Annotated in this window: 95 protein-coding genes and 1 pseudogene (2 of these 96 cut by a window edge); 48 read left to right on the plus strand and 48 right to left on the minus strand. The window is 55.0% G+C overall.

Annotated elements, in window-relative coordinates:
* The 4 genes in view from arcC to Q4501_RS14095 are tightly spaced (at most 34 nt apart) and all read right to left on the minus strand, a layout consistent with a single transcriptional unit that may run on beyond the window.
* Nucleotides 1-177 carry the beginning of a carbamate kinase gene (gene arcC, locus Q4501_RS14080; protein ID WP_303596900.1) on the minus strand. It extends 747 nt beyond the left edge of the window, so 177 of the gene's 924 nt are visible here — the first part of the coding sequence; it begins with the start codon at nt 175-177; its stop codon lies off the left edge, out of view.
* A gap of 34 nt (nt 178-211) precedes the next feature.
* Nucleotides 212-1,213, minus strand: a complete 1,002-nt coding sequence (locus Q4501_RS14085; protein ID WP_303597167.1) for an ornithine carbamoyltransferase — start codon at nt 1,211-1,213, stop codon at nt 212-214.
* A 20-nt stretch (nt 1,214-1,233) separates the two neighbouring features.
* On the minus strand, nt 1,234-2,463 hold the full coding sequence (locus Q4501_RS14090) for an arginine deiminase (RefSeq protein WP_303596901.1): 1,230 nt from the start codon (nt 2,461-2,463) through the stop codon (nt 1,234-1,236).
* Nucleotides 2,464-2,477: 14 nt separating this feature from the next.
* Entirely contained in the window at nt 2,478-3,950 is a 1,473-nt protein-coding gene (locus Q4501_RS14095) for a YfcC family protein (protein ID WP_303596902.1), read from the minus strand.
* A 264-nt stretch (nt 3,951-4,214) separates the two neighbouring features.
* On the opposite strand from Q4501_RS14095, the gene Q4501_RS14100 reads away from it, so the two are divergent.
* The gene (locus Q4501_RS14100; protein WP_303596903.1) at nt 4,215-4,883 is read left to right on the plus strand and encodes a DNA-3-methyladenine glycosylase I; all 669 of its coding nucleotides are present in this window, start codon (nt 4,215-4,217) and stop codon (nt 4,881-4,883) included.
* Nucleotides 4,884-4,908: 25 nt separating this feature from the next.
* Here the strand turns inward: Q4501_RS14100 and cobS are convergent, their stop codons facing one another.
* Nucleotides 4,909-5,673: an adenosylcobinamide-GDP ribazoletransferase gene (cobS, locus tag Q4501_RS14105; protein ID WP_303596904.1), complete on the minus strand. Its 765-nt coding sequence runs from the start codon at nt 5,671-5,673 to the stop codon at nt 4,909-4,911.
* Between the two features lie 169 nt (nt 5,674-5,842).
* The gene (locus tag Q4501_RS14110; RefSeq protein ID WP_303596905.1) at nt 5,843-6,496 is read right to left on the minus strand and encodes a peroxiredoxin; all 654 of its coding nucleotides are present in this window, start codon (nt 6,494-6,496) and stop codon (nt 5,843-5,845) included.
* A gap of 236 nt (nt 6,497-6,732) precedes the next feature.
* On the opposite strand from Q4501_RS14110, the gene Q4501_RS14115 reads away from it, so the two are divergent.
* The 4 genes from Q4501_RS14115 to Q4501_RS14130 all read left to right on the plus strand — a co-directional run bounded on the left by Q4501_RS14115 (nt 6,733) and on the right by Q4501_RS14130 (nt 11,687).
* Entirely contained in the window at nt 6,733-8,241 is a 1,509-nt protein-coding gene (locus tag Q4501_RS14115; RefSeq protein ID WP_303596906.1) for a diguanylate cyclase, read from the plus strand.
* An 84-nt stretch (nt 8,242-8,325) separates the two neighbouring features.
* Nucleotides 8,326-9,192: an MBL fold metallo-hydrolase gene (locus tag Q4501_RS14120; protein WP_303596907.1), complete on the plus strand. Its 867-nt coding sequence runs from the start codon at nt 8,326-8,328 to the stop codon at nt 9,190-9,192.
* A gap of 7 nt (nt 9,193-9,199) precedes the next feature.
* Nucleotides 9,200-10,933 carry a SulP family inorganic anion transporter gene (locus Q4501_RS14125; protein ID WP_303596908.1) on the plus strand — a complete coding sequence of 578 codons (1,734 nt, stop codon included), beginning with the start codon at nt 9,200-9,202 and terminating at the stop codon, nt 10,931-10,933.
* A 94-nt stretch (nt 10,934-11,027) separates the two neighbouring features.
* A complete protein-coding gene (locus tag Q4501_RS14130) occupies nt 11,028-11,687 on the plus strand; it encodes an energy-coupling factor ABC transporter permease (RefSeq protein ID WP_303596909.1) in 660 nt (219 codons plus the stop codon).
* On the opposite strand, the gene Q4501_RS14135 is transcribed toward Q4501_RS14130, so the two are convergent.
* The 5 genes from Q4501_RS14135 to gdhA form a co-directional block, all read right to left on the minus strand.
* Nucleotides 11,656-13,854 (minus strand): bifunctional diguanylate cyclase/phosphodiesterase, encoded by a 2,199-nt coding sequence (locus tag Q4501_RS14135; protein ID WP_303596910.1) that lies wholly within the window; start codon nt 13,852-13,854, stop codon nt 11,656-11,658. The genes Q4501_RS14130 and Q4501_RS14135 overlap by 32 nt on opposite strands.
* A gap of 184 nt (nt 13,855-14,038) precedes the next feature.
* Nucleotides 14,039-14,572, minus strand: coding sequence for a response regulator transcription factor (locus tag Q4501_RS14140; RefSeq protein WP_303596911.1), 534 nt, complete (start codon nt 14,570-14,572; stop codon nt 14,039-14,041).
* Nucleotides 14,569-15,840: a sensor histidine kinase KdpD gene (locus Q4501_RS14145; protein WP_303596912.1), complete on the minus strand. Its 1,272-nt coding sequence runs from the start codon at nt 15,838-15,840 to the stop codon at nt 14,569-14,571. The genes Q4501_RS14140 and Q4501_RS14145 overlap by 4 nt, the downstream gene beginning before the upstream one ends.
* An 83-nt stretch (nt 15,841-15,923) precedes the next feature.
* Complete coding sequence (locus Q4501_RS14150) at nt 15,924-18,506, minus strand: PEP/pyruvate-binding domain-containing protein (RefSeq protein ID WP_303596913.1); 2,583 nt, start codon at nt 18,504-18,506, stop codon at nt 15,924-15,926.
* A 17-nt stretch (nt 18,507-18,523) separates the two neighbouring features.
* Nucleotides 18,524-19,873, minus strand: a complete 1,350-nt coding sequence (gene gdhA, locus Q4501_RS14155) for an NADP-specific glutamate dehydrogenase (protein ID WP_303596914.1) — start codon at nt 19,871-19,873, stop codon at nt 18,524-18,526.
* Between the two features lie 238 nt (nt 19,874-20,111).
* Between gdhA and Q4501_RS14160 the strand changes: the two genes are divergently transcribed.
* The 3 genes from Q4501_RS14160 (at nt 20,112) to Q4501_RS14170 (ending at nt 26,676) form a co-directional block, all read left to right on the plus strand.
* The gene (locus Q4501_RS14160; RefSeq protein ID WP_303596915.1) at nt 20,112-22,127 is read left to right on the plus strand and encodes a TonB-dependent receptor; all 2,016 of its coding nucleotides are present in this window, start codon (nt 20,112-20,114) and stop codon (nt 22,125-22,127) included.
* Nucleotides 22,128-22,363: 236 nt separating this feature from the next.
* Nucleotides 22,364-23,449, plus strand: coding sequence for an efflux RND transporter periplasmic adaptor subunit (locus Q4501_RS14165; RefSeq protein ID WP_303596916.1), 1,086 nt, complete (start codon nt 22,364-22,366; stop codon nt 23,447-23,449).
* Nucleotides 23,446-26,676, plus strand: coding sequence for an efflux RND transporter permease subunit (locus Q4501_RS14170; RefSeq protein WP_303596917.1), 3,231 nt, complete (start codon nt 23,446-23,448; stop codon nt 26,674-26,676). Before Q4501_RS14165 ends, Q4501_RS14170 begins: the two co-directional genes overlap by 4 nt.
* Here the strand turns inward: Q4501_RS14170 and Q4501_RS14175 are convergent.
* Nucleotides 26,673-27,107, minus strand: coding sequence for a potassium channel family protein (locus tag Q4501_RS14175; RefSeq protein ID WP_303597168.1), 435 nt, complete (start codon nt 27,105-27,107; stop codon nt 26,673-26,675). The two genes, Q4501_RS14170 and Q4501_RS14175, sit on opposite strands and share 4 nt — an antisense overlap.
* 118 nt (nt 27,108-27,225) lie before the next feature.
* Here Q4501_RS14175 and Q4501_RS14180 point away from each other — a divergent pair, with 118 nt between their 5' ends.
* Genes Q4501_RS14180 through Q4501_RS14200 form a run of 5 tightly spaced genes read left to right on the plus strand, consistent with a single transcriptional unit; the run spans nt 27,226 to nt 35,736 of the window.
* Nucleotides 27,226-28,464, plus strand: coding sequence for an efflux RND transporter periplasmic adaptor subunit (locus Q4501_RS14180; RefSeq protein WP_303596918.1), 1,239 nt, complete (start codon nt 27,226-27,228; stop codon nt 28,462-28,464).
* Nucleotides 28,461-31,631, plus strand: a complete 3,171-nt coding sequence (locus tag Q4501_RS14185) for an efflux RND transporter permease subunit (RefSeq protein WP_303596919.1) — start codon at nt 28,461-28,463, stop codon at nt 31,629-31,631. The genes Q4501_RS14180 and Q4501_RS14185 overlap by 4 nt, the downstream gene beginning before the upstream one ends.
* Nucleotides 31,632-31,655: 24 nt before the next feature.
* Nucleotides 31,656-32,336: an ABC transporter ATP-binding protein gene (locus tag Q4501_RS14190; RefSeq protein ID WP_303596920.1), complete on the plus strand. Its 681-nt coding sequence runs from the start codon at nt 31,656-31,658 to the stop codon at nt 32,334-32,336.
* Complete coding sequence (locus Q4501_RS14195; RefSeq protein ID WP_303596921.1) at nt 32,333-34,633, plus strand: FtsX-like permease family protein; 2,301 nt, start codon at nt 32,333-32,335, stop codon at nt 34,631-34,633. Before Q4501_RS14190 ends, Q4501_RS14195 begins: the two co-directional genes overlap by 4 nt.
* Nucleotides 34,630-35,736, plus strand: coding sequence for a lipocalin-like domain-containing protein (locus tag Q4501_RS14200; RefSeq protein ID WP_303596922.1), 1,107 nt, complete (start codon nt 34,630-34,632; stop codon nt 35,734-35,736). The genes Q4501_RS14195 and Q4501_RS14200 overlap by 4 nt, the downstream gene beginning before the upstream one ends.
* A 37-nt stretch (nt 35,737-35,773) precedes the next feature.
* On the opposite strand, the gene Q4501_RS14205 is transcribed toward Q4501_RS14200, so the two are convergent.
* The 4 genes from Q4501_RS14205 to Q4501_RS14220 all read right to left on the minus strand — a co-directional run bounded on the left by Q4501_RS14205 (nt 35,774) and on the right by Q4501_RS14220 (nt 39,372).
* Nucleotides 35,774-36,730, minus strand: coding sequence for a flagellar motor protein MotB (locus tag Q4501_RS14205; RefSeq protein ID WP_303596923.1), 957 nt, complete (start codon nt 36,728-36,730; stop codon nt 35,774-35,776).
* Nucleotides 36,731-36,735: 5 nt separating this feature from the next.
* Nucleotides 36,736-37,512, minus strand: coding sequence for a MotA/TolQ/ExbB proton channel family protein (locus tag Q4501_RS14210; RefSeq protein ID WP_303596924.1), 777 nt, complete (start codon nt 37,510-37,512; stop codon nt 36,736-36,738).
* A 65-nt stretch (nt 37,513-37,577) separates the two neighbouring features.
* Nucleotides 37,578-37,997 (minus strand): YkvA family protein, encoded by a 420-nt coding sequence (locus Q4501_RS14215; protein WP_303596925.1) that lies wholly within the window; start codon nt 37,995-37,997, stop codon nt 37,578-37,580.
* A gap of 49 nt (nt 37,998-38,046) precedes the next feature.
* Nucleotides 38,047-39,372 (minus strand): DASH family cryptochrome, encoded by a 1,326-nt coding sequence (locus Q4501_RS14220; RefSeq protein WP_303596926.1) that lies wholly within the window; start codon nt 39,370-39,372, stop codon nt 38,047-38,049.
* 169 nt (nt 39,373-39,541) lie between these two features.
* On the opposite strand from Q4501_RS14220, the gene Q4501_RS14225 reads away from it, so the two are divergent.
* A complete protein-coding gene (locus Q4501_RS14225; RefSeq protein WP_303596927.1) occupies nt 39,542-40,654 on the plus strand; it encodes an S-(hydroxymethyl)glutathione dehydrogenase/class III alcohol dehydrogenase in 1,113 nt (370 codons plus the stop codon).
* Between the two features lie 88 nt (nt 40,655-40,742).
* Nucleotides 40,743-41,687 (plus strand): ketopantoate reductase family protein, encoded by a 945-nt coding sequence (locus Q4501_RS14230; protein ID WP_303596928.1) that lies wholly within the window; start codon nt 40,743-40,745, stop codon nt 41,685-41,687.
* Here Q4501_RS14230 and Q4501_RS14235 read toward each other — a convergent pair.
* The 3 genes from Q4501_RS14235 to Q4501_RS14245 all read right to left on the minus strand — a co-directional run bounded on the left by Q4501_RS14235 (nt 41,684) and on the right by Q4501_RS14245 (nt 44,276).
* Complete coding sequence (locus Q4501_RS14235; RefSeq protein WP_303596929.1) at nt 41,684-42,730, minus strand: peptidoglycan -binding protein; 1,047 nt, start codon at nt 42,728-42,730, stop codon at nt 41,684-41,686. The genes Q4501_RS14230 and Q4501_RS14235 overlap by 4 nt on opposite strands.
* Complete coding sequence (locus tag Q4501_RS14240; RefSeq protein WP_303596930.1) at nt 42,727-43,455, minus strand: flagellar motor protein MotA; 729 nt, start codon at nt 43,453-43,455, stop codon at nt 42,727-42,729. Before Q4501_RS14240 ends, Q4501_RS14235 begins: the two co-directional genes overlap by 4 nt.
* 137 nt (nt 43,456-43,592) lie before the next feature.
* Nucleotides 43,593-44,276 carry a type 1 glutamine amidotransferase domain-containing protein gene (locus Q4501_RS14245; protein WP_303596931.1) on the minus strand — a complete coding sequence of 228 codons (684 nt, stop codon included), beginning with the start codon at nt 44,274-44,276 and terminating at the stop codon, nt 43,593-43,595.
* Nucleotides 44,277-44,478: 202 nt separating this feature from the next.
* Here Q4501_RS14245 and Q4501_RS14250 point away from each other — a divergent pair, with 202 nt between their 5' ends.
* The 3 genes from Q4501_RS14250 to Q4501_RS14260 all read left to right on the plus strand — a co-directional run bounded on the left by Q4501_RS14250 (nt 44,479) and on the right by Q4501_RS14260 (nt 46,558).
* Nucleotides 44,479-45,231 carry an ABC transporter substrate-binding protein gene (locus tag Q4501_RS14250; RefSeq protein WP_303596932.1) on the plus strand — a complete coding sequence of 251 codons (753 nt, stop codon included), beginning with the start codon at nt 44,479-44,481 and terminating at the stop codon, nt 45,229-45,231.
* An 87-nt stretch (nt 45,232-45,318) separates the two neighbouring features.
* Nucleotides 45,319-46,086: an ABC transporter substrate-binding protein gene (locus Q4501_RS14255; protein WP_303597169.1), complete on the plus strand. Its 768-nt coding sequence runs from the start codon at nt 45,319-45,321 to the stop codon at nt 46,084-46,086.
* Between the two features lie 46 nt (nt 46,087-46,132).
* Nucleotides 46,133-46,558 carry a hotdog fold thioesterase gene (locus Q4501_RS14260; protein ID WP_303596933.1) on the plus strand — a complete coding sequence of 142 codons (426 nt, stop codon included), beginning with the start codon at nt 46,133-46,135 and terminating at the stop codon, nt 46,556-46,558.
* A 27-nt stretch (nt 46,559-46,585) separates the two neighbouring features.
* On the opposite strand, the gene Q4501_RS14265 is transcribed toward Q4501_RS14260, so the two are convergent.
* Nucleotides 46,586-47,548: a GGDEF domain-containing protein gene (locus tag Q4501_RS14265; RefSeq protein WP_303596934.1), complete on the minus strand. Its 963-nt coding sequence runs from the start codon at nt 47,546-47,548 to the stop codon at nt 46,586-46,588.
* Nucleotides 47,549-47,805: 257 nt separating this feature from the next.
* Here Q4501_RS14265 and rarD point away from each other — a divergent pair, with 257 nt between their 5' ends.
* The 10 genes from rarD to Q4501_RS14315 all read left to right on the plus strand — a co-directional run bounded on the left by rarD (nt 47,806) and on the right by Q4501_RS14315 (nt 60,291).
* Nucleotides 47,806-48,693: an EamA family transporter RarD gene (gene rarD / locus Q4501_RS14270; protein WP_303596935.1), complete on the plus strand. Its 888-nt coding sequence runs from the start codon at nt 47,806-47,808 to the stop codon at nt 48,691-48,693.
* Nucleotides 48,690-48,908, plus strand: coding sequence for a DUF3565 domain-containing protein (locus Q4501_RS14275; protein ID WP_303596936.1), 219 nt, complete (start codon nt 48,690-48,692; stop codon nt 48,906-48,908). The genes rarD and Q4501_RS14275 overlap by 4 nt, the downstream gene beginning before the upstream one ends.
* A 70-nt stretch (nt 48,909-48,978) precedes the next feature.
* Nucleotides 48,979-50,655, plus strand: a complete 1,677-nt coding sequence (locus Q4501_RS14280) for a methyl-accepting chemotaxis protein (RefSeq protein WP_303596937.1) — start codon at nt 48,979-48,981, stop codon at nt 50,653-50,655.
* A 133-nt stretch (nt 50,656-50,788) separates the two neighbouring features.
* Nucleotides 50,789-51,853: a TRAP transporter substrate-binding protein gene (locus Q4501_RS14285; RefSeq protein ID WP_303597170.1), complete on the plus strand. Its 1,065-nt coding sequence runs from the start codon at nt 50,789-50,791 to the stop codon at nt 51,851-51,853.
* A 135-nt stretch (nt 51,854-51,988) separates the two neighbouring features.
* A complete protein-coding gene (locus tag Q4501_RS14290; protein ID WP_303596938.1) occupies nt 51,989-54,010 on the plus strand; it encodes a bifunctional metallophosphatase/5'-nucleotidase in 2,022 nt (673 codons plus the stop codon).
* A gap of 97 nt (nt 54,011-54,107) precedes the next feature.
* Nucleotides 54,108-55,244 (plus strand): spermidine/putrescine ABC transporter ATP-binding protein PotA, encoded by a 1,137-nt coding sequence (gene potA / locus Q4501_RS14295; protein ID WP_303596939.1) that lies wholly within the window; start codon nt 54,108-54,110, stop codon nt 55,242-55,244.
* Entirely contained in the window at nt 55,228-56,088 is an 861-nt protein-coding gene (gene potB, locus Q4501_RS14300; protein ID WP_303596940.1) for a spermidine/putrescine ABC transporter permease PotB, read from the plus strand. The genes potA and potB overlap by 17 nt, the downstream gene beginning before the upstream one ends.
* Complete coding sequence (gene potC, locus Q4501_RS14305) at nt 56,088-56,855, plus strand: spermidine/putrescine ABC transporter permease PotC (protein ID WP_303596941.1); 768 nt, start codon at nt 56,088-56,090, stop codon at nt 56,853-56,855. The genes potB and potC overlap by 1 nt, the downstream gene beginning before the upstream one ends.
* On the plus strand, nt 56,852-57,892 hold the full coding sequence (locus tag Q4501_RS14310; protein ID WP_303596942.1) for an extracellular solute-binding protein: 1,041 nt from the start codon (nt 56,852-56,854) through the stop codon (nt 57,890-57,892). The genes potC and Q4501_RS14310 overlap by 4 nt, the downstream gene beginning before the upstream one ends.
* 122 nt (nt 57,893-58,014) lie before the next feature.
* The gene (locus tag Q4501_RS14315; RefSeq protein ID WP_303596943.1) at nt 58,015-60,291 is read left to right on the plus strand and encodes a diguanylate cyclase; all 2,277 of its coding nucleotides are present in this window, start codon (nt 58,015-58,017) and stop codon (nt 60,289-60,291) included.
* On the opposite strand, the gene Q4501_RS14320 is transcribed toward Q4501_RS14315, so the two are convergent.
* The 8 genes from Q4501_RS14320 to Q4501_RS14355 all read right to left on the minus strand — a co-directional run bounded on the left by Q4501_RS14320 (nt 60,288) and on the right by Q4501_RS14355 (nt 67,219).
* Nucleotides 60,288-60,731, minus strand: coding sequence for a universal stress protein (locus Q4501_RS14320; protein WP_303596944.1), 444 nt, complete (start codon nt 60,729-60,731; stop codon nt 60,288-60,290). The genes Q4501_RS14315 and Q4501_RS14320 overlap by 4 nt on opposite strands.
* A gap of 31 nt (nt 60,732-60,762) precedes the next feature.
* Nucleotides 60,763-62,052, minus strand: a complete 1,290-nt coding sequence (locus Q4501_RS14325) for a TRAP transporter large permease (protein WP_303596945.1) — start codon at nt 62,050-62,052, stop codon at nt 60,763-60,765.
* 39 nt (nt 62,053-62,091) lie between these two features.
* Nucleotides 62,092-62,685 (minus strand): TRAP transporter small permease, encoded by a 594-nt coding sequence (locus Q4501_RS14330; RefSeq protein ID WP_303596946.1) that lies wholly within the window; start codon nt 62,683-62,685, stop codon nt 62,092-62,094.
* 118 nt (nt 62,686-62,803) lie between these two features.
* Nucleotides 62,804-63,832, minus strand: a complete 1,029-nt coding sequence (dctP, locus tag Q4501_RS14335; RefSeq protein WP_303596947.1) for a TRAP transporter substrate-binding protein DctP — start codon at nt 63,830-63,832, stop codon at nt 62,804-62,806.
* A 97-nt stretch (nt 63,833-63,929) separates the two neighbouring features.
* On the minus strand, nt 63,930-64,481 hold the full coding sequence (locus tag Q4501_RS14340; protein WP_303596948.1) for a YqiA/YcfP family alpha/beta fold hydrolase: 552 nt from the start codon (nt 64,479-64,481) through the stop codon (nt 63,930-63,932).
* A 96-nt stretch (nt 64,482-64,577) separates the two neighbouring features.
* Nucleotides 64,578-65,567, minus strand: coding sequence for an LLM class flavin-dependent oxidoreductase (locus Q4501_RS14345; protein ID WP_303596949.1), 990 nt, complete (start codon nt 65,565-65,567; stop codon nt 64,578-64,580).
* A 14-nt stretch (nt 65,568-65,581) separates the two neighbouring features.
* Nucleotides 65,582-66,319, minus strand: a complete 738-nt coding sequence (nfsA, locus tag Q4501_RS14350; protein ID WP_303596950.1) for an oxygen-insensitive NADPH nitroreductase — start codon at nt 66,317-66,319, stop codon at nt 65,582-65,584.
* 66 nt (nt 66,320-66,385) lie between these two features.
* The gene (locus Q4501_RS14355) at nt 66,386-67,219 is read right to left on the minus strand and encodes an enoyl-CoA hydratase/isomerase family protein (RefSeq protein ID WP_303596951.1); all 834 of its coding nucleotides are present in this window, start codon (nt 67,217-67,219) and stop codon (nt 66,386-66,388) included.
* 115 nt (nt 67,220-67,334) lie between these two features.
* On the opposite strand from Q4501_RS14355, the gene Q4501_RS14360 reads away from it, so the two are divergent.
* The 7 genes from Q4501_RS14360 to nhaD all read left to right on the plus strand — a co-directional run bounded on the left by Q4501_RS14360 (nt 67,335) and on the right by nhaD (nt 75,601).
* Entirely contained in the window at nt 67,335-68,150 is an 816-nt protein-coding gene (locus tag Q4501_RS14360) for an ABC transporter ATP-binding protein (protein ID WP_303596952.1), read from the plus strand.
* Nucleotides 68,151-69,029 carry a branched-chain amino acid ABC transporter permease gene (locus tag Q4501_RS14365; protein ID WP_216006526.1) on the plus strand — a complete coding sequence of 293 codons (879 nt, stop codon included), beginning with the start codon at nt 68,151-68,153 and terminating at the stop codon, nt 69,027-69,029. It abuts the gene before it with no gap.
* Nucleotide 69,030: 1 nt separating this feature from the next.
* Entirely contained in the window at nt 69,031-70,074 is a 1,044-nt protein-coding gene (locus tag Q4501_RS14370; RefSeq protein WP_303596953.1) for a branched-chain amino acid ABC transporter permease, read from the plus strand.
* Between the two features lie 36 nt (nt 70,075-70,110).
* Nucleotides 70,111-71,319, plus strand: a complete 1,209-nt coding sequence (locus tag Q4501_RS14375; RefSeq protein ID WP_303596954.1) for an ABC transporter substrate-binding protein — start codon at nt 70,111-70,113, stop codon at nt 71,317-71,319.
* An 8-nt stretch (nt 71,320-71,327) separates the two neighbouring features.
* A complete protein-coding gene (locus tag Q4501_RS14380; protein WP_303596955.1) occupies nt 71,328-72,137 on the plus strand; it encodes an ABC transporter ATP-binding protein in 810 nt (269 codons plus the stop codon).
* Nucleotides 72,134-73,936, plus strand: a complete 1,803-nt coding sequence (locus Q4501_RS14385) for a long-chain fatty acid--CoA ligase (RefSeq protein WP_303596956.1) — start codon at nt 72,134-72,136, stop codon at nt 73,934-73,936. Before Q4501_RS14380 ends, Q4501_RS14385 begins: the two co-directional genes overlap by 4 nt.
* A 156-nt stretch (nt 73,937-74,092) precedes the next feature.
* On the plus strand, nt 74,093-75,601 hold the full coding sequence (gene nhaD / locus Q4501_RS14390; protein ID WP_303596957.1) for a sodium:proton antiporter NhaD: 1,509 nt from the start codon (nt 74,093-74,095) through the stop codon (nt 75,599-75,601).
* Nucleotides 75,602-75,663: 62 nt separating this feature from the next.
* Here nhaD and Q4501_RS14395 read toward each other — a convergent pair whose 3' ends face one another.
* Complete coding sequence (locus tag Q4501_RS14395) at nt 75,664-76,227, minus strand: NADPH-dependent FMN reductase (protein WP_303596958.1); 564 nt, start codon at nt 76,225-76,227, stop codon at nt 75,664-75,666.
* Nucleotides 76,228-76,618: 391 nt separating this feature from the next.
* Here Q4501_RS14395 and Q4501_RS14400 point away from each other — a divergent pair, with 391 nt between their 5' ends.
* Both Q4501_RS14400 and Q4501_RS14405 read left to right on the plus strand, forming a co-directional pair.
* A complete protein-coding gene (locus Q4501_RS14400; protein WP_303596959.1) occupies nt 76,619-78,205 on the plus strand; it encodes a parallel beta-helix domain-containing protein in 1,587 nt (528 codons plus the stop codon).
* 99 nt (nt 78,206-78,304) lie between these two features.
* Nucleotides 78,305-79,591 (plus strand): SO2930 family diheme c-type cytochrome, encoded by a 1,287-nt coding sequence (locus tag Q4501_RS14405; RefSeq protein ID WP_303596960.1) that lies wholly within the window; start codon nt 78,305-78,307, stop codon nt 79,589-79,591.
* A 79-nt stretch (nt 79,592-79,670) separates the two neighbouring features.
* On the opposite strand, the gene Q4501_RS14410 is transcribed toward Q4501_RS14405, so the two are convergent.
* Nucleotides 79,671-80,696, minus strand: a complete 1,026-nt coding sequence (locus Q4501_RS14410; RefSeq protein WP_303596961.1) for a helix-turn-helix domain-containing protein — start codon at nt 80,694-80,696, stop codon at nt 79,671-79,673.
* Nucleotides 80,697-80,866: 170 nt separating this feature from the next.
* A complete protein-coding gene (locus Q4501_RS14415) occupies nt 80,867-81,868 on the minus strand; it encodes a YeiH family protein (protein WP_303596962.1) in 1,002 nt (333 codons plus the stop codon).
* A 257-nt stretch (nt 81,869-82,125) separates the two neighbouring features.
* Between Q4501_RS14415 and Q4501_RS14420 the strand changes: the two genes are divergently transcribed.
* Together Q4501_RS14420 and Q4501_RS14425 are read left to right on the plus strand one after the other, a co-directional pair.
* Nucleotides 82,126-83,553, plus strand: a complete 1,428-nt coding sequence (locus Q4501_RS14420) for a PLP-dependent aminotransferase family protein (protein WP_303596963.1) — start codon at nt 82,126-82,128, stop codon at nt 83,551-83,553.
* A 120-nt stretch (nt 83,554-83,673) separates the two neighbouring features.
* On the plus strand, nt 83,674-86,046 hold the full coding sequence (locus tag Q4501_RS14425) for a DUF6351 family protein (RefSeq protein ID WP_303596964.1): 2,373 nt from the start codon (nt 83,674-83,676) through the stop codon (nt 86,044-86,046).
* Between the two features lie 27 nt (nt 86,047-86,073).
* On the opposite strand, the gene paaX is transcribed toward Q4501_RS14425, so the two are convergent.
* Nucleotides 86,074-87,045, minus strand: a complete 972-nt coding sequence (gene paaX, locus Q4501_RS14430; RefSeq protein ID WP_303596965.1) for a phenylacetic acid degradation operon negative regulatory protein PaaX — start codon at nt 87,043-87,045, stop codon at nt 86,074-86,076.
* Nucleotides 87,046-87,480: 435 nt separating this feature from the next.
* Here paaX and Q4501_RS14435 point away from each other — a divergent pair, with 435 nt between their 5' ends.
* The 6 genes and pseudogenes from Q4501_RS14435 (at nt 87,481) to Q4501_RS14460 (ending at nt 92,743) form a co-directional block, all read left to right on the plus strand.
* Nucleotides 87,481-88,641, plus strand: a complete 1,161-nt coding sequence (locus Q4501_RS14435) for an ABC transporter substrate-binding protein (RefSeq protein ID WP_303596966.1) — start codon at nt 87,481-87,483, stop codon at nt 88,639-88,641.
* 78 nt (nt 88,642-88,719) lie between these two features.
* Nucleotides 88,720-89,595, plus strand: coding sequence for a branched-chain amino acid ABC transporter permease (locus Q4501_RS14440; RefSeq protein ID WP_216006510.1), 876 nt, complete (start codon nt 88,720-88,722; stop codon nt 89,593-89,595).
* On the plus strand, nt 89,595-90,602 hold the full coding sequence (locus tag Q4501_RS14445; RefSeq protein ID WP_303596967.1) for a branched-chain amino acid ABC transporter permease: 1,008 nt from the start codon (nt 89,595-89,597) through the stop codon (nt 90,600-90,602). The genes Q4501_RS14440 and Q4501_RS14445 overlap by 1 nt, the downstream gene beginning before the upstream one ends.
* On the plus strand, nt 90,599-91,357 hold the full coding sequence (locus tag Q4501_RS14450) for an ABC transporter ATP-binding protein (protein ID WP_303596968.1): 759 nt from the start codon (nt 90,599-90,601) through the stop codon (nt 91,355-91,357). The genes Q4501_RS14445 and Q4501_RS14450 overlap by 4 nt, the downstream gene beginning before the upstream one ends.
* Nucleotides 91,358-91,378: 21 nt before the next feature.
* Nucleotides 91,379-91,828, plus strand: a pseudogene (locus Q4501_RS14455) (hemerythrin domain-containing protein); the annotation flags it as partial.
* Nucleotides 91,829-92,038: 210 nt separating this feature from the next.
* On the plus strand, nt 92,039-92,743 hold the full coding sequence (locus Q4501_RS14460; protein ID WP_303597171.1) for an ABC transporter ATP-binding protein: 705 nt from the start codon (nt 92,039-92,041) through the stop codon (nt 92,741-92,743).
* Nucleotides 92,744-92,807: 64 nt separating this feature from the next.
* Here Q4501_RS14460 and paaZ read toward each other — a convergent pair whose 3' ends face one another.
* From paaZ to paaF, 12 genes are all read right to left on the minus strand, one after another.
* Entirely contained in the window at nt 92,808-94,853 is a 2,046-nt protein-coding gene (gene paaZ / locus Q4501_RS14465) for a phenylacetic acid degradation bifunctional protein PaaZ (protein WP_303596969.1), read from the minus strand.
* Nucleotides 94,854-94,870: 17 nt separating this feature from the next.
* Nucleotides 94,871-95,950 carry a 1,2-phenylacetyl-CoA epoxidase subunit PaaE gene (paaE, locus tag Q4501_RS14470; RefSeq protein WP_216006505.1) on the minus strand — a complete coding sequence of 360 codons (1,080 nt, stop codon included), beginning with the start codon at nt 95,948-95,950 and terminating at the stop codon, nt 94,871-94,873.
* Between the two features lie 13 nt (nt 95,951-95,963).
* Entirely contained in the window at nt 95,964-96,521 is a 558-nt protein-coding gene (gene paaD / locus Q4501_RS14475; protein ID WP_303596970.1) for a 1,2-phenylacetyl-CoA epoxidase subunit PaaD, read from the minus strand.
* A 26-nt stretch (nt 96,522-96,547) separates the two neighbouring features.
* Entirely contained in the window at nt 96,548-97,312 is a 765-nt protein-coding gene (gene paaC, locus Q4501_RS14480; RefSeq protein WP_303596971.1) for a 1,2-phenylacetyl-CoA epoxidase subunit PaaC, read from the minus strand.
* 10 nt (nt 97,313-97,322) lie between these two features.
* The gene (gene paaB, locus Q4501_RS14485; RefSeq protein WP_303596972.1) at nt 97,323-97,604 is read right to left on the minus strand and encodes a 1,2-phenylacetyl-CoA epoxidase subunit PaaB; all 282 of its coding nucleotides are present in this window, start codon (nt 97,602-97,604) and stop codon (nt 97,323-97,325) included.
* Nucleotides 97,605-97,619: 15 nt separating this feature from the next.
* Nucleotides 97,620-98,615, minus strand: coding sequence for a 1,2-phenylacetyl-CoA epoxidase subunit PaaA (gene paaA / locus Q4501_RS14490; protein WP_303596973.1), 996 nt, complete (start codon nt 98,613-98,615; stop codon nt 97,620-97,622).
* Between the two features lie 276 nt (nt 98,616-98,891).
* Nucleotides 98,892-100,199 (minus strand): phenylacetate--CoA ligase PaaK, encoded by a 1,308-nt coding sequence (gene paaK / locus Q4501_RS14495; protein ID WP_303596974.1) that lies wholly within the window; start codon nt 100,197-100,199, stop codon nt 98,892-98,894.
* Nucleotides 100,200-100,301: 102 nt separating this feature from the next.
* On the minus strand, nt 100,302-101,549 hold the full coding sequence (gene pcaF / locus Q4501_RS14500) for a 3-oxoadipyl-CoA thiolase (protein ID WP_303596975.1): 1,248 nt from the start codon (nt 101,547-101,549) through the stop codon (nt 100,302-100,304).
* Nucleotides 101,546-102,004, minus strand: coding sequence for a hydroxyphenylacetyl-CoA thioesterase PaaI (gene paaI / locus Q4501_RS14505; RefSeq protein WP_303596976.1), 459 nt, complete (start codon nt 102,002-102,004; stop codon nt 101,546-101,548). The genes pcaF and paaI overlap by 4 nt, the downstream gene beginning before the upstream one ends.
* A complete protein-coding gene (paaH, locus tag Q4501_RS14510; RefSeq protein ID WP_303596977.1) occupies nt 102,001-103,521 on the minus strand; it encodes a 3-hydroxyacyl-CoA dehydrogenase PaaH in 1,521 nt (506 codons plus the stop codon). Before paaH ends, paaI begins: the two co-directional genes overlap by 4 nt.
* Nucleotides 103,522-103,524: 3 nt before the next feature.
* Nucleotides 103,525-104,316, minus strand: coding sequence for a 2-(1,2-epoxy-1,2-dihydrophenyl)acetyl-CoA isomerase PaaG (paaG, locus tag Q4501_RS14515; RefSeq protein WP_303596978.1), 792 nt, complete (start codon nt 104,314-104,316; stop codon nt 103,525-103,527).
* A gap of 71 nt (nt 104,317-104,387) precedes the next feature.
* Complete coding sequence (paaF, locus tag Q4501_RS14520) at nt 104,388-105,161, minus strand: 2,3-dehydroadipyl-CoA hydratase PaaF (RefSeq protein WP_303596979.1); 774 nt, start codon at nt 105,159-105,161, stop codon at nt 104,388-104,390.
* Nucleotides 105,162-105,516: 355 nt separating this feature from the next.
* Between paaF and Q4501_RS14525 the strand changes: the two genes are divergently transcribed.
* Nucleotides 105,517-106,107: a phenylacetic acid degradation protein PaaY gene (locus tag Q4501_RS14525; RefSeq protein WP_303596980.1), complete on the plus strand. Its 591-nt coding sequence runs from the start codon at nt 105,517-105,519 to the stop codon at nt 106,105-106,107.
* Nucleotides 106,108-106,213: 106 nt separating this feature from the next.
* Here Q4501_RS14525 and Q4501_RS14530 read toward each other — a convergent pair whose 3' ends face one another.
* From Q4501_RS14530 to Q4501_RS14540, 3 genes are read right to left on the minus strand one after another with little or no spacing between them, the layout of a single operon-like run.
* A complete protein-coding gene (locus tag Q4501_RS14530; protein WP_303596981.1) occupies nt 106,214-108,400 on the minus strand; it encodes a bifunctional diguanylate cyclase/phosphodiesterase in 2,187 nt (728 codons plus the stop codon).
* Nucleotides 108,375-109,286: a diguanylate cyclase gene (locus tag Q4501_RS14535; protein ID WP_303596982.1), complete on the minus strand. Its 912-nt coding sequence runs from the start codon at nt 109,284-109,286 to the stop codon at nt 108,375-108,377. Before Q4501_RS14535 ends, Q4501_RS14530 begins: the two co-directional genes overlap by 26 nt.
* Nucleotides 109,273-112,518 carry a CHASE domain-containing protein gene (locus tag Q4501_RS14540; RefSeq protein WP_303596983.1) on the minus strand — a complete coding sequence of 1,082 codons (3,246 nt, stop codon included), beginning with the start codon at nt 112,516-112,518 and terminating at the stop codon, nt 109,273-109,275. The genes Q4501_RS14535 and Q4501_RS14540 overlap by 14 nt, the downstream gene beginning before the upstream one ends.
* 394 nt (nt 112,519-112,912) lie before the next feature.
* Here Q4501_RS14540 and Q4501_RS14545 point away from each other — a divergent pair, with 394 nt between their 5' ends.
* The gene (locus tag Q4501_RS14545; protein ID WP_303596984.1) at nt 112,913-113,878 is read left to right on the plus strand and encodes an arsenic resistance protein; all 966 of its coding nucleotides are present in this window, start codon (nt 112,913-112,915) and stop codon (nt 113,876-113,878) included.
* A gap of 158 nt (nt 113,879-114,036) precedes the next feature.
* Nucleotides 114,037-114,972: a ketopantoate reductase family protein gene (locus tag Q4501_RS14550; protein WP_303596985.1), complete on the plus strand. Its 936-nt coding sequence runs from the start codon at nt 114,037-114,039 to the stop codon at nt 114,970-114,972.
* Between the two features lie 50 nt (nt 114,973-115,022).
* On the opposite strand, the gene Q4501_RS14555 is transcribed toward Q4501_RS14550, so the two are convergent.
* On the minus strand, nt 115,023-115,343 hold the final stretch of the coding sequence (locus Q4501_RS14555) for a fibronectin type III domain-containing protein (RefSeq protein ID WP_303596986.1). It continues 1,173 nt past the right edge of the window; only the last 321 of its 1,494 coding nucleotides appear in the window; its start codon lies off the right edge, out of view — the gene reads right to left on this strand; it ends in the stop codon at nt 115,023-115,025.

The following is a 115,343-nucleotide window of genomic DNA, read 5'->3' on the forward strand; positions in this document are numbered from 1 at the left end:
TGCCAGCAAGCCTACCTGAGGGCCGTTGCCGTGAGTAATAACCAGTTGGTGCCCGGCACGGACCAACCCGACCAGCGATTCTGCTGCGGTTCGAACATTGGCGCGCTGAGTTTTGGCCGTGAGTGGCTCACCGCGTTTTAGCAGGGCGTTGCCGCCCAGAGCTGCAACAATCAGCATAGGGTGCATCCTTTAATCGACCATCAGTGCGCTATCAGGCTCCAAGCGTGGCTACCAGCACTGCCTTGATGGTGTGCATGCGGTTTTCAGCCTGATCAAACACAATGGATGCAGGGCTCTCGAAAACCTCTTCAGTAACTTCCATGGCATCAATTCCGAATTCTTCTGCAATTTCCTTGCCTACCGTGGTTTCGGTGTTGTGAAAAGCCGGCAGGCAATGCATGAAGCGAACCCTGGGATTACCGGTTTTCTCCATGACGTCAGCGTTCACCTGGTAAGGCATTAACAGCTTGATTCGCTCCCCCCATTTTTCCTTGGGCTCGCCCATGGATACCCAGACATCGGTGTAAACGAAGTCAACGCCGCCGAGTGCCCTATCCAGGTCGTCGGTAATGGTGATTTTTGCACCGGTTTCCCGGGCTATGCTATGAGCTTCGTCCTGCACAGGCTGGCGTGGCCAGCAGGCTTTTGGGGCACAAAGGCGAACATCCATACCCATTTTAGCTCCTCCGATGAGCAAGCTGTCACCCATGTTGTTGGCCGCGTCGCCCAGGAACGCATAAGCCACCTGGTGCAGGGGTTTATCAGCGTGTTCCTGCATGGTCAGGAAGTCTGCGAGGATCTGGGTGGGGTGGAACTCATCGGTCAGGCCGTTATAGACCGGCACGCCAGCATACTGAGCCAGTTCTTCGACGATCTTCTGACCGAACCCCCGGTATTCTATGGCATCGTAGATTCGACCTAACACTCGCGCTGTGTCTTTTACAGATTCCTTGTGCCCGATATGGTTGCCAGTTGGGCCCAGGTAAGTAACTCTGGCGCCCTGGTCGTAAGCGGCGACTTCAAAACCGACCCGCGTCCTGGTGGAGTTTTTCTCAAAGATCAGGGCTATTTCCTTACCCTTGAGCTGAGGAATCTCGGTGCCGGCGTATTTGGCCGTTTTCAGGTCTGCGGATAGCTTGAGCAGAAAGCTGATTTCCTGCGGTGAAAAATCCCGCAGGGTCAGAAAATGTCGGTTCTTGAGGTTGAAAGCCATGGTGATTGAGCCCTGTGTGGTCAGATGGGGTCGCGCATAGTCGGACAACTCATGCATCGCCCGCCGCCTCGGCCACGCCCCAGTTCGGCGCCGGGAATAGCCACAACTTCAATGCCGGCGGCTTTAAGCGCTGCATTGGTGTCATCGTTACGGTCGTAGCCAACCACCACGCCGGGACTTAGGGCCAGCACATTATTACCATCGTTCCACTGCTCCCGTTCTCGCTCGGCGGGGCTCTCCCCGCCGGTGGGCACAATGTCGAGGGATTGATACCCCAGTACATCAGCAACCACATCAAACAGCGGCCTTGGGTCCTGGCGGAAAGTCAGATGTTTTTCCCCTTCGCCGGGGCGAAGGTCATAGCAGATCACTTCATCTGCCACTTCCTTGAAAGTGGTGACAACCTTGCCACCGCAGAAAGTGAAAATAGTGTCCAGATGCATGGCGGACCGGGATTTCGGAATCTGGCAGGCAATTACCCGTTCCACAGTGCCTTTTTCAAAGAGCGCGTTGGCCAGTTGCCCGACAGCCTGGGGAGAGGAGCGCTCGCCCATGCCCACCAGCAGAGTGCCATTGCCGACGGGCATGATGTCACCGCCTTCAAGTGTCGCAAGCCCATGCTCTTGTGTCGGATCGCCCCAGAGCACATCGGCCTTGCCGGCAAATTTCGGGTGGAACCTGTATACGCCGGCCATCAGCAGGGTTTCGGGCTTGCGGGCGGACCAGTACATGGGGTTCAGCGTGACACCGCCGTAGATCCAGGCACTGTTGTCTCTTGTAAAAAGGTAGTTTGGCAGAGGCGGTAATACAAAGCCGTAGTGCCCCAGGTGGTTGCCAAAAAGCCCCGTCGGGTCGAAAGGCAGGTCAGCCACTTCAAGCCCGCCGATAAGGTACTCCGCGAGTTTGCTGCCAGGAAGCTCATCCATCCAGGCGCGCAAGTCGGAAATCATCCCAACGCCAATCTGGTTCCAGGTAATACGTTGATCCAGAATCCATTTGCGAGCCTCCGGGATGTCCAGCGTCTGCGCCAGCAATTCGTTAACATCCAGTACCTCGACGCCGTGCTCGCGCATCACACTGACAAAGACGTCATGATCTTTCTGGGCCTGCTTGACCCAGAATACGTCGTCAAAAAGCAGGGCATCACAGTTGGATGGCGTCAGCCGCCGGTGTGCCAGCCCCGGGCGGCAGACAATGACCTGTCGCAGGGTGCCAGTTTCGGAATGCACCCCGAGAGTATGTTCAGACATGGCTTTACCCTCCACTAAATCAGTGCTGCGGCACTGATGACCAGTGTGATGAAAATGGTAAGAATCAATAACAAAGGCCAGATAAAGGCGAGCCAGCGATCATAGGACACGCGGCCAATCGCGAGGCCTCCGACCACCACTGCAAAGGTGGGATTGATCAGGTTTACCAGGCCATTGGCAGACTGGTAGGCCGTCACAACCAGGTCGCGCCCCACACTGGCGAAATCGGCAAGCGGCGCCAGAATAGGCATGGACAATACAGCCAGCCCCGAGGAGGACGGCACGAAAAAGCTCATGCCGACCTCTATCCAGAACATCAGGTTGATAAACGCCAGTTCAGGCAACCCACCGAGCGAGGTTTCTGCGCTGTGCAGAATGGTATCGGCAATCATGCCCTGATCCATGATTACCACAATGCCGCGCGCAAGCCCTACAACCAGTGCTACCCCCAGAAGGTCCCGGGCCCCGTCAACGAAGCTGCTGGTAAGTTTTTTCTCACCAAGGCGTGCGATGATGCCAATCACAATGGCCGCACCGAAAAACAGAGCACCCATGCGGGCCATCCACCAGCCCTGTGACGATACACCCCAGATCATGACAACGAAGGTAGCGGCAAAGATCAGCAGGGCTGTTATCTGGGTGCCGTCGAGCGTGGAATCCTGCATGCCCTCGTCATGCTTGCCCAGAAAGAGTCTTCGGTGAGCAGCCCACTGCTTTGCCACCACAGAGCGTGACGGATCCGCTTTGACGCGCATGGCGTAACGCATAACGTAAGCCGCACAGATCAATAGCCCGCCGATAAGAAGGATAAAACGGACGATAATGCCATCGGTAAACGGAATGTCTGCGGCGTTGGCGGCAATAACCGTGGCGAACGGGTTGATGGTAGACCCCAGCACGCCGACACCGGCACCAATCAGGATAATGGCTACGCCGGTTACCGCATCGTATCCGGCTGCCATCATCACCGGGATCAGAATGGCGTAGAAGGCCAGGGTCTCTTCGGCCATGCCATAGGTTGTGCCGCCGATCGCAAACAAAGACATGAGTATCGGGATCATCCAGATTTCATGGCCTTTAAGGTGACGCATGGCACTGCGTATGCCGGTATCGATGGCGCCGGTTGCGTTCATTACACCGAGGAACCCGCCCAGGAAAATCACAAACAGGGCGACATCAATAGCATTGGCCGCATAACTGTCCGGGTCATAGAAGCCGCCCGTGGGCGCGAGCATTATGTCCACAAAGCCCTGCGGGTTGGGGTCGACCGTCTGATAGGTACCGGGCACGGCGACTTCACGCCCGACCTCTTCGTTCATCGTCCGGTCGTACTGGCCGGCAGGTATGATCCAGGTAAGACCTGCAACGAGGATGATCAACAGAAACAGGATGGTGTAAGCGGTGGGAAAGCGTGATGCCAGATCCTGCTCAGGGTTGTTTAGCTGATTGTCGGAGGGGGTTTCAGCGGAGCGGTTATTGTCAGTCACAATAGTTCTCCTTGATTTACAGCGATAAGGATCCATATGCCCTTTTAAAGATCCCTTTCCTGAAGGCGGGTCTTGAGGTTTGTGTCTGAACAGGAGAGAGCGCTATTTTCGGGCGGTCAATAGTAAGGATAGTTGAGGAATAACGAATTGAAATTGAGTTAGGTCACTATTGATGCGGATGCGCTCTTGTTGTTGGATCTGCGCGGGTTTGGATAGCTTAGTTAGTTGTCCGGAGACTAAAAACACTGAAGCTGATGAGATTCTATGGGTTTTACAGAAATTCATGAGCGAGCGATCGCTCGCAAGGGTGGTCTTGATGCGCTGAACGCTTTGCTGCCCAAGCCGAGACCAGATACAGAGCTGGAAGCACGAACCGATGACCGGTATCTCTCAGAGATCACCCGTTGCGTGTTCAAAGCCGGGTTTGTCTGGCGGGTGATTGATCACAAATGGGCCGGTTTCGAAGCGGCTTTTCACGGCTTTGTGCCCGCTTATTGGCAACAGGTGCCACCGGATGTTCTGGAAGCGCTGGCCAGCGATGAGCGTATTGTGCGCAATATGCAGAAAATTCGGACTGTGCCGGAAAATGCCCGCATGATAATGGATGCGGCGCGCGAACACGGCAGCTTCGGTGCTTTTCTCAAGCAATGGCCATCAGAAGACCAGGCCGGATTGTTGAGTTGGCTTAAGCGCAACGGGGCCCGCCTGGGCGGTAACAGTGCGCAGTATTTTCTACGCCGTGTTGGCTGGGATGGTTTTATTCTGTCTCACGATGTGATTGCCGGGCTTCGCCAGGCAGGTCGTCTGGACGCTTCACCCACGAGCAAAAAAGGTCTTCAGCAAGCGCAGGCAGCTTTCACTGACTGGCAACAGGAAACGGGCCTGCCGTACAGCCAGTTGTCGCGCATCCTGTCCTGCTCGGTGGAGAGCTAAAACCCTGCTTTAGGATTCAAAGCGCTTACATACCCATCAATAGCACCAGCTCACAAAACACGACGCTGGCTCCCAGTGCATCGCCGGTGTAACCGCCCAATTGTCGCTGCAGGTACCAGCCCCATAGCAGAGCGACGGAAACGACTGCGGTGAGTGCGGCCAGCCAGAGCCCCGGTAGCCAGAGGCTGAAAATAGCCGCGACCAACACAGTAAACACACAGCTGGCCAGCAAACGTTTGCGCGAGAAGCCTTCCGCCACGGGTTTGCTTTTGCTTTTATCCGGGTCGGTTACATAGGGCATGAATGACATCAGCAGCAGTGGGGTTATACGGCTGATGGCGGGCATTACCAACAGCGCCAACCAGATACTTTTGGCATCTAGCAGCAGTGCGGCTTTCAGGCCCAGCGCCATCACCAGAGCCACGGTGCCATAGGTGCCGATGCGGCTGTCTTTCATGATCTCCAGGCGTTTCTCAACGGTATAGCCACCACCAAGGGCATCCACACTGTCTGCCAGGCCGTCTTCATGGAAGGCGCCGGTAATGAACAGGTGGAAGCACAACACCAGCAGAACGCAAACCAGCGGGCTCCAGGCCAGGCTGAGCAGGGCAAACAATCCGGCATAAAGCGTGCCCAGGAATAAACCAACCAGGGGGAAGTACAGACTGCACTGGTTCATGAGTTTCTGGGAGTAGTTAATATGCACCGGCATGGGAATGCGGGTAAGAAAACCAACGGCCAGCCAGAAGGCCTGCCATTCGTTGGTCATCAGTCTGGGTTCAGTGGGCATAAGGGACTCTGTTCAGCTGAGGGTGTTTCCTCGGGCGATGAAGCGCCAGCTAACGGGAGAGTCGGGAAGGTATCATGGCTCAGGATATTTTTCCTGATTGAATAATCCTCCCCGGCCACGCATGGGCCAGGGAGGACTGTTTTGCTGCTATAAGTGCTTTATCTGGCGCTTAAAGCTGCTTTGTGCAGTAGTAGAAATCTACACAGTCGTACTCTTCAGAGCTAACGCGCTTGTCCGCTTCTGCTGCAGTGGCTGCGGGCGGAACGATAACGCGATCGCCTGGCTGCCAGCCTTCCGGAGTGGCTACGCCGTTTTCATCACTGGTTTGCAACGCATCCAGCAGACGCAGGAACTCGGGAATCGAGCGGCCGTTGCTCATCGGGTAGTACACCATTGCTCTGAGCACGCCGTTCGGGTCAATCATGAACGTTGCGCGTACTGCCGATGTATCTGCGGCACCCGGGTGAATCATGCCATAAGCGCGGGCAACATCCATTTTAAGGTCGGCAATAATCGGGAAGGGGATCTCGACGCCGAACTTTTCCTTGATGTTACGCATCCAGGCAATGTGCGAGTGGTGGCTGTCGATAGACAGGCCCAGCAGTTCGCAGTTGCGCTTGTTGAATTCCGGAGCCATTTTCGCAAAGGCCATGAATTCAGTCGTGCAGACCGGGGTAAAGTCGGCAGGGTGTGAGAACAGCACTAACCATTTGCCTTTATAGCTGTCGAGGTTTTTGACTCCGTCAGTTGTTGGGGCGTTGAAATCAGGTGCGCGCTCGTTCAGGCGAGGCAAGCCGAATACAGGGTTGTCAGATTGTTCCATGGTCGTACTCCTTTTCGGTGGTTGATGGAGTAACTATAAATCATTTATCAGATTATGGAATAAGCATATTCCAATGAGTGTGATAGGAGGTTTTAATCAACGCCGCTGTTCCGGTCAGAACCACTGCGCTTACGTAATTCATACAGGAAGGCACTGGTTTGATGTAGTTGAACATAGCACTGTGGGCTACACTTTTTTCAAACCCAGTCGATTCATGCCGGGAAGGCGAGTGGCTCATGACAAAACAGTCCGATCAGGGGCCGAGTTACACAGACGCATACAGTTGTTTCAAGAAGCTGTCTGCGGGCGTTCCCTGTGTTTTCTTTACCTATTGGCTGAGCGCGGACGGTAAGGCTCGAAGGTACCCGTTTGTCAGTGAACAGGTAAAAAGCATCCTTGGGCTTGACCCAGGTACCCTGCGAGAAAATGCTGATGCGATGTTCTCTATGATTCATCCTGAGGACATGGACGGTGTTGCCGCCAGTATTGAAAAGTCCGCCAAAACGCTCACGCCCTGGCGATGTCAGGCTCGACTGAAAGTTTTCGCCGGCCACTATGAGTGGTTTGAAACCCACGCAATCTCCGAGCGTCAAGCCGACGGGAGTACTGTCTGGTACGGGCAGTTTTACAATATTCAGCACTACAAGGAACTTGAGCACACCCTCAGAGAGCGGGAGGCCGAGTCGGCCTTTCAGGCAGATTTCCAGAAGTTGATAGCGACCTTATCCACGGAGTTTATCAACCTGAGCTTTGGAACGATCGATCAGTGCATTTCCGAGCTGCTGCAGACGATCGGTAGCTTCTTTGGCGTAGACCGGGCATATGTGTACGAGTTTTCGTCAGACTACAGTGTTATGAATAACACTCACGAATGGTGTTCCCCGGGCGTACCGTCTCTCATAGACTCTCAGCGAAATGTGCGAACTGACGACTTTGACTGGTGGCAAGCCAAGATCAATGAAATGGTGAGTGACAACCGGGTCGTGTTTGTTGGAGCGTTAGAACAATTACCCGATGGGCCTGAGCGCAGCTTACTGGAACAGCAGGGTGTCTGTTCGATGTTTTGTGTACCTGTCCGCGTTCGTGGACTTGTTACCGGCTTTTTTGGCGTTGACTCTCTTCGCAAGAGAACCTGGCGTGAAGATCAGGCGGACCTTCTGATCATTGTATCGGGCTTGCTCTCCGGGGCGCTTGAGCGTCATCGTCTGGAGAGTGAACTGCTCAATCAGTCTATTCGTGACCCCTTGACGACCTTGCATAATCGCCGTTATCTGATGCCCAGATTGAATGAAATGCTCAGCCGCGCCAGTCGCTACGGTGAACATTTTACGTTGGCAATGTTTGATCTCGACCGCTTCAAACACATCAACGATTCCGGCGGACACCTGGCGGGTGATTTCTGCTTGCGCCGGTTTGCCGATATTCTCATTGAACAGACCCGAGAGACTGATGTTGTCGCGCGATTTGGCGGGGAAGAGTTTGTTGTGGCATTCAGCAGTGTCAGCCAGGCGGATGTTCGAGACACGGTTAGCCGGATAATTCGCCGGGTGCGCGATCACGATTTTGTTTTTGAAGGGCGCACATTGCCACTGACAGTCAGCGCCGGTATTGCGGCTATAGGGGAGTTGGGTGCGATTCCGGCCTCACCTGACCCGCTCATAAGGTTGGCTGACGAGCGGGTTTACTGCGCAAAGCAGGCTGGGCGCGACTGCCTGGTTGATGCATCAGGGGTATCGCGAGCATAGGAAAAGAGCATTTCACTTAATATTCCGTTTTGGTATATCCTTAGAATTATATTCTGAGATGCCACCCCAACGGAGGTGAACACCGTGAGTAACCCCATCGTTCAGTATTTTTTTGATGAGCCCACCAACACATTCAGTTATGTCGTTCGTGATCCTGCCAGTCAGGCCTGTGCCATTCTCGACTCAGTGCTCGATTTTGACTACGCCGCAGGTACTACGGACGTGCGCTCAGCGGATGCAATTATCGAGTACGTCCAGTCAAACGGTCTGAACGTTGAATGGATCCTGGAGACCCATGTGCATGCGGATCACCTGTCCGCGGCGCCCTATCTCCACGAAAAACTCGGTGGTAAAACCGGTATTGGCGCGCACATCCAGGATGTTCAGGAGATTTTTGGTAAGGCGTTTAACGCAGGCACAGAATTTGCCCGTGATGGAAGCCAGTTTGACCGCCTGTTCAAAGACGGTGATACCTTTTCCATCGGGGGGCTTGAGTGCAGTGTAATGCACACGCCGGGCCATACGCCCGCATGTCTGACCTATGTGATTGGTGATGCAGCTTTTGTAGGCGACACCCTGTTCATGCCGGACTTCGGAACCGCACGCTGCGATTTCCCGGGCGGGGATGCCCGTGCGCTTTACCAATCCATTGGTAAGGTTCTTTCGCTGCCCCCGGAGACCCGTATTTTCCTGTGCCATGACTACAAGGCGCCAGGGCGTGATGAATACGCCCACCAGACAACGGTGGCGGAGCAGCGCGAGGCCAACATTCACGTACACAATGGCATCAGCGAGGACGAGTTCGTAAAAATGCGCACAGAGCGCGATGCTACGCTTGATATGCCAAGACTGATTCTGCCCTCGGTGCAGGTGAATATGCGGGCAGGAGAAATGCCGCCCGCAGAGGACAACGGTCAGGTTTACCTGAAAATACCGGTCAACCTGTTCTGAGCGCCTGATGAACTTTAAACGTTACCTGCCCATTCTCCAATGGGCGCCAAAATACGGCCGCAGCAAGGCTACCAGTGATCTGGTGGCTGCGGTCATTGTGACCGTGATGCTGATTCCTCAGTCGCTGGCCTACGCCCTGTTGGCAGGTTTACCTGCGCAGGTCGGGCTCTACGCCAGTATTCTTCCGCTGGTGGTTTACGCGATCTTTGGCACCAGCCGAACCCTGTCAGTCGGGCCGGTCGCAGTGGTGTCTCTCATGACTGCCGCCGCGCTGGCGCCCCTGGCCGAGGCGGGCAGTCCTGAATATGTTGCGGGTGCGATACTGCTGGCAATCATGTCCGGGTTAATGCTCACGATGATGGGTATTCTGCGTCTCGGGTTTCTCGCCAACTTTCTCAGCCACCCGGTGATATCGGGTTTCATTACGGCCTCCGGTATTGTGATTGCTGCCAGCCAGCTCAAACATATCTTCGGGGTCCAGGCCTCAGGTCAGAATCTTCTGGAAATTGGGCAGTCATTGATTTTGGCATTAGGCGACACCAACCTGCCAACGCTGGCAATTGGTGCCGGGGCATTGCTGTTTCTGATGTTCGCCCGCAAGCAGTTGAAGCCTCTCCTGGTTCGCTCCGGCGTGGGTGCACGTTCGGCAGATATCCTCACCAAAACGGCACCGATTCTTGCAGTATTATTGACCACACTGGTTGCCTGGCAGCTCCAGCTTGATACCCGGGGCGTTCGCCTGGTTGGTGTTGTGCCTTCCGGACTACCTGAACTGACGATGCCCCCAATGGACTGGGGCCTCTGGCAGCAATTGGCGGTCAGTGCGTTGCTGATAAGCGTGGTAGGTTTTGTGGAGTCTGTATCTGTAGGTCAGACGCTTGCGGCAAAACGGCGCCAACGGATTGATCCTGACCAGGAGTTGATCGGCTTGGGAACCGCCAATCTGAGCGCGGGTTTTTCAGGTGGTATGCCGGTAACGGGCGGCTTCTCTCGCTCAGTCGTCAACTTTGATGCTGGTGCGGAAACCCCAGCTGCCGGAGCATACGCAGCGGTCGGGATTGCTCTGGCGACTCTGTTTCTGACTCCAGCTATCGCTTTTTTGCCCCAGGCAACGCTTGCAGCCACGATTATTGTTGCCGTGGCGACGCTGGTAGACTTGCCCGCGCTAGGTCGCACATGGCGCTATTCCCGTACCGATTTCGGAGCCATGCTGGTAACCATTGTGCTGACCCTCGCACACAGCGTTGAAGCCGGCATCATCGCAGGTGTGGCGCTTTCCATAGGCTTGTTTTTGTATCGTACCAGTCGGCCACACTGCGCGGTTGTGGGCCGGGTTCCGGAAACAGAGCACTTCCGTAATGTGCTTCGCCATGACGTAGAGCTGTGTCCGAAAGTCACTTTTTTACGCGTGGATGAAAGCCTGTACTTCGCCAACGCACGCTTCCTCGAAGAGACGGTGATGGACCTGGTGATTTGTGAGCCGGAGCTGAAAGATCTTGTACTGGTTTGCACGGCAGTCAACCTGGTAGATGCCTCCGCACTGGAAAGTCTGGAAGCGATAAATGAACGCCTCAAGGATGCAGGTGTGCGTTTGCACCTCTCGGAGGTAAAAGGCCCGGTTATGGATCGCCTCAAAGGTACCGAGTTGCTCGCTCATCTGGGTGGTCAGGTGTTTCTGAGTACCTATGGGGCCTGGCAGACCTTGACCGGCCATCGCGAACCCATGAAAAAAACCGCCTGATTTTACCCTGTTTGTTGCTGATCATTGGCAGAAGGGTTGGTGTGGTCGCTATCATTGAGTTGATTGTCAGGTTTAATAGAGCGGTCACTTCAACATGGGTATGACGGATAATTTGCTATCAACAGGGCAATGGCTGCTCACTCTGGCCTTGTTTCTGATAATTCTGGTGCAGGCAGCCCGGTCTGTGCGTTGGCGCGCACTGCGTGCAGACAACCTGTTGCAGCATTCCTTTTTTGGTGCCGCGGTGGTGCTCGGTTTTATCTGGCAATTGCGGGCAGGCATCTACCCCGGGCTTGCGATTCACATCTTTGGTATTACCGCAGTCACACTGATGCTGGGTTGGGGTCTTGCGGTGTTTGCCGGGCTTCTGGCTCTGGTTATTACTGTGATAACGGGTCGTGAACCGGCGATGATGTTTGCTGCTAACGGCCTCGTGACGGTTATGATTCCAGCGCTGATTACCCAGGGCATCATGCTTTGGGAAAGGCACCGGGATTTTCGCAACTTTTTTGCTTACATCTTTTTCTGCGGCTTCTTCGGGGCTGGTATTTCTGTGGCTGCCGCGGGTCTGGTGATGTGCCTGATGCTCTGGGCCAGTGGCGCTTATGAGTTTTCAGAACTGGTGCACAGTTACCTGAGATATCTTCCGCTGTTCATGATTCCTGAAGGGTTTGTTAACGGCGTGATTGTTACCGGCATGATGGTGTTCCATCCGGACCGCCTTACAACGCTGGACCAGCGTCGTTATCGTTAGCTGTCCTGTACGCCTCTGATGCGTTTGCTACGCCTGCTACGCCTGCTTTGCCAGCGTGCGGCAATTCCTGGGTGTTTTTTCGAGCCTTTTCCTTACGCCATTCGTTTAACCATCCAGATATCTTGCTGGCCGGCATCGGGCGGGCAATGCCGTAGCCCTGAATATAGTCGCAGCCCAGCTGGTGCAGAGCGCGGATATGCTCCATGGTTTCAACACCCTCTGCGACAATGGGGTGGGCAAATCTCTGGCCGAGAAAAATCACGCTCTCGACAATAGCCCGGTCATTCCCATCATCGAGCATGTTGCTCACGAAACTCTTGTCAATTTTCACCTGATCGACGGGCAGGGTGCGCATGTAAGTGAGCGAGGCAAAACCTGTCCCGAAATCGTCCAATGCAATCTGGAAACCAAGTTCCTGGCATCGGGCAAGCACGTTGCCGGCGAGACGGATGTCATCGAGCGCTGTGGACTCCAGCACTTCCAGGGTGATCTGGCTGGGTTTAACGTCCGGGTGGCTGTGCAGGTAGCTCTCCAGGAAGCCTGTAAAGCTCCTGTCCATGAGTTGCTGGGCACTGATGTTAATGCTGACGGAAAGATCTTCGCCGGCTGTTTGCCAGAGGTTCATCTGATGAATGGCTTCTTTGAGAACCCATTGGCCCAGAGGCACTTCCAGGTGGCTATTTGCCAGTGTGGGCAGGAAGGCGTCCGGGTAGAGCAAGCCCCTGTGAGGGTGGTTCCAGCGAATAAGAGCCTCAAAGCCTACAACTTTGCACCCCGCAATGCGTACCTGGGGCTGAAAATAAAGTTCGAACTCCTGATTTTCGAGTGCCCTGGTGATTTCGGTAAGCTGTTCACGCCTTTGTTGCCTGTGCTCGTTCAATTCAGGGTCAAAAAAGTGCAGAAGGTTTCGCCCCTTTTCCTTGGCAGAATACATGGCTTGATCTGCATGGCGGATGAGGCCTTCAGCATCCGAATTGTCTGCGGGGTAGCGGGTGATCCCAAGGCTTGCGGTTAGGCTGATTGGGCCAGTGCCTGTTCCTGGGTCAAGGGGCTCGTTGATGATGGATAATATGCGGTCGTAGACTGCGTTATTGTTATCACCCTGAAGAATCAGGCCGAACTCATCGCCGCCAAGCCGGGCAACTGTATCGCCGCTGCGAAGAGCTTTCGCCAGGCGCCCTGCCAGAGTGCACAGCATCTGGTTACCGGCGGTCTCTCCAAAACTGTCGTTGATTACCTTGAAGCCGTCGAGGTCCAGGTAACAGACAGCCAGGTTTTGTTCGTGGAGGTCGGCTTGGGCTCGCGCTCTGCGCAGCCGGTCTTCCAGTTGCTGGCGGTTGGGCAAGCCTGTCAGTTCATCGTAGTTGGCGACCCGGTCCAACTCTTTAGCATGGTTTTTGAGGGCGGTAATGTCTGTAAAAGAGGCAACGTGGTAGTAGCTCCCCGGCTCATCAAGGTGTATGCGGCTGATTGACTGCAGCTCAATAAACTCTTCACCGTTTTTCCGGCGATTCCAGATTTCGCCGCGCCAGTGGTCTGTCTTCTCAATACTTTGCCACATGGCGCGGTAGTAAGCCTGTGAATGGCGCCCAGAGCTGAGAATGGATGGGTTGAGGCCCAATACATCGCTGCGACTGTAACCGGTAATGCGGGAGAAAGCCGGGTTTACATCGACTATGCAGTTGTTGTGGTCCGTAATAATGATGGCTTCGTGACTGCGGTCAAACACACTGGCGGCTATTCGCAAACCGCGTTCGCCCTGCTTGCGATCCGATATGTTATTCATGATGACGATGAAGCCTGGCTTCACACCCTGCTCAGCGCCGGTAGGCACACAATAGACATGAACCCAGAATGGCGCACCGGAGCGTGTGAAGAGCAGAATATCTTCCTCAAACTGCTCTGCCCGGTGAAACTTGCAATCGATTCGCCTTACTGTTTCCGGGTCTGTGGTCGGACCATAAAGAATGTCCCGAGGGCGGGCTCCGGCAACATCTTCCAGCTGGTGGCCGGTATGTTCCTCGAAGCTAGGGTTCACCCATTGGATGAATCCAGATGCGTCAAGGATAAGCGCCATATTGTGAGTGGCTATTGCAACCAGCGAAAGGCGTTCCAGGTCTATCTGTGGGGCAGGCTTTTTGTCTTCCGGGCTCTGTGTATCTGACATGAATGTTTCTATGCTCGGGCTACAAAAAGTGCGACTTTCTCCCTGTCCTGATAGATGGATTGTAGCAGTGGTATCTTCGCTGGGCGTCCGTGGTTATCCAGCGGTCTTTCTGAAAAGGCAGCGGGCGAGAATACGCGGGAAGCGGAGACCTTGTTTGATACATGTCAATTTTAAGAATGGTGCTCTAGCTGCGCCAACGGGAATGCTTTTGCAGCTTTCGTTGCAAGGTTCTCCTGTGCATATGTAAGGCTCTGGCTGTGGCCGATACATTGCCTTCATGCTCGTTAAGCACTCGCTGAATGTGTTCCCATTCCATTTCTTCCACAGACGGCGGCTCCTTGCGCAACTCTGGTGCCATTGCCAATGGCTCGAAACCACCGAGAAGCTGTTGCACGTTTACAGGCTTGCACAAATAGTTCGTGGCCCCGCGGCGCATGGCTTCAACCGCTGTGGCAATGCTGCCATAGCCCGTCAGTACCAGAACCTCCAGGTCAGGCTGTTTGGCAAGGAGTTCCGGCAACAACTGCAGGCCACTCTCGCCTGCAAGGTTCAGATCCAGAACACAGTTCTGGAAGGGCTGGGTGTCCAGGGCCTCAAGTGCTTCGGCATGGGAGTGGGAGCAGGTAGCGTCGATACCATGACGTTTGAGGGCGCGCTGGAGTATCTGCAGGAAAGCGGCGTCATCGTCAACCAGTAGCCAGCTGTTGTTTGTCGTCAAACTTTACCTCCCATCTCTGCGTTTTCCGCTCTGGCTTCAGGCAAATCAATGATCATTGTGGTGCCATGTTGGTCAACACGGGCCTTCAGAGTGCCGCCCAGGCGCTGGATTGTTGCATTGGAAAGAAAGAGACCCACACCCAGGCCATTCTCCGAGCCTACGATCTGTTCCCCCGGAGTGACCTGAAGTGCGTCTTCCAGGCCGTCGCCGTGATCTTCTACTACCATCTCGACTCTGTTGGTTTTGGTGTTGCGTACGCTGACGGCTACCCAGGTTGGGCTGGCGTTGAGAGCGTTAGCCAGCAGGTTGAGAATGGCCTGGTCCAGAGTGGCGTCTACCGAAACCCGGCAATCCGGAACAGCCGCTGGCCACTCGATGGGCGCAGCGGGCCACAGGAGTGTTGCCGATTCTTTCAGGCGTGTTACCCAATCCTGAATCTGCAGGCTTTCCAGTTGTGCGGTCTTGGCTTGTATTGCCGCACTGGTAAGTTGCTGCAGGTGTTTGCTGCACAGAACCAGTTGCTGTTCCATCATGCTCAGATCTTCCGCAAGATCCGGATCAGGGAATGCTGAGCGAATCTCATCGACCAGTAAGGTCATGGTATTCAGAGGCGTACCCAGGCGATGGGCGACGGCTGCAGAAGAAAGCCCCAGAGCAATAATCTGTTCGTCGCGCAGGCGCGTTTCCCGAATGGTTGATAGTTGCTCTTGCTGCTGGCGTAATCGCCGTGCCAGAGCACCCACAACCAGTAGCAGGATCGCAGCGGTCATGGCGAAGGTGACCCACATACCGACCAGGTGCAGCTGCGCCAGGTTGCCGTGGTTGCTGTGGTCATGGGTAAGCGGTGCCTGCCACATAACCAGGGCCGTATAGACAGCAACTCCAGAAAGTGTGATGGCTATACTCTGGCTAAGGGGTACAAGAATAATTGCTACGGCTATGGGGAGGAGCAACAAGGAAACCAGCGGATTGGTATAGCCGCCAGTCAGAAACAGCCAGCTGCCAATCAGCGCCAGATCAAGGGCGAGGCCGGCGCTTACGCTTGCGGGGGAACTGGGAGGTCGGCGGGTAAACCAGAGCCAGCCCAGCGTCGCGAGAATGCCGTACAACAGGCACAGCATGAGGGCTTCAGCACGGTGTGCGAGAGTAACAACCGTTTCTGCTACCGCAAGTGCAGTAAGTTGGAGGCCAACAACCGCCAGGCGCATACCCAGCAGGTAGCGTGCGGATTGTTGGAAACCTGTTTGAGAGTGAGTTCGCCATTCCATGGTGAGGATACTATCAGGGTGGTGTGTGCAGTGGTGTAGTAAGTAAGTGCTTTTACCGGTTTTTCTGAAATAGTTGTCGGATATCAATCCGGGAAATAGCAGGCCAGGTTCTGGCTGACAACGTCTGCGGTCAGTTGCAGCGGAGTTGCGAGCAGGTCAAAGGTCTGTACGGCTCGCTCCGGAGAAATGCCCCGGTTATCAGCAGTGTCTATGCCCGGCAGCCGTTCGGGCTGGTAAACGCAGTGTCGGCCACTGGGGAAAAGCGCCACATAAGCGATGCCCGTTTCGACCAGGTCCTGGAAAAAATGTGAGCCGTAAGAAAGATCGGGAACCATGTCACCGTCCATTTCAGCTACTTCAACCAGCACGGCAACCCGGGCTATATCAGCAAAACGGACCGGCACGCCCAATTCGGGGCTGCTGGTGCCCCAGCGTCCCGGGCCAATGAGCATTGTCCTTGCGTTGCCTGTGCGCACCTGTTGACCAACAAGGCGGGCAACGTCGTAACGCTGGCTGACAGTCAGGCGGCTGTAGACCCATGCGTCCACCCGGATAACGCGCTGGATGCAGAGGTTTATATTGCCGCCCATGAAGTGACCGCGGGTTCGGAACAGCAACTGTTGGTCGGAAAGTTCGGCGGGTATTGTCGCTGCTTTTGTTTCGCCTACGGTCGCCAGAGGCCGGCATTGCACAAGATTAAAGGCAGGCTCACCGGCACTGTCCAGGTGCAGGGTGAATTCCACGTCTACCGGGTGCTGGTAGCCGGCTTCCAGAGCTTTCAGCAGGTTGGAAAGGCGGGCAACAAACTGCCCTCTGCTCACCAGTGGCTGGAACGTGAGGCGCCATACCGGTGCAGGCAGCCCGAGCTCCTCCGCTCGCCTGCTTGCGGGCTGATCCACCTCACCAAGATGCTGCAATGGCAGATCGGAAACTTCCTTTGTGAGCTGGCTCAAAGGGCGGGTGGTCAGTTTGCCTTCTTTCAGGTCCAGTGCATCCAGAAGATGCTGTGAGAATCTGTAGCTCTCATCCTGATTGCGGAAGGGGCGACGCCCCGGATAGTCCAGCGCCATAACGCAGGCGTGGTCGTCTTCAATCCGGTCAACGGCACGGGTGCCCAGCCCCATCACCAGACGAACCATGCCGGCGGCAGGATCCATATCGGTATCCCAGGCAAAGGTGTTGCGAGACACACCAACACCTGCAGCATCTGGCAGGTAGTATCGACCGTGGAAGCGGCCGTTGACTCGCTGTATCAGCAGGGCCATAGGCTCTTCTCGCTGGTCCAGCCCGCGCTGTTGGCGGTAAACCAGCGCATCCTCGTTCATGGTAGAGGCGTAAACCTGCCTGATTGCATCCTCCAGCGCTGCAAGCCGAAGTTCCGGAGCGCCCTGATTGATCAGGAAAACACTGTCGTATTTGCCGGCAAACGCATTTCCGAATCCGTCTTCCTGAAGGCTGCTTGAGCGCACCATGATCGGGTATTGGCCGTAGTGGTCCAGCAGTCGCTCCAGTTCTGTGCGGATTTCCGGTGGGAAGCTGCCCGCCAGAATGTTCTGACGAAGCTCCTCTGCTTCACTGAGATAACCATCGGCAGAGCGCTGGCGCATAATCGCCGGCCACAGACCGTTGTGAACCAGGAAGGCGTAATAGGCGTCTGACCCCAGGTAGCTGGAGTCGTGTGGTTCGAGGTTGTCCTGCCAAATCTCGGGCTGATTCGTGAGCAGGATACTGCGTGCGATCAGCATGCCGGTGGCCTTGCCGCCGATATAACCACTGCCGATCATTCGTGCGCGTATCCCGAGCAGGCTTTCAAGACTGAGGTAACGTTTTGCCAGCTCCAGCATGCGCGGATCCCGGCTGATCAGAACATTCAGTACCCGGTCCAGAATGTCGGCTGACTGTACTTCATCACCGCTCTCAATCGCGCCTGCTACCTGAATGAAGAGCCTGTCCCAGTAGTCCAGGAGCGGCTGACGATTAAGTTGCGCCAGCTCCAGCCCCGCTTGAAGCCGGGTTGCATCACTGCTGTCTGTAACTGGAATAAAGCGCCCGTTGTGCTCCCGATGGGGCAAAAACATGGTAGGCGATTGCCGGCACCAGGCTTTGATGGGCTGAATCTGAACGTCTTCCCCTAACCGATGAACATCGACCATTACCTGCGTTGTTTGCCGGATGCGGTCCAAAGTGGTGCGGGAGTGGCGGTCGGGATAAAGCGCAAACCAGGCGACAGTCTCCAGGTCAAAAAGGAAGGGGCAGACTACGCGGAAAAAGTTGCCGACCATGGCGTCCGTCGCCCAGGCATTCAGAAGATCGCTCAAGCAGTCGCAGACGTAAAAGGCACCCCGTCCATGTTCCTCAATCAGGCGCCAGACCCTGCCAGTGAACGCTTCAAAGCCGCTCAGGGCATCGATATTTTCGATTCGGATGTTATTGGTTGTGTCAGACACCAGCGGAGGGTGCTGGCCGAAGCGGAGGTAGATAATACGGCGCCCTGCAGACGCCGCAGATTCAATAAACGGGGTTACAAAACGGCGGTAGTCGTCGAGGTCGCTGACTCGCCACACAACGTTATCGCCAATTCTCAGGCTATCGAGAACATCGTCAAGCCCCGGGAGGCCAGTGGAAACCCGGCTGTCATCCTGTGGGTTTCCGCCGCTCCCGTTCATGCCTTACTTCTCCGTGATCAGATAACGCCCATAGACTGCATGGCGCGAGCTACCTTAATAAAGCCGGTAATGTTTGCGCCCATTACATAATTGCCTTCAGAGCCAAACTCGGCCGAGGTTTCGTAGCAGCTCCTATGGATGTCTCTCATGATGTCTTCAAGGCGCTTTTGAGTATAGTCGAAACTCCATGAGTCACGGCTGGCGTTCTGCTGCATTTCCAGAGCGGAGGTTGCCACGCCCCCGGCGTTGGCTGCTTTGCCTGGGCCGTACATGAGCTTGGCATTCTGGAAGATCGCAATACCTTCCGGCGTTGTCGGCATGTTGGCACCTTCAGCCACGGCGATGCAGCCATTTTCCACCAGAGTTTTGGCGTCATTGGCGTTGAGCTCGTTCTGAGTGGCGCAGGGCAGTGCGATGTCGCAGGGAATGGACCAGATGCTACCACCTTTGACGTATTTTGCGTCTTTGTGGAACTCTGTGTAGGCGTTGAGGCGACGACGGTCGACTTCTTTGATCTGTTTGAGAGCTGCCAGATCTATGCCCTTCTCGTCTACGATCATGCCGCCTGAGTCAGAGCAGGCAATAACCTTGGCGCCCAGTTCGTGTGCTTTGGCAATGGCGTAGATTGCGACGTTGCCGGAGCCGGAAACGACCACCTTTTTGCCTTCCAGTGAGTCGCCACGAGCCTTCAGCATCTCTTGTGTGAAAAATACGGTGCCGTAGCCGGTTGCTTCGGTGCGCGCACGGCTGCCGCCCCAATCCAGGCCTTTGCCGGTTAGCACGCCTGACTCGTAGCGGTTGGTAATGCGTTTGTACTGGCCGAACAGGTAGCCGATTTCGCGACCGCCTACGCCAATATCGCCAGCGGGAACGTCTGTATATTCACCAATGTGGCGATACAGCTCGGTCATCAGGCTTTGGCAGAAGCGCATGATTTCGTCGTCGGATCGGCCTTTCGGGTCGAAATCGCTGCCGCCTTTACCACCACCGATAGGCAGGCCGGTCAGGGCGTTCTTGAAGATCTGCTCGAAGCCAAGGAATTTGATGATGCCCAGGTAAACAGAGGGGTGAAAACGCATGCCGCCTTTATAGGGCCCCAAAGCACTGTTGAATTCCACGCGGAAGGCACGGTTAATGTGGATTTCACCGCTATCATCCTGCCAGGGCACCCGGAAAATAATCTGGCGTTCAGGCTCACAGATACGTTGAATGATTTTCTTCTCTGCAAATTCCGGATACTTCACCAGAACAGGTCCCAGTGTTTCCAGAACTTCGTGTACGGCCTGGTGGAACTCGTTTTCACCCGGATTGCGGTGCAGAACGTCCTGGTAAATCAGTTCCAGTTTCTCATCAAGTCGGGCGGTCATAGAGTCTTCCTCATTTCGGTTCTTGCTTATTGCAGGAAAGTGGAAAGGGTGGTGGAAAAATGGGGCGATGATTTCATCATATTGGGGCACGCTTAGCAAGAAGTGCTCGTTTGTGGTGCGTCAGGCATGTACCCCAAGAGAGATGCGGCATTCTGTCTCAGGCGCGCAGGAGCTGGCGCGTTTATTATGCCCTCCTTACTTTTTATTCAGACAGGTCCGCCCAGGGGGAAGCAGTAGTATGAAGGAGCGAGCACTTACCAGGTTTGTACGGGTTGCTGTTTTTGGATTCGCGGGTATCCCGGCACTGGTAACGGCGCAACCTGTCGAGGAAAACCTGGTCATTCGGATAACGGAAGGCTGGTCAAGTGACAACGCTGAAGCGGTACTGGCCAGCGAGCCGGTGAGCCGGCTGGAGTCCGACCCTTCGGTATCTCTGTCCCGAATGGGCGGCCGTGGTCTGGAGCCGGTAGTGCGCGGTCAGAGCCAGGAGCGTGTGGATGTCCTGCTGGATGGTATTCGTGTGGAAGGTGCTTGCCCTAACCGGATGGACCCGCCAACCAGCCGACTGAGCAGTGCGTTGGCACCGGTTCTGGAAGTCCGGACAAACAACCGCACCTTGCGTTGGGGCCCCATTGCTGGCGGACAGATAATTGCAACGACTGCCAACCCGCAATTCAACGGTAATGCGACCACAGGTCAGGTAACCATCGGCGGATCCGATAACGGCAATGGCAAGCTGATTAACGCGGCGGCGGCCGTCGGTAGTGAGGAAGCGTGGCTACGGCTTTCCGGCGGATATGATGAAGCAGACGATTACGAAGACGGTGATGGCAACGAAGTGCGCAGCGCCTACAAAAACGCTGAGGGTCGTGTTGATGGTGCCTGGACGGCTGAAAATGGTTTCTACATCAAGGGTATGGTCAGCCGCCAGGAAGAGAGCGATGTGAAATATGCAGGCTCTGGCATGGATGCCCCGAAAACGGATACAGATATGTACCGCATGGAACTGGGCTCTCCAGTAGCCAGCGGTGAGTGGAATTTGCTGGCCTGGCAGGCGGATGTTGATCACACAATGGACAACTTCAGTTTGCGCCCTGTGGGTATGATGAAAATGCAGACGGACTCCACGACCGAGACCCGTGGAGTGCGATTTACCCTTGATCAAAGCCCCAACAGTTCAACTGACTGGGCAATAGGTGCAGACCTGGAGACCAATGACTGGGATGCGACGCTGTCTAACGTAACCAATCCCATGCCTATGACGGTCTCGTTTATGTGGCCTGGTGTGGAACGCGAACGTATCGGGATTTTTGCGGAGGGCTTCCGGCGTGTTGCCAGTGGTGTGAAGGTTGGGGGCGGCCTTCGTTATGACCGCGTGGAAATGGATGCTACCAAGGCAAACGATATCGCGAGCATGGGCATGACTCCGGCCATGCTTTATCAGAACGCATACGGTACAACCGATCTAGAACCCGAAGATAACAACGTTAGCGGGTTTGCATCCAGCGAGTGGCGGTTACCACAAAACCAGGCGTTGACACTGACTGTCAGCCGAAGCGTACGCAGCCCCAGTGTTACCGAGCGCTACCTTGCCCGGAACACCATGAGCGACTCCTGGATTGGTAACCCAGGCCTGGAAACTGAAAAGCACAACAAGGTAGAGCTGGCTCTGAGTGGAAGTAAAAACCAATGGAGTTGGAAGCCGGTGGTCTGGGTTGATCAGGTGGATGACTTTGTAAGGCGATATAAAGAAACCGCAGCGCAATGTGGCAAGGCTAATGGCTGCACCCTTTACGAGAATGTTGATGCCCGCCTGCTTGGCGCTGAGGTGATGGTCGGCTGGACGAACGGAACCTGGAGTAGTAGCAGCACACTGGCTTCCGTTCGCGGTGAGAATCGTGACGATAACTCGGCGCTGGCACAGATTCCTCCGGTTCAGTTTGTACAAACTCTGGGCTGGCAGAGCATGGGGCACAGCATTGAAGCTGAGTGGTTACTGGCCCGCCGCCAGGATCGCATCGACCCGGAGTCCGGGCTGGATGCAGGAACATCACCCGGATACGGCGTGTTTAATCTTTCTGGTAGCCACCCGTTGATGGAGCATCTCACTTTCAACTGGGCACTGGATAACCTGTTTGATAATACCTGGGCGCCTCATGTGAGCCGCGCAAACACAGACCCGTTCAATCCTGATGCGGTGCGTGTAAATGAACCGGGGCGCACGCTACGTGCGGCACTGACGGCCAAATGGTAAACCGTGCAATGGCGGTTGCCCGCTAATCATAGCCAGCGGGTAACACTTTACCCCGTGCAGGATTAACTCCCCCTGCACGGGGTTTTTTAATGGCGTTTGCGGACAGTTGTTTTTGGCGATGACTGGTGGTTTTGTCATAGTTAAGCCCTGACTTAGGATAAGTTGGTATGTCTTCGTTCAGAGTATATTGATAACCTATGGTTATTAACTAATAACTGGTTTCGGAGTGGCTGCTGATGAAGCATATTGCTGTACTGGGCACCATCTTTCTTGGGTTGGTTTTCACCGGATCAGCTCTGGGTGATGATGCCTCATCGAGGCCGGAAACGGTTCCTGTCGAACTCGGCGACTTGCAGGAAACACTCGTTCTTGACGGCGTGATCGAGGCAGTTCAACAGAGCACTGTGTCTGCACAGACCAGCGGCACGGTGGAGAAGCTACCGTTTGATGTAGACGACTCGGTGGTCGCCGGCGACCTTATTGTGCAACTGGAAGGCAGTGAGCAGCGCTCCCGGGTCACCCAGGCGCAGGGTGGCCGGGATGAGGCGCGCGCTGCCTTTGCCAACGCGCAACAGCAGTTTGCCAGGGTTGAAGCCGTGCATGAGCGCGGCCTGGTATCACGGCAGGAGTTTGATCAGGCCCAGAACAATCTGGCAGGCGCCAAAGCGCGACTGGAGCGTGCAGAGGCGGCTCTGGCAGAGGCCAGGGAGCAGTTAAGCTATACACGGATAACTGCGCCCTACGGTGGCATACTGACCGAACGTCATGTGGAAATCGGTGAGTCCGTCAGCCCCGGACAACCCCTGCTCAGTGGCCTCTCCCTGGAGCAGCTCCGGGTTGTTGTAGACCTGCCCCAGCAGTACGCGGATCTTGCCCGGCGCGAGCGCCAGGCGCAGGTTACCCTGGCCGATGGCCGAGTACTGGAAACTGGCGAGATCACTTTTTACCCCTATGCCAATCCTGCTACCCACACTTTTCGGCTGCGTATGCGCCTTAGTGAACCTAATGGATCCCTGTTTCCGGGTATGCTGGTGAAGGTCGGAGTTCCCGTCGCAACGCGCAATGCACTCTGGATCCCCGTTAGCAGTCTTGTGCGTCGTAGTGAGCTGAGGGCAGTTTTTGTGCTGGATGATCAGGAGCGCCCGCGGTTACGACAGGTTCGTGTCGGCACGGAACAGGACGGTCGTCTGGAAATTCTGGCTGGCCTGAGCCAGGGGGAGCGGGTTGTCATCCACCCGGGTGAGCTGATTGGTACTGATCGCCTTAACCTTTCAGCAGAGCCCGCCTCTCGAGAAAGTGTTAACAAGGAGGCAGGGAATTGAGTCGCGAACTGCCCCCGGTCGGCCCCTCCGGAGCGATTGCCCGGGTTTTCCAGAATAATCATCTGACGCCTTTGCTGGCGTTACTCTCCATCATTCTGGGTGTGCTTGCGGTTGTTGTGACGCCGAAGGAAGAAGAACCGCAGATAGACGTTACCATGGCGGACATCATGGTGGCTTTTCCCGGTGCCAGCACACAGGAAGTTGAAAGCGCTATTGCAACCCCGGCCGAACAGGTGATGAGCGAGATTGCCGGCGTTGAGCACGTTTATTCCGTGTCGCGTCAGGGGCAGGCCATTGTTACCGTGCAGTTTGAAGTCGGCATTCCCCGAAAAGAAGCGCTAGTCCGGCTTTATAATCAGGTGTATTCAAATCAGGATTGGCTGCCGCCAGAACTGGGCGCCACACAACCGGTCATCAAGCCCAAGGGCATTGATGATGTGCCGGTAATGACTTTGACTCTTTACGATCCGCGTAATGGACATACTGGCGAAGAGCTTACCCGTCTCGCCCACATGCTTGAAGTCGCGCTCAAGCGAGTGCCCGGAACCCGCGATGTTTACACCGTAGGCGGCGTGCCCGACCGGGTGGATATCCACTTTGACCCAGCCCTGCTTGCCGGATTCAACCTCACCCTCAGCGATATTCGCGATGCCCTGAAGGCTGCCAACAGCAGTAGTCAGGAAGCGCGTATTACCCGGGATAACCTCTCTATCCCGGTCCAGGCTGGCACCCTGCTGGAGAGCGTAAACGATGTGCGTCGCCTCGTGGTCGGCATGCACAATGGTGCGGCTGTGCATCTGGACGACGTGGCAAGTGTGAGTCGCGGCGGCACGGTTGCGGATCGAAGTGTAATGACCGGTTTCGGGCGAGCTGCGAATGCGAACAGTATCGGACAACCTGGGGGCGTATACCCCGCAGTGACTCTGGCGATAGCCAAAAAACCCGGACAAAACGCCGTGGATATCACCACCGCCATTCAGCAGCGGCTGGAGCAGATCCGCAATCGCGCTCTGCCGGAAGGCGTGGAAGTGATTGTCACCCGGGATTATGGCGAAACTGCCTCCGCGAAGGCCCAAAAGCTCATTTCAGACTTGATTTCCGCTACCCTTTGCGTGGTGTTGCTGGTGCTGGTGGCCATGGGCTGGCGCCAGGCGCTGATTGTGGGCGTGGCAGTGCTGATCACGCTGTTGCTGACGCTGGTATTCTCCTGGGCCTGGGGCTTTACTCTGAACCGGGTCTCTCTGTTCGCGCTGATTTTCTCCATCGGTATTCTGGTGGACGACGGCATTGTGATCACCGAAAACATCAATCGCCGGATTCGCAACTCCAACCACCCGTTGAAAGACATTATTCCGGTGGCGGTAGACGAAGTGGGTACGCCCACCATCATGGCCAGCCTCACCATTATGGCGGCCCTGTTACCCATGGCTTTCGTAACCGGCCTGATGGGTCCCTACATGAGCCCCATCCCGATCAACGCTTCCGCCGGTATGGTGCTGTCGCAGATTGTTGCCTTTGTGGTTGCGCCCTGGCTGGCGTTTCGTTTGTTGAAGCGAACGGAAGGCGAAACCGCCGCGGAACTGGAAGGGGGAGGCAGTTCTGCCGATGGTGTCAGTCCCATGTCCATGAAAATATTCGGGGGCGTCCTTATGCCGTTTCTGGGTGATCACCGCTGGCGTCGTCGCCTGCTCGCGCTTGGAGTGATCCTGCTGACTCTGGCTGCTGCCTCCTTGCCAGCGTTTCAGGTGGTTATCATGAAAATGCTGCCCTTCGACAACAAGTCCGAGCTTCAGGTTGTGGTTGATATGCCTGAAAGCGCGCCGGTTGAGCAAACCCAGCGGGTGCTTATGGAAATGGGCCATTACCTGGAGAGCGTTGACGAAGTGACCAGCTGGCAGAGCTATGCCGGTACGGCCGCGCCCATTAACTTCAATGGCCTGGTACGCCAGTATTACCTGCGCAGCGACCCTTATCAGGGCGATATCCAGGTCAATCTCAGCGATGAGAGTGTGCGGTCCCGCCAGTCCCACGATATTGCCCAGGCTTTACGGGCACCACTGACTGCCATCGGCGAGCGCCATGGTGCCAGCGTCAAGATTGTTGAAGTGCCGCCGGGGCCACCCGTGCTGTCACCCGTGGTAGCGGAGATCTACGGCGCAGATGCTGGCCAGCGCGCCAGGTTGGCCCGCTCCGTGGCAGCCGGCATGGCTGAGGTGAAGGGGCTGGTGGATATTGATACCACGCTGGAAGCGCCTACCCGGCAATGGGAAGTTGAAGTGGATCGCGCCCGGGCTGCTCGTCTGGGCGTCTCCCAGGCTCAGGTTGTAGAAGCATTGCAGATGGGGTTGGGCGGTGTGAACGTCAGCTTTTTACACGATGATCATGCAAAGTACCCAGTGCCGATTCGTGTAACCCTTGGAGACGCTGATAAAGCTCAGTCATCGGTGCTTCTGTCCCTGCAGGTGCGCAGCCGCGATGGCAACCTGGTGCCTCTGGCGAGCATTGCCCAGGTGCGCGAAGCCGACTGGATGGGCGCGATTTATCACAAAAACCTGCTGCCCGTGACCTATGTAACAGCGGATATGGCGGGAGCTATAGATTCACCCTTGTACGGCATGTTTGCCATGGTTTCACGCCTGAATCAGCAAGAGGGCGCACCCGAGCAGTTCTTTATCGATCAACCACCGCTGCCGGAAAAAGGCACGCTCAAGTGGGACGGTGAGTGGCAGATTACCTACGAAACCTTCCGTGATATGGGGGCCGCCTATAGCGTGGGCGTATTTATGATCTTCGTACTGCTGGTGGCTCAGTTCCGCTCTTATATTCTGCCGCTGGTTATTATGGCGCCCATACCCTTGACCCTGATCGGAATCATGCCCGGACATGCCCTGTTAGGCCGGGAATTTACCGCCACCAGTATGATTGGCATGATCGCTCTGGCCGGCATTATCGTACGTAATTCCATATTGCTGGTGGTGTTCATACAGCAGCTTCTGGAAGAAGGGGTTGAGCTGGATAAGGCCGTGGTTCTGGCAGGTGCGGTACGCATCAAACCAATCGCCCTGACAGCAATATCGGCAATGGTGGGAGCTTACTTTATTCTCAATGACCCCATTTTCAACGGGTTGGCCATCTCCCTGGTGTTCGGGCTGGCGTTATCCACCTTATTGACAGTGTTGGTGGTGCCATTGCTGTTTTACACGCTCGCCAGGCGGTCATGGGTCTAGTGATGTTCGGTGCCAGTCCAGTAGCGTTGCATTTTTACAAACAGGAAAGACGCGCTCCAGGTAATCAGCACCAGCCCCGTGAGCCCTTCAATGCCGGTCAGGAACCTTAGCTCACCGATAGGTTCGATATCACCATAGCCAACTGTGGTGAAGGTGCTGAAAGAAAAGTAAATGCAGTCCAGAAAACTGCCATCAAAGTTGCCAGTCAACAAACCCCATGCGTCGGCGTGATGCATGTAGTAGTAGGCTCCGGCAAACACCCATACCTCTACCGTGTGGGCGAGCAGTACGCCAAGGACGGCGACGACCAGGCGAAAGTGATGACTTTCATGCATTTTTGCCAATATTGCGCTCAGGCGTACAAGCACCTCGTGGTGCATGAGGACGACGACCACCACAAGGGTGGCGTTGATGGCGGTTGCGCTGAGCAGGTTGGCATAATCTTCTGCGAACAAACGGTTAGTACTCCCTGGGTATCGTGCAAAGACACCCTGATGACAGGCTCCGTTTTGTGACGGAGCTATATTTAACTTAGCTGGTTACTACGTGATGTCCAAACGACTTATACCTCTGATTATTCTGGCGGCCGGTGTTCTTGGGTTTCTGTTTCTGAAAATGACCCGGCCGGAGCCTGCCTCAGTAAGCGCAACTGAACGCAGTTGGCGAGTACAGGTTCAGGTCGTCGCACCGGAAGCACACACACCGGTGTTGCCTTTGTATGGTGAGGTGGTGGCGCCCGAACAGGTGTCGGTGGTGGCTACCCTGGCTGGTCGCATTAGCGAAAGGCCGGTTTCAGAGGGGCAACGAGTGAGCGCTGGAGACTTGCTGGTCGCTCTGGATGCCGGGGATATTGAACCAGTGCTGGCCCAGGCGAAAGCTCAGGTGGCCGATCTTGAGGCACAGATTCGATCTGAACAAGTGCGCTACCGCAATGATCAGGCCGCGCTCAAAAGCGAGCATGCGATTCTGGCCAACGCCCGCCGGCAACTGGAGCGTACCCGCTCCCTGGTAGACCGCAACCTTGCTTCCCGTGAGGATCTCGAGATCGTAACAGACGGCGCAGCCAGGGCTGAGCTGGTCGTCAGTATTCGCCAACGCGCCATCGACGAACACCCGGCACGGTTGCAAAGCCTTGAAGCCAGGCTTGCCCAGGCCGAGGCAACGCTTGCAACAACCCAGCGGGATGCCGAGCGCTCCCGGGTTGTTGCTCCATTTGATGGTGTTGTGACGGATGTTCAGGTCGCTGTTGGCGACCAGGTATCCCGAAACCAGAAATTATTCTCTGTCTACGCCGTAAAGGGTTTGGAGCTTCGAGCCAGGGTGCCAGATATGTATCGGGCCGAGCTGTCAGACGCACTGGCTGAGGGCAAAAGCCTGTATGCCTATAGTGACAGGCGGGACATTCGCTTTCGATTCGAGCGCTTTGCCGGTACCAGCGACCCCGCCGGAACCGAGGCAATTCTTGCCCTGGCCGGGGATGCCGGGGGGTTGCGCCCGGGGGCTCTGCTGCCGGTCAGCCTCGAACGACCAGAGCGCAACGCAACGGTCGCCGTCCCATTCAGTGCCCTGTACGGCGCTGACAGCATTTACCTGATGACAGACGATAACCGCATGCGGCGAGTTCTCGTAGAGCGTGTGGGCGAAGCTCTCTCGGCGAATGGCGAGCGCCGCCTCCTGATTGCCGGAGAGGCATTGAAGCCCGGTGCCCGTCTGATTGTCACGCATCTGCCCAATGCGCTCACCGGGCTGAAAGTTGACGTGACCGACGATGAGAGCCAGGTACGATGAGGCGTAAAAAAGGCGTTATCGGTTTCTTTGTGCATCACAAGGTTGCTGGCAACCTTGTGATGATCATGATGCTGCTTGCCGGTGGGTTGGCACTTACCCGTATGAACGTTCAGTTCTTTCCTACCTTTGCGCTGGACGTGGTCAGTGTGCGCGTGGTCTGGAGTGGTGCTTCCGCTGAAGATGTGGAGCAGGGGATCACCAACCCTCTGGAGCAGCGCCTGCGTAGTGTGGATGGACTCAAAAAGATGACCTCCACGTCGGCTCAGAGCGTGGCGGCCATAACCCTGGAGTTTGAGGAAGGGACCAATCCGATCAGTGCGCTGGATGATGTGCGTCAGCAGGTGGATGAGTTTACCAATCTTCCGGCAGAGGCTGAGGAGCCTGAGGTTACCCGGATTGAACGCTACGAGCCTGTCGCTCGGTTACTGGTGTTCGGGGATGTTGATCGCAGCGAACTGCGAGCTCTGGCTTACCGCTTTGAAGACGAGCTTCTACAGCAGGGTATAGACCGGATTTCGTTCCAGGGACTGCCGGAGCAGCAAATCAGCATTGATGTTCCGGTGGAAAAGTTGGAGACGCTGGGGCTCACATTGGGGCAGGTTGCCGACCGGGTGGCTTCGGTTTCACGGGATTTGCCCGCCGGCATAATGGCCCAGCAGGATGCAGCCCGGGAGCTAAGGTCTGTTGAACAGCGGCGCAGCCCGCAGGCATTTGAGTCTGTGCCCGTTCTCAGTGGCGAACGCACGCAACTGCTGCTTGGGGATATCGCCGAGGTTCGTCAGGAAGATCGGGACAGTCAGGTTACGCTCACCCGTGATGGGTTTCCGGCTATCGAGCTGCAGCTCCAGCGTTCGGAAAACGGTAACTCCCTGGCGGCAGCCAAGGTTCTGCAACAATGGCTCGACGAGACGCGAGCTACCCTGCCTCCTTCGATAAAGCTGGAGGTTTACGATGAGACCTGGCAGCTTCTGAATGATCGCATTTCCCTTTTGACCAGTAATGGTCTTGGCGGTCTAATACTGGTTGTCTGCCTGCTGTATCTGTTTCTTCCGGGGCGCGTGGCATTCTGGGTGGCTGTGGGGATTCCAACGGCGTTTCTTGCCGCTCTGGGTGTGCTCTGGCTGATTGGCGGCTCCATTAACATGATATCCCTGTTTGCTCTGATCATGGCATTGGGGGTGATTGTAGACGATGCCATCGTAGTGGGTGAGGATGCCGATGCTCATGCCCGCATGGGTGAAGCCTCGGTTTATGCGTCGGAGGGCGCTGCCAAGCGAATGGTCTGGCCAGTGCTGGCCTCATCTCTGACCACCGTTGCGGCTTTTATGCCGCTCCTGGTTGTAGGTGGTGTAATCGGCAACATTCTCGGCGATATACCGGTTGTCATGATCTGCGTGCTGATTGCATCACTTCTGGAGTGCTTCATTGTGCTACCGGCGCATTTACGGCATGCCTTCACGCCCCGGCGTACAGGCAAGACGGGGGCAGCAGAACCCGCTACGCCCAGCCGCAATCCGGTTGCGCGTTTTCGAGTTGGTTTTGAACGCCGGTTTGATCGCTTTCGCGAAGGTCCTTTTCGCCGGTTCTCCCAGCGTAGCCTGGAAAACCGGGCTATTACCATGGCAAGTATTCTGGCGTTAGCACTGGTTACCGTGGGGCTCCTTGCCGGCGGCCGCCTCGGGTTCAATTTCTTTCCGACGCCGGAGCCCTCTGTTCTCTACGCCAACGCCAGTTTTGTTGCGGGCACGGAGAGGGCGACTGTTGACCGATTTATGACCGACATGCAGAAAACGCTGAATGACACGGAGGCGGCGTTAGGCGGCAACCTGATTCTGCACGCGGTGACCATGGAGGGCGCAACTCTGGGCGCCGAAGGAAGCTCACGTACCGGCGATGAGCTCGGCTCCATAATGATTGAGTTGGTGCCTTCGGATCAGCGGCCGGTGCGTAACCCGGAATTTATCAACGAATGGCGCAGCCGACTGATCTTGCCGGCCGGGTTGGATAACCTTGCTATTTCCGAGCGCCAGGCGGGACCCCCAGGCAGTGATGTGAATGTGCGGCTAACGGGGGATGACGCAGAAAACCTGAAGTTTGCGGCTGACGAACTGGCGCAGGCGTTATCGACCCTGCCCGGTGTACTGGATGTGGAAGATGATATGCCCTGGGGCCGGGAACAACTGATTTATCAGGCCAGCGCCTACGGTGAGGCGCTTGGCCTCACCACCACCGATCTGGGTAGCCAGCTGCGGTCAGCATTTGATGGCAGGGTTGCCCAGATCTACCAGGACGGCCGTGATGAGATGGAAGTGCGGGTGCAGCTGCCCCGGGATCAGCGTGAGCGCTTATCTACGCTGTCCCGCGTGACTGTACGTTTACCCGATGGACGCTTTGTACCCCTGGGGCAGGTGATGAACCTGGATCATCGGCAGGGCTTTGAGGCACTGCGCCACGCCGACGGTAAGCTGGCGGTGGAAGTAACGTCTGCGCTCAATACGCGGGTAAGTACCACGGATCAGATCCTCGAGAGCCTGCAGGCCGGCGCGCTACCGGATATTGCCAGCCGCTACGGGGTACGTTATAGCTTTGAAGGTCGGGCTGCGGATCAGCGCGAAACCATTGCGGATATGAAAACCGGTTTGTTGATCGGTGTGGCATTGATGTACGTGATCCTGGCCTGGGTGTTTTCCTCATGGACCCTGCCTTTAATTGTGATGGCAATTATTCCCTTTGCCCTGGTAGGCGCCTTGTTGGGCCACTGGTTGATGGGGCTACAGCTCACGGTTCTATCGCTGTTCGGTTTTTTTGGCCTGGCCGGCATTGTGGTGAATAACGCGATTATTCTGGTGTCCTTTTACAACCAGCAGCGCCAGAAGGGCCTGGGTATCAACGAGGCTCTGAACGAAGCGGCTGTCCAGCGGGTACGTGCGGTATTGCTCACATCGCTGACGACCATTGGTGGATTGCTGCCGCTGCTGTTTGAAACCTCGCTGCAGGCGCAGTTCCTGATTCCCATGGCCACATCCATTGCTTTTGGTCTGGGATTGTCTACGGTGTTGGTGCTGCTGGTTATTCCGGCCCTGCTATCCTGGCTGGAGCAGATCCGCGAATGGCGAGCCAGGCGCCACGGTGGAGAGGCAGAACCGCTGGGGGCAGGAGAGTCTTAAACGGCAGTGAGAAGAGGTACTTTTATGACTGAATCTCTGCTGGCTGTTCGGGGCCTGGGCAAGCATTTTGTCAGCGGCAACGAAACTGTTCCGGTTATTGGAAAACTGTCATTTACCCTCGGGCAAGGGCAGTCGTTGGCCCTTACTGGTCGGTCTGGCTCCGGCAAAAGCACTCTTTTGAACCTCTTGTGTGGTCTGGAACGGCCGGATGCCGGCACCATTGTCATATGTGGCGAGGTTTTCGAGGCCGGCGGCACGGCGGCTCTTCGAACAGCAAAAGCGTGGTCGGCGTTGCGTCGACAGCGGATCGGCGTGGTGTTTCAGGAGGCGAACCTGATGCCCGCACTGTCGCTGCTGGAGAATGTGCGGTTTCGCGCCCGGCTTGCTGGTCGTGATCCGGCGAAAAGTGAAGATTGGCTGACCCGCCTCGATATTGGTGATCTCGCCCAGCGCTATCCGGACGAGGTATCCGGCGGCCAGCGCCAGCGCGCGGCATTGGCCATGGCTTTTGCGATGGAGCCGGCGCTGATTTTGGCGGACGAGCCCACAGGGAGCCTTGATCGCCATACCTCCGACGATGTTACCCGTGTGCTGTTCGACCTTCAGGCCCGCTACGGCTGCGGTCTGATACTGGCAACCCACGACGCAGAACTTGCTGCGGGTTGCCAGCAGCACCTGGATCTCGGCCATTCAGGCGCCGTATGAGAGCTCTTCTGTCTCTCTCCACCTTTTTCTTCCTGCCCCGGGCCCTGCTCAGCCATTATCGTCGTCATCCGCTGCAACTGGTTGCGCTGGGAAGCATGATTGTTCTTGCAACCATGTTATGGACGGGGGTGAGCCATCTCACCAGCCAGGCCAGAGCAAGCCTGGATCAGAGTGAGCAGGCCGTAGCAGAACGCCAGCAGGTGGTGCGAAGTGACGGCCGGGCTCTGGCCGTTGAAGATTTCGTTACACTTCGTCTTGCCGGTCTCTGTGTTATGCCGTGGTTGGAGGTAACACCTGACACGGGAAGCCGTATTGTTGGTATTGATCCGCTGGCGGCCCATTGTTTCAGTGTTGGAGCAGGCGCATCTCAGGCGCTTGACCAGCCTCTGGATGGCAACCCATTTGTGGATATTTACTCTGCAGCCAGCATGAGTGCCCGCGAGAGCCGGCTGTACCTGCTGACACCGGAAGCGACTCAAGCCTCTGACCTGCCCCCTGCTTACCGGCTGAAAACTTTCTCAACCAGCCCGGACACTGGCGAGCTTGGCGACTCCTTTCTGCTCAACCTTGAAGCCCTGGGTGTGCTGGTACTACTGATCACTGCTTTGCTATTGCGCAGCGTTTATTTGCTGGGGTTGGCGCAGCGCCGGGACAGCTTCGCCCTGCTGCATCGGTTTGGTGTCTCACCCGGACGAGTTCAAGGCTGGTTGGTGCTCGAAATTCTTGTGCTGGCGCTGCTGTGTGTGGTGCCGGGAGTCTGGCTGGGGCGCTGGCTGGCCGCCGGGCTCGGGAGTGGGTTCGGGCAAGCTCTTGACGGGCTGTTTGATATTCCTCTTTATGCCGGACAAGGGCAGGGTTGGTTAGTGCCGGTTCTGGTTATGCTGGCAGTTGTAGTGATCGCTTGTTTGGGGGATCTGCTTTTGCTCAGGTTTCGTGAACGATTTACTTTGGCGCGACCTACGCTGGCGGCGATGGCAACGACGCTGTTGGTAGCGGGGTTGGTCCTGGCCTGGCTTTCTCCTGCATTGCTGTGGGTATTTGTGGCCGTGGCTTTGGTCTTCGCAGGGGCAGGCTGGCTGACGCCGGCTGCGGTGGCCCACCTGGCCCACTGGCGCGCTGCCCGATCCAGGGATCCACTCGCCCAGTGGCGCTTCCGGGAGCTTGCCGTACTGGTTCGCCGCCTGACGTTACCCCTGGTTGCATTGCAGTTTGCGCTGGCGATGGTGCTTGCCGTCCAGGCTCTGGTTACTACGTTTGAAGATACCTTTGATCGCTGGCTGGCACAGCGGCTGGAAGCCGCATATTACATTGAAGTGCCCGCTGGAGCGGATGGGCGCAAAGCAGCGGAATGGCTCACCAGCCAGCAAGCGAAGGTTCCGGGTTTGCAGTGGCACAGGGTGATTCGGGGTCAGGCGCAGCTGGAGGCACAGGGTAATGCGGGCAGCCAGCAAGTGGATGTATTTACGGTCGCGCCAGTGGGTTCTTTGATACGCGCATGGAACTTGTTGGATACGGCAGATGAGCCCTGGGGAGCTTTGGCCTCCGGTGAAGGTGCGATGATCAACGAGCAACTCGCTCGTCGGCAAAGACTCGATGTTGGAGACAGCCTTTATTTGACTCTCGGGGATCAGGCACAGGTGGTTCCGGTGTTGGGTGTGTACCCGGACTACGGCAGGCCAGTGGGGGAAGTCCTGTTGAACGCTGAATTCTTACCCGATGATTTTAATATCCGTTTCGAGAGCTTTTCCGTGACGCCCGGGGAATTCGGGATTGCGCCGGTTACCGATGCACTTGTGGAAATCTGGGGTGTTGACGCACTAACTTTCAGGGACAACAGCAGTATCCGGGAGCTGGCCACGGGTGTGTTTGATCAGACGTTCGCGCTGACCCGCGCGATGACGCTGCTTACTCTGATCCTGGCTGCTTCGGCGCTGCTGATGATGGGGTGGGTGTTCTTCTCTACCCGTGTCTGGTATTTCCGGTTGCTGGTAGTCTGGGGCATGCAGCAGCGCGAAGTCGCAGGCCAGTTGTTGCGGCTGGCGCTGATGCTGACGGGCGGAGTGGCTGTGCTGGCCTTGCCTCTGGGCATCTGGTTGACCTGGGTGCTGGTGCACCGGATCAACCCTCTGGCGTTTGGTTGGTCACTACCCATGGCCGTGTACCCGATCTTCTGGGTAGAACTCGCAATTCTCAGCCTGGTTATCGGCGTGAGCATCGCGGCTCTGATGCGTCGTCAGCTTGGCAAGCCCGCTATTGCGCCTGCATCTGCCAGTGCTTTGAACGGAGGGGAGCGATGATCCGGAACCTTGGTTTTGCATTGGTTCTGTCTCTGTCTCTGTTTGCCGGTTGCTCCGGCGACACCGGAGACGAGGGCTTTGCCGGTTTGGCAGGGTTGGAGAGCAAAGAGGACGCGAGCTCCGGAACCGATAGGCCGTATCTGCAGCCAGACCCCGGAGACCGGCTGACGTTTCCCGCCGATTTCGGGCCGCATCCTCAGCATCGCATTGAGTGGTGGTACCTCACCGCAAACCTTGAGACCGAAGCGGGTGAGCCGTTGGGTCTGCAATGGACACAGTTCCGCCAGGCCCTCGAGCCCAGAGCCGCAAACGCGCCTGCGCCAGCGTCCACCAGTTGGCCGCTGCAAGCTGCATGGATGGCCCACGGCGCGGTAAGCTGGAAAGGCCAGCACTACTTCGCGGAAAAGCTCGCCCGTGGCGACATCGGGCATGCGGGGGCGACCGCCTTACCCTTGCAGGTTTGGCTGGATAACTGGCGGCTGAGTGGCAATGCAGACAACAGCCGTTGGCAACTTCAGGCCAATGGCGAGGATTGGAGCTATGACCTGACTCTGAGCATTGAGGGCGCGCCCGTGGCCCACGGAGAGGAAGGGTTCAGCGCGAAATCTGCCAGTGGGGAAGGCTCGATGTATTTTAGTCTGGTGGACATTGCCATTTCCGGCGAAGTGAGACTTGATGGGGAGGTGCTGCCGGTCACGGGAAAGGGCTGGTTTGATCGGGAATGGAGCAGTCAGCTTCTGAAAACCGGTCAAAAAGGCTGGGACTGGTTTGCGCTGCACCTGGATGGTGGCGACAAGCTGATGGCCTTTCGTTTGCGGGATGACAGCGGCAGTTTCCTGTCTGGCACCTGGCTGCCTGCAGGTGGTGATCCTGTGCCATTACGCCCTGAACAGTTGAACCTGAAAGAACTGGAGCGCGACAACGATGTGCCCGTGCGCTGGCTGCTCAGGATTCCGGATTATCAGGTAGAACTGCAATTAAATGTGCCGCCCGGTGATTATCTTAACCGGGGGCTTTATCCCTACTGGGAAAGCCCGGTCAGCGTTTCTGGTAGCCACACCGGAGAGGGCTACATGGAACTGACCGGTTATAAGCTGCGTTGAGTTGATACGGTGAACTCTGATTTGCCCACCACTCCGGCTACCAGGTAATACCACCGTTTGCATCCGACTCCGAGTTCGAATCTTCTCCCGGGCTAATGGTGATGGGCCGGATATCGATGGTGGCTTCGCGTTCACTGGCGTCTTGTTCAATCAGCTCACGCAACTTCACACCTTGCTCCTCCAGTGGTTCGGACAAGTCAATGATGATCTCAACGCGCCGGTTCTTCGCGCGGTTTTCTGCAGAGACATTTTCCACCCGGGGCTCGGTATCGGCCAGCCCTTTTACAGCCAGACGCGTGGGCTCAACATCGCCGGTGGCCAACAACACGTTTGCGACTGCAGCGGAGCGGGCGGCGGATAAATCCCAGTTACTGTAGAAGCGGGATGTCCGTATTGGTATATCGTCCGTGTGCCCTTCGACCATCAACTTTCCGGGCATTTCTGCCAGCACTTTCGCCATTTCCAGAAGCAGGCCTTCAAACTCGTAGGTCAGCTCCGCCGAGCCGGAAGGGAAAGAGCCTTTCTCCTCGACTCGTATAACAATACGGTGCTGATCCTGATCCTTCTCTACAGTAACCCGGCCATCATCTATGGCTTCTTCAAGCACTTCCCGGATGCTTGACGTGCTGGCCTCGAGGGATTCCTGCGCAGCGGCTTCCAGAGCCTGATCGGTAGTACTTTTAAGGGTCTGGAGCTCTGGCTGCTGATCGGTTGTCGTCTGCTTTATTTCATTAACCAGTGTTGGCTCGGGAGGCGCTGGAGAAAATTTGTCGAAAATCGGGCTGGTGCCCTGGGGGATCTCAAGCGCGGGTATGTCGCGCTGAACGCCGAACGCCTTTGATAGCTCACCGGCTATTTGCTTGAACTTCATCGCGTCAATTTCAGAAAACGACAACAGAAGCACAAAGAAACACATCAACAGCGACATTAAATCGGCGAAGGTTACAACCCAGGCCGGGATGCCCGGTTTTTCCTCTTCTGGCAGCTCATCCATGGGGCTTATCCGCTGGCGGCCTCCGCCTCAGGCGCTTTGGCGCGCTCCTTTGGAGTCAGGTAGCTGGAGAGCATCTGTTCGATAATACGCGGGTTTGTGCCATGCTGAATAGCCACCAGTGCATCGGTATAAAGCATCTGCAGGCGGGCTTCTTCTGTCATCCTAAGGGATAGCTTGTCGGCAATAGGGGTGGCAATCATGGTTGCGATCATTGCGCCGTAAAGCGTGGTCAACAGCGCGACGGCCATGGCCGGTCCGATGGATTTCGGATCTTCCATGTTGGAAAGCATTTGGACCAGGCCAATCAGGGTACCGATCATGCCCATTGCTGGCGCCACATCCGCCATTGCCATAAACACTTTGGAGCCAGAGCGGTTGTGGTCCAGAGTCATCAGGCGTTCTTTATCAAGGAGTTGCTTGATCGTCTCCCCGGTCTGGCCATCTACCAGCATCTGGATGCCGCTACTCAGAAACGGTGACGAGACATCTCGCCCTTCAAGTCCAAGCGCTCCCTCTTTGCGGGCAACATTGGCTACGTCTACCAGTTCTTCAATGCTGGCCTGGGTTTCCGGGAGCTTGAACTTGAATGCCCGGGCAGCCGCTTTGAAGGCCCCAAGAAACTGAGGGATGCTGAACTTGGCAAGCACGACCAACAGGGTCCCACCAACAACGATCAGTAGCGATGAGGAGTTGAGGAAAACATCGGGTGCTGCACCTAGAACAACGGCGGTCACGATTAGTAAAAGGGCACCAAGCAGACCGATCAGAGTGGCTAAATCCACATGCTCTCCAGAGGGTTTGACGATTTAAAGTGAGGTTGTGAGATTACCTGTAGTTCATAATTCAATCAATCTGCTTGTGTCGATTGCGTGACCTCTTCCTGTAATTCTTTCCAGGCGGCGTACTTGTGCAGATCAGATTCAACCAGTTTCAGACAGAGTGCAACTACGCCAACATCGTCCACAAAACCAATGCCGACAATCAAATCGGGAATCAAATCCAGCGGGTTCATAACGTACAGGAGCGCGCCCGCCACTGCCGCAATGCTTTTCCAGGGGATGTCGCGGTAACTGCCGTTCCTGTAATCCCGTAACATGGCAAACATCAGCTTGATATCGGCGCTGAACCGCTCAAACTTTCCACTGCCTTTGACCTTTGTTTCAATAGCCTGCTGGCGATCCAGCAGTGTTTCGAGATCTGCACGGCTCACTTTCTCTGCTTCTTCATTCAACTGTTTACGTGCATCCTTCTGGCTGAACAGAGCCATGAACAAGTGTCCTCTATTTGGTTAAAAATGATATCCAGACGAAACAGTGTCACGAAACCGGCCAATCTGCCGCATCCACCAGGTGCAGTCCCACAGGCTGTTCGGCCTGGCCGCGCCACTTGCTGACGAAGGTGCCATCAGGGTCGTATTGTTGTGCCTGTTTCTCAAGGTTGAACCGGCGGAGGCCTCTTGGATCGGCACCTACACCGGCCAGGTACTGCCAGTTGCCATAGTTGCTCGCGACATCATAATCGATTAGCTGCTCCTCGAACCATGCAGCTCCGTAACGCCAGTCCAGTTCCAGCTCGTTCACAAAACAACTGGCTACCAACTGCCGACTACGGTTGCTCAAATAGCCAGTTTCCCTGAGCTGGTTCATCGCGGCGTTTACCAGTGGGTATTGGGTGTTGCCCTCGCACCAGGCTTTGAAACGGTGCCCGTAAAAGGTTACAGGTCGGCGTTTACGTTGCACACCATCACGCCGAAACAGATCAGCACAATGTTTGACAGCGTACCAGTAGAAATACTCCCGCCAAAGAAGCTCGAACCATAGCCAGTAAGTGGATTCGTTGCGGATTTCAGCGCGCTCATATTCAACAATGGTCTCTGCGACTTCCCGCGCGGAAAGCGAACCATCTGCCAACCAGGGCGAGAACTTTGAGGAGGCGTCCCAGGTGTCCAGCGCATTTCGCGTTTGTTTGTAGTCGTTGATAGCGTGGTTAGTGAACAGAAATTCCTGAAGCCGCGCCAGACCGGCCTTTTCTCCGCCAGTGAACGGAATAAAGTGTTTTGGCTCGGTTACGGCGGGACACTCTCCCCGGTTGTCCTCTGGAAATCCCGGGGCAGGTGGCAAGGCCGTCAAAGTGCGGATTCGCAATGGCGAAGGCGCGGATTCACCGGAGTTTTCGATCAATTTGCGAAACTTTGAAAAGGTATCCGGTAAATCCACAAGTCTCATGGGGAGCGAGCCCTCGGTATACAGGCTGAGCGTTTCGAATTCCTGCAAAACGATTCCAGGTAGCTTGTCACCAATTGTTTGCCACTGGCCTGTTTCACGTGTCCCCGGTTGGCGCGAACGGATGACGCTATTCATTTTATGGTTTTGCGCGAGTGCCGGAATCACCTCTTCGGGTTTGCCATAGGCGATGTGCAGTCGCTGGCCGAGGGCCCTGAGGTTGCGTTCGAGCCCCATCAGGCTTTGCCACAGAAAACGCCAGCGATGAGCGCCCATGGCTTTCGACTGCATAGGGCCGGGTACGAACCAGCGTGGATCAACCACGTAAACGCAGAGCAGCATGTCGGATCTCGAAGCCGCCAGCAGGGCTGCGTTGTCGTGTAGGCGGAGATCCCGGGTAAACCAGTAAAGTGTGCGCAAAGTGACGATCCTGTATTTCAGAGGTTTCGTACATGTCAGTTACAGATTTACGTGGCGGGCTGCCGGAAAGATTGCCGGACGGCAGACGAGCCGGAGCTGTTTTTCAATGTTACAGTAGCTGTTATCAGGCCGGTGACGGCTTTGCCAACTGGATTATAGGAGATTCAAGATGATTAAATCCCGTGCCGCCGTGGCCTTCGAAGCCAATAAACCGCTGGAAATCGTAGAGGTTGATGTGGCACCACCCCAGAAGGGGGAAGTTCTGGTTCGAATTGTCGCAACCGGGGTTTGCCATACCGATGCCTACACGCTTTCAGGTGCAGATCCGGAAGGCCTGTTCCCTACCATTCTGGGCCACGAGGGCGGCGGTATAGTGGAAGCCCTTGGTGAAGGCGTAACCGGCCTTGAAGTTGGCGATCACGTTATTCCGCTTTACACAGCTGAGTGCGGTAAGTGTAAATTCTGCACCTCTGGCAAGACTAATCTGTGCGGTTCTGTGCGCGCCACCCAGGGCAAGGGCGTGATGCCCGATGGTACGTCTCGTTTCTCATACAAAGGCGAGCCGCTATATCACTACATGGGCTGCTCGACCTTTTCGGAATACACCGTTTTGCCGGAAGTCTCCCTGGCAAAAATCCCCAAAGAAGCACCTCTGGATAAAGTGTGCTTGTTGGGCTGTGGTGTAACTACCGGCATTGGTGCTGTGCTCAATACCGCCAAGGTTGAAGAAGGCGCAACGGTGGCGATATTTGGTCTGGGAGGCATAGGACTGGCGGCGATTATCGGCGCCAAAATGGCAAAAGCCGGCCGTATCATCGCAGTAGACATCAACCCCGGTAAATTCGAGATTGCGCAGCAACTTGGTGCTACCGATGTGGTGAACCCGAAAGACTATGACAAGCCGATTCAGGAAGTCATCGTCGAAATGACGGACGGCGGCGTGGATTACTCGTTCGAGTGCGTGGGCAATGTTCATCTGATGCGCTCGGCACTGGAGTGCTGTCATAAGGGCTGGGGTGAATCCATCATCATCGGCGTTGCCGGTGCCGGTGAAGAAATCAGCACTCGCCCGTTCCAGCTGGTAACCGGCCGGGTCTGGAAGGGCTCAGCGTTCGGTGGCGTAAAAGGCCGTACGGAGCTGCCTGGTTATGTAGAGAAAGCTGAGAAGGGAGAGATCCCGCTGGATGTTTTCATTACCCACGAAATGCCGCTGGAAGATATCAACGAGGCGTTTGAGCTGATGCATGAGGGTAAGAGTATTCGGACTGTGATTCATTTTTAAACCAAGTTTCTTGTGACGCCGGGCTGCGAGCGAAGATAACCCGCAGCCCGGCGCTCTTCGGAATGGATGAACAGGGAGGCCTTTTTTCATGCTCAGCATTCTCATGATCGGCGCAGGTGGTATTGGCGGCTATTATGGCGCGAGATTGTCTGAGGCTGGTCACAGGATCGTGCTTACGGCCCGGGGTGCCCACCTTGCAGCCCTGGAGAAAAAGGGCCTGGTGGTTCATTACGAAGGCCGGCAGATAGAATGCAGTGTCCCGGCTGTTGATCATGCTGCGCTGATGCAGAACTACCAGCCTGGTGATTTTGATGTGATCGTCTTTGCGCTCAAGTCCACCGCAACAAAAGCTGTTCTGAGTGAGCTTGCTCCATGGCTGGCACAAAGTGACGTGCCTGTTCTGTCATTGCAGAACGGTGTGGACAACGAGCCGATGATTGCCCGGATACTTGGTGAAAGCCGCGTTCTGGGTGGATTGGCAGTGCGTATCGGTGGCCATATTGTTGAGCCAGGTGTGGTTGAGGCAGAAGGTGTCGCGCAGGTTGTTATGGGCGAGTGGCCGGCTGTTCCGGAAGAACAGGATGCCAGGCGCCCACTTTTGGAAATACTGCAGAGTGCTTTTGAACGGGCCGGTATCCCGACTGTTATTTCAGATGATATTCGCTATGAGTTATGGCGAAAGCTGGTTATCAATAACGGGGTTAACCCAATCTCGGCACTTACCGGGCTGGATACACAAAGTTTGACGCGGCACCCGCAATTCAGCCGGATTGTGTACGGTATGATGGGGGAGACAGCCGCTGCGGCAAAGGCCGATGGTCTGGAACTTGGCAAGGCGGATGTCGACGAAATGTTCGAGCTGATCAGCAGCTTTAACGCGATCAAAACGTCGATGTTGGTCGACAAGGAAAAAGGCCGCCCCCTGGAACTGGATAGCATTGCGGGAGCGGTGCTGCGGCGTTCCAAAACGCTCGGTATCGATGCCCCTTATACCACCACCGTTAACGCGCTTCTGGAGCACGGTCTGGGCTAACGGTCAGTCAGCTTGATTTCAATACGCCGGTTTTTCTGCAAGGCATCCGGTGATGTTCCATCTGCAACCGGGAAAAACTCGCCAAAGCCGGCGGCGACCATTCGGTTTTGCGGCACGCCCTGATCCGCAAGATAGCGGACTACCGCCACCGCACGAGCGGTCGACAGCTCCCAGTTGGAGGGGAACTGCGGCGTGTTGATCGGGATCAGGTCTGTATGGCCATCAATGCGAAGAATCCAGTCAAGGTCGTCGGGAATCGTTTTAACCACATCAAGTAACACGCCGGCCAGTTTGTCGAGTTCCCGCTTGCCCGCCTCGCCCAGTTGGGCCGAGCCGGAAGCGAACAGCAGCTCGGATGGCAGCAGGAACCGGTCACCGACAATACGGATGTTTTCATTGGCGGCCAGAATGTTCCGTAACCGCGAGAAAAATTCGGACTGGTACTGCTCCAGTTGATTGATGCGTTCCGCCAGCAGAGTATTCAGGCGTCTACTGACATCTTCCAGTTCGTCTTCCTTGTCGACGGTCATTTCTTTTTGCAGTTTCAGTGCAGCGGTTATTTGTCGCAGCTGGTCTTGTAAGGATGCAATCTGATTGGACAAGCGCAGGATCATGTTTTGTTGGCTGGCAGAAAGCTCGTCCTTGTCGTCCAGCTCCTGATTCATGTTCGCCAGTCTTTCAGCCCGGGCCTCGGCATCGGCGGTCTGTTGCATCAGCTGGTTACGTGAGGCGTCCAATCGGTCCTGCAGGTCTTCGTTCTGCGCTAGGCTGTCGCTGAAGTTGCTCTGAACCGTGAGCATTTGTTGTTCCAGAGCTTCGGTTTTGCTTTGCTCCAGCCCCAGCAGTTGTGAAATTTCGTTCAACCGTTGATTTAGCCGGGCCAGTTCGGAGTTACGGTCAGACAGTGTCTGGGACAGGAAAAGCTGGCTGACCACATAGATCAACAGCATGAAGATCACCAGCATCAGCAGGGCGGAGAGTGCGTCTACATACCCCGGCCATACGTTAGTGGTGCTTCGGCTTCGACGTCTGGATCCAATCATGGCTGGCGTTCATCGCTGGTGAACGGGTCCAGCAGATTGGTAACACCGGTCAGCCATTCTTCCAGCCCGTCATAGAAACGGTTCTGGGCATGGCCGGCCTGGATATCAAGAAAACCCAGTATCAGTGAGCCACCAAGGCCGAGCAGAGAGGAGCTGAATGCAGTGCCCATGCCCTGCAAGGGCGTCAGCAATCCGGTCTGAAGATCCGCGAATACTTTGCCGAAATCACCCTGGCCCATGTCCAGGTTGGTAATGACCTCGCCAACTGCATTGATGGTGCCGAGCAGCCCCCAGAAGGTACCGAGAAGGCCAAGAAAAACCAGTAGGTTAATGAAGTATCGTGTGATTTCGCGCTGCTCATCCATTCTGGAATGAATGCCATCCAGAACTGTTCTGAGCGACATGGTCGAGAGCGTAAAGCGGTCACGTTTGGACTCTTCGCCCAATTGCCGTGCCAGTGGTTTGAGCAGGCGGGGTTCTTCAAGCACTGAAAGGCCGGAATGCCCGGTACGGAACTGGGCGATCCAGCGAAGCTCCGGGAACAACACGAATACCTGCCGGTAAGTGAGGCCGATGCCGATGATCAGCACGCCGACAATCAATAGGTTGAAGACCCAGTTCGCCATAAATGCGGTGATCAACGGTTTGTGGACCAACACGCCAACGATGGCAACAACCGCCAGAAAAAAGGTCATCCAGAAAAGGGTGTGTTTGGGATTACTCATGAAAAAGCCAGCCTTTTGAGATGTTCTTCAAAACGTTAGCACAGACTGACGTATCTTGGCGCTTATTTGCGGGAGATTATGCAGGGCGAGGTTCCCCGACGAGGCGATGCGCCAGGCCGGGGTGAACATTACAGGTTTCAGGCTTGCTGAAGTGCCTGAACCACAGCCTTGGCTGCACCCTCTGATGAAGCCGGGTTCTGGCCGGTAATCAACTTGCCATCCACCACAATGTGCGGAGCCCAGTCATCACCCTTTGAGTAGGTTGCGGTGTTTTCCTTCAACATATCTTCGAGCAGGAAAGGTACGATCGTTGCCAGACCAACTGCTTCTTCTTCGCTGTTGCTGAATCCGGTGACTTCGCGACCGCCCACCAGGTTTTGCCCGGGCTTGATCTCTACGTTTTTGAAGACAGCCGGCGCGTGGCAGACCGCTCCAATTACCTTGTCCTGTTCGTAGGCAGCTTTGATCAGTGCGACAGATTTTGCATCGTTGACCAAATCCCAAAGAGGACCATGACCGCCCGGATAGAAGACAGCATCAAACCCGTTCATATCTATGTCACTGAGTTTTTTTGTGCTGGCGAGCGATTCTTTGGCGTGCGCATCCGCCTGAAAGCGTCGGGTGCTGTCTGTGAGTGCGTCTTCGGCTTCGCTGTTGGGATCAACTGGCGGCTTGCCGCCTTTCGGCGATGCGATGGTGATGTTTGCGCCTGCATCACGGAACACATAATAGGGCGCGGTAAACTCTTCCAGCCAAAAGCCTGTTTTGTGGCCAGTGTCTCCCATCTGGTCGTGGGAAGTCAGAACCATGAGGATGTTCATAGTGCGCGTCCTTTTCATTGAGAAGTGAGATTCACCTGTTTTACCAGACCCGTAACTCGTTCTTGTGCTGTAAGCGATGGAATTCAACCGTCGTATTTCACACCATTTTACGCAGCTAGACCGTTTGCGGATCTGAGAACGCCTATACTGTGTATATACGACTGTCATAGATCGTTTTTAGCTTGTGGAGAAACGACAGACCATGCGAATACTTGTTGCCATTCTGTTTGCGGCGATGGCTCTTTCCGCAAATGCCCAGCAGGGGACAGAGACGGTTCGTGCCCTGACGGTTACGGTGGGTGCGGATCATGCGCCGCCGTACCGGATAATCGAAGGTGCACAGCCCTCAGGTCTCTATGTAGAGATATTCCGGGAAATTACGAACCGGCTGGGCTGGGAAACCCATTATCGGGAGGCCCCCTTTCGGCGAGTCCTGAAGATGGTCAGGCGGGGCGAGGTGGATGTCATGCTTGGAGCCCTCAAAACATCAGGAAGAGACGAACAGATGGTATTTGTTGCACCTGCCTTTCCGCCGGAACGCAGGCTGTTTTTGCACATCAAGGATTCTGACCGTATTGAGCGTTACGCGGACCTTTATGGTAAAACCATCGGCGTATTGGAGGGAGCCAGCTATTTCCCGCGGTTCGATAATGACGGGCAGTTGCACAAAGAAGCTGCCCCCCGGTATGAGAACCTGATCCTGATGATGGAAAAAGGCCGGGTGGATGTAGTGGTTGTCCCGGAGCTCGCGGGTTTGTATACGGTTCGAGAGCTTGAACTGCCTGTGCAGGTGTCTCCGTTTTTTGTACCCGGGGAGCGTTCTTGGATCGCCGTTGCAAGAACCTCGCCGGTAGCGGAATATTCTGACGATATACGCGCTGCGCTCAAGCTGATAGAGGCAGAAGGCACATACGAAAATTTGGTGCTGAAGTATATGGATCAGTACGCTCTTTGATCCAATAAGCCAACAAACAGGATGGTCGCATACTTGTCAGGTTCCCGAAAAAAAGCATCTACCGCCGTCAGGAGGCTGTTGCCAGTGATGCTGGTGCTGATGGTTTTTTGTAATTCAGGAGCAGCAGAGCCGGCCTGCAAAACCTTGACGGTGAGTGGCAACCCGGAGTACCCGCCACTTCTCTGGGAAGACCCTCAGGCCCCTGAGCACCTGACCGGTGCGGCAACCGCTCTGCTAAGAGAGATCCTCGAACCACTTGGCGTGCAGCTGGAGGTGCGGCGCCTCGGCTCCTGGGCGCGAGTTCAGCGCCTTGCCCGGGTGGGGGAACTCGATATGGTTGCCGGTGCGTTTATTACCTCTGAACGCATCAAGTATATGGATTACCTGTTGCCTCCATTCACGTATCTTCCCACGGCCGTCTGGGTACCCAAAGACGGGGTGTTTGAGTATCGTCACTGGCCTGACCTGAAAGGAAAGCGGGGAAGTACACTGATAAACAACAGTTTCGGTCAGAGATTTGACCGCTATGCTGAACGCAACTTACAAGTTGTCAGCGTCAGAACCATAGAGCAATCCTTCGATATGGCGTTGGCCGGACGCGTTGATTACGTTTTGTATGAACGATTGCAGGGGCAGGTGAAGCTTCAGCGGCTTGGCCTTGCAGACAAGTTTGTTGCGCTCGATGTGCCCATTAGCAACGAAGGGCTATTCTTTACGTTTTCCAAGAATTCGCAATGTAACACCTTTGAGTTCCGTGAACGCATTGCTGATAGGCTGTTTAAACTCATCGATGCAGGTCGTATGGCCGAAATTGTCAGTGAGTATACGGCCAGATACATGTCTCTGAAGCCGTAGTGGCAGTGAGATACTTCTATTAAACCCGTCAGAGAGTTTTATCAGTATGGCAATCTGGACCCGCACACCGGACCTTGAGCATTTGGCTAAAGCCAGCGCAAATACAGCTGTCAGCCACATGGGCATTGAGTACACCGAAATTGGTGACGATTATGTAACAGGCCGGATGCCGGTCGATGAGCGCACGGTGCAGCCTTTTGGCATTCTCCACGGAGGGTCGTCGGTGGTGTTGGCAGAAACCCTGGGCAGCATGGCTGCCAACTGGTGCCTGAAAGATCCTGATACCGTCGCAGTCGGGCTCGAAATCAACGCCAACCACATTCGCCCGGTTACCCAAGGCTGGGTTTATGGGACGGCCAGGCCTATTCATATTGGCAGTGCGACTCAGGTCTGGGAAATCCGTATGGAAAATGAAGCGGGTAAAACGACCTGTATATCTCGCCTGACCATGGCAGTTACACGGAGGCCTTAGACTTTTCAGGCTGCTCTAAAATCCATCTCAGAGCTGTGAAAAAGTATGTACCCTGTCCCGGCCTCGCGTCTTGGACAGGTACATGGCTTCATCAGCTCGTGAGAGCAATGCCTCAAGCCTGTCATCGTCAACTGACAGGGTGGCCACGCCAAAACTGGCTTTTTGGCGGAGTTCGGTTTTTCGGTAGCGAATCCGCAATTCCTGCAACAGAAAGCGTAACCGTTCAGCCAATTCCACAGCTTGGGCCAGAGGTGTGTCCGGCAGGAGTACGGCGAACTCTTCACCGCCAATACGCGCTGCAACGTCTGACTCCCGTACTTTGTCCATCAGCAAACGGCCTACCGCTCTGAGAACCGCATCTCCCGCTTCGTGGCCATAACTATCATTGGTCTGTTTGAAGTGGTCCAGATCGAACATGATTACGGCCAGTGGCGTCTGCTGCCGGCGTGCCTGTTTGAGTAGTTGCTCGCCAAACTGGAAAAACGCTCGACGGTTATTGAGGAGTGTGAGCTCATCCTGTCTTGAAGCTGCTTCGGCTTGTTGTCGGGCACTTCGCAAGGCCAGTTCCATGTTTTTTCGATCAGTGATGTCGGTAGCAATTTCCAGGCGAACCAGGCGCCCATCGGTCCACTCAATGGCCTGGTCCCGACATTGATACCAGTGTTTGGAGACCTCGTTCTGGAATTCCCATACGTGTGTACCGGTGGCTTCGTTATGGTTTTTGATCAACAGGCTGTTTGTGCAGAAGCTGCAGGGACCATCGTTGTTCTGCAGGACCTTCCAGCACTTCCCGCCTTTCTGGAACTCACCCCAAATCCTGCGTCCATAAGCATTTATGTATAACAGCTCATACGTATCAAAGTCGGCGACATACACCAGGGCGTCAAGATTATCGAGAATCGTTTGAAGCCCCGCCACAGACAATTGCCCTGAGACGTCGGGATCAGCACTCCGGGAAGGAATGATGTTCTTGGTATCACGAGTAGTCATTGGCGTCAGTTTTGGGGGCTATTCGGCGCAGTATAGCAGCGATCAGTCAAATGATGGCAGTTACGGTTTGGCCGTCGGCTTCCTCAAGGGATATTTCCTGAATGTGCTGCCTGGCTTCGGCAACAAAATACCGGGCTGTTTTCATGGCAGATTTTCCGTACTTTGAATGTACTCAAAGGTTAAGCCATATTGCCTAAGTGCGTAACCCGCCAGGCATGTTAAATTTAGTGCCGAAATATAATGAGGAAGCTATCAGTATGGCAGCGCAGGAAGCCCGAAAAGGCGTTTTTTACGGCACGTTTGCCTACACTATGTGGGGCTGCTTTCCGCTATATTTTGCTCTGTTTGACGGGGTCCCAGCCTGGGAAGTGGTTATTCATCGGGTGATCTGGTCCTGTCTGTTTCTGGCGTTTATTGTCACCTTTCTGAAACGCTGGCAACCCGTAAGGGTGGCGCTTGCACAGCCAGCAAAACTGGGATTTGTTCTTGGTTGTGCCGTGCTTATTGCTGTGAACTGGGGCGTTTATATTTATGCCGTGGAGACCCGGCAGGTGCTTCAGGCCAGCCTTGGTTATTTTCTGACGCCACTGGTAAATGTTGGGTTGGGCATGCTGGTGCTCAAGGAGAGTATTTCCCGGTTGCAGATTCTGGCTGTAGTGCTCGCAACGCTTGCGATTCTGTATCAGTTGTTTTTGCTGGGCGTTGTGCCCTGGATAACGCTGGTGCTGGCGTTCAGCTTCGGAACCTATGGCCTGCTTCGCAAACAGGTAGCTCTGGATGGGCTCTCGGGGTTGTTTGTGGAAACTTTGCTTTTGCTGCCCGTGGCCATTATGGCGCTCACTGTTTTGAGTTATTCAGGGATTTCACACTTTTCAGAGAATGCATCCACCACGCTCCTGCTGATTTCCAGCGGGGTGGTAACGGCGATTCCTTTGTTGGCGTTTGCCGGCGCTGCTCGAAGATTGCGCCTGGCGACGGTTGGGTTTCTCATGTATATCAACCCGACAATTCAGTTTCTGATTGCGCTGACGGTTTTCAGTGAGCCCCTCAGCGTCGAAAAGCTGACAAGTTTTATAATGATCTGGATAGCCTTGGCGATCTATTCCTGGTCCGCCTGGGCCGGTCGCACCAGGCCTCTAACATGAAGCAGCCGATAATCGGATATCACAAGGATGAAGTGGATCACTGGGTCGCCCGACTGGCCTGTGGTCATAACCAACATGTGCGCCATTCGCCGCCCTGGATCAACAGGCCCTGGGTGACCACCGCGGAGGGGCGAGGGTCTATGCTTGGCTTTCAGCTCGATTGCCGTAAGTGCGACGAGGGCGCGGCCCGTGATTTCGTAGAAAATAATACTTAGCATTTATTCAAGATATCCCGGATTTTGTCGATAGTAATTCGAGACAATGCTTTTCTGAGGATCTGCCGTAATGAATTTTCTGAACAACCTGCATATTCGAACCCGTCTGCTTCTGGCCGTATTGATACCGGTCCTGGTTACAGCCGCGACGGTCGCCTGGATTTCTGTCAGCCAGATTCAGGCTCACGGGGAGGCAGAGTTAGAGCGTCTTGAATCAAGCCTTCTGGAAGCTCGAAAGGCAGGGCTGAAGAACCTGATCGATGCCGCGAAAGCGGTGGTGCTGGAAGCAAAAAACGACCCTGAACTGTCGGAGGAAGAAGCAAAGGCCCAGGCTGCATCCCGCTTGCGTTCTATCCGGTTCGAGAAGACGAATTACGTCTTCGCATACAACAGGGCAGCGCAGGCAGTCGCTTATTCTCCGGACCCTTCCAGAGAGGGTAAAGACAATAGTCCGGTCGTCAAAAAACTCGTTGGCAGCCTGTTTGGTGCGGCAGAATCCACGGGCTATCTCGGATATGACTGGCCTAATCCGGCTTCCGGTAACGAAGAGCCCAAGGTGTCTTACTCCGCGATTATTCCGGGGTGGGACTGGATGATTGGGGCGGGTGTCTACGTTACCGATATTGACCGACAGGTTGATGCTGCGCGCGTGGAAATCGAGGATAACATAGGTGCAATGCTTGGCTTTATTCTGTTGGTCACAGCTGTTGCTGTGGTCACCTCGCTGGTAATTGGTGTTTTCGTCGGCCGCACAGTGACGGTGCCTTTGAAAAGAGTCAGCGACATGATGCAGGAGATTGCTGATGGTGATGGTGATTTGCGTCAGCGTTTGCCAGAAGAGGGCCGTGATGAGCTTTCTGAACTGGGCCGTCGCTTTAACGCCTTTGTTATCAAAATTCAGACGACTATCCGGGAAGTCGGCGCCACAACTGATCAGGTAGCATCTGCTGCCGAGGAATTGAGCCGTGTCGCCAATGAAACACGAGCGTCGGTTCAGGAACAGGGATCCGAAACCGATCAGATTGCTTCTGCAATCAATGAAATGGCAGCAACCATCCAGCAGATTTCCGGAAACGCCAGCGAAGTTGAAAGTGCTGCATCAGATGCTGACCGCATGGCCCGAGACGGTGGCGAGACCATCGCCAATGCGCAAGGTTCGGTAAACAAGCTTTCTGAGGAAATTCAGGAAAGCGCGCTCAGTATTAACGCTCTGGCTGAGAAATCAGATGACATCCAGAGGGTGCTGGACGTGATTCAGTCCGTGACCGAACAGACCAACTTGCTCGCACTGAACGCGGCTATCGAGGCGGCCAGAGCAGGCGACCATGGTCGCGGCTTCTCTGTGGTCGCAGATGAGGTGCGTCAACTGGCTCGGCGTAGTGCCGAATCGGCAGATCAGATCCGTGAAATGATCGATGGCTTCGTCAGTGAAACCCGCTCAGCCGTAGAGCGAATGAATCGATCGCGCGACCGTTCGTCGGAGACGGTGGAGCGGATTAATCACGCCACAGGTGCGCTGGTGACCATTGAGAAATCGGTTGGGCAGATCCATGATCAGGTAACCCAGATTGCCACTGCGGCCGAGCAACAAAGCCAGGTGGCGGAAGAGATCAATCAGAACGTGGTACGCATTGTCGATGCAGCGCAGCGCAGTGATACCGGGGTTACTCAGACCAATGAGGCCAGCCATGAGCTGGCTCGTCTGGGCGAAAGCCTGCGGGATCTGGTGAGCCGGTTCAAGGTCTAATCAATATATGCGAAGGGCCATGCGCTTGCGGCTGTGATTACAGCCCTTGGCGCAAGGTGTCATCACGGGCTAAGATTGTGGGCGCGTTCGCGATATAGCAATAACATAACAACATGAAATGGTGCCAACAATGATGACTCGTCTGTTCAGAATGGCGGCGGTGACGCTGCTGTTCTCTGTTAGTACGCTCGGCGTAGCAGCAGAAAATTACACTTTGCGCCTTGCGCAAACCTGGGGGCCTAACTCACCGATTCTTGGTGAAACCACTGAACATATGGCTGCGATGGCGGAAGAAATGTCCGGTGGACGCCTTAAAATCCGTATCGACAGCTCCAACAAGCATAAAGCGCCTTTCGGCATTTTTGACCTGGTGCGCAATGGTCAGTACGACATGGGACACACGGCTTCTTATTATTATAAGGGCACGATTCCCAATGCCATGTACTTCACCACCATCCCCTTCGGCCTGATTGCGCCAGAAATGTATGCATGGTTTTACCATGGCGAAGGCATGGAGTTGATGCAGAAGGTTTATGAGCCGTACGGACTGCTCTCTTTCCCTGGTGGCAACACCGGCAACCAGATGGGTGGTTGGTTCAACAAGGAGATCAATTCTGTAGCGGATCTCAAAGGCCTGAAAATGCGCACCCCGGGGTTTGCAGGTGAAGTCATGTCTGAACTCGGCGTGGCCGTAACCAACCTGCCGCCCGGAGAGCTATACACAGCGCTTGAGCGCGGTACAGTTGATGCGGTCGAGTGGGTCGGGCCGGCTCTTGATTTTCCGATGGGCTTCCACCAGATCGCGAAGTATTACTATTCCGGCTGGCAGGAGCCGGGTGCAGAAGTGCAGTTTCTGATCAACCAAAAAACCTGGAAGAGCCTGCCCAAGGACCTTCAGGAAATCCTTCGGGTTGCCATGCGTCTTGCTGCCTATGACATGTACATCCAGAGCTATGACGAGAGCGGTGTGGCCTGGGATCGTATGAAAGAAGACTATCCGGAGGTCACGCACAAGACCTTCCCGCCGGAAGTCATCGAGGCGATGCGCGAAGCAACTAACAAGTTGCTGGCCGAAGCTGCTGAGAAAGATGAGTTGGCGAAAGAAATCATCGATTCCCAATTCGATTACCTGAAGCGGGTTCGTCAGTGGACCAATATTTCAGATAAAGCCTATCTGAACAGCATTGCCGAAGACTGACAAGCTGTACTCCCCGGTGACATATTTCTGACTTCCTTCGGTCATGAGTATGTCACCTCCTCTTTCTATTGTCTTTGAGGGCCCGCGCGCTTAACGCGACGGCAGCCACCAGAAACGAGACAAGGAAAGAGCCCCATGTTTGAACCCAGACCACTCACCCGTGCTGTTATTCTGGCACTGTCTGCTGCAGCGCTGACGGCATGCAGTGATGACGATGACTCTGTACCCGCAACAGCCGCCGATACTTTTTCTATTCAGGTTCTGCATTTTGCGGATATCGATGGCAGTGGCGGTGCCGCCGATGTTCGTAACATGTCTGCACTTGTGGATGGGTTCCGCGCCGAGATGCCAGAGCGCACTCTTTTGTTGAGTTCGGGCGACAACCTGATTCCCGGGCCGGAATTCTTTGCGGCAAGCGATAGCAGCCTTGCGCCAACTCTGGGTAGCCCCGGTAATGGGCGTGCGAACATTGCCTGGCTGAATGCGATGGGTGTGCAAGCATCTGTAGTGGGCAACCACGATCTGGATACTGGAACCGAAGATTTTGCCGGGCTTATCACGGCAGATGGTGACTGGCCTGGAGCGCAGTTCCCCTATCTCTCTGCAAACATCGATTTCACTACCGATAGCAACACGGCGCCGCTGGTGGCTCCAGACGGTATGTCGGCAGAAGGCGGGACCCTTGCCGCGTCAACGACACTCCAGGTGGATGGTGAGACCATCGGTATCGTTGGTGCTTCGGTTCCCACTTTGTCCAGCATCACCAGCACTGGTTCGCTGACCATTACGCCTGCTGCCTTCGACCCCGCCGTGGATGAGAACCTTGACGCGCTGGCGGCCGATATCCAGGAGGACGTCGATAAGCTGATCGATGCCGGTATCAACAAGATCATCCTTCTGGCTCATATGCAGCAGATCAGTGTCGAGAAGGCGCTGGCACCCCGGCTTGATGGAGTGGACCTGATTATTGCCGGTGGCTCCAACACCTTGCTTGCGGACAGCAATGATTCGTTGCGTGATGGAGATGCTGCGGCTGATGACTACCCCTTGTCGTATGACTCCGCTTCCGGTGAGCCAGTCCTGGTCGTCAACACTGCCGGCGACTTCAGCTATCTGGGCCGACTGGTGCTGGAATTTGACGCACAAGGTTTGATCAACAAAGACGCGTTGGACCCAGGGGTCAACGGTGCCTGGTCGACGGGTATGATCACCCAGACCTTCGAAGTTAACGACACCGTCGATGCTATTACCGATGCGCTTGATGAGGTGCTACTGGCCAAAGACGGCAATATTCTGGGTAAAACAGCCGTATATCTCGAGGGGCGCCGCAACCAGGTTCGCAGTGAGGAAACCAACCTTGGCAACCTGACCGCAGAAGCGAACCTGTGGTTGGCACGACAGCAGGATGCGTCGGTGGCTGTATCTCTTAAAAACGGTGGCGGCATTCGGGATAATATCGGTCAGGCGCTACAGCCCCCGGGAACGTCCGACCCGTCCGAAATCGTGTTCCTGCCGCCGGCGGCCAATGACGCGGTTGGCAAACCTGAGGGTGGTATTTCCCAGTTGGATCTGGAGACCAGCCTGCGATTCAATAACAGCCTGACCATGGTCACCGTTACACCCGCAGAACTGGCGGACCTTCTGGAATATGCGTTTGCTGCCAGCGAGGAAGGTGCCACGCCGGGGCGGTTCCCGCAGATTGCTGGTATGCGAGTTGAATTTGATTACCGTGAGGCTGCTCGTGCCAATGGTGATTCCAATCTCGCTCCGGTCATGACCAGCCGGGTGCGCGAACTGGAGATTCTGAACAGTGACGGGTCTGTTGCCCAGGATGTGGTGACTGCCGGTATGGTTGATACAGCGGGCAGTTCCATCAGGCTGGTTACCCTCGGTTTTCTTGCGGGAGACTGTGTGAACAACGCCACCGCCTCTTGCGGTGACGGCTACCCGTTCAAGAGTCTGGTGGCGCCCGACAAGGTGGACGTAACGGTCAGTCCTGGATTGAGTGATTTCTCACCTGCCGGTGGTGAGCAGGATGCGATGGCCGAATACCTGATGGTCACATACCCGCAAACCGGAAGTGGCTACAACGAGGCAGAGACCCCAGTCGATCAAGACCAGCGAATAGTGAACATAGCAATTAACGCTGCTCCCTGATGGTGCGTTCTCCGGGTCGTCAGAAATATCTGGCGGCCCCCTTTTTGATTCCATCTGTTTCTGTGAAAATAGGTCGCTCATTCTTTGGGCAGCGCCAATGAAACAGACTTTGCTATTCCTGAGCAATCTTTCCAAGCAATTCGGTGGCAAAACCGTGCTCGACAGTCTGGATCTGGAGATCTACGATGGCGAGTTTATCACCCTCCTTGGCCCCTCCGGCTGCGGTAAAACCACCTTGTTGCGCATGATGGCAGGCTTCGACCTCCCGGATCATGGCATTGTCACTCTATCTGGTGTGGATATTACCCAGACGCCACCAGAGCAGCGGCCTTTGAATACCGTGTTCCAGAATTACGCGCTGTTTCCGCACATGTCGGTTTTCGACAATGTTGCCTATGGCCTGAAGATGGAGAAACGGCCGAAAGCAGAAATCCGTGATCGGGTCGATGAGGCGTTGGCCATGGTTCAGCTGGAGGACTTTGCAAAGCGCAAGCCGCACCAGCTGTCCGGTGGCCAGCAGCAGCGGGTTGCTATTGCTCGCGCGGTGGTCAAGCGACCAAAGATGTTGTTACTTGATGAGCCGCTGTCGGCGCTGGATTATAAGTTGCGCCGTACTATGCAGGTAGAGTTGAAGCGCCTGCAGCGTGAGTTGGGCATAACCTTCGTGTTTGTTACTCACGATCAGGAAGAAGCGCTGTCCATGTCTGATCGAATCGTGGTACTTAAAGATGGTCGTGTTCAGCAGCTGGGTACGCCCCGGGAAGTCTATGAACGCCCGGCGAATGTATTCACCGCACGTTTTGTAGGCCAGACTAACTTTTTTCCGGGCCGGGTTACCAGGATTGAGGGCGACCGCATCAGCGTGGATGTGTTTGGCCTGAACCGGGAGCTGAGTAAGCCCCCTTTTCGCATTGCAATGAACCAATCGCTGCATGTTCTGCTGCGCCCGGAAGATATTCGGGTACTCGCGCCAGATGATACCGATGGCGTAGCTGGCAAGATTGTCGAGCGCAACTACAAAGGCAGCACCCTGGATTCGGTTATTGAGCTGGAAGATGGCATCCAGGTGATGGCAAGCGAGTTTTTTGACGAAGACGACCCCGCGTTTGATTACAGCATTGGCGAGCGTGTGCGCGTCAGCTGGGTAGACGGTTGGGAATGGTTGTTGGCCGAAGAAAGTGACGAGCCATTGACGGATGAAGAGGAGCTGGCTGCCGATGATGCTGAGCATTAAGCAACAGCCGTTCAGAGCGGCTGTTCTGGTGCTGGTGTGGGGTTGGCTGCTGTTCCTCGTGCTTGCGCCCAATATGCTGGTGGTGGGTGCCAGCGTAATGACGCGTGACCCCTCAACCTTTATTGCCTTGCCACTGAACCTGGACGCCTATCGGCAATTGTTCAATCCGCTGTACCTGGAGGTGTTTCTTCACTCTCTTTACATGGCGGTTATGACCACGCTGATCTGTCTGTTGATCGGCTATCCGTTTGCCTGGGCACTGTCACATGTGGAAAAGCGCAGGCAGATGCTGCTGATTTTTCTGTTGATCGTGCCATTCTGGACGAATTCGCTGGTACGCACCTATGCCCTGAAATTGATTCTGGCAACCAACGGGCTGTTGAACAGTGCGCTCATGTCACTGGGTGTGATCGAGGAACCGGCGCAGCTTCTTTACACCGAAGGTGCCGTGGTTGTCGGCCTGGTTTATCTTCTGCTGCCGTTCATGATTCTGCCTCTTTACTCGGTATTTGAGGATTTAAGGCAGGATGTGCTGCTTGCGTCTCACGATCTGGGTGCAGGGCGCTTCGCTACGTTTACAAATGTCATCATACCGCTGACACTGCCGGGCGTGCTGGCGGGTGTCATGTTGGTATTGTTGCCCGCCATGGGGTTGTTCTTCGTGCCGGATATTCTGGGTGGTTCGCGTAACCTGCTGGTGGGTAACGTGATCAAGAACCAGTTTCTGGATGCCCGCAACTGGCCGTTTGGCGCTGCCGCCAGCATCGTACTGACCTTCACTATGGCGCTGCTGATGTTTGCCCATCGTTTGAGTAAACGCCGCCTGGGCGAGGAGGGGGCGTGATGCGTTGGCTTTCCCGTAGTTATCTTGCTCTGGTCTATTTGCTGTTGTATGTACCGATTATTGTATTGGTGGTGTTTTCTTTTAACGACTCCCGCACCGGGTACAGCTGGGGCGGACTCAGCCTGCGCTGGTACGAATCGCTGTTCAATAATCACGCCATGGTGCAGGCAATGTGGAACTCGTTGTGGCTAGCGCTCACGGCGGCCACTGTGTCCACGTTAATCGGAGCGCTGACCGCTCTTGCTTTGCACCGCTATCGCTTTCGTGGCAAGAAAGTGCTGAATGGAATGCTGTTTGTGGTCATGATGTCCCCGGAAATCGTGCTGGCGATTTCATTGCTCGGCCTATTCTTGTTGCTGGGCCTGCAGCTTGGATACGTATCGCTGCTGCTGGCACACGTTACTTTCTGTCTGCCGTTCGTGGTGATTACCGTTATGGCGAGGCTTGCCGGGTTTGATGAGCGTCTGCCTGAGGCGGCGAGGGACCTGGGCGCGAGTGACTTCACCATGACCCGGACGGTGCTGATACCGGTTATCATGCCGGCGTTGATGGCCGGATGGCTGTTGGGTTTCACGCTTTCCATGGATGATGTTGTGGTGAGCACTTTTGTAAGCGGCCCGAGTTACGAAATTCTCCCTTTACGCATCTATTCCATGGTGCGTGTCGGGCTTAAACCCGAAGTAAACGCACTGGGCACTTTGTTGCTCGTGTTCTCACTGGTGATGTTGATGATGTCGCAATGGATTCTCTCAAGGAGCAAACAATGAAAAAACTCGCACTGGCCGGCGCGCTGGCACTGGGCCTTATGGGCTGCAGCTCGGACGACCCGCAGGTACTGAATCTGTACAACTGGTCTGAGTATATGCCGCAGGAGGTGTTGACCCGCTTCCAGGATGAGACCGGCATAAAAGTTGTCTACACTACCTACGACAGCAACGAAGCCATGTATGCGCGACTAAAACTGCTGGATGAGAGCGCCGCCTATGATCTTGCGGTGCCATCGACCTACTACGTGAGTAAAATGCGCAACGAAGGTCTGTTGCTGCCCATCGATCAAAGCAAAATCAGCGGCTTTGATCAGCTTGATTCCGAGCTTGTCGGCCTGGATATAGATCCGGACAACCAGTACAGCGTGCCGTATCTCTGGGGCACTACAGGCATTGGTGTTGATACCGCCGATATCGAAGGCGAACCTGTGACCGCCTGGGAAGATCTCTGGGATGAGCGTTTCGAAGGTCGGGTGAATCTGACCAATGACATGCGGGAAGTTTTCCACATGGGGCTGCGTGTTCTGGGTTATTCCGGTAACAGCACCGACCCGCAACAGATTGAAGAAGCCTATGAAAAGCTGACAGAGCTGATGCCCTCCGTGCGTACCTTCAATTCAGACGCCCCCCGTATGCCGTTCCTTGAAGGCGAGGCGGATGTTGGCATGATCTGGAACGGTGAAGCCGTTATGGGCAAGGACAGCATGGAAGCCTTGGAATATGTGTACCCCAAGGAGGGCGTTATCGCCTGGCTGGATAGCTTTGTGATTCCCAAGAACGCCAAGAATCCGGAAGCCGCTCACAAATTCATCAGCTTCGTGCTGCAGCCAGAAATTGCGGCACTGATCAGCGAAGACATCGGCTATGCCACGCCTGTGCTGTCAGCAAGGGATTTGTTGGGCGATGAGGTTGCCGGGAATCGTGCGAGCTATCCAACACCTGAAGACATGGTTAACGCTGAGTTTCAGAGCGATATTGGTGATGAAGCCTTGCAGGTGTACGCCAGGTATTGGGAGAAACTGAAGTCTGGTTTGTGATGTTTCTTTGAGCATTGAATCTGCAGGGCCTATCCCTGGCCCTGCAGCCTGCCTGATACCGGGAATGACGATGGTGTTCTATACTGCCCTGTAACGCCCTTTCAGGCAGGATTTCTGCGCCCATGTGCCGGCACTTTCTGAAAATCCAGATAATCGTCTTTTGCGCCTTTTACGGGCTCTTTTCTGTTACCGCTACTGCTGCACCACAGCCAGTGACTGAAGGCTGGGAATACCGTTGGGGCGATTTACCCTTCACCGCGGAAGGCGTGCCCGACTGGTCGGCTGCGCAAGATCCAGGACAATGGCATGCCACTGATTTTCCAAGCAATCCTCCTGGGCGCAATGGCCAGGAACAGGTGTGGTTTCGGGTAACACTGCCGGCGGGCGACTGGCAGGTGCCGGTTTTGTATATCTTGAGTGCTGACCTGATTCTCCAGGCCTGGTTGGACGGAGAAAAGATCTATCAGTACGGAACCTTCGATCAGGATGGACGGGGCAAGTTTGAAGGCTGGCCATGGCACGAGATCGCGTTGCCTGAACACTACGAGAATAAAACGCTCTATTTCCGCGTGTTTTCCGATTATACGGACATAGGTTTTTGGGGTGAAATCGGCATCATCGATCACTCCGAACTCATTCTCTATATTCTTGAAAACTCACTTGAAGCCTTGTTGATCGCCGGGTTTTCTCTATTGGTGGCATTGCTGGCTCTGGTCTTCTCTCTGCTTCAGGGCGGAAGAAAGACCTTTTTCAGTATCGCGCTGTTTGCCCTGGCCTCATCCGTTATGGTGGTGGCAGAGAGCCAGGCCAGCCAGCTGATTGTTCCTTCTGCCCTGTTGTGGAATTACCTTGCAGCAGGAAGCTACTACCTGCTTCCTGTGGCCATGGGGCTTATGTTGGATGAGTGGTTAAGTGATCACAGGTCGCGGCGGGCGATTAGCTTGATCTGGCGCTTGCATCTGGGATACGTGGTGGGTGCTTTGGGCCTGGCGTTAACAGGAGTCGTGTCGCTCTCGTCCACCTTTCCGGTTTTTGATGTCCTGCTCCTGTTTTCGTTGTCAGCAATGGGAGCGTTGACAGTGCCGCGCTTGCGGTCCCTGTCCGTCGAACAGCAGGCCCTTGTGTTGGCGTTCGGAATATTTGGTGTTCTTCTTATCGCCGATATGGCGGTGGCTCATGGTGTTGTGCCCTGGAGTGATGTTCCGGTCAGCCTCGGTTTGCTTTTCTTTGCCCTGGCGGTGGTCATTATTTCGCTACGGCACTTTGTTGCCACCCAGAAGGCCTTGCAAGACCTGACTGTGACTCTGGAGCAGCAGGTGGCCGAGCGTACGAAAAAGGCGGAAACCCTTTTACAACGAGAGCAGGCGAGAACGAGCATACTGGCATTTGAGAACGAGAAGCGTCAGATATTTTCAGATGTGATTACCGAGTTGCAAGCGTGTGCCAGTGTCAACCAGGCGTTTCAGCTGCTGGTCGAAGCTATGCCGAGGCTTTCCCGTCCGCTTAAAGGCATGTTTTATCGGCGTCTGAACGATGGCAGCTACCAACGCCTTGGCTCATGGGGTTATGACAGTAAGGATCCCAATCCGGAGTTATTGCCGGTTGTTGTTACTCTCGACCAGTTGCCCGTTCCGTTGCGCCTTGCGGCCGGTGCGCTAGAGGATGATGAAGCTGCCGCCAGGAGCTGGCAGGGACGGGTGTGCTTTCCTGTTAACGTTGAATTCGCAAGCCACGGCTCGAGGCTTGAAGGCATATTGTTGTTTGATGGCGATAGCATCAGCAACTCAGGGTACACGGAATACGGTGCAGCGCGGCTTATGTCCTCCATTAGCCTGGTTGCAGAACGCATCGGAGTTACGCTCTCAGGTATTTCGCTCCGGGAAGATCTGTTGCGATTTTCCTATGAAGACGCGCTCACTGGCCTGAAAAATCGCCGCTACTTTGATCAGCTCATTGCACATGAAACAGCTGTTGCTTTACGCAATAATTCACCACTTTCGCTGTTGCTGCTGGATATTGATCACTTCAAACGCTTTAACGATAACCACGGGCACGAGGCGGGAGATGCGGCTTTGCAGGTATTTGCGTCGATACTGAAATCCCGGTTCCGGGGAAGCGATATCGTGTGTCGTTATGGAGGGGAGGAGTTTGTGGTAGTTTTGCCCGCCTCCGACATCATAGGCGCCAGAGAGCGGGCTGAAGAACTGCGAGCTGCAGCGCGGAACGAAACAGTGATGTTCGAGGGCAACAATCTCGGACATCTGACCATATCCGTCGGAGTGGCCAACTGGCCGGCCAGCACAAGCCAGCCGGAGCAGTTGTTGAAGCTTGCAGATGACATGCTGTACCGGGCTAAAACCAGCGGTCGTGATAACGTTGAGGTGTCTCCAGACTCCTAGACAACCAGGACGGGGCATTTAGCGTGCGAGGCGACCCGGTGGGACACGCTGCCAAGTATCATCCCGTCTTTGTCGCTGTGGGTGCCTCGGGTGCCCACCACGATCAGATCCGCTTCCTTATCCTGGGCAAATTTTATAATAACCTTCGAGGGGCGTCCGGCTTTCACAAAGCCGCGAATCTTGGTCGCTCCATGGTCCTTCGCCATATCTTTGGCGTGATTGACTACCTCTTTGGCGTACTCCGAAAGCACCTTATCCGGAATGTCCATGTCGGCAGGCCGGCCAATGGATAGCGATGCTTCAAACAGGCTGTGGTGTTTGTAGACACAGATAATAAATATTTCTGCCGCAGGGATCAGCTTTTGCAACTCGATGGCCTTATCAAGAGCCTTGAGAGAGGTTTTGGAACCATCCACCGCCACCAGTATCCGTTTGAACATGGTTTTCTCCTTAAGAATTCAGGTCCGGTTGCTATCCGTCTGCAAAGGCGAGATCACGCAGGAACAGAGCGATGTCCGGAAATGCAATGATCAGTCCAGCCGCTGTGATCAGCATGAAAATAAACGGAGGTGTACCCCGAATAACTTCCAGATACGGCCGCTTGAAAATCGCAATGGCTGTGAAAATATCGCAACCAAATGGCGGCGTGGCTGAGCCGATTGCGACTTGCAAGGTGATGAGTACACCAACAAGTACCGGATCCAGGCCTGTGGCCTGAATGGCGGGAGCAAAGATAGGCGTCAGTACCAGAATGACAACAATGGGGTCGACAAACATACAGGCAATGAAGAACGAGACACAGATGGCGATAAGCACGCCTACCGGCCCGGCCTCGTTGACGCCAACGGATTCCAGAATTGCCTGAGGGATCTGGGCGAATGAAATAATCCAGGAGAAGCCATTGCCCACGGCTACCAGAATAAAGACAACGGCTGTGATCAAACCAGTGGACTTGGCAATTTTGTAGACTTCACCAAGCTTCAAAGAGCGGAAGATAACGAATTCGAGCAGGAACGCATAGAGTACGCAGACCGCTGCCGCCTCTGTCGGGCTAAAAATGCCGCCGTAGATACCGCCAACAATAATGACCGGGAAGAACAGTGGCCAGAGGGCATCACGCACGGACACAGCGCGCTGGCTCCAGGTGGCCTTGGGTTCTGTTGGAACCTTGTTTTTGTATGCGTAAAACAGGCAATAGAGCGAGAACATGAAGAGGATCAGGATACCCGGGCCCACACCCGCGATGAACAGCTCGGCAATGGAGGTCTGAGAGATAACCCCGTAGATAATCATGCCGATGCTGGGGGGGATCAGGAAGGCAATGTCACTGGCGTTGATAATCAAGGCCAGAGTAAACGAGTCGGAATAACCCGCCTTGAGCATTTTGGGGCGCAGGGGAGAGCCCACAGCAACAACCGTAGCCTGGGTCGAGCCGGAAACGGCACCAAATAGCGTACAGGATGTAGCAGTACTGATTGCCAGCCCGCCTTTAATATGGCCAATAAAGGCCATGACCATGTTGATAAGCCGGTCTGCTGACTGGCCACGGGTCATGATGTCGGCGGCAAGAATGAACATGGGTACTGCAATCAGAGACGCGGGCCTTATGCCCCCCATCATTTGCTGAATGAACGTGCCCATCTGGCCGAAGCCGTCGAACATCATTACAAAACCAACGACGGCGGCGGTCGTCAGTGGAATCATCATCGGGAAGCCGAGGAGCAGCAGCCCGATCATGATGATCATTAGAATTGTCGCCATAGGTGTGCCCTTTGTTATCGAGTCCGGTGCGAAACCGGATCAGACTTCCGATTCTGTGTCAGCGTAACCGTCAATCACACCGGTGGAGAGGTAGACATCCTCACTGGTGAAGTTCTTGATGGCGGTGAGGAAATACTGGATACCGGTCACCGCGAAGCCAACGGGTGCCCATATGTAGATCCACCAGATTTCAAAACCCAATGCCGGCAAAATGCGGCCACGGCTATAGAGAGTTTCGATGTATCCGTACGAGTGGTAGCAAAGGAAGAACATCACCACGGATGTGAACAGGGCGATGAATATCATCAATGCTTTCCGGCCTTTGGTCGGGAGGGCATCATAAACGGCGGACATCCGGATATGGCGCCCGTAGCGTGCTGCATAACCGATGCCGGCAAAGGTCACCAGAATGATGAGGATGCGGTTGATTTCGCCGGAAAAGAACAGACCTTCTCCAAATACAAACCGGGCAATAACATTTACGCAGGTGTTGATGGCCATAAGGATCACGCCTGCTGCCAGTATGACGGCCTCAGTATTGGCGATCCATGTGTCTATGGTTCCCAAAAATCCGGGCAGTCCGGACTCAAAAGGGCCGGTATCGTCTTCTATCTCCGGGGGGTTCTCGGACATGGGGTCTGCTCCAGATCATGTCGCTCCCAGCCGGTCATTGGCTTTTGGCGGGGCGTGGTTAGTTCAATAAAACAAATGTCCGCCGGCGTGGGTGCCGGCGGACATGAACGACTCAGGATTAGTCGTTCTGTACTGCTTCCAGATCTTTCTTGAACTGGTTCAGAAGATCTTCACCGCCCTGACCAGCCATTTCAATGAACTTCTGCTCAACCTGCGGAGCTCGTTCCTTGAAGGCTGCGATCTGCTCGTCGTTCAAACGCGTGACGGTAACCTTGTCGCTGGCTTCCTGGATTTTCGCCAGAGCTTCATCCGCCAGACCGTCGATGTGAACAATGATTTCCTCAAAGGCAAAGTCTGCTGCGTCCTGAATGAGTTTCTTGTCGTCATCGGACAGGCCGTCGTAGAAATTCTTGTTGGCCATTGCTGCGGTAGTAAACCAACCGTGGCTGGTGAAGACCAGGTTAGGAGACACTTCATACAGTCCACCAGACTCGATCCAGAAGATCGGGTTTTCCTGGCCCTGAATCATGTTGGTCTGCAGAGCACCGTAAACTTCACCCCAGGGCAGTGGCGTCGGAGTTGCGCCAAAGGCCGAGTAGGTTTCTGACAGAAGCGGGTTGGTCATGACCCGGATCTTCTTGTTATTGAATTCCTCGGGCGTGGTAACAGGTTCATCCACCGTGACGACCATTTCGCCTTCCGGGTACATCTGAAGCAGTTCCAGCCCTTTTTCGGCATAGAGCTTCGGGAAGTCCTTGTTGATCGCGTCACTTTGACGGAAGAACTCGATGACCGTGTTCATGTCGGTGGGCATCAGGTAAGGAATGAAGAAGATCTGTGCTTCGGGGATCAGGGAGCCGGTAAAGCCAGGCGACTGGTTTACAAAGTTCAGAATGCCAGCCTGGGTCTGCTCCATGATGTCATCGGACTCACCGAGTTCACCAAAACGATATACCTGCAGGGTGTGATCGGAATTGTCTTCGATGTATTCCTTGAATTTGTATGCGTATACATCCTGTACGTCGCCTTCATATTCTTCGTGTGCGTAACGCCAATTGGCCGCATTCACGGAGTTTGCTGCGGTCATTGCCGCGAATGCGAACGCTGAAAGTCCGGCCAGTTTCTTGAATTTACTCATGCTGCTCATCGGGTTTTCTCCGTTCGTTTTTTTACAGTTATCTATTGTTACATTATTAAAGACTGGCAAAAGTCGGCGACTTTCGCAAGAAATTGGCCCTTTTGGATTATTTTTGACGAGTTCCCGTTTGCGTCAAGCCTGCTCTGAATAGAAATTGCCGAAACTCTTCAACGACCCGGTCAAGGCTGTTCTCGAGCCGGTGGCCATCGGAAAGGAGCAAGATTGAAAGCGCCTGTTGCCGGGCGAGCTTGATAACAGGCATGACTGGCACTACGTCGTCATGCCATCCGTGAATGATTTGAGTATGCCTGGCTTGAATGCGTGGGCTGGATTGGGGGTAGTCGGGAAGCGCGAGCGCCGGCGCCAGCAGGAAGCACCCCAGAACCTGTGTCTGTTCGCTGGCCTGGGCACATACCCAGCCTCCCATGCTGGAGCCCGCCAGGATAGTGTTTTCCGGGGTGGCGCCGCTGTTGGCAATGGCCTCCTGCATTTGGGCAAGGCGAACGGCCGGGTCTTTGGTGCTGCGGTGGTCAATGGCATGCGCCTGAACGTTATCCAGGGTCTCCGCCAGGGTTTTCATTGCCTGGATTTTGGTGCCTCCAGGGCCGCTCTCAAGTCCGTGGGAGAGAAAAACGTGTTTGGTGGTTTGTCTGGTCATTGAGCAATCTTTCCAAAACGGGAGTGTCGTTCTGGTTTGATGGTGGGCAGCCGGTATCGTTTTGTCCAGTTCTGGTTTGAACTGCGGTGCTCTGACCTAAGAGCGGGTTTCCTTGAGTATATCCAGTGCATGACGACGTTTTTCCGGGTCATGAATATCCACTGTGAACATAAGCTCGTCCACCGTAACACTGGCCAGTAACTCATTGATCTGGGTTCTGATCGTTTCGGAATCGCCGAGTAGTTGTAACGCGAGGAAGTCCTTCACTGCAGCTTGCTCACCGGCATTCCAGAGCCCGTCCATGGAGGCCACCGGTGCTTTCATCCAGAGCGGTTGCCCTCGGAACAATGCCAGTATGCGCTGGTAACTGGTAGTTGCCAGGTGCTTTGCCTCATCCATGGAATCTGCAGGCACAGCGGGAACTGCCAGGATGGCGTAAGGCTGCTTCAGTTGCTCTGAGGGCCGGAAGTTGTCCCGATAGACTTTCAGGGCCTCGCGATACAGGCGCGGAGCAAAGTGACCGGCAAAGGCGTAGGGTAACCCGCGCATGGCCGCGAGCTGGGCACTGTAGATGCTGGAGCCGAGGAGCCAGATGGGCACGTGGGTGCCGGCACCGGGAATGGCCTTTACCGCCTGTCCGGGCTGCAGAGGTCCGAGAAGGGCCTGAAGCTTTGCTACGTCTTCGGGGAACTGTTCAGCACCCAGGCCATCCCGGCGCAGAGCTCGGGCCGTTATCGGGTCGGTGCCCGGCGCCCGGCCCAGGCCCAGGTCAATCCGGCCCGGGTAGAGGCTTTCCAGTGTGCCGAACTGCTCGGCGATAACCAAGGGCGGGTGGTTAGGCAGCATCACGCCCCCGGAGCCAACCCGGATGTATCGGGTTTTACCGGCTATGTGACCGATCAGTACCGACGTGGCAGAGCTACTGATGCCTTCCATATTATGGTGCTCTGCCAGCCAGAAACGCTTGAAGCCGAGATGTTCAGCATGTTGGGCATAGGCCACGCTATTTGCCAGCGTCGCCCCCACGGAATCACCTTCGCGAACCGATGCGAGTTCCAGCAGTGAGTAGGGAGGAAAGTTGCTCATGGGGCTCCGGGTATTCATTGCATTTTAAAGCCTTTTCCCTGCAGGAAGTCTTTCATGTGCGGCCGAAGTTTGGTGGTGAACAGGGGCTTGAGTTGCTCTGACCAGTTCGTCTCCTTGTTGCCGCCGGTGCGCTCCAGGTAATACTTCCTCATGGTCTCGTCGAAGTGCGCAACCTGTCCCTCATCCTTTTCGTCCTGATAATAATCTTCCTTGAGGATGGTCTCTACCGGCAACCGGGGTTTCACCTCCGGGTTCTGGTCAGGATATCCGAGGCACATCCCGAACACCGGGTACACATGCTCAGGCAGGCGGAGAATGTCACTGATTTCGGCAGGGTTGTTCCTTATCCCGCCTATGTAGCAAATTCCCAGTCCTTCAGACTCTGCAGCAATGGCAACGTTCTGAGCCATCAGTGCTGTGTCGACACTGGCAATCAGTAATTGCTCTGTCATACCGCGGACCACTTCGGCCCCCGCCCTTTCAGCCGCTTCTGTGGATCGCTTCATGTCGGCACAGAACACCAGGAAATCCGAGCTCTCGGCAACGTAGGTCTGGCCACCCGCCAGGGCTGCGATCTTCTGCCTGTTATCCGGGTTTACCACGTGAATCACGGAGTAAGCCTGGACGTGGCTGGAGGTAGCGGCACTCTGGCCGGCACGAATAAGCTCTGCGAACAGCTCGCGGGGGATCTTCCGCTCTGTGAATTTGCGAATTGAGCGGTGGGATTGCAGTAGTTCGATGACCGGATTCATGATGCCTCGCATTGAGTGGAATGGTGTTGTGTGCAACCGCTTTGCTAACACCCCGGGAAAGTGATTCTACTCGCCGGAAAAAGCGGCGGGTCGCTTGGCGAGAAACGCCGATACACCTTCGTCGAAATCGCCTGTGTGCGCAATCTTGAGAAAGGCTTGCCTCTCAGCCTCAAGTTGTTCGGCCAGGGATCGACCACCGGCCTGATCAACGAGTTGGCGAAAGGCACCAAAAGCTTTGGTCGGGCCGCTGGCAACCTGCTTGATTGTGCCTGCCAGGGCTTCTTCATAGGAATCTGAGGGCGCGACATGGGTTATCAAGCCCCAGCTTTGCGCCTCTTCAGCGGTGAGTTGTCGGCCAAGCATCATCATTTCAGCGGCCCGGGTAGCGCCTGCCTTGTGCGGCAGGAACCAGGTGCAGCCGCAGTCGGGCACGGCGCCTATTCCATTGTAGGCGATAAGAAATTTTGCCCGCTCATCCGCCACAATGATGTCTGCCATCAGCGCCAGGCTCAGCCCGGCGCCGGCTGCCGGGCCCCGTACTGCGGCAACCATCGGAGCATCGATGCTCCGCAACAGAAGAATCGCTTCGTTGAGGGGCACCAGCAACCCGTTGATAAAGTCTCTGATCTGTTCCGGTGTGCCCGCCATGCTGGCAACGTCGCCACCGGCCATAAATGCTCTTCCGGACCCTGTCAGCACAACGCAGCGTAACCCCGGCTGTCTACTCAGTGTCTGTGCAGCGGCCAAGAACGCTTCCGCCATGGGTATGCTGATCGCATTGAGTACCTCGGGGCGGTTAAACGTAAGGGTTGCCACACCGGTTTGGGCATCAAACGCAGAGATTAGCGGGCTGACTGTCATGGTCGTGGATTCCTTCGTGCAGCCTGTTTGAATATTCATAGCGCAGACTGTCTTGGTTTTTATGATGAAAGTAGGCTACTTTATTCTTGCTCAGGAAGATAACCTGACGTTGACGTAAACAACAATAAACATAATCGCTCATGTGCGGGGAATAATGTCCAGTATCCTCGAAATTAATAATCTCTCGCTTTCGTTCGGTGGTGTTAAAGCCCTGCAGGATGTGAGTTTTCGCGTACCTGAAAATACGGTTACTACGGTGATCGGCCCGAATGGTGCGGGTAAAACGTCGCTGTTCAATTGTATTTCGGGGTTTTACAAGCCCCAGCAGGGCACCATCCGCTACCAGGGCGAGGTGCTTGCAGGGGTAAAACCACCCGTCCGCGCTGCCATGGGGCTCGCGCGCACCTTCCAGAATATTGCCCTGTTCCGGGGTATGACCGTGCTCGACAACATCAAGCTTGGTGCGCACGTGCACATGAAAAGCGGTCTGCTGGGGTCGCTGGCGTATTTCGGTGCGGCTCGCCGTGAGGAAATGGCAGTGCGCAGCCATGTGGAACAGCACATTATTGATTTTCTTGAGATTGACCATATCCGCCGCCAACCGGTAGCCAGCTTGTCCTACGGGCTACAGAAACGTGTGGAGTTGGCTCGTGCGCTGGCCATGCGGCCCAAAGTGCTCATGCTGGATGAGCCTGTTGCCGGAATGAACCGGGAAGAAAAGGAGGATATGGCGAGGTTTATTCTCGACATTCGCGAAGAATGGGGCGTGACCGTGCTAATGGTTGAGCACGATATGGGCATGGTCATGGATATTTCCGATCATATTGCAGTACTCAACTTTGGCCAGGTTATAACGGAAGGTCTCCCAGAGGAGGTACAGAAAAATCCGCAGGTCATCGAAGCGTATCTGGGGACCAGTGATATGGACAGTCTGCGCAAGAAGCTGAATCCAGAACAGGAGGTGGCTTGAATGGACTGGTTATTTTTCGGGGAAATCAGTCTGGCAGGCCTGGCCATGGGCGGCCTCTATGCTCTGATCGGGTTGGGATTTGTGATCATCTACAAAGCCACCCGGGTTATTAACTTCGCCATCGGCGAAATCATGATGTTCGCGGCGTACCTGTTTCTTGCCTTTGCCGGCGGTATGGAAATGTCCCCCTGGGTAGCTCTGCCGCTGGCAGTGCTTGGCGGGAGCCTGCTGGGTGGTGTGATTGAAAAGATAATGATTCGCCCGATGCTGGGAGAGTCATCCATCTCCGTGGTCATGGTGACTATCGGTATTGCCAGTATTCTGGTGGGGGTGGTGGAGATGATCTGGGGTGCAGATCCGCAGCTTTTGCCAAGTTTTTTACCTCGAAAACCTGTGTTTATCGGGGAGATGTACCTGGCGCCCAAGATTGCTTACGGCTTCCTCATTGGCGCCGCTCTGCTCATTGTTTATCTGTTGTATTTCCGCTTTTCCCGCGGTGGCGTGGCGTTGCGGGCTACCGCCTCCGATCAGGCGGCCGCTTATTCCATGGGCATTAATGTACGCCGGGTGTTCAACCTGGCCTGGGTGTTTGGCTCGCTCGCGGCGTCGCTTGCGGGTGTCCTGGTGGCAGCAACCGGTGGCCTGAGCCCGCAGTTCGGCGCTATCGGCCTCAGTGTGCTGGTGGTGGTTATTGTCGGCGGGCTCGACAGTATTGTCGGTGCATTGATTGCCGGTGTCTTTATCGGCTGGCTGGAAACGGTGGCGGGCGCGTATCTGGGCGGAGAGTACCGAATGCCGGCTACATTCGCGGTATTGGCCGTCATTCTGGTTTTCCGCCCTTATGGCCTTTTTGGCACCCACGAAATAGAGCGAGTTTAAGATGCGCATCGGTGACGCCAAACAAAGCTATGAGGCCGACGAGGCCATCCTGACCAGTAGCACACAGAAAATCTGGTTTGCACTTTTCCTCTTTGCTCTGCTGTTGTTCCCGTTTGTGGCCGACGCTTACCTGCTGTATCTGGGGTGCCTGGTTGGCATTGCGGTTATCAGCACCACGGGGCTGAATATTCTCACCGGTTTTACCGGGCTGATCTCTCTCGGGCAGGCCGGATTCATGGGGGTGGGTGGTTACACAGTGGCCTGGTTATCCGCGAACACGGGGTTACCCTTTCCGGTCACGCTGTTATTAGCCGGGCTGCTTGCGGCGGCGGTCGGTATTCTTGTCGGGCTTCCATCCCTCAGGGTAAAAGGTCTGTATCTGGCGATTGCTACTTTGGCTGCCAGTGTATTCCTGCACTTTATTTTTGCCGAGTGGGAGTCTGTGACCGGGGGTATGGGAGGCTTGAGCCTTGAGCCAGCGCACCTGTTCGGACTGACGTTTCAGAGTGATTTCGGGATGTACTTCATCATTGTGCCACTGGCCGTACTGATGGTGCTTGCCGCCAAAAATGTGTTCCGTACCCGTATCGGTCGGGCGTTTATCGCCATCCGGGACAGAGATATTTCGGCCGAAATTCTTGGCATTAATCTACTGCATTACAAGCTCATGTCCTTTGCTCTCAGTTCGTTTTATGCGGGGGTTGCCGGTGGCCTGTTTGCTTATTTTTTCCGGGTTGTCACTCCCGAAAGCTTTCCGCTGTCCATGTCCATTTTCTATCTGGCCGCGGTTATTGTGGGCGGCATGGGCAACCTGCTGGGCGGCATCCTCGGAGCAGCGTTCATGACGCTGATTCCGGAGGCGCTAAAGCTCCTTACCGCAGCGCTGACTCCGTTTTATCCGAACGCTCCGATATTCATGTCGCCGATGCTTGAGATCATCTTCGGTGCCTTGATCGTCGGTTTCCTTATTTTTGAACCGCATGGGCTGGCGGAGATCTGGCACCGCATACGGCGCTTTTTCAGTTTATGGCCCTTCAAGAACTAGTGGATTTAACAACAAGAAGCCGCAAGGAGAATAAACATGTTCAAAAGCATCCTCAGCAAAGGCCGCAAGCTCGCAGGTATCGGCAGTATTGCCGCTGCTCTGGTGGCCGCGGCACCCGCGGTGGCGCAGGATAAGGAGCCCATTGTATTCGGTGGCTCTATCCCGCTGTCTGGTGTGTTCGCCTTTGCCGGCGTACACCTCCATGCCGGCCTGACCGACTATACGACCTGGATCAACAGCCAGGGCGGCATCAACGGGCACCCGGTCAAGTACGTAATGGAGGACACCGGCTATGAAGTGGACCGTTCCGTGGCCGCCTTCAAGAAAATTACTGGCAGCAACACGGTTCCGGTCTATTACGGTGACAGCACCGGGTTCATGAAAACCATTGCGTCAGAACTGAACAGCAGGGGCTCCACACTCATGAGTGGAGCTTCTTTCGCGACTGCACTGACAGATAATGAGCAGTACCCGAATCAGTTCGTTCCCGGGCCAAACTACACCCAGATGTTCGGAATTATTCTTGAATACATTGCGACCCAGGGAAAAGACGGTGAGAAGCCGACGGTTGCCTTTGTATACAGCGATACGGAGTTTGGTAAGGACCCCATTGAAAACGGGAAGGCCAAAGCTGCCGAGATGGGCATCGAAGTTGTCGAGGAAATTGTTACCAAGCCCGGCAGCGTGGACGTATCTGCCGAGGTTTTGAAAATGCGCCGGGCGCGCCCGGACTTCGTCGTATTCCACGGCTATGTGCTGTCGCCCATCAACGAGTTCATGGTGCAGATGCGTCAGATGGGGCTGGATACCCAGTTCATGGGTACGTTCTGGTCTTCTGACAAGCTCATCATCAACAAAATGGGTGAGGATGCCGATGGCTACATGGGCGTTATGCCATACAACTACTATGACAGTGCTGAAGGCGGACCGATGCTCGACGCACTGCGAGCCACCGCAGAGAAGAGCGACCCGGATGCCGGCTATCGCCCGACCGGTTATATGCAGGGCTGGTTTAACGCCATGGTCTGGACGGAAGTCATCAAGCGCACCATGGATGCGGGTAAAGAGCTGACTGCAGAGAATATGGCCGAGTCCCTTGCTTCGATTAAAAACTGGGATACCGGCGGCATAATCGGCATTCCGGTTACTGCGCACGACATGTCTTTCCCGGTTGGTCGTATTTGGCGCGTGAATGCGAAAGAAGGCCGCTACGAGCCCGTATCTGACTGGATTCACCTCGACTGAGACACTCTATGGAAGCCTTGCTGGAAATCGATAACATAGAAGTGGTTTACAACAAGGCGGTGCAGGTCCTTCGGGGCCTGTCACTGCGTGTCCCCCGTGGCGCCATCGTTGCGCTGCTGGGCTCCAATGGCGCTGGCAAGTCCACCACACTGAAAAGTGTGTCCGGGTTGCTGGCTCTTGAAGATGGTGAAGTGACCGCCGGAGAGATTCGCTTCAAGGGCGAACCCTTAAAGGGGCGGGCGCCGGAAAAACTGGTTCGCGATGGCCTGTTTCATGTAATGGAAGGGCGCCGGGTTTTTGAGGATCTTACTGTCGAGGAAAACCTAATCGCGGCAACCTACGCTCTCAGTGGCCGTAAAACGTCGCTGGACGATGCCTATGAGCTGGTATACGACTATTTTCCCCGTCTCAGAGAGCGTCGCAAACAGCTTGCAGGTTACTTGTCGGGCGGTGAGCAACAGATGCTGGCACTTGGCCGGGCGCTGATTGCTCAGCCAGAACTGATCATGCTGGATGAGCCCTCACTGGGGCTTGCGCCGCAGTTAGTTGAAGAGATATTTACGATTATTGCGCGTATTAATCGGGAGCAGGGCACTGCAATATTGTTGGTCGAGCAGAATGCTGCTGTGTCTCTGGCCATTGCTTCTTATGGTTACATCATGGAAAACGGAAAAATCGTGATTGATGGCCCTGCGGATAAGCTGTCATCTAACGAGGATGTACAGGAATTCTATCTCGGTGTCGGTGGCAAAGAAGGCGAAGCCCGCAGTTACCGGGATATCAAACACTACAAGCGCCGTAAGCGGTGGCTGTCATGACAACACCGCAGATTCGTGATCTTACACTTGTACAAATGCTCCGGGCGCACGCAAAAGAGCGGCCGGACATGTTGGCGCTTCGCCAGAAAGACTTTGGTATCTGGCAAGCCTACTCCTGGCAGGACTATTATCTGCGTGCCCGCCACTTTGGTTTGGGCCTGCGAGCGCTTGGTCTTTCGGAAGGCGGCCATGTTGCCATTCTTTCGGAAAACCGGGTGGAATGGGTTATCGCCCAGATGGGCATTGGCCTGGTAAAGGGTATCTGCGTGGGGGTTTATCCTACGAGCCCCTGGAATGAAGTGGCCTACGTGCTTGAGCACAGCGATGCAGAAATGGTGGTGTGCGAAGATCAGGAACAAACCGACAAGGTTCTGGAAGCCTGGCCGCAGTTGCCGCAACTGAAGCACAATATCGTTATTGATCCGAAAGGATTGCGTTCTTATCCGGAGCCGCCCTCGTCGTTCGAAGAAATTGAAAAGATGGGGCAGGAATTCGAGAAAAACCATCCCGGGCTGATTGACGAATTGCTCGATAGTCAGCAGATGGACGATATTGCCCTGATGATTTACACCTCGGGCTCTACCGGCCGACCCAAAGGTGCGATGATCAGCTGGGGCAACCTGCATGCTGGTGCGCCCGGGCTTGTAGAACTCCTGGGGGTTGATCAGCACAGCACCAGCCTGTCCTATCTGCCGTTATGCCATGTGGCAGAGCAGGCACTGACCAATATTGCGCCTGTCTATGTGGGCAGTGCAGTAAGCTTTGGCGAAAGCCTGCGCACAATCCAGGAAGACCTTCGCGAAATTGCACCTACGTTCTTTCTGGGCGTTCCGCGGATCTGGGAAAAGCTCCATTCCTCAATCTACATAAAAATGCAGGAGACCGGGCGTTTTCGGCAGATGCTTTTCGATCGTGCCATGAAAGCCTGTGAGCCTATGGCGACCAAGCCCAAAGCAAAGTGGAGCCTTGGTGAGCGGATGACCTACAGCCTTTACTACTGGCTTGTATTCCGCGCTTTGCGGAATTTTATCGGTCTGCGCCGTTGCAGCATCGCGCTGACCGGGGCGGCGCCTATATCGCCGGGGATTCTCAAATTTTTCCGCACCCTGGGCGTGCCTCTTGTAGAGGTTTTTGGTCAGACCGAAAGCACGGGTGTGGCGACCGCCCAGCGCCCGGACAATGTTTGCCTCGGAACCGTGGGAACTGCTCTTGCAGGGCTCGAGGTGGCGCTGGGGGAAATGAACGAAATCATCATGCGAGGCGGCATGGTGTTCAAAGGCTATTACAAGAATGATGAGGCAACAGAAACGACCCTCAAGGACGGCTGGCTGCACACTGGCGATGTAGGCGAATGGCAAGAGGGGCAGCTGAGAATCGTAGACCGGCTCAAAGACATCATGATTACTGCCGGAGGCAAGAACCTGTCACCCACGGAGATTGAAAACACGATCAAGGCCAGCCCTTACATCAAGGAGTGCATTGTTATTGGTGAGGCCCGGAAGTATGTCTCGGCATTGATTCAGGTGGATTTTGAAACTGCTGCCAAATGGGCGGAGCAGGAACGCATTGCTTACACCACGTTCCGCAGTCTGACCGAGAATGAAAAAGTGAACGATCTGATCCAGGCTGAGGTGACCAAAGGTAATGAGAGCCTGCCACAAGTGGCACAGATCAAGCGTTTTCATTTGTTGAGCAAAGAGCTGGATCACGATGATGATGAGGTGACGGCTACGATGAAAGTGCGTCGAAGCAAAATCTATGAGAAATATGAGGATGTGATCGAAACGCTGTATAGCTGACAAGCGTCGCGCCGGTGCTCAACAGTAAAGTGATACGATAAATATCAAATCTGATAGGTTACGAACGATCTGGATCAAGTCGATTTGATAGAAGCTATGGTTTGCCGGGCTGATTTTGATTGATAATGTCAGCCCCAAACTTTTGAGCCAGCTATCATGACTGAAAATCACAGCTCCGAAAAACTACCCGCCCGATGGGGCCATCGGCGTTGCTTTGCCCGGCATGGCATCGCCAGAACATTGATTTTGACCCTGTCTGCTCTCTTCAGCATCGGATTCAGCGCTTTTGCCAGCGCCGCCGAGTCCGGTGCTGCGAACCTGACGCACCATCCGGTGGGTTACCTTGCGGTTATTATCTTTGTTATTGCCTATGCATTTGTGATGCTTGAGGAAAAGCTTCATCTGCGCAAATCCAAGCCAGTGCTGCTTGCGGCTGGCCTGATCTGGTTCCTGGTCGCTGGTGTGGCGGCCATGAATGGCGATACCGAAAGCGCCAACGAAGCTTTGAAACACAACCTTCTGGAATACTCTGAACTCTTGCTGTTCCTGCTGGTGGCGATGACCTACATAAACGCCATGGAAGAGCGTCAGCTTTTTGATGCGCTTCGCGGCTGGCTGGTGAGCAAAGGGTTCAGCTATCTCAGCCTGTTCTGGATTACCGGCATACTGGCATTCTTCATCTCGCCCATCGCCGACAACCTCACCACAGCTCTGTTAATGTGTGCCGTGCTGATGAAAGTCGGTGAAGACAGCCCGCGCTTTATAGGTCTCGGCTGCATCAATATCGTAATAGCGGCAAATGCCGGTGGTGCTTTTTCTCCGTTTGGCGATATCACAACCCTGATGGTCTGGCAGAAGGGCGTAGTTGAGTTCACAGAGTTCTTCAGGCTGTTTATTCCTTCTGCGGTCAATTTCCTGGTGCCAGCCGTCATCATGAGTTTTGCCGTTCCAAGTGAGCCGCCGAAGGATGCATCGGATCCGGTGATCATGAAGCGCGGTGCCCGCCGCACGGTCGGGCTGTTTCTGCTTACCATCACAACCGCTGTGTTGGGTCACAACTTTCTGCATCTGCCGGCGGTTGTGGGCATGATGATGGGCCTCGCTTACCTGCAGTTCCTGAGCTATTACCTGCAGCTAAGCTTTAAACGCGGTGTTGCCCGTGAGCGGGTCTGGGCTGAAAACCACAAGAATACCCGCCTGCTTGAACGGCTCGACAAAGCCGTGCCCTTCGATATTTTCAACCCTATGGCCCGTACAGAGTGGGATACGCTGCTGTTTTTCTACGGTGTTGTGCTGTGTGTGGGCGGGCTTGGCTACATAGGCTATTTGTCTGAGGTGTCCCAGATCTTGTATCACGACTGGAACGCCACCGGCGCCAACATTGCGGTAGGTGTTATGTCAGCGATTGTTGATAACATTCCGGTGATGTTCGCCGTACTCTCGATGGAGCCAGACATGTCCCACGGCCAGTGGTTGCTGGTTACACTCACTGCGGGTGTTGGTGGCTCCATGCTGTCAATTGGCTCAGCGGCCGGAGTTGCCCTGATGGGCCAGGCTCGTGGTTACTACACCATCATGTCTCACCTGCGCTGGACTCCGGTAATCATGCTTGGTTACGCAGCTTCCATCGCAACACACATGTGGATCAACGCGAGCTTGTTCTGACCCTCTTTTCACGGAGCCCCTTCTGGGCTCCGTCGTTCATAGCGCTTTGCCGTGCCTGATTTTCACCGCATGGTTTTAAGGGCGGCAGCCCACTTTTCCATTTCTTCCAGCATCGCCGTGGCTGATGGATCTATCAGGTCGTTGGAATGGAACACCTTGTTGTCGTCCAGCTGATTCCACGCCATAGGTACCATGACGCCTTCGACCATTGGCATCATCTTCAGAGTCGTCACCAGTTGACGGGCCAGCGTTGCAGCACGCACACCGCCAGCTGCGCCGCCATAGCTTACAAACCCGCACGGCTTGTAGTTCCACTCGGTGTAAACGAAATTCAGAGCGTTGACAAAGGCCGGGGGCGGGCAGTAGTTGTACTCGGGCATCACGAACACATAAGCATCGGCGGCGTTTACGCTTTCTGACCAGTTTTTGGTGTGCGCATGCTCGTAAATGCCTGAGCGTGGATGATTGGCTTCGTTGTATACCGGCAGGTCGAAATCGGCCAGATCTACCAGTTCGCAGTCAAAACCGGAGTTGCTTGCTGCAAACTCGCTGAACCAGGTCGCTATGGACGGGCCGATGCGCCCGGGCCGAGTACTGCAGATTACGATATTCAGTTTGAGTGCCATAAACATTGCCCTGAATGGATGTAAATATCAGCTTGAATCCGAGTTTTTACCCTAAGCCGAATCTAGATGCCCCAGCGTGGGAGATCAAGCGAAGCATTTTGAGAGAGATGGACAGTGAATCCGATCAAGTGCTCAGCCAGGTTTATAATGTCAAAAGAACCTGATCAAAAGCTTCAAAACATACCTTTTCACGAATCCGTCAGTCCCCTTTTGTCTGCTCTGAACGCCCTGTGACACAACGCCTTAAAGGAATTGCACAGAGGTTCTGTATTTCTGGCTAACGTTTATTCTCGCTTTGCCTGGTGCCCGGGAATAGTGTTTTCCGCGTGCGCCGAACCTTTTTCCCGGGAACGCGCCTGCAAAAACAAACAATAAGCAAGCAGGTAATACCATGCGTCAGAAAGTAAAACTCTCGAAGATATTCACAATTTCAGCGCTAGCCAGTGGATTGCTGCTGGCGGGCTGTGGCGACGACGGCGACGACGGTAAGGACGGCAAAGACGGTGTTGCCGGAGAGGTCGGTCAGAGCGTTGTTGTATCAACTACTTCCGGGTTTGCGATAACTGAAGATGCCATTTTTGTGGCGCCGGATGCCGTTGATGGCGATGACATTACGGAAGCGCTCTCCCTTGCTCTGTTCGATCTTTCAGAGGATGCCTTGGTGGTGCTGCCGAAAGGGCGCTTTGTGGTGACCGAAAGCATTGTTGTAAACAGTGCACGGGGTCTCACCCTTAGTGGCCACGGTATTAACGAAACCATTCTGGATTTCAGCACATCCAATGGCGACGACGCGTTTCGTTTCCAGGGCGGCAATGGCATTACTGTCCGTGATCTGGGCGTTTATGAAGCCCCTAAAAATGGGATCAAGACAACCAACGTTAACGGTATCCATATCACCTATACGGCCACTGTATGGGAAGGCGATCTGGAAGCAAACAACGGCGCCTATGGCCTCTATCCTCTAAAAAGCCAAAACGTATTAATGGAGAACAACTACGCTTTCGGCTCTGCGGATGCAGGGATTTATGTTGGGCAGTCAGAAAATATTGTGGTTCGCAACAATACGGCCAAGCAGAATGTGGCGGGTATTGAAATCGAAAACTCCACCATGGCTGATGTCTATAACAACATCGCCGTTGGCAATTCCGGTGGCATTCTGGTTTTCGACTTGCCCGGGCTGGATAAGGCCTATGGTGGAAATGTACGGGTCTTCAATAATCAGGCATATAACAACAATGCTGACAATGTGGGGGCCGGCGTTGTTGGCATGGTGCCGCCGGGTACCGGTGTTCTGGTGCTCGCCACCAGCGACGTCGAAATCTACAACAACCAGATTACTGATAATGAGACCACCGCCGCCGCAATCACCAGTTATCTGCTGGTCGACGATGACGTATCCAGCTATGCAGCCAACTACGGTGCCACCATAGCGAATGGCTGGAGCCCGACCCTGAAAAACGTCTACCTGCACAACAACACGATTGCGCGCAACGGGGCCAACCCACGTGGTGCTCTGCTGGCACCTGTTATCGGTGGATATACATCCGGCATGAACAGTTCCGGCATGGCGCAGACTTTCCCGGCCATTCTGTATGGCGGCATCGGTGAACTCTTGTCCAACACGGGAACCCTTGGCGCATTCAACGGAATTGTCGGGCCAGATGCTGCCGCTGATGGGGTGAACTACGATCCGTATGGCCCCGGCGATCTGATCTGTGCCAACAGCAACATCAACGGGAACGCGGCGCCTGACTACGAGAACGTCAATACGGGGCTGGTTTATCCGACGAATCCGGCGGATCTGACACTCGTTGATGGCGATGGTAACCCTCAGCCTCACCTGCTGATTGACCGGATGGTCAACAATACCTATCTCAACTGTGTCCAGCCGCGCCTGGCGCCCGCTGAGGTGAACTTTCGTAACACTATCTACGGCTGTACCGGGGATGATCTGGCAGAGGCGGCGTGTGCGCTATAGCCAGGTCTTCTGAGCTGTTATCTACCTTGTAATAATCAATAGCGGTGTGTTGCCGGGCAGAGCTTTCCGGCAACACACCGCTGCACGAGAGCATGACCCATGAAAAACAAAAAAATAACGACAGCAGCGATTCTGGCGACGTCTTTTTTTCTGACGGCGTGTGGCGGTAGCGGTAGCGGTGGAGACGATTCTGAGGGTGGTACGCCCCCGCCGGCAGGCTCAGCACTGAATGCCGGGGCCGGTTCGCCGACGGGAGCAGAAGGCAGTTGTGGCGCGACGACGACCGGAGTCAACTGGGATGCATTGATGACAGAGATATGCCCCAAATTGTCGGATTACAATCTGTTTGCCGATGCGACCGATCCGACGACCGCACCAGCCCGTGGTGGCGTGCCATATGATCTATCGACGGCCTTGTTCTCCGATTACACCAGCAAGTACCGTTTCATATTTGTGCCCGAAGGCAAGACGATCAGCTATAACGCTTCGGAAGTGCTGGAGTTCCCGGTAGGAACGGTTATCACCAAAACTTTTGCACTGCCCGAAAACACCGCTGTGCGTGATGGAGAGGAACTGGTTATTGAAACCCGGTTGCTGATCCACCGCTCCGATGGATGGTTTGCGCTTCCGTACTACTGGTCTTCGGACTCTGACGCGGTTCTGGCCATCGCAGGCAAGCGCCTGACGGACCTGACGACGATCAACAATCAGGGGCAACAGATTACTTTTGATTATTCGGTCCCGAAAGCCGGAGACTGCTCTTCCTGTCACTCTATCGTGCCCAATCTGTCGGGCTCGGGTGATGACCGTGAGCAGATCTTCTTGCCCATCGGTCCGAAGGCGCGCTATCTGAACAAAGACTATGCCTATGCAGACGGAACCGTTTACAACCAACTTCAGTTCATGGCTGAAGGTGAGTTACTGACCGGTTTGCCATTTGATCTACAGACTGTCGAGAAAGCGCCGGTGTTCAATGATCAGGTGCCTGTAGCTTCGCTTGCGCCGAGTCAGTTGGATGATGCGGCGCGGGCCTATCTCGACATCAACTGTGCCCATTGCCATCGCGCAGATCTTACGTTGCCGACAGATTACGCTGGCCCTGCTGGGAGCAGTGGAGTGCAATTGGAGTATAACCGGGACTATGCGGATTCTCCGGGCAAGTTTGGTGTATGCAAAACCCCAGTGGCGGGAGGCAAAGATGGTTATCCGTTCGATGTTATTCCAGGCAACGCTGCAGAGTCTTACCTGTTGTTCCGTATGACAACCGACGATAACCGTCACAAGATGCCGGAGCTCGCTCGCAATACCGCGCATCTGGAGGGCACAGCGCTTATTCGTAGCTGGATTGATCAATTGCCTGTGGCAAGCTGTTCACCTGTGCCATAAGAAAACTGCGCCATGCCCGGGGTGGTTCCGGGTATGGCTGTTGGTAGGTGTTCAAGAAACAGAAACCACCAGGCTATTGTCACGCCGCTGAATGTTTCTGGCGAAACTCTGTTGGCGTTGCCTGTTTGATTTCCCGGAACGCCCTATTGAATGAGCTCAGGGAGCGGTATCCGACATCCAGAGCAATGTTGAGAATTGGCGTGTCAGGGGCTGTAATCAGGCGCGTTGAGGCTTCTGCAATCCGCAGCTGGTTGATGTAGTCGTTGAAGTTACGATAACCCAGGTGCTTGTTGATCAATGCGCGAGTGCGATACTCAGGCAGGTCGAGCTCTCCGGCCAGCCTTTTAAGAGTTAAATGTTCAGTGCGGTAATAGCCTTCTGCCATCAGGTCGGCAAGTCGTTTTGCATGCTCGTTCTGGAAATCGGCCTGACCGGTGTTTTCGTTAGGCTCCTCGTTCTGTTCAGGCTTGGTGGGTGGGGTCAGCCCGCTTTGGAACGACAGCTCACTGAACCGCCCCTGTAAAAGGAAGGTAGCTATTGCCACGCCGGCAATTGAGACCACCAGGGCCCGGTTGATAGCGTGAGCAATACCCAGATTGAATGCCAAAGCGACCCATAAAACTGCAGTGCCCGCGATAACTAAAACGAGAGCGCGTAGTTTTCGGCGCGGTTCCACAAGGTCCGCCGGCCAATCTGCAAGAACTATCCAGAAGCCGTTGGCAATAATAACGAACTCAAACAGTTGGCCCAATTCCCAACCAAAGAAAAGCACCCAGCCTTCAGCATTTTGGTGGCTGTAAAAACACCTGGCGACGCTGGGCGCCACCACACTGAATAAGGCCATCAGGCTCCATACGGAAAACGAGTTCAGGCGTTGGCGAAAAGTGATCTGGCACAGGAGCCAGAACAGGGCCGGAAGCATGCCCTGCAGGTTCAGAGTAAGCCACTGCCAGTGAGCCGGTGCGAGGGGATGGAGCAGAAACCCGAAGCTGGCAATGAGAAAAACCGCGAACACTCGTGCAGCGGATGAGCGGTGTAACTCACGGGTTGTTGTAATCAGTAGGATAACCAGGCAACCCAGGCTAAAACCGGTCAGAATCAACATGCTTGGAAGACTCAGCGCTATTATTGTTATTTGCTTTAAACGGATGCAAAGATGTCACTCGGGCGTGCCGGTGTCAATTATGACAGCCGTTGTCCGGCTTGGCGCCTGGTAGCGCAATGCCCGAACGGTGAACCTGTGCAGACACCGTATTTGTAGGCTTCCAGACCGGATTATGCGCCCATTAACAGTGGGGTCAGCAGCATGCCTTCCACAATGAGCACCACAAACAATATCAACGCCAGTAAGAAGGGCTTGAAACCCAGGCTGCGCAGTTTATCAATCCGTGTTTCATAGCCCAGTGCCGCCATTGCCATTGCCAGAGCGACCTGGCCGCCCAGAACAAGTGTGTCGTGAGCCATCGCCGGTAGTGCAATAGTGCTGTTCACGATGACCATGGCTACGAAACCGAAGGCAAACCAGGGGATGGTTAAACCCTGGCCACTAGCGTACTCGGGCTGTTCCGTTTTAATCCGCTTTAACCACCACTGACCAACAATCAGCAGGAAAGGAACCAGCAGCATGACGCGCACGAGTTTTACGATAACGGCGTTGGCCAGAGCATCGGCACCAATGGCATCACCCGCGGCTACTACCTGTGCCACCTCGTGCACGGTTGCGCCAATGTACACCCCATACAGGCTTTGATCCCACCCGAGAACCGAATAGAGAGCAGGGTAGACAAGCATTGCCAGGCTACCGAACAGTACCACTGTCGCGACGGCCATGGAGGTTGCCGCCGGCTTGGAGCGTATGGTGGCTTCAGTCGCGAGGATAGCCGCTGCGCCGCAAATGGCGCTACCGGCACTGGTCAGCAGGGCGGTCTCTGCGTCCAGGCGGAACACACGTGTGCCTAGTTGATAGCCCAGCACCAGTATTGTACTCATTACAATAACATCGAGCGCGACCACTCCCGGGCCGAGAGCCAGAATCTGGCCGAGGGTGATGGAAAAGCCAAAGAGAACAATGCCTCCTCGCAGCAGCCAGCGCGTCGCAAACTTCAACCCCTGCTCCAGGCCACCAGCCTTTCGGGCCCATGGCATATTTCCGGCGAGCATCCCCAGCAGCAGAGCGAAGACTAGTGGGCTGATGCCGCTTTGTTGAATGACCGGGATGTCCGCCAGGACGAACCCACCGGCGGTAAGCAGAGCGCAGACTCCTAACCCTTTCCACATGATTCCTGACTCCATAACATTGGATATATGGATAGAATGCTACGGAATATTTAACCTGTAAAAAGGGTAAAGTTCATTAAATAATCCTGAAAAATCGATAAGAGATCTTTAGGTAATGAAGCAAGCGGCTCTGTGCAGTGCTCTGTACCAAAGGGGCCGACTGGTCTACGCTTAAATAAAATAAAAATACGAGTCGCCTGGTTGATCTGCAGGGATAGCCACGTTGCGTTGCTCTGGGACGAGTGTCGGGACTGTCCATGTCTGGAAAAGCCTACCTGTATGAAAATGTCAGCCATCACCTCAGGCAGCACATCCATGAGGGGAGTTACCGTGCCGGAGAGAAGCTACCCTCTGTGCGGGTGCTCAGCCGCCTCTTCCAGGTCAGCGTCAACACTATTTTGCAGTGCTTTCGGCAGCTTGAAGCCGATGGCCTGATTCATCGTATCCCGCGTTCCGGTGTGATCGTTACCCCGAATTTGTCTGAACAAAAACCGGTGGATGTGACACGGACGCCTGTCCCCTTACTTCCTGTGGAGGTATCGCTCAGTCAAGAAATTCTGCGCTACATGGAGCCCTACGTAAGTCACTCCATGACGCGGTTCGGGATAGCATTACCGGGCACTGAAATTATGCCTGTTGAGCGAGTCATGCAGGAGTTCAGAGGGGTTACCCGGTCAGATGGGCTTGCCACCTGGCATTATGCCCATCCGCGCGGTGAGGAAGTTTTTATTCACCAGCTTGCCCGCCGAAGCCTGAACTATCCGGTGCCGGTTACCGAACAGGATGTGCTGGTCACCAATGGCTGTATGGAAGCCATTGAGCTCGCTTTGCGGGTAGTGACAAAGCCCGGTGATGCCGTGGCTATAGAAACACCCACCTATTACGGCACCTTGGTTGCACTGGAGGTTTTGGGACGTAAGGCTTTGCCCATTCCCACAGACCCTCACCAGGGTATCCGTTTGGCAGAGCTTGAGCAGGCTATGCGCCGGGGCCAGGTATCTGCCTGTATTGTTTCAGCCAATGCCCAGAACCCCTTAGGGTTCAGCATGCCGACCGAAAACCGGGAAAAGCTGGCGCGGCTGGCCGGGCGCTATAAGGTGCCGGTGATCGAAAATGACATCTGGGGTGACACGGTTTTCGGGGAGGCGCAGTTGCCGGTCAAGGCATTTGACCACGTAGGCGAGGTCATCTACTGCAACTCTTTTTCGAAATCTCTCATGCCAGGGATGCGGCTGGGCTGGATTGCTCCGGGGCGCTTTTTGCACCGGGTGCTCGAACTGAAACAGGTGAGCAACATTACCACGGCTTCGGCGCCGCAACTGGTGATGGCCAGGCTGATGGAGAGCGGCTTCTATCATCAACACCTGCAACAGTTGCGCACTCACCTGCAGTGCCAGACCCGTGAATTAATGGCGCTATCTCGCCAGTATTTTCCAGTAGGCACACGAATTAATGAGCCGTCCGGAGGGTGTGTTCTTTGGCTGGAGTTGCCGAACGCCGTTGATGCCGGGCGGCTTTTCGATTGTGCTCTGAAGCAGCAGATTCACATTTTTCCGGGGCGGGTATTTTCTCCCGCCGGGCGTCATACTCATTGTCTGCGCCTGAATGCGGGGAGCCCTGTTACGCCAGATATTGCTGCAGCCGTGCGCAAGCTTGGCGTACTGGCACACCAGCAGCTCACTTGACGATTCACAGTACAGCGCCTGTTTGAGTGTTTTGTCCAAATCTGTATCTGTTGCGATCTGCTACTCACTCCTATGCTCTGTGTTACGCCCGACAATAAGACAACGAAGAGGGAATTGTTTATGCGTAAGAACTCAAGGGTACAGTTTGGCCTGGTCGCAGGCTTGACGACCTTCATGTTAAGCGGTTGTTTCGATGGTTCCAGCAGTTCAGGTAGTTCCTCCGATCAACCAGACCTTGAGCTCGCCACTCTGTCCAGTGCTCCGGACCAGGTCAGTGGCAACGATGTTCTGGTGGGCCTTGACGGCGATGCTGCCACGATCGCTGCGGAAAAGGACAGCCTGGAACTCTGGCTCAATGATGCCAAAGTCACCCCAGTGATCCGGGAGGGCCGGAAGGGCCTGGAAATTCTCGTCACAGGATTGTCTGAGGGCGAAAACCGGCTGGAGCTGCACCATGTTGAGTACGGGCCGCTAAGCGATCTGACATTGACGGCTTATCCCGTAACCGGTCCGATATTCTCTGGCCCGCAGCAGTATCCCTTCGTGTGTACCGTAACAACAGAGTTGGGTAAGCAGCCCGAGGTGGATACACAAGGCGATACAGGCTTCCCGGTTATGGATGGCGATGGTAACCAGGTTGGATTGAGCCGAGATTGCACAATCGACTCCTACGTCACGTTCGTTTATCGCACTACCGGAGGTAATTGGGCTCCCTTGCCTGATGACGGCTCCCGGCCTGCGGATATGGCCACCACAGAGCTTACCGATGGCCGCACCGTTGATTTCATCGTGCGCCAGGAGCGCGGGACCATTAACCGGTTTATCTACAGCTTTGCCACCCTCGCCGAACTGGGGGATGAGCCTGAGGAGACCTCCGCTGTCAACTGGAATGGTCGCCTGTTGTTTCACTTTCAGGGTGGGGTAGCCATCGGCCATTCACAGGGCCGGGTCAGCGACAGTCGTGCGCTACGCCCAGATACGCTTGCGAAGGGTTATGCGGTTATTTATTCCACCGGTACCAAAGCAGATACCCATTATAACCTTCAGGTCGGTGGTGAAACGGCGCTGATGGTGAAAGAGCATTTCATCAAACGCTTTGGTGTGCCTGAGTACACTGTATCTGTTGGCGGATCCGGGGGCGGTATCCAGCAGTACGTTTATTCCCAGAATCATCCTGATCTTCTGGACGCTGGTGTGCCCCAGTACTCCTACCCTGACATGGTCACACAGACCATTCATATCGGTGACTGTGAACTACTTGAGTACTACATGGATGTCACTGATAAAAACAACGCCAAATGGCAGACAACAACCAACCGGAGTTGGCTGGTCGGGCTGAATGCGACTGATGATTACCCAGACCCATTGGCAGGTGCAAAACAGATGCTCGGGTACAGTACGGCACCCGGCATGACCGAGTGTATCCCGGCCTGGCGTGGGTTGACGCCTCTGGTGATGAACCCGGCCTTTGGCGCGGCCCGCAACCAGGAATTGATGCAGCCTGAGGGTGTGATGGATAGCGTTGAGTGGACGCATTACGACGATCTGAGAAATATCTACGGACTTGACGAAAACGGCAACCCCCGCACCCTGTATGACAATGTTGGCGTGCAATATGGGCTTGGAGCACTTCTGGATGGCAATATTTCGACATCCGAGTTTTTAAAGCTGAACGCCCAGATTGGGGGGTGGAAGCAGCCATCCGAAATGGTGCAGGAAGGCTTTCCATTTGTTGGTTCGACTGTTAGCCCCGCCAGCTTCGATCCCTGGAGCTCCCGAAACATGACTCTGAGCCCGGACGGCACGCAACCGGCGCCCCGGACTCAGGGCGATCTGATGGCCATGGAAGCGGCCTATACCTCCGGCATGGTGTTTGATGGCCAGCTTAATATGCCGGTCATAGACTGGAGGCATTACCTCGAGGAAGTGCTGGACATGCACAACAGCCACCAATCTTTCTCGGTGCGCCAGCGCATCATCAACAAACTGGGCGATGCTGACAATCAGGTCATCTGGTTTACAGATGCCCGCCCGACGGATTTGTCCGACCCGGATGAGCCTGAGCCAAACGAAGAATCTGACCCCACCGTAGAGGCCTTGGAGGTGCTTCATGATTGGCTGATGAACATGCGCTCGAATCCCGAGCTGAGTATCGCCGAAAACAAGCCGGCAGCAGCCGTAGACGGATGCTATAAAGCGGACGGCACTCTTATCGCTGAGGGTGATGGCGTATGGAACGGCATTCTTGATAACGAGCCTGAAGGTGCCTGTACTGCGGAGTTTGAGACCTACTCAACTTCACGTATCGTGGCCGGTGGGCCGATTGAAGGCAGTGTGTTCAAGTGTGCGCTGAAGCCGGTTACAACCGCTTTGAATGACGACACCTACGGCACAGTGTCATTTACCGATGACGAAATCGCTCGGCTGACCGAGATCTTCCCTGACGGTGTTTGCGATTACAGCCAGCCGGATCAGGGGCGCCCTGCGGGTTAATTGCAACGCAAGCGTAAAGCGGAGGAGTCAGGCAGACTCCTCCGCCACTGTTGCAACATTATTTGCTGAATTTTCTCCGACCAGGCCGCCAAAACGACGGTAAAAGCCTGGCGTCGGCCCGGGTAAGGGGCCAGATGCATTTTCCAGCAGGCTCGAGAGGAGCTCATCAGAGCGGCTGTATATCGCCCGGTAGAGATTGCGACACAACTGTTTGGCGCTCCGTCCTTCCCAATCACCCGGTAGCAGTTCGTCAGGCAGCAAGGGATCCCGCAGCAATATTTTACGATACTCGTGAATCAGCAGGATGCGCGCGGTAACGCAGTCTTCGGGGCTCAGGTTGTCGTTGGTGCTGAGTTCCCGCCACAGAGGCCGGAACTTTTCCAGGAAGCGCTTATAGCGAAAGCCCAGCTCGTCCAGATTCCAGCTTTCTTTGACCTGCTTGCGCAGTGCCTTGGGGCTTCGTTGTTCCAGGGGCTGGGTTTGCATCACGATGGTGTCGTCCAGCGCTCCCCATTCCTGCAATAGAGGCACGAGCTCATGGCGCGTGAAGCGAGGATGTTCCATTACACCTGTTGCCATGCTGCCGAAACTGAGCCATTTGAGTTCCTCACGAACCTTGGCCCGGATTTCTGGTTCCAGCTGGTTAAGGAATACCAGGCACCAGCTACCATTCCAATCGTCGGTCCCGATGGTGTAGACATGCTCAAATGCCTGCTGAAATCGCCTCAAGCCGGCGCCAGTAACGCTGTAATAGCTGCAGCGGCCGACTTTTTCTGTTTGCAGCCAACCATCCTGAACAAGCCTGTAGACAGATGTGCGCACAAGGCGCTCGCTTACCCCCATAGGCGTCAGCAGTTTCATGAGGCTGCCCAGCCACACGTTGCCGCCGCGAGGGTGCACTATGTCGCCATAGGTAGTAATGATCAACGACCCTGCGCGCAAAGGACGCTTCTTCTGGAAGTCCCGGATCAGACTTTCGAGCTGTTGTTTTGCAGACATGATTGTTTTATTCCTTCAAGGCCGTTCCGGCGCCCATTATCCTTGATACCGGCCTCGCGTAAAGCTGCATGAAGCCGGAGCGGGCAATAATAGCTCTGGTGTTTCCGGGTAATGTCATAAAGGCATATGTGTGCTAATACATTGGTATTAGTTGGTGAAAAAGTTGTATGCCTGACTGCAGTCCTCAGTTGACACCGGATTAGTGATACAATATTTTCCATTGATATCCGTCAACGGTATCGTATTATTGGAGTGGCGGATAGCCAATAATGGCTGAGTTCGACGAATGTCGGCCGTGCCAAACTGAAAACAGTGCGCTGCGAAGATTCACGTGATACGAAAAGTATGACCTTTGTAGGAAAAACGTTCTGTTTTCGGAAATTCAGGGGCCTATAAAACCAAAATGCCCTGACAACACCTGGGAGAACAACAAAAATGTTCAAAGATATCACGCGTCGTGCAAGTAAGTTTGCAGCTATTGCCGCGGCCGGCTTGCTGGCCATGAACGTTCAGGCAGCTGAGCCCATTCGTATTGGATCCTTTCTTGCGGTTACCGGACCGGCCTCTTTTCTGGGCGATCCGGAGCTGAAAACCCTTGAAATGTATGTAGAAAAGATCAACGAGGAAGGCGGTGTACTGGGTCGTCAACTCGAGCTTGTTCATTATGATGACGCTGGTAACGCGTCCAAGGCCCGTAACTTTGCAAGCCGCCTGATCCGCTCTGACCGAGTGGACATTATTGTCGGTGGCAGCACCACGGGTGCCACCATGGCAGCAGTGCCGATGGTTGAGCAGGCGGGTATACCGTTCATTTCCCTCGCGGGTGCGGTTGTTATCACTGATCCGGTTAAAAAGTGGGTTTTCAAGACTCCGCAAACGGATCGTATGGCGGCAGAGCGTGTGTTGACTGATATGAAAGAGCGCGGCCTGACCAAAGTGGGCCTGATCTCGGGCACCGGTGGTTTTGGCAGTTCAGGTCGGGAGCAAACGCTTGCTGCGGCCAGCGCAATGGGTGGAATCGAGATTGTTGCTGATGAAACCTATGGCGGTTCTGATACTGACATGACGGCCCAGCTCACCAACATTCGCGGCACCGACGGTGTGCAGACCATTCTTAACTTCGGTTTTGGTCAGGGTCCGGCCATCGTTACCCGCAACTACTCCCAGCTGGGTATTGAACTTCCGTTCTACCAATCCCACGGTGTTGCTTCTGATAGCTTCCTCGAACTGGCCGGTAACAGCGCTGAAGGCCTGAGATTGCCTGCGTCACCCTTGCTGGTACCAGATTCGCTGCCAGCGGATGACCCACAAAAGCCAGTAGTTGAAGCGTACAAAACCGAATACGAAGCGCGCTGGAACTCCAAGGTGTCTACCTTCGGTGCTTATGCCTATGACGGCCTGATGCTGGCGGTTGAAGCCATCGAGAAAGCGGGCAGCACAGACAAAGCCGCAGTACGTGATGCGCTTGAGAGCATTCAGGGCCACGTAGGTGTTACGGGTACCTTCAATATGTCACCCGAAGATCACAACGGCCTGGAAGCTGAATCCTTCCGCATCCTGGAAGTTCAGGATGGCAGCTGGAAGTTGATCAACTAAGCCTATTCTTATCCGTACCACAGGTAACCAGTTGTCCGTAAAGGATGGCTGGTTGCCGCTGCGCGAGCGGAACCGATTATGTTCTCTGAATTCCTGCAATACCTGTTTACGGGCATCACAATTGGTGCCACCTACGCTTTGATCGCCCTGGGTTTCACGCTGATCTATAACGCCAGCCATGTGATCAACTTTGCCCAGGGCGAGTTCCTGATGATTGGCGGTATGGCGACTGTGTCTTTGACGGCCATGGGCGTGCCAATGCTGCTCGCGATTGTACTTGCTGTAGTTCTTGCCGGTGTGCTGGGTATTGCCTTGCAGCGCCTGGCTATCGCACCCGCTAAAAATGCGGATGTGGTTACGCTGATAATTATCACCATTGGCGCATCTATTTTTATTCGTGGTCTGGCTCAGCTGGTGTGGGGTAAGGAATACCACGTTATGCCAAATTTCAGCAGCGAAGAGCCGATTCAGATTTTCGGAGCCGTGCTTAACAGCCAGAGTCTTTGGGTACTGGGTGTTGGTGCGGTTCTCGTGGCCGTGCTGGTCTACTTCTTTACACGTACACTGACAGGCAAAGCGATTCTTGCCACCTCGATGAACAAAGACGCTGCGCGTCTGGTCGGTATCCGGACCCAGGTCGTGCTGATGCTGGCATTCATGGTGTCTGCATTACTGGGTTCTGTAGCCGGTATTGTGGTGGCGCCGATTACCTTCACTTCCTATGACATCGGCATCATTCTTGGCCTGAAAGGCTTTGTGGCAGCGGCCATCGGTGGCCTGGGAAGCGGTATGGGCGCGGTTGTGGGTGGCCTGGCTCTTGGCGTTGTGGAAGCCATGGCTGCAGGGTACCTGTCGTCTGACTATAAAGACGCTGTGGCCTTCTCGATGATTCTTGTAGTGCTGTTCTTCATGCCCCGGGGCCTGTTTGGCGCCAAAGTTGTGGAGCGGGTGTGATGATGGCTCAATTTTCGCAATTCCGTCTCAAGGGCCTGGTTTTCCTGGCTATCGTGGTGTTTGCCCTGCCACTGTTCATTTCCAACCCGTTTCATTATGGCCTGGCCACGCAAATCGCGCTGATTGCCGGCGCTGTCGTCGGCCTTAACCTTTTGGTGGGCTTTGCTGGCCAGATCAGCCTGGGCCATGCGGGATTTTTCGGGATAGGTGCTTACTTCAGTGCCATCATGACCAGCAATTATGGCTGGTCTGCCATCCCTGCACTGGTTGTTGGTGCCATCGGTGTGGCGATTATTGCGTGGACTGTCGGGCGCCCGATTCTACGCCTCAAAGGCCACTACCTCTCCATGGCAACCCTCGCGGTGGGTTTCATTATCGCGATTATTCTGAACAACGAGCGTGAGCTTACGGGCGGGCCGGATGGCATGCCGATGCCTGCATTTGATGTGTTTGGCTGGGAACTCAGTGTCTTTGGCCAGTACTCCCTGTTTGGCATGGACATCAGCGGTGATCTGGCCTGGTACCTGTTTGCCGGTGTAATACTGCTCGCAGCCGTCTGGTTGGCGCAGAATCTGATTGACTCGCCGATCGGCCGGGCCTTGCGTTCGGTTCATGGCTCAGAAGTGGCGGCCAGTGTAGTGGGTGTAAATACTGCAAAGTATAAAAGCCTGGTGTTCGTGATTTCAGCGGTATATGCCAGTGTAATGGGCGCGCTTTACGGGCACTTCCAGGGCTTCATTACACCTTCTATCGCAAGCTTCGACTTTTCGATTTTGCTGATCACCATGGTGGTGTTGGGCGGTATGGGCTCGACCATAGGCGTGATCATTGGCGCTGTGGTATTGGAGCTGTTGCCACAAGTGCTGGCGGATTTTCAGGAGATGGAAATGATGTTGTTTGGTTTGATCCTGATGCTGACCATGATCTTCATGCCCAAGGGCTTGCTGCCAACAGCAGCGAATTACCTGAACAAACGACGCTCAAAATCTGCCGGAGGTGACGCATGACCGCTCTGGTGGAAGTCAATAACCTGTCCAAGGCCTTCGGTGGTGTGCACGCTGTAGAGGGCGTAAGTTTCTCTGTCGATGCCGGCCAGGTGTATTCGGTTATCGGCCCCAACGGCGCCGGTAAAACGACGTTATTCAACCTGATCACCGGTTTGTATACACCCACCAGTGGTGAGGTGAAGCTTAATGGCGAGAGCATCGCCAAGCTTCAGCCCAATGATCTGGCCGAGCGCGGTATGTGCCGAACGTTCCAGCAGATGCAGATCTGTATGAACATGACCGCCATTGAAAACGTCATGCTGGGCCGGCACCTGACGCTGAAAAGCAATTTGTTGACCACTCTGTTCCGTTTGCCTTCGCTTACCCGCGGGGAAAAAGCCGCGCGGGAAAAGGCCACTGAGCTGATGGAGTTTGTGGGTTGTGGCGAGTACCTCGATACCGAAGCATCCGCTATGTCCTATGGTGCGCTTAAACGCCTTGAGATTGCCCGGGCACTGGCTGCAGAGCCTAAGGTCGTCCTGCTGGATGAGCCGGCGGCGGGCCTGAACGCTGTGGAGACTGCCGCTCTGGAAGAGCTGATCCGCAAGATTGCCGAACAGGGCATTACGGTGATGCTGGTAGAGCACGATATGAAGCTGGTGATGGGCATTTCCGACCGTTTGCTGGTGCTTAATTACGGGCGCGTTCTGGCGGAAGGCACGCCGGAACAGATTCGTGCAAACCCGGACGTGATTGCAGCCTATCTGGGCGGTTAAACGGAGCGAGGAATAACGACAATGACACAGACACCGACCAACGTTGCGCCTGAAGACAGCTATAGCCTGCAAGCCATCAGTACGATCGTTCAGGAACATCAGGCACTCTGGCGCATACTGGATCTGCTGGACCAGCTTCAGCACGACATGAATATCAATGAACAACAGCCAGATGAAACCTTGTTCAGCACAATCTTCGACTATGTTCAGCACTTTGCGCGGCGGGTGCACAGCTCTCCCGAAGAAATCGTGCTGTATCGTTTGCTGGGCGACAAGTCACCGGAAACCAAACCGCTGCTGGACAAGTTGGCGCACGGTTATGTGATTGGTGACCAGAAAATCAATGAGTTACGTCATCTGCTAAGCGTGTGCATGGAGCAGTGGCCGGATGGCCGGGAAGACTTCAGCCACGCGTTGGCACGATTTACCGAAGCGTTGCGCAAGCACATCAAGAAAGAAGAAGGCGTGGTCATTCCCCGGGCCCGCAAGCTCCTGAGTGAAGACGATTGGCGCCTGATTACGGAATCTCGTGATCAGTCCAATGACCCGCTTTTTGGTGAACGGGTGCGGGATGAATTCCGAGAGTTGCGCCACCGCATTGTGAGTTACACCCCGGAACGCCTGGGCGGCTTGGGGCTGCATCACGCGCCGCGGAGAACGGCACAGCATGCTGCTGAGGAAATGCTATCCATCAAGAGCCTGAAGACCTCCTACGGGCAGATTGAAGCGCTCCATGGGATTGATATTCGTATCAATAGCGGTGAGATTGTTTCCCTGGTCGGAGCCAACGGCGCCGGTAAATCGACACTGCTGATGACGATTTCCGGTCTGCAGCCAACTGATAGCGGTAGCATCACCTTCGAAGGCAAAGATCTGCTGAAAATCGGTGCGGACCAGCGTGTCGCCAGCGGTATTGTACAGGTTCCTGAAGGACGACAGGTCTTCAAAGACCTGAGTGTTGAAGACAATCTTTTGCTGGGCGCCTACACACGCGGTCGCAGCCCGGAGGTAGCAGACGATCTCGAGCGTATGTACGAGAAGTTTCCCATCCTGCGGCAGAAGCGCCGCAATCTGGCCGGAGAGCTTTCCGGTGGGCAGCAGCAAATGCTTGCTATGGGGCGTGCCTTGATGGCAAAGCCCAGGCTATTACTGCTGGACGAGCCCAGTATGGGCCTTGCACCGCTGATCATTGAAGAGATCTTCAACATCGTCAAAGAGCTCAAGAACGAAGGCATGACTATCTTTCTGGTGGAGCAGAACGCTTCCCAGGCGCTGGCGCTTGCTGACCGTGGTTATGTTCTGGAGACGGGGCGTGTGGTTATTGAAGGCTCTGGTCGCGATCTGTTGAGCAATGAAAAAGTACGTGAGGCGTATCTGGGTATGTGATGTGACAGGTACAAAAAAACCGCCAGAGCGTGAAGCTGCTGGCGGTTTTTTTATGCCGGAAGAGTCACTCCGGCTTCTTGGCGACCAACGTCAGAATGTCGTAGCTGGCAACCAGCTCGTCGTTCTGATTAGTAACCTGAACATCCCATACAACCACGCCTTGCGGGTGGCCATCTGGCGACGTGCGGCCCTGATCAATTTTGCGTTTACAGGTCAGGCGGGCGCGGATGGTATCGCCCGGCGCGACCGGCTCAATAAAGCGCAGAGTGTCCAGGCCATAGTTCGCCAATACCGGGCCTTCGCCAGGATCAACGAACAGGCCGGCTGCGGCAGAGAGCACGAAATAGCCGTGGGCAATGCGCTTGCCGAATTGGCTGTTCTTCGCGGCGATTTCGTCGAAGTGCATGTAGAAGTGATCGCCCGACAGGCAACCGAAGTTCACCAGATCTGCCTCAGTAACCGTACGACGGTGGGTCAGCAATGATTGGTTGATCTGCAGATCTTCAAAGTGATAACGGAACGGGTGAATGTCGTTTTCGATCACCTTGGCACCGCGAACATATTCGCCGGTGACCGCTGCCAGCATGGTGGGCGAACCCTGAATAGCGGTGCGCTGCAGGTAGTGATACACGGCGCGAATGCCCCCGAGTTCTTCACCGCCACCGGCGCGACCCGGGCCGCCGTGCTTCAGCATGGGCAGGGGAGAACCGTGGCCGGTAGATTCCTTGGCGGCTTCTGCATCCAGCAAGTGCAGGCGGCCGTGATATGCGGCCAGCGCCGGAGCCAGTTTGGCAATGGTCACAGGGTCGCGGGTGGTTACGGTAGTAACCAGTGATCCACGGCCCTTGGCGACCAGCTCAACGGCTTCGTCCAGAGTGTTGTAAGGAATAATCGTGGCAACCGGGCCAAAGGCTTCAATGTCGTGAGCGCCACAGCCATTTTCCGGGTTACGGCATACCAGCAGGTGCGGTTCGATGAACGCGCCTTTTTCGGTACCTTCGCCTGTTGGCTTGAAGTTGCCTTCTCCGCCGAAGACCAGCTCACTGGTTTTCAGCAGTTCCTGAATGTTGGCTTTCACGTCTTCCAGCTGGTCGATAGAGGCCAAAGCCCCCATGCGTACACCTTCGACGGAAGGGTCACCCGTGGTGATTTTCGACAGTCGCTCTTTGAGTTTGTCGCACACAGCTTGCACGTGATCCTGCGGCACCATGACGCGACGGATAGCCGTACATTTCTGGCCGGCTTTGGCGACCATTTCACGACCAACTTCCCGAACGAACAGATCAAACTCTTCGTTCTCTGGCGTTACATCCGGAGCCAGAACCGCGCTGTTCAGCGAGTCGGCTTCCGCATTAAACGGAATCGAGCGGTTGATGATGTTTGGATGGTTACGCAGCATGCGGGCGGTTTTTGCCGAGCCGGTAAACGTCACCACATCCTGCTCTTCCAGGTGCTCGAACAGATCGCCGGTGCTGCCAATGATCAGCTGCAGGCTGCCTTCCGGTAGCGCGCCAGATTCATGCATCAGGCGCACCGCCAGTTCGGTCACATAGCAGGTGGACGTCGCCGGTTTCACAATCGACGGCATACCCGCCAGGAATGTGGGTGCAAACTTTTCCAGCATGCCCCACACCGGGAAGTTGTAGGCGTCTATATGCAGGGCAAGACCGCCACGGGGCACCATAATATGGGTGCCTGCGAAATGGTTGTTTTTTCCAAGCGGCGTTACAGGCCCTTCGTGCACCACGTTGCCGGATGGCAGTTCCCGACGGCCCATGCTGGCGTAGGAAAACAGGGTGCCGAAGCCACCGTCGATATCAATACCGTTATCCGCTTTGCTGGAACCTGTGTGCATTGAAAGGGCGTACAGCTCCTTTTTATGCTCCTGCAGGTACAGTGCCATAGCTTTGAGGGCCAGAGCGCGTTCCTGAAAATCCATGGCCAGCAGGTTTTTCCCGCCGACCTTGCGCCCGTATTCGGCGGCCTTTTTGAAATCCAGAGTATCGCCGTGCGTGTGCGCAACGATCTCGCCATTGATGGCGCTGGGCAGGGCTTTTGCCTGCTGCTCACCGATCCATTCACCGGCAATAAAACTCTTGAGAACTGACATGAAAGAAAACTCCAGAATTACATTTCGTCGTAGTCAAGGACGACCTTGTCGCTCACGGGGTAGCACTGGCAGGACAGCACGTAGCCTGCTTCTACCTCGTAGTCTTCAAGGGCAAAGTTCTGATCCATTTCCACTTCGCCTTCCACTACCTTGGCACGGCAGGTAGAACACACGCCGGCTTTACAGGAGTAGGGCAGGTCGGCACCTTCGTCGTTACCGGCATCGAGGATGCTCTTGGTGTCGCGCACCAGATCAAAGGTGAGCGAGCGGCCATCCGCCTTAACGGTAACGGAGCTGACAGCTTGTGGGTCGACCTGGGTTGCCGCACGATCTTTACGTGCCTGAGGCACACCACCGGCAGGGGTGAAGAGTTCGTAGTGAACTTTCGACTTGTCCAGGCCGTGGCGCTCAAGGGATTCCCGTACGACTTCAGTCAACATCTGTGGGCCGCAAAGGAAGGCGCCGGTCAGGTTCTTGGCGTCAATCCAGTGGTCAAACAACTGGTCACACTTGTCGCCATCAATGCGCCCGTTGTACAGGTCGATGTCCTGCTCTTCCCGGGTGAAGATGTACACCAGGTTGAAGCGGGTCATGTATTCGTTTTTCAGATCCTGCAACTGATCGCGGAACATGGTGCTGCTGGTGCCCTTGTTGCCGTAAAACAGGGTGAACTGGCTCTTGGGCTCGGTTTCCAGCGTCGTTTTTACGATGGACAGGATCGGCGTAATGCCGCTGCCAGCTGCGACAGCCAGGTAGTTACCTTCACGCTCAGGGTCCAGCTCAATGGAGAAGTGTCCCTGGGGCGGCATAACGTCGAGAGTGGAACCAGGTTTCAGTTGCTCGTTGGCAAAGTTGGAAAATGCGCCGCCGGGCACGCGTTTGATGGCGATGCGCAGTTCCTGATCATTGACACTTGAGCAAATGGAGTAGGTGCGGCGTACTTCTTCGCCGTCCAGCTTGGTCCGCACGACAAGGTGCTGGCCCTGCTTGTACTTGAATTTTTCTGCCACATCTTCGGGCAGATCAAAGCTCAGAGATACGGCGTTTCTTGTTTCCGGCCTGACCTCTTTCAGAGGCAGAGAGTAGAATTTATTCATGATCGTATCGGCTCTATATGCATTTGAAGTAGTCGAAGGGTTCGCGGCAATCAAGGCAACGATAAAGTGCCTTGCAGGCAGTGGAGCCAAATTCGCTGAGGCGCTCGGTGTGCGTGCTGCCACACAGAGGGCAAGCGATCACCTCATCGGCGCCTAGCAGGCTCATTTTGCTGGCACTGCCCTCAGGCGGTGCTATGCCAAAGGCCCGGAGTTTCTCCCGGCCCTCTTCGGTTATCCAGTCTGTGGTCCAGGCGGGGGTTAGCACACGGTTGATCTGTGGGTCGCGAATGCCTGCTGCGCGCATGGCTTCGGCGATCAACTCTTCGATCAGCTCCGTTGCCGGGCAACCCGAGTAGGTTGGCGTTACATCTATGCTCAGGTGCGTGCCGTCCCAGCTCAGGTCACGAACAATGCCCAGCTCTACAACGCTGACGGCAGGTACTTCCGGATCCAGAACTTTATCCAGCAGTGCCCAGATTGCATCTTCTGTCAGCAGCTCGGGTCGGGCGTTGGCCGGTACCCGGTCGCTGGCAATCAATACGTCTACAGACGATGGTTCGTGTTCGGTCACCGGAATGCTCCCCTTAACAGACTGACTTACCAGGTGGTTGCATCCGGGTAGGCGCGAGGCAGAAACTGCATCACGGCCAGAATGTGCCCCAGGTGCTCGGTGTGCTCGCCGCGCTTGCCGCCCATGTACATCCAGGCGTCTTCCTCACCGACTGTCAGGGTGGCCTGTGCTGCGACTTCCCGCACCATGCCAAACCAGTCCTGCTTGAGTTGCTCAGGGTCCGGGCCGATGCCTGCCTTGAACATGGCCTGGTCGACGTCATCCGGAGTTACCAGCTCGCCGGTGAAACGCCATAGCAGATTGAAGGCGTCCTGAATGCGGCGATGGCTTTCTTCGGTACCGTCGCCCATGCGCTTTACCCACTCGGAGGAGCGGCGCAGGTGATAGGTCGCCTCTTTAACGGCTTTGGCTGCAATGGTGGCGACACGCTCATCGCTGGCGTTTACCAGGCTCTTCAGTGTGAAGTAGTGCCACACATCGAAGAAAAACTGGCGTGCCGTGGTGACGGCGTAGTCGTCATTTGGCTGCTCTACCATCAGCAGATTGCGATAATTGTGAGCATCCCGCAGGAAAACCAGTTTGTCTGCATCGCGGCCATCATCGATCAGCTCAGCGGCGTACTCGTACCAGTTGCGGGCCTGCCCCACCAGGTCGAGTGCGACGTTCATCACGGCCAGCTCTTCTTCAACTGCAGGCGCCTTTCCGGTCAACTCACTGAGACGCTGGCCGAGGATCATGTCGGAGTCAGCCAGGCGTAGCAGGTATTCCTGTAAAGCTTCTTGCTGTGTCATGGTCTGCTCCTTACATGTGCCCGACTTCGTCAGGCAGCTTATAAAAAGAAGCGTGCCGGTAAACCTTGTCTTCGGATGGGTCGAAAAGAACTTCTTTTTCGTCCGAAGCGGAGGCTGTGATGGTTTCGGATGGAACAACCCAGATGCTCACACCTTCGCTGCGACGGGTGTATAGGTCGCGGGCATTTTCCATCGCCATTTCATTGTCCGCAGCGTGCACGCTACCCACGTGTTTGTGGTTAAGGCCGTGCTTGCTGCGTACGAATACTTCGTAAAGACGCCATTCTGACATTGTTATTTCTCCTGTTTAGGCGGCTTTTTCTGCGCGCTGTTTTTGTTTTGCTGCGTAGGCAACGGCGGCTTCCCGGACCCAGGCACCCTCGTCAATAGCTTTCTTGCGCGTGGCAACCCGCTCACGGTTACAAGGGCCATCGCCCTTGAGCACGTCGTAGAACTCTTTCCAGTTGATTTCACCGAAGTCGTAGTGGCCACGTTCTTCGTTCCACTTCAGATCCGGGTCAGGTACGGTGCAGCCGAGGAATTCAAGCTGTGGAATGGTCTGATCAATAAACATCTGGCGCAGCTCATCGTTACTCTTGCGCTTGATCTTCCAGACCATGGACTGCTGGGAGTTGGGGGATTCATCATCGTGGGGGCCGAACATCATCAGTGCTGGCCACCACAGGCGGTTGATGGCGTCCTGAACCATGTCTTTCTGTTCCTGAGTGCCTTCACGCATCATGTCCAGCAGGATCTGGTAGCCCTGACGCTGGTGGAAGCTCTCTTCTTTACAGATGCGCACCATGGCGCGGGAATAGGGGCCATAAGAAGTACGCTGCAGAACCACCTGATTCACAATGGCAGCGCCATCTACCAGCCAGCCCACTGCACCCATGTCAGCCCAGTTCAGGGTGGGGTAGTTAAAGATGCTCGAATACTTGGCTTTACCATCGTGCAGCTTCTGGATTTCTTCATCACGATCAGCGCCCAGGGTTTCCATGGCGCTGTACAGGTACAGGCCATGGCCCGCCTCATCCTGAATCTTCGCCATCAACTGCAGCTTGCGCTTGAGCGTCGGCGCGCGGGTAACCCAGTTGCCTTCCGGCAGCATGCCGACGATTTCCGAGTGGGCGTGCTGGGAGATCTGGCGGATCAGCGTTTTGCGGTAGCCGTCCGGCATCCAGTTCTTGGCTTCAATCTTGGTTTCGGCGTCTACCTTTTCCTGGAAGTCCCTTTCTTCGGGAGACATCTCTTCCAGGGTCTTGAGGCGCTTTGTACCGGTCTCAACCATTTGTGCGTACATAAACTCTCTCCGAATTCGACTTGTTTGGTCTTCTGTCTTCAGACAAAAGTGCGCCGTGAGGCATCACGGGCCATGACTTCATATTATATGATACTGAATAAATATCAAGGAATGACATTTTGTATCATGTTGGTCTTTTAAGACTTTTGTCGTACATTTAACTATTTGAAAATCAACAGCTAATCTATTTCTATTAATGATTGCTTTTGTTTTCCTGAAACACGAAGGAAAAATAAATGACCGGGGCGATACGCTTGGGCGCCCCGGCTAACATCATCAATCCTTGCGACGATCGAATACCCGTTTGGCCTTACCTTCAGAGCGGCTCAGGGTTCCTGCATCCTGTACCTGCACTGTGGTGCTGATGCCGATGTAGGACTTGATGTGATGTGCCAGTTCTTTGGCAGTGTGCTCTTTGATGTCCGCGCCGTCTGCGCCGGCTTTCAGCTCAACCCGGACATCCACGCAGTCCAGGTTGCCCTTTTTGTAGACTTCGATTTCGTAGTGAGGTGCCAGAGCGCGACACTTGAGAACCTGTTCTTCAACCTGAGTCGGGAATACGTTAACCCCGCGGATAATCAACATGTCGTCGCTGCGACCTGTGATTTTGTCGATACGGCGCATAGGTCGGGCAGTGCCCGGCAGCAAGCGGGTTAGGTCCCGTGTGCGGTAGCGCAGTACCGGCATGGCGACTTTGGTCAGTGATGTGAACACCAGTTCGCCGTATTCTCCGTCGGGCAGCACTTCACCGGTTTCGGGGTTGATGATTTCCGGATAGAAGTGGTCTTCCCAGATGGTTGGGCCATCTTTGGTTTCCAGGCACTCCATACCTACGCCGGGGCCCATAACTTCAGACAAGCCATAGATGTCCAGGGCCTGAATGCCCAGTCGGTCTTCCAGTTCGGTGCGCATTTCGTTGGTCCAGGGCTCCGCGCCGAAAATACCCAGTCGTAGCGGCAGCTTCTTCGGATCAATACCCTGGCGGTCTATTTCATCCGCAATGTTCAGCATGTAAGAGGGGGTAACCATGATGATGTCAGGTTCGAAATCCTTGATTAGTTGAACCTGTTTCTCGGTCTGGCCGCCCGACATCGGGATAACCGTACAGCCCAGCCGTTCAGCACCGTAGTGAGCGCCAAGGCCGCCGGTGAAGAGTCCGTAGCCGTAGGCGATGTGAATCTTGTCTCCGGCACTGCCACCGCCGGCACGTATTGACCGGGCAACTATGTCGGCCCAGGTTTCAATATCGCTCTGGGTGTAACCTACAACGGTGGGTTTGCCGGTGGTGCCGCTGGACGCATGCACGCGGACAACCTTTTTCATCGGCACTGCGAACATGTTGAACGGATAGTTTTCGCGAAGGTCGTTTTTGCCGGTAAAGGGAATTTTGGCAATGTCTTCCAGCGTGTTGACATCCATCGGCTTCAGGCCAATGGCGTCAAACGCTTTGCGGTAGTGGGGCACGTTTGTATAGGCGTGCCAAACGCTCCAGCGCAGGCGTTGAAGTTGCTCGTGACGAAGTTCGTCGACACTGGCGGTTTCCATCCGGTCCAGTTTTCCGAGTTTGTGCATGGGTAGGCTCATTGTCGCTTCCTGTCTTGTTCTTGTGACTCCGGCTTTCGGCCGGGCAAGTTTTGTTCGTATTGCTGGCCCGGGGTTACCCGGGCCGATTCAATCACGCTTTAATCATTCTGCGCTGTCGACGCGTTCGATAATCAACGCTATGCCCTGGCCAACACCGATGCACATGGTGCAAAGCGCGTAGCGGGCGCTCTGGCCTTGTTGATGGCGGCGCTCCAGCTCATTCAGTGCCGTGGTCACCAGGCGAGCGCCGCTCATGCCCAGGGGATGCCCCAAAGCAATGGCACCACCGTTGGGGTTAACGTGGTCGGCATCGTCCGGCAGACCCAGGTCGCGTAGCACAGCCAATGCCTGGGCAGCGAAGGCTTCGTTCAGCTCAATCACATCCATATCGGCCAACTCCAGGCCGGCTGTCTTCAGTACCTTGCGGGTAGCGGGTGCTGGGCCCATACCCATGATGCGCGGCTCGACACCGGCAGTGGCCATGGCAACAACCCGGGCACGGGGCTTGAGGTTATGCTGCTTCAGGGCATCGCCACTGGCGAGCAGCAGGGCGCAGGCGCCGTCGTTTACGCCGGAGGCGTTGCCAGCTGTCACGCTGCCGTTCTCACGGAAGGGTGTTCCCAGGCTTGCGAGCTTTTCCAGGCTGGTTTCCCGGGGGTGCTCGTCGGTATCAACAATAAGTGGATCCTGCTTCCGACGAGGAACGCTTACCGGGATAATTTCACTGTCAAAACGCCCCGCTTTCTGGGCGGCAGCGGTACGCTGTTGGCTGCGCAGAGCGAACGCGTCCTGGTCCGCACGGGAAATGCCGTAGTCGGCAGCGACGTTTTCAGCAGTTTCTGGCATGGAGTCAATGCCGTACTGCTTTTTCAGTACCGGATTTACAAAGCGCCAACCGATAGTCGTGTCGAACATTTCGGCTTTGCGGCTGAAGGCGGAATCGGCTTTACCCATCACGAAAGGCGCGCGAGACATGGATTCCACGCCACCGGCCATCATCAGTCCCGCTTCACCGGTGCGCAATGCGCGGGCAGCGCTGCCAATGGCGTCCATACCAGAGCCGCACAGGCGGTTGATGGTGGCGCCCGGAACATCGATCGGCAAACCTGCGAGCAGCAGCGACATCCGAGCTACGTCGCGGTTGTCTTCGCCGGCCTGGTTCGCGCAGCCGTACAGCACATCATCGATAGCTGACCAGTCCAGTTTGCTGTGGCGCTCCTGCAATGCCTTCATAGGAATGGCGCCCAGGTCATCGGCCCGCACGGTTGCCAGAGAACCGCCGTAGCGACCAATGGGTGTGCGTACCGCATCCACTATGTAGGCGTCTTGCAGGCTGTTTTCGTTGCTCATTGATCGTTCTCCGACTGGATGACTTCGCCGCGTACCTGATAGGACTTGCCGCGAAACAGGGCTATTACATGGCCGTTCTGGTTGGTAAGAGTAATGTCGTAAACACCGGTGCGATTGCCTCGGGATTGCTCGACAGCATTGGCGGTGAGCAGATCACCTTCACGGGCGCCGAGCATGTACTCAATGGAGCAACCGGACGCCACTGTAGCTTTGTTATAACTGTTGCAGGCAAAGGCAAATGCAGAATCAGCCAGGGTGAACAGGTAGCCACCGTGACAGGAGCCGTGCCCCTGAATCATGATGCTGGTGACCGGCATGGTAACCGTGGCTTTGCCCGGGGCGACGTGGGTGATTTTCATACCGAGGTTACGGCTGGCCTGATCCCGCTCAAACATGGACTCAGCGCAGTCCTGTGCCAGCTTTTGCGCATCGGGTGCGTGATGTTCGTTGCTCATGAGTAGAATCCCTTTTCAGAAAATCGGTTTTTCCGCAGCAGTAATGCAGGTCGATAGCGGTCTTCACCGTAGCTTTGCTGAAGATGCGAAAGCACGGTATGAACCATGCTGAAGCCGAGGTTGTCGCTCCAGCGCAAGGGGCCTTCCGGATAGTTGAGGCCGGCTTTCATGGCGAGATCGATATCGCTGACCGATGCTACGCCGTGCAAAGCCGCATCGGCGGCTTCATTGGTCAGTGTTGCGACGGTGCGCATAACCACCAGGCCTGGTCGGTCTGCAATCAGGCTCACAGAAATGCCCGCTTTTTGCAGAAGGGCACAAGCGTCGTTTGTGGCTTGTGGAGATGCCTGATCGGCCGAAGCTATAGCGAGGCGGGTGGCTTTGGCATAGTCAAACGCCAGGTCCAACAGAATCAGGTTATTGCAGGCTTCGGCAGCGGCGCGCTCGCTCGCCATGCGGCCATCGGTCAGCGCCAGTACGGCGTCGCCGAAATACAGGCGGCCCGGGCCGTCCCGTTCGATGATTTTGACGCCGCTCTCGCTCAGTCGCGTGACCAGGGCTGCCAATGGCCCCGGGTTGCCTTCCACGATCAGCGTATCGGCTTCGCAGTTGGCAGAAACGGCGGTTGCCGGTTCGGGTTTCTGTGAGCCTTCAGCGTAGTTGTAAAAGCCCTGTCCACTCTTGCGACCCAGCCGGCCGGCCTCAACCAGCTCCTTCTGGACGAGCGAGGGCAGAAAACGGGTGTCCTGATAGTAGGAATTGAAAACCGAGGAGGTCACCGCGTAGTTTACGTCGTGGCCAATGAGATCCGTGAGCTCGAAAGGCCCCATGCGAAAGCCACCGGCTTCGCGCACGACGGCATCCAGTGTCGCGCTGTCCGTTGCCTGTTCCTGCAGCAGGCGCAGGCTTTCGGCATAAAAAGGCCGTGCAACCCGGTTAACAATAAAGCCGGGTGTAGAAGTAGCGGTTACCGGTTTCTTACCCCATTGTGAGGCTGTGGCGTAAACGCACTGTGCAACCTCATCGCTGGTGGCCAGGCCTTTGATGACTTCAACCAGTGCCATCAGCGGGGCCGGGTTAAAGAAGTGCATGCCCACCAGGCGCTCGGGGCACTTCATTTTGGCGCCCAGAGCCGTTACTGAGATGGACGAGGTGTTGGTAGCCAGAATGGCGTTGTCGCCACAAACCTCTTCCAGGTTGTCGAGCAAGCCACGCTTGATTTCCAGATCCTCAACGATGGCTTCGATGACCAGGCCCGCTAATGCAAGCTCGCTGAGTTGGTTAACCGGCTGGATGCGACCAAGAAGTTCGTCCAGTGCGGATTGCTCCATCTTTCCTTTATCAACCCGGCGCTGCAGCTGCTTGGCGATGCTCTGGCGGCCAGCCTCGGCGGCACCTTCGCGCTGATCGAGCAGGAAAACCGGATGGCCTGCCTGAGCAGCTACCTGAGCAATGCCGGAGCCCATGGCTCCGGCGCCGATGACCGCAACGGGGGTGTTCGTAGCGAGTGGTTGCATGTCTTACTTTCCCTTGAATTCGGGTACACGTTTTTCCATGAAGGCGGCAACACCTTCGCGGTAATCGTCGGTGCGGCCAGCCAGGCGCTGAAGATCCCGCTCTACCAACACCTGCGCTTCAAAGCTGTTATCGGCGCTTGCATGCAGGGCACGTTTGATCATTGCCAGGCCTTTGGTGGGCTGAGTGGCAAAATGGCGGGCCAGTTTCATGGCTTCATCCTGCAGGGCGTCATCCTCAACGCACTGCCAGATCATGCCCCACTGTTCCGCCTTTTCAGCACTCAGCTTGTCACCCAATAAGGCCAGGCCTTTTGCACGAGCCATTCCTACGGCGCGCGGTAGGGTCCAAGTACCGCCCGAGTCGGGAATAAGACCAATCTTGCAAAAAGCCTGAACAAAGTTTGCAGAGCGCGCCGCAAGCGTAATATCACAGGCCAGGGCAATGTTTGCGCCCGCTCCTGCAGCAACGCCATTAACGGCGCAGATCACCGGCATGGGAAGGTCCCGAATGGTCTGCAAAAGAGGGTTGTAATAGGTCTCGATGGAATATCCCAGGTCCGGAGCGTCTGCGCCGGGATTCACATTGCGATCCGACAGGTCCTGGCCGGCACAGAAACCACGGCCATTGCCGGTAAGCAGCATGACCCGCACACTGTGATCATTGCGGATGGCTTTAAGCGCAGCGCGCATCTGCTTATGCATTTCAACGTTGAAGCTGTTCAGGCTTTTCGGGCGGTTGAGGGTTACTTTTGCAACCCCCTGATTGATGTCGAGAAGCACGCTCTGCTCAGTCATGGAAGAATCCTTGTAATAGCAGTGAAACCCGGTCTAGTCGCTTCGGGCGGGTGTTTTTAATCAGCCCGGGCTCAACGCCCGGAGAATTTTGGCTTACGTTTGTTTCGAAAGGCCTCTAGACCTTCACGACGATCGTCAGTGGCGGCCAGAATAGTAAAGGCGTGGCGTTCAAACCGAAGGCCGGCAGCAAGGTCCATATCTTCCGCACGCTGCACCGCTTCGCGGGCCAGTTGGACGGCAATCGGCCCTTTGGAAGCTATAGAGCGGCCAATCTCCATGGCGCGCTCCACCGTCAGTTCCGGTTGGCAAACTTCGCTCACCAACCCCGCCGCGAGGGCTCTCTGAGCATCTATAGGTTCGCCGGTGAGCACCATTTGCATGGCGAGCGACTGGCCCACCGCGCGCACCAAACGCTGGGTGCCGCCAGCACCAGGCATAATGCCGAGGTTGATTTCAGGCTGCCCGAAGCGGGCGTTGGTGCCAGCAACCAGAATATCGCCGTGCATCGCCAGTTCGCAGCCACCACCCAGGCAGAAGCCGTTTACAGCACTGATTAAAGGTTTGGTAAACCGGGCGATGCGCGCCCAATGCTTGATGCGGGGGTCTTCGAGCATGCCAACCAGGTCGCGGGTGGCCATCTCGTTGATATCAGCGCCGGCTGCAAACGCACGCTCACTGCCGGTAATAACGACAGCCCGGGTTTCTGGGTCGGCTTCGGCGGCATCCAGCTCGTTGCTCAAGGCTTCAAGCAGAGCAGTATTCAGGGCGTTGAGGGCTTCGGGGCGATTAAGCGTTAACAGACGAACGCCTTGATCCGGCCCATGGGAGAGCAGTATCTGTGGCATAACGGTTCCGGCATTGCTTTGTTTTAATGGTTTGTCGGTCAGGCCTGATGGTAATCAAGGCGACTTCCGTATGGCGGTATTCCGCCTTGTTCGATATCAGGAAAGAGTATAGGTTTGAATTGATACCGGTCAAGAATTTGAAACGAGATTTTTGTATCACGTTATCCTCGGGTTGTTTTCTGTTCTTGTATATTTTTGATTTTAATGGTTATTTTCTTTGTTAGTCTTTAGTCTTAGATTAGGCGAAAAGAGCCTGTTCTGGGCTTTTCCGGCGTGTATGCCGTGTATGATCTGTTCCGATACAGAAAAAGTAGCTTAAAATACAAAAAAACAAACACGTTGTGAGGAGCTTTTTATGCCGTATTACCGGATTGACGGTGTGACGCCAGTGGTGCATCCATCAGCCTACGTGCATCCCACGGCCGTAATTATCGGCGATGTGCATGTAGGACCAGACTGCTACGTTGGGCCCTGTGCGTCCTTGCGCGGTGATTTTGGCCGCATTGTGATGGAGCAGGGCGCGAACCTGCAGGACACCTGCGTGGTTCATGCTTTTCCAGGGCGTGATGCGGTTATCCGGCGCAATGGCCATATCGGGCATGGTGCGGTTCTGCATGGCTGCGTTATAGATGAAGATGCCATGGTAGGGATGAACGCGGTCGTAATGGATGAAGCTGTGATAGCTGCGCGGTCTATTGTAGGGGCAGCAGCGTTTGTGAAAAGTGGTTTTAGTTGCGAGCCGGCATCCTTGATTGTGGGTTCACCTGCCAAGGTGCTCCGCCAGTTGAGTGATAAAGAAGTCAGCTGGAAACAACGCGGCACCCAGGAATATCAGCAGCTGACGCGCAGGTGTCTGGAAAACATGAGAGAGTGCTCGCCACTGGTTGAAGTGGATGCGGATCGGCCCAGGCTGCAGATTGGCGAACATGACTTGAAAGACCGGTAGTTGACGCCCGGTTTGGACATGCAGCTAGCCAGGCCGTGGGCTGGTTGGGCAGCAACGGGCAATGTTAACCGGTTGGTTCGATCGGGCTCTGCAGGCGCTCCTTTCGCTAGGGTGTGCGTGCAGAGTTCAGGACAACATCGATAGGTTGGGGAACGCCGAAATAATACCCCTGCAGGTATACGTGAGGATGCCGGGACGCCAGGAAGTTTGCGTGAGCCTCGGTTTCCACTCCTTCAGCAATGACCCGTACCCCCATGGTTTCGCCAATCCGCACAACCATTTCGACGATGTTGGCCGCCACGGTCTCATGGAGTGCTGAGAGCACAAAGCTACGGTCGATTTTGACCTCGGATATGGGCAAACGCTGTAATCGTGACAATGAAGAGTAGCCGGTCCCAAAATCATCCAGTGAGAAAACACAGCCCAAGCTGCGAATAGCTCCCATCTTTTGCACCACCGTTTCCAGATTGTCAGCGGATACGCTTTCTGTCAGCTCCAGCGTGAGCAGCTCCGGGGGAAATCCGGAGATAGACAAAGCATTTCCCACAGCTTCCACAAAATCATCTTCCGCGAAGTGTTTTGCTGAAATATTGATGGCGCACCGCAAAGCCGGGTGGGTGCGGTGTAAGGCATTCATTTTCTCCAGCGTTTTACATAGCACCCAGCGTTCAATTTTTACAATTTGCCTGGAGTTTTCGGCGTGCGGAATGAATTCGCCCGGGCCAAGCAGGCCGCGTTCGGGATGATTCCATCGAATCAGGATTTCCAGCCCGCTCAGAACCCTCTCTGGCGAGAGTTGAGGCTGTGCGTAAAGTACAAACTGATCCTGCTCAAGTGCCTGGTTGATATCAGACTCAATCTGAAGCTGGTGCCGGATTTTTTCACTCATCGAGTCTTCGAAGATAGCGATTGGCCGCTTATCTGCTTTGGCGCTACGATGAGCAGTTTCAGCATTCTGAAGCGCAGAAGAGGGTGAGTCGGAGCTTTGAGTGGGGTACAAGGCTGCGCCGATGGTAACTTCCAGGCGAAGCTCGGGGCCTTCCTCGAAAATGATGGGTTCCGTCAGACAGTTCTGAATATGATTGTAGAGCGCGAGCACAACCCGGTAGGTGTCATCAATGCTCCATTGCTTGGGTGCGAGCACAATGCCGAATTCGTCACCGGAAAGCCGGGCGATAGAATCGTCCGATAGAACCGCATCGCGAAGACGCTTGGCGAACTCTCTGATGACCTTGTCACCGTACTTGAAGCCGCAGGTTTCATTGATGTAACGAAAATTATTGATATCAACAACCAGAACTGCGGTGGACACCTTGCCGTGGTTACAGAACTTCAGCACGGTTCCCAATTGGTTAAGGAAGAGAGCCCGGTTCGACAGGCCGGTAATCGGGTCGCGCCATGTCAGCTCTTCCAGCCGTTGTTCGGTTTCTTTCAGGCTGGAGATGTCGTTGAATACGGTAACATAATGGGTAATTTCGTTATTTTTGGAGCGGATAGTGCTGATTGTCCGGAGTTCAGGGTAGAGTTCTCCGGATTTTCGGCGGTTATAAATCTCGCCAGACCAATGGTCATGTTTATCCATGTAAGATCTGAGGCTCTCCAGGCTAAGCAGGGGATCCGGGGCGCTGTTCATCGTGGCGTAGCTGCGGTTGAGCACCTCTTTTCGGGCATATCCCGTGATGCGGGAAAACGCGACGTTGACGGCGACTATTTTGCAGTTTGCATCCAGCAGAACAATGCCTTCCGAGGTGGCCATGAAGACGCTCTCAAACAGGTTCCTCTCCGGCGCCCTCGAATTGTCGAGCTTTTCAAGCCGCCTTTTCAGGTCATGATTGAGCGTAATCATGTGGTCAAGCATGCCGCTCATTGAAATGTGTGTGCGGACCCTGGCTTTGACCGACGTCAGGCGGATCGGCTTGTGAATGTAATCGACCGCCCCGGCTTCAAACCCTTCTTCTTCCGATTCCGGGTCGCTCCGGGCGGTTACAAATATAACCGGAATGTGCTGCAAGTCATGACGTGCCTTCAGGTTGCGGCACATTTGCAAGCCATCCGTGCCCGGCATCATTATATCCAGCAGGATGAGGTGAGGCCTTTCTCCTTGCTTTAGTGTATCCATTGCCTCGACAACACTGGTTGCAATGACCAGGTCGTATTCCTGGCTCAGTGCGTCGGTAAGCGCACGAATGTTTGTGGGTTCATCATCCACAACCAGAATTTTTGGTTTGTTGCCCGATGCAGTAAATTCCCCAAGCTGTCCGGCAGATTCAAAGTATGGGTCTGACACAATCACGCCCCCCCTGCTCCTTGGCCTCATAAAGACTTCTGTCTGCCGCGGCGAGTAATTCGACAGCCGTTGATAACGATGACGGCTGGGTGGCGGAGCATCCTATGGATACGGTGACAGGTGGGGCTATTCCCGCAAAGCTCGGGCATTTGCTGAGTTCGGTCTGGAGGGCGCTGGCAAAGTTGTTTGCCGCCGTTATCGTGCTGCGCAGATCGGCCTCCGGAATCAGTGCAGCAAATTCGTCACCACCCAGGCGTGCAGCTACCTCTCCTGCTCTTGAAAAGCTCTTGCTCATTACACGGGAGAGCTGTTGAAGGCACAAGTCGCCCTGGGCATGTCCATGCTGATCGTTAATCTGCTTAAAATGGTCCAGATCGATCAGTATGAGGCCAACGGAGCTGTTCTGGCGGCGGGCACGCCGCCACTCCAGGTCAAGTTGCTGATCGAACAGGCGCCGATTACCTATGTTGGTTAATGGATCCGTTAATACAGCAGTTGCCAGCAGGTCAGTTTTACGTTTCAGGTCAATAAATGTGGAGACCTTGGCACTCAGTATGGTTTTGTTAAAAGGCTTCAGAACATAGTCGGTTGCGCCATGGCGGAATGACTCTTCAATGTCCTTCGCTTGATCCGAACCCGAAATGCAGATTACGGGCAGGTACGCGTAAGATTCGGACGCTCTCAGCTCTTTCAGAAAGCTCAGTCCCGAACCGTCGGGCAGATACAGATCGAGAAGCACAACGTCAATATCGTCCGTCAACAGGCTCCTGGCTTCTGACATGTTCTGGCTAATAACCAGCTCACAAGCATCACCCAATATGCCAGCCAGGCTGGCAATGCATACAGGCTCATCTTCTATGATCAGCACAGTTGGTGTTTTATTCGAGTTCATCAGATGACCTGCCCTGGATTTCGATGTTGATCTTGGCGAGTAGGTCAATTGCCTGTCCAAACTTGTAGGTTTCAAGCGCCCCGCGCAGTTCGAGTGAAAGGCCGGCCAGGTCATTCTCGTTCAAATAGGCCAGCACCTGATCGATATCCGTGTCCGCCGCAATGCGGTTGCTGCCCAGGCGTTGGTTCATGCGCTCGATAATCTGATCAATGGGTTCGCTTCTGGCACTATCTGATATCGCCGGATGATCGGTTGCGAGGGCGGTTTCCCGAAGTTGGCGAACGTGCTCCGTAAGCGTTGTCAAAAGCGCTTCGGGGCCAGCAGAGGGCTCCCCCGAATCACTACCATTTTCGACACGCTCTGCCAGACGTTGCAATTCGGTGTTGGCGATGTTGGCCGCAGCACCTCTGATTCTATGAGCTACAGCTTTCGTCATGGCGGCGTCTTCGGTACGCATGCAGCGTTCGATATCCGCCGTCATCTCTTTGGAGCTGGCGAGGAAACTGCGCAGGCACCGGTTGAACAGCTCCGGGTTGGCCCCGAACATGTCCTGATAAACGGGCCGGGAAATGAACCCGGGTAACCCGTCGTGGCCCGGCTGCTTTACAGTGTGCGCTGGGAGGTGCGCCGAAGCGGCAAGCGCGTGTTCCTGGAAGAACGACTGCAGAAGCCGCTGAATATCTCCGGGAAGTACTGGCTTGGTCAGATAGTCGTTCATGCCGGCTTCGTAAGCCGTGCTGCGATCATGTTCGGATATTGAGGCCGAGAGGGCTGCAATCACAGGCTGCGTGAGGCTTTGATGGCTGCGGATTTGTCTGACAATATCCTGCCCGGTCTCACCGTCGAGGTGTAGGTCCATGAGGACAAGGTCAAACGACTGTGTTTCAAGTTGCTGCATCGCCTGAACTCCATTGTGGACGGACACAGAATCCACACCGAAAGAGTTTAGGTAGCTCGCGACGATTTCGCAATTGAGTTGCACGTCGTCAACAATCAGTGCATTCAGGTTATGGAACAAGGGCCGCGGGCCAGAGTTTACCGTGTGCTCCGCCAACTGCTTCGGAGCCAGGTGTTCAAAAAGCTTGGAGGGGGTTAGTGGCTCGAATGCCACTTTCCCGCCGGCATTCTGGTATTCAATCAGCCAGTCGCTCTGGAAACCCGCGGGAACGATAATCAGTAGTCTGGCCAGCTGATATTGTTCGTCTGCGGATAACAATTCCAGAGTAAACGCTTTGACGGCAGAGACTTCGATATTCTCCATATCGATAATAGCCATTGAGGGTGTGGCACTCTCTGCGGTGGGTGCGTCCGATAATATCGACTTGATCTGTTTTAATGTGGTTGTCGGTATCAGCTCCAGCGACCAGTGCTCGCGGTAGGCTTTCAGTAGTGCGAGGTTGTGGTTCAGGCCGTAGTGATGCACCTGGATAGGGCTGGATATATGGCGGGTGCCAATGCTTGGTTCGTTTTCAGCTATTTCAACTGGCACTACGAGGGTGAATTTTGAACCTTTGTTTTCAGCACTTTCAACTGTCAGGGTTGCGTCCATCAAATGCGCAAGATGGCTGCTGATCGCGAGGCCAAGGCCTGAGCCGCCAAACTCGCGGCTGGTCGATTCGTCAGCCTGGCGAAAATTCTCAAAAACCCGCTGCTGATCCTCCTCTCTGATGCCAATGCCCGTATCCTTTACGGTGACCTTTAATAACCCGCGGGTTTCAGTGATATTGCTGAAGCCAACGCTTACGCTGACACTGCCCTGATGGGTAAACTTGATCGCGTTGCCGACGAGGTTGCTACAAATCTGGGAGATTCTCAGCAGGTCGCCTGTCACACACTTGGGTGTAGACGGCGCAATATTAACGCGTAGCTTCAGTCCTTTTTCTTCGGCAACTATGGCAAACAACTCAACACTACGCTGGATAAGTGCTTCGATTCCAAACGGCTGAAAATTAAGCTCTATGTGGTCGGCTTCGATCCGGGACAAATCCAGGATGTCATTCAGCAGCTGGAGTAGCACCTCAGATGCATTAAACGCCTTGCCTACCAGTCGTCTCGAGTAATCATTGAGCTGTGCGTCTTTGAGCAGCACAAGCATGCCGATAATGGCGTTCATCGGGGTCCGAATTTCGTGGCTCATGTTGGCCAGGAAGGCCGCTTTTACCTTAACGGCCGATTCAGCTTCCTGCTTCTGCATGTTCAGCTCGGCTGTTTTTTCAATGACTTCTTGTTCGGCCCGGCGTTTGGCGTTCGATAGCAACAGGAAGGCCGCGAGTATCAGCCCGTTGATTATCAAGCCACTGACAAGAATGACAATCGGTTGTTTGCTGACGGTGTACTTTTCGAAAAGCTGTGTTGTCTGAGCATCGAATGTCCATTCCCGGCCATAGATCTCCAGCGAGTATGAGGTTTCAAACAAGGGGGAGCTGTCGTAGTTCTCCTCCTCCGTTTCGCTGAATTCGCTATAGAGCTGCTGCTCACCATCGGTGATGCGGACGTGGACCAGTCTGTTGGTATTCGCCAGGGTGCCTTCCATGAGCCGTGCCACGATAAACGGTGCGTATACGAGACCCAGAAAGTCAGTTTCTTCGTTCAGCTCCTGCCCTGCGTCCGGTGTATGATAAAACGGGTGGAAAAACAGAAAGCCCGGGGTCTTCTCGTCGTCCTGTACCAGAGCGATAGGACCGGTAATCTGAGTCTCTCCCGTGCGCATGGCTTTTAGCGCCGCGGTATAGCGGTTGGCTTCATGGGCCATATCCAGGCCAATCGCAGCTTCGTTACCGGCCAGGGGCTCGAGATAGGTAATAGGCCAGAAATCCGACCCTGTATGAGGCGGATGGACGCGATAATCCGGACGTTCTTTCCGTTGTTCCGCGAGATAGGATTCGAGCCCGTTTTCGGGGACTCTGCTGATGACACCGATGCCGGCGACTCCAGGCAGGCGATCCTGCACAGCCAGGGCCTCTGCGAAACGACGCCACTGCTCCAGCGTAACCTTCTCATCGTTTACCCGAATGGTGCTCACGCCGGAAATCAATGCAAACTCGTACTTTTGCATCCGGTCCAACAGCAGCCCGTTAAGCTGCTGGATCCGTCGTTCAAACTGATCTTCGGCCCTGGCGTCGGCGATCTGTGCAGATACTTGCCAGGCTACGATCGTCAGCAGCAAGGAAAGGCCGACAACTACCCAGTGCAGCTTTGTCAGTTCAGCCACAGCACCCCGGATTTTTGTCATATGCAATCATTGCCTCAGTAATGGGTAGGCCAAGACTTTTCAGGTTAGTCGAGAAAACGAAAAAGTGCTAGTACGACAGTAGGTTACCTTAGTCTAAGGTGGTTCTGATTTGCCGCTATACAGCCGGGTGCCCGGGAGCTGTTTTGCTTGGTGACTTTGTCACTGTTTCACGCTCCTGGCGGGAGTAATCTCCTGAAGAATCGCTTATAACCTGTCGCTCAGTGAGGCGGTCATGAAACAAGTGCATTTCCAGGAAACGTACCCAATCACTGTCTTTGATATCAATAAGTCCGAGACACGGTTTGCTTCTGCAGAGCATATGGCGGACGTGTTCTGTTTTGGGCAGTCGCTTCGCAACCAATAGCGATTTTTGCCGGGAAGAGGAAGAAGGTTTATGTGGCCATTACTTTTCTGGATGCAGAAACATCTGGTCTGGAGTATTCCGCTTGCCATGATTGCGGGCTTTGTAGCGGGCCAGCTTGCGGAGCCCGGTCCGCTACGCTGGGCAATACTTCCGCTGACCTTCCTGATGGTCTATCCAATGATGGTAACCATGAACCTGCGTCAACTGCTGCAGCCGGGGGGCGGCAAATTGATGTGGGTAACCCAGTTACTCAACTTTATTCTGATACCTGCGCTTGGTTATGGCGCCGGCCTGCTTTTTTTCCCGGATGAGCCGTTTGCACGATTAGCGCTCCTGTTAACGTCGCTGCTTCCAACATCCGGCATGACCATCTCCTGGACAGGCTTTGCAAAAGGCAACGTGCCAGCTGCGGTGCGGATGACGGTGATAGGCCTGATTGCGGGGTCCCTGCTTGCTCCACTTTATCTTAAAGGACTGCTGGGCGCGGTGATCGAGATTCCGGTTTCCCAGGTGTTCATGCAGATCGCGCTTATCGTGTTTCTGCCGTTGGTGCTGGGCTATTTAACTCAGCGGGCGCTTATATCAAAGCACGGTCAGGAGAGCTTTCAGAAGAATATAAAGCCGAAGTTTCCACCGTTTTCGACCCTTGGTGTGCTGGGCGTGGTGTTTGTTTCCATGGCGCTGAAATCGCAGGATATTCTGAACAATCCTGAATCACTGCTCGCCTATCTGGTGCCCCTGGTACTTATTTATGCATTGAACTTTGTTATCAGCACTTTAATCGGCAAGGCACTGTTCCCCAGGGGCGATGCGGTCGCGCTGGTGTATGGCACGGTCATGCGGAATCTTTCGATAGCCCTGGCTATTGCCATGGGCGTTTTTGGTACAGAGGGCGCTGATGCCGCCCTGCTGATTGCTTTGGCATATATTGTTCAGGTGCAGGCGGCAGCATGGTATGTCAAATTCACTGACCGCCTTTTTGGCGCACCGGGCTAGGCGATCTGTATATTGATTACCAACAGGATGTCGAGTCAGGTCGGGTCGGGTACCATGGCTGCACTCCCCCAACAATTTCACGGCGAAGCTATAGTCCACTGTGTGGGTCCCGGTGAGATCTCCGGCTGTGACGAAGTATGACAAGGAACCGAGAGGCCATGAGCGACTTACCTAGCATTCTGATTGTCGGCGCAGGCGCTATAGGCAGTTTCTATGGTGCGATTTTGAAGAAGGCCGGTTGCTCTGTGAGTACGGTACTGCGCTCCGACTATAAAGCAGTCAGTGCTCAGGGCGTTCGCATTACCAGTCCGCTAGGAGACCTGTCCTACGAGCCAGATCACATATATCGGGACGGCGATTTGCCTGAGGAATCTCCGGACTTTCTTATCCTGTGCGTAAAGGTTTTACCAGGCGTGGATCGGGTGGCGTTGGTCGCGCCCTGGATGGGCGCGAAAACCCGCCTTGTGTTGATTGAAAATGGCCTGGATATCGAGAAAGAACTGGCCGATGCGTACCCGGACAAGCCTCTTATAAGCTGTCTTGCTTTTATTGCCGTCAGTCGGACAGAGCCCGGTGTGGTTGAACATACAGCTTACGGCAAACTGGTGATGGGCTGTTACCCGCAAGGCACTGATGAGAGCTCCCGGATTTTGTCGCAACTGTTTATTGCTGGCGGTATCAAGGTCGATCTGACTGAGCATGTTGTGGCTGAACGCTGGCGTAAGTGCCTCTGGAATACACCGTTTAACCCCTTGTCTGTTATTGCTAACGGTGCAGATACCCAAACCATTCTGGACACTGAAGGCGGTGAAGAGCTGATCCGGGCCATGATGCATGAGGTAGTCGCCGTGGCTGCGGCCGAAGGCTACCCTATGGATGAGGCGTTAATCGATAAGAACATTAACAGCACCAGGAAAATGCCTGCTTACACGAACAGTATGGCTCTTGATTACCTGAACGGTCGCCCGATTGAGCGAGAGGCCGTATTAGGTAATGTGGTGGCCTTGGCGAGGGATCATGGCATTGCGGTGCCTCACCTGAATACCGTGTTGGTGACACTGAAGATGCGTGCAGCCCTGGAGGGGCGGGAATAGTATCAAGGCAGTGTTAGACAGTGTTCGGAGGCCACTGCGATTCCCCGGGTTTACCGGGAAATCGTTTTGCTGACAGACGTGGACCAATCGCTCTCAAGGCCATTTGTGTCAATGGTTTTGATGGCAAAGTACCAGGTGCCCTCGGTAAGCCCGGCGACTTCGTATTCCATTGCCTGTCCGTCTTCCACAGTTACTTCATTAGATCTTTCTTCGATGTCCTGTTCGGTGCCGTATCGAACGACGTACTGTTCAATCTCGCCCATAGCCAGGGACTCACCGTTCACCCGGGTTGAAGGGGCATTCCAGCTCATTTTCGCGGAGCCAATCAGCGGTTCTGGACCTGGTACGGGCTCTGGAGTGGGTGCAGGTTC

The sequence above is a fragment of the Marinobacter sp. 2_MG-2023 genome (genome assembly GCF_030546935.1).
Taxonomy (GTDB): Bacteria; Pseudomonadota; Gammaproteobacteria; order Pseudomonadales; family Oleiphilaceae; genus Marinobacter.

Excerpts from the sequence above, each read along its gene's own strand:
- potA (WP_303596939.1), top strand. The coding sequence starts at position 54,108 with ATGAAACAGACTTTGCTATTCCTGAGCAATCTTTCCAAGCAATTCGGT.
- Q4501_RS14150 (WP_303596913.1), bottom strand. The coding sequence starts at position 18,506 with ATGAACGGGAGCGGCGGAAACCCACAGGATGACAGCCGGGTTTCCACT.
- Q4501_RS14130 (WP_303596909.1), top strand. The coding sequence starts at position 11,028 with ATGGGTATGACGGATAATTTGCTATCAACAGGGCAATGGCTGCTCACT.
- Q4501_RS14400 (WP_303596959.1), top strand. The coding sequence starts at position 76,619 with ATGCGTCAGAAAGTAAAACTCTCGAAGATATTCACAATTTCAGCGCTA.
- paaB (WP_303596972.1), bottom strand. The coding sequence starts at position 97,604 with ATGTCAGAATGGCGTCTTTACGAAGTATTCGTACGCAGCAAGCACGGC.
- Q4501_RS14290 (WP_303596938.1), top strand. The coding sequence starts at position 51,989 with ATGTTTGAACCCAGACCACTCACCCGTGCTGTTATTCTGGCACTGTCT.
- paaZ (WP_303596969.1), bottom strand. The coding sequence starts at position 94,853 with ATGTCAGTTCTCAAGAGTTTTATTGCCGGTGAATGGATCGGTGAGCAG.
- Q4501_RS14165 (WP_303596916.1), top strand. The coding sequence starts at position 22,364 with ATGAAGCATATTGCTGTACTGGGCACCATCTTTCTTGGGTTGGTTTTC.
- Q4501_RS14135 (WP_303596910.1), bottom strand. The coding sequence starts at position 13,854 with ATGTCAGATACACAGAGCCCGGAAGACAAAAAGCCTGCCCCACAGATA.
- Q4501_RS14240 (WP_303596930.1), bottom strand. The coding sequence starts at position 43,455 with ATGAGTAATCCCAAACACACCCTTTTCTGGATGACCTTTTTTCTGGCG.
- Q4501_RS14200 (WP_303596922.1), top strand. The coding sequence starts at position 34,630 with ATGATCCGGAACCTTGGTTTTGCATTGGTTCTGTCTCTGTCTCTGTTT.
- Q4501_RS14145 (WP_303596912.1), bottom strand. The coding sequence starts at position 15,840 with ATGGAATGGCGAACTCACTCTCAAACAGGTTTCCAACAATCCGCACGC.
- paaG (WP_303596978.1), bottom strand. The coding sequence starts at position 104,316 with ATGACTGAGCAGAGCGTGCTTCTCGACATCAATCAGGGGGTTGCAAAA.
- Q4501_RS14085 (WP_303597167.1), bottom strand. The coding sequence starts at position 1,213 with ATGGCTTTCAACCTCAAGAACCGACATTTTCTGACCCTGCGGGATTTT.
- Q4501_RS14205 (WP_303596923.1), bottom strand. The coding sequence starts at position 36,730 with ATGGATGAGCTGCCAGAAGAGGAAAAACCGGGCATCCCGGCCTGGGTT.
- Q4501_RS14365 (WP_216006526.1), top strand. The coding sequence starts at position 68,151 with ATGGACTGGTTATTTTTCGGGGAAATCAGTCTGGCAGGCCTGGCCATG.
- gdhA (WP_303596914.1), bottom strand. The coding sequence starts at position 19,873 with ATGACCGCCCGACTTGATGAGAAACTGGAACTGATTTACCAGGACGTT.
- Q4501_RS14440 (WP_216006510.1), top strand. The coding sequence starts at position 88,720 with ATGTTCTCTGAATTCCTGCAATACCTGTTTACGGGCATCACAATTGGT.
- Q4501_RS14540 (WP_303596983.1), bottom strand. The coding sequence starts at position 112,518 with ATGACAAAAATCCGGGGTGCTGTGGCTGAACTGACAAAGCTGCACTGG.
- Q4501_RS14215 (WP_303596925.1), bottom strand. The coding sequence starts at position 37,997 with ATGGCTCTGTTCAGCCAGAAGGATGCACGTAAACAGTTGAATGAAGAA.
- Q4501_RS14420 (WP_303596963.1), top strand. The coding sequence starts at position 82,126 with ATGTCTGGAAAAGCCTACCTGTATGAAAATGTCAGCCATCACCTCAGG.
- Q4501_RS14340 (WP_303596948.1), bottom strand. The coding sequence starts at position 64,481 with ATGACCAGACAAACCACCAAACACGTTTTTCTCTCCCACGGACTTGAG.
- Q4501_RS14245 (WP_303596931.1), bottom strand. The coding sequence starts at position 44,276 with ATGAACATCCTCATGGTTCTGACTTCCCACGACCAGATGGGAGACACT.
- cobS (WP_303596904.1), bottom strand. The coding sequence starts at position 5,673 with ATGCCCACTGAACCCAGACTGATGACCAACGAATGGCAGGCCTTCTGG.
- Q4501_RS14230 (WP_303596928.1), top strand. The coding sequence starts at position 40,743 with ATGCTCAGCATTCTCATGATCGGCGCAGGTGGTATTGGCGGCTATTAT.
- Q4501_RS14090 (WP_303596901.1), bottom strand. The coding sequence starts at position 2,463 with ATGTCTGAACATACTCTCGGGGTGCATTCCGAAACTGGCACCCTGCGA.
- dctP (WP_303596947.1), bottom strand. The coding sequence starts at position 63,832 with ATGAGCAGCATGAGTAAATTCAAGAAACTGGCCGGACTTTCAGCGTTC.
- Q4501_RS14545 (WP_303596984.1), top strand. The coding sequence starts at position 112,913 with ATGTGGCCATTACTTTTCTGGATGCAGAAACATCTGGTCTGGAGTATT.
- Q4501_RS14285 (WP_303597170.1), top strand. The coding sequence starts at position 50,789 with ATGACTCGTCTGTTCAGAATGGCGGCGGTGACGCTGCTGTTCTCTGTT.
- paaH (WP_303596977.1), bottom strand. The coding sequence starts at position 103,521 with ATGCAACCACTCGCTACGAACACCCCCGTTGCGGTCATCGGCGCCGGA.
- Q4501_RS14260 (WP_303596933.1), top strand. The coding sequence starts at position 46,133 with ATGGCAATCTGGACCCGCACACCGGACCTTGAGCATTTGGCTAAAGCC.
- Q4501_RS14190 (WP_303596920.1), top strand. The coding sequence starts at position 31,656 with ATGACTGAATCTCTGCTGGCTGTTCGGGGCCTGGGCAAGCATTTTGTC.
- Q4501_RS14250 (WP_303596932.1), top strand. The coding sequence starts at position 44,479 with ATGCGAATACTTGTTGCCATTCTGTTTGCGGCGATGGCTCTTTCCGCA.
- Q4501_RS14180 (WP_303596918.1), top strand. The coding sequence starts at position 27,226 with ATGTCCAAACGACTTATACCTCTGATTATTCTGGCGGCCGGTGTTCTT.
- Q4501_RS14195 (WP_303596921.1), top strand. The coding sequence starts at position 32,333 with ATGAGAGCTCTTCTGTCTCTCTCCACCTTTTTCTTCCTGCCCCGGGCC.
- Q4501_RS14460 (WP_303597171.1), top strand. The coding sequence starts at position 92,039 with ATGCTATCCATCAAGAGCCTGAAGACCTCCTACGGGCAGATTGAAGCG.
- Q4501_RS14425 (WP_303596964.1), top strand. The coding sequence starts at position 83,674 with ATGCGTAAGAACTCAAGGGTACAGTTTGGCCTGGTCGCAGGCTTGACG.
- Q4501_RS14415 (WP_303596962.1), bottom strand. The coding sequence starts at position 81,868 with ATGTGGAAAGGGTTAGGAGTCTGCGCTCTGCTTACCGCCGGTGGGTTC.
- Q4501_RS14450 (WP_303596968.1), top strand. The coding sequence starts at position 90,599 with ATGACCGCTCTGGTGGAAGTCAATAACCTGTCCAAGGCCTTCGGTGGT.
- Q4501_RS14275 (WP_303596936.1), top strand. The coding sequence starts at position 48,690 with ATGAAGCAGCCGATAATCGGATATCACAAGGATGAAGTGGATCACTGG.
- Q4501_RS14435 (WP_303596966.1), top strand. The coding sequence starts at position 87,481 with ATGTTCAAAGATATCACGCGTCGTGCAAGTAAGTTTGCAGCTATTGCC.
- Q4501_RS14375 (WP_303596954.1), top strand. The coding sequence starts at position 70,111 with ATGTTCAAAAGCATCCTCAGCAAAGGCCGCAAGCTCGCAGGTATCGGC.
- Q4501_RS14355 (WP_303596951.1), bottom strand. The coding sequence starts at position 67,219 with ATGAATATTCAAACAGGCTGCACGAAGGAATCCACGACCATGACAGTC.
- Q4501_RS14525 (WP_303596980.1), top strand. The coding sequence starts at position 105,517 with ATGCCGTATTACCGGATTGACGGTGTGACGCCAGTGGTGCATCCATCA.
- Q4501_RS14235 (WP_303596929.1), bottom strand. The coding sequence starts at position 42,730 with ATGATTGGATCCAGACGTCGAAGCCGAAGCACCACTAACGTATGGCCG.
- paaE (WP_216006505.1), bottom strand. The coding sequence starts at position 95,950 with ATGAATAAATTCTACTCTCTGCCTCTGAAAGAGGTCAGGCCGGAAACA.
- Q4501_RS14535 (WP_303596982.1), bottom strand. The coding sequence starts at position 109,286 with ATGAACTCGAATAAAACACCAACTGTGCTGATCATAGAAGATGAGCCT.
- Q4501_RS14345 (WP_303596949.1), bottom strand. The coding sequence starts at position 65,567 with ATGAGCAACTTTCCTCCCTACTCACTGCTGGAACTCGCATCGGTTCGC.
- Q4501_RS14160 (WP_303596915.1), top strand. The coding sequence starts at position 20,112 with ATGAAGGAGCGAGCACTTACCAGGTTTGTACGGGTTGCTGTTTTTGGA.
- Q4501_RS14265 (WP_303596934.1), bottom strand. The coding sequence starts at position 47,548 with ATGACTACTCGTGATACCAAGAACATCATTCCTTCCCGGAGTGCTGAT.
- Q4501_RS14310 (WP_303596942.1), top strand. The coding sequence starts at position 56,852 with ATGAAAAAACTCGCACTGGCCGGCGCGCTGGCACTGGGCCTTATGGGC.
- Q4501_RS14280 (WP_303596937.1), top strand. The coding sequence starts at position 48,979 with ATGAATTTTCTGAACAACCTGCATATTCGAACCCGTCTGCTTCTGGCC.
- potC (WP_303596941.1), top strand. The coding sequence starts at position 56,088 with ATGCGTTGGCTTTCCCGTAGTTATCTTGCTCTGGTCTATTTGCTGTTG.
- Q4501_RS14330 (WP_303596946.1), bottom strand. The coding sequence starts at position 62,685 with ATGTCCGAGAACCCCCCGGAGATAGAAGACGATACCGGCCCTTTTGAG.
- Q4501_RS14445 (WP_303596967.1), top strand. The coding sequence starts at position 89,595 with ATGATGGCTCAATTTTCGCAATTCCGTCTCAAGGGCCTGGTTTTCCTG.
- Q4501_RS14550 (WP_303596985.1), top strand. The coding sequence starts at position 114,037 with ATGAGCGACTTACCTAGCATTCTGATTGTCGGCGCAGGCGCTATAGGC.
- paaA (WP_303596973.1), bottom strand. The coding sequence starts at position 98,615 with ATGTACGCACAAATGGTTGAGACCGGTACAAAGCGCCTCAAGACCCTG.
- Q4501_RS14360 (WP_303596952.1), top strand. The coding sequence starts at position 67,335 with ATGTCCAGTATCCTCGAAATTAATAATCTCTCGCTTTCGTTCGGTGGT.
- Q4501_RS14325 (WP_303596945.1), bottom strand. The coding sequence starts at position 62,052 with ATGGCGACAATTCTAATGATCATCATGATCGGGCTGCTGCTCCTCGGC.
- Q4501_RS14410 (WP_303596961.1), bottom strand. The coding sequence starts at position 80,696 with ATGTTGATTCTGACCGGTTTTAGCCTGGGTTGCCTGGTTATCCTACTG.
- paaX (WP_303596965.1), bottom strand. The coding sequence starts at position 87,045 with ATGTCTGCAAAACAACAGCTCGAAAGTCTGATCCGGGACTTCCAGAAG.
- Q4501_RS14385 (WP_303596956.1), top strand. The coding sequence starts at position 72,134 with ATGACAACACCGCAGATTCGTGATCTTACACTTGTACAAATGCTCCGG.
- Q4501_RS14115 (WP_303596906.1), top strand. The coding sequence starts at position 6,733 with ATGACAAAACAGTCCGATCAGGGGCCGAGTTACACAGACGCATACAGT.
- Q4501_RS14110 (WP_303596905.1), bottom strand. The coding sequence starts at position 6,496 with ATGGAACAATCTGACAACCCTGTATTCGGCTTGCCTCGCCTGAACGAG.
- nfsA (WP_303596950.1), bottom strand. The coding sequence starts at position 66,319 with ATGAATCCGGTCATCGAACTACTGCAATCCCACCGCTCAATTCGCAAA.
- Q4501_RS14405 (WP_303596960.1), top strand. The coding sequence starts at position 78,305 with ATGAAAAACAAAAAAATAACGACAGCAGCGATTCTGGCGACGTCTTTT.
- Q4501_RS14320 (WP_303596944.1), bottom strand. The coding sequence starts at position 60,731 with ATGTTCAAACGGATACTGGTGGCGGTGGATGGTTCCAAAACCTCTCTC.
- Q4501_RS14100 (WP_303596903.1), top strand. The coding sequence starts at position 4,215 with ATGGGTTTTACAGAAATTCATGAGCGAGCGATCGCTCGCAAGGGTGGT.
- paaI (WP_303596976.1), bottom strand. The coding sequence starts at position 102,004 with ATGAGCAACGAACATCACGCACCCGATGCGCAAAAGCTGGCACAGGAC.
- Q4501_RS14315 (WP_303596943.1), top strand. The coding sequence starts at position 58,015 with ATGTGCCGGCACTTTCTGAAAATCCAGATAATCGTCTTTTGCGCCTTT.
- Q4501_RS14370 (WP_303596953.1), top strand. The coding sequence starts at position 69,031 with ATGCGCATCGGTGACGCCAAACAAAGCTATGAGGCCGACGAGGCCATC.
- potB (WP_303596940.1), top strand. The coding sequence starts at position 55,228 with ATGATGCTGAGCATTAAGCAACAGCCGTTCAGAGCGGCTGTTCTGGTG.
- Q4501_RS14125 (WP_303596908.1), top strand. The coding sequence starts at position 9,200 with ATGAACTTTAAACGTTACCTGCCCATTCTCCAATGGGCGCCAAAATAC.
- Q4501_RS14255 (WP_303597169.1), top strand. The coding sequence starts at position 45,319 with ATGCTGGTGCTGATGGTTTTTTGTAATTCAGGAGCAGCAGAGCCGGCC.
- paaF (WP_303596979.1), bottom strand. The coding sequence starts at position 105,161 with ATGCCACAGATACTGCTCTCCCATGGGCCGGATCAAGGCGTTCGTCTG.
- paaK (WP_303596974.1), bottom strand. The coding sequence starts at position 100,199 with ATGAGCCTACCCATGCACAAACTCGGAAAACTGGACCGGATGGAAACC.
- Q4501_RS14225 (WP_303596927.1), top strand. The coding sequence starts at position 39,542 with ATGATTAAATCCCGTGCCGCCGTGGCCTTCGAAGCCAATAAACCGCTG.
- Q4501_RS14185 (WP_303596919.1), top strand. The coding sequence starts at position 28,461 with ATGAGGCGTAAAAAAGGCGTTATCGGTTTCTTTGTGCATCACAAGGTT.
- nhaD (WP_303596957.1), top strand. The coding sequence starts at position 74,093 with ATGACTGAAAATCACAGCTCCGAAAAACTACCCGCCCGATGGGGCCAT.
- Q4501_RS14380 (WP_303596955.1), top strand. The coding sequence starts at position 71,328 with ATGGAAGCCTTGCTGGAAATCGATAACATAGAAGTGGTTTACAACAAG.
- paaC (WP_303596971.1), bottom strand. The coding sequence starts at position 97,312 with ATGACACAGCAAGAAGCTTTACAGGAATACCTGCTACGCCTGGCTGAC.
- rarD (WP_303596935.1), top strand. The coding sequence starts at position 47,806 with ATGGCAGCGCAGGAAGCCCGAAAAGGCGTTTTTTACGGCACGTTTGCC.
- pcaF (WP_303596975.1), bottom strand. The coding sequence starts at position 101,549 with ATGAGCAACGAAAACAGCCTGCAAGACGCCTACATAGTGGATGCGGTA.
- Q4501_RS14395 (WP_303596958.1), bottom strand. The coding sequence starts at position 76,227 with ATGGCACTCAAACTGAATATCGTAATCTGCAGTACTCGGCCCGGGCGC.